Genomic DNA, 115,343 nt, shown 5'->3' with positions numbered 1-115,343 from the left:
ACCACACCGTGGCGTAAACCCTGATGAAGTTGTGGCAACTGGTGCTGCTATTCAGGCGGGTGTTCTTCAGGGTGAAGTGAAAGACGTTCTTCTTCTTGACGTGACACCATTGTCTCTTGGTATTGAGACACTGGGTGGTGTTATGACCAAACTGATTGATCGTAACACAACAATCCCAACGAAAAAGAGCCAGACTTTCTCTACAGCCGAAGATAATCAGAGTGCTGTGACAATTCGTGTGTTCCAGGGTGAGCGCGAAATGGCTGCGGATAATAAAATTCTTGGTCAGTTCAACCTCGAAGGTATTCCTGGTGCGCCACGTGGTGTTCCACAGATCGAAGTTACTTTTGATATTGATGCTAACGGTATTGTTAACGTTGGCGCGAAAGATAAAGCAACTGGTAAAGAACAGTCTGTTCGTATCGAAGCTTCTGGTGGTCTGAGCGACGCTGACATCGATCAGATGGTTCGTGATGCCGAAGAAAATGCCGATTCAGATAAAGCCCGTCGTGAATCTGTCGAAGTTAAAAATCAGGCTGAAGGCTTGATCCATCAGACAGAGAAAACACTTGGTGAAGTTGGCGATAAAGTTTCTGATGAAGAAAAAGCAACTATCGAAGCTGCAGTTGCGGAATTGAAAACTGCGCTTGAAGGTGATGATGTTGAAGATATCAAAGCCAAGATGGAAGCTTTAGGTCAGGCGTCAATGAAGCTGGGTGAAGCACTTTATGCTGACGCTGGTGCTGAAGGCGCTGCGGAAGCGGCTTCTGAAGCAGAAGCTGACGACGGTGTTGTTGATGCAGACTTCGAAGAAGTTGACGACGAGAAGAACAGCAAAAGCGCTTAAGGCGGTTTTGGATTTCAGGGGGCTGGCGGTTGCCAGCCCCTTTTCACCTTCTGATGAGGGAAAACTATACTGATGTCCAAAAAGGATTTCTATGAGGTCTTAGGGGTTTCACGTTCGGCAGATGCCAAAGAGTTGAAATCGGCCTACCGCAAACTGGCAATGAAATATCACCCGGATCGCAATCCGGATGATGCCGAAGCGGAAAAAAAATTCAAAGAAATTAACGAAGCCTATGGCGTTCTCAAAGACGATCAGCAACGCGCGGCTTATGATAATTATGGCCATGCTGCTTTTGAAAATGGCGGGCCAGGCGCTGGCGGCGGCTTTGGTGGCGGTGGTTTCGGCGGCGGCGGTTTTGCTGATATCTTCGAAGAAATGTTTGGCGGCTTTGGCGGCGGTGGGCGATCCGCGGGCGGGTCCCAACGCGGTGGCGACCTTCGCTACAATATGGAAATTTCACTGGAAGATGCGTACACAGGTAAAGAAGCTGAAATTAGGATTCCAAGCGCAGTTTCTTGTGATGTTTGTGATGGCAGCGGTGCTGAGAAGGGATCATCCCCGGTAACCTGTGGTACCTGTAAAGGTGCGGGCCGTGTGCGTATGCAACAGGGTTTCTTTACCGTTGAGCGGACATGTCATACTTGTCAGGGTGTCGGTAAAGTTATCGAGAAACCTTGCGGAAACTGTCACGGTTCTGGCCAAGTGGAAAAAGAAAAAACCCTTCAGGTAAACATTCCTGCGGGTGTCGAGGAAGGCAATCGTATTCGGTTGGCTGGCGAAGGCGAAATGGGGGCTCGTGGCGGAACGCCGGGGGATCTTTACATTTTCCTTTCGATTGAACCACACAGAATTTTCCAGCGTGAGGGCGCAGACATTTATTGTCGCGTTCCCATTTCGATGACACAGGCTGCTTTGGGTGGTTCTGTCGAAGTACCAACTATTGATGGTGGCCGTGCGAAGGTTTCTATTCCGGATGGCACGCAGAGCAGACAGCAGTTCCGTTTACGTAGCAAGGGGATGTCTGTCCTCAGATCAAGCTCTCGTGGCGATATGTACGTTGAGGTAACCGTAGAAACACCGGTTAACCTGACGAAACGTCAGAAAGAGTTGTTGCGTGAATTTGAAGAAGAAAGCGGGGATAATTCGCCTCTTAGCTCTGGCTTCTTTAAGCGCGTCAAAGAGTTCTGGGAAGACCTTACGGAATAAAGACCAGATTTTTAATAAGAAAAAGCCTGTCGGTGATATACCTGACAGGCTTTTTTTATGGCTTTCGTTTATTTAGAAGTTTTAGTTACGGCACCGTGGATTTGTTTTGGAAGCGGTGAGAGTTCTGTCTTGGACAGATCTGACTTAGCTGCTATCTCTGTTTTGAAATAGATTATATAGCCATACATGCTGGTCTTTGACGGGAAGATGAAGATGACTAACAAAATTGGGATTGTTGGCAGTGCAGGCCGAATGGGGCGCATGCTGACAGACGTTATTGGCCGAACGGATAACTGTGAGGTTTTTGGTGGAACCGAACTTCCGGGGAGCCCTAACCTTGGTAAAGACCTAGGTGAGTTGGCGGGAATTGGCACGATTGGCGTAAGTGCAAGCGACGATCCCCTAGCTTTGTTTGAATCTTGCGATGTTGTAATCGATTTTTCTGTGCCAGAAGCAACACTTAATCATGCCAAGTTGGCTGCAAAAACCGGATGTTCGCTGGTTGTCGGGACCACGGGGATGACCCGCGAACAGGTTTCTGAATTAGAAGCGGTTACCGCTACGACGTCAATTGTTTTTGCCCGTAATATGAGTTTGGGCGTCAATCTACTGATGTCTATTGTGGAGCAGGTTGCGGCTTCTTTGGATGAAGATTACGACATTGAAGTTGTGGAAATGCACCACCGCCACAAAGTTGATTCGCCTTCAGGCACGGCACTGGCACTTGGTGAAGCTGCTGCGTCCGGACGGGGTGTTGATTTGGATAAAGTTGCAGACAAGGTACGCGATGGCATTATTGGGGCCAGAAAACGCGGCGATATCGGTTTCGCAACGCTGCGCGGTGGCGATGTCGTGGGTGATCACAGTGTGATCTTTGCCGCAGATGGCGAGCGGATTGAGCTGGGACACAGGGCGAGCAATCGCGAAGTCTTTGCCCGTGGTGCGGTTAAAGCTGCCAACTGGTTGCAGGGCAAGGAAAACGGCTTTTACGACATGCGAGATGTGCTCGGATTAAAATAGATTGTTTCAATCTTGGCGATGTTGAAAAGGGAGCTGTTCGCTCCCTTTTTTATGCCTGGACAAAAGAATCGTCTTAGCTTCGTTTACGCTCTCGGTAGAGAGTGTAGAGACCGCTGGAGACCACTACCAAGGCCCCCACGATGGTCCATTGATCTGGAAATTCATCATAGAAAAGCCAGCCAAAGAGCGTGGCCCAGACCAGAAGTGTGTAGTTAAAGGGCTGGATTGCAGACGGGGTTGCGTATTGAAACGCGAAGATCAGAAAGAAATGTCCGAGGCTGATAAAAATACCCCCGGCAATGAGCGCCAACCAGCCGTATAGATCCGGCGTTACCCAGAAAAACGGAACCATGAAGGTTACACAGATCAGGGGGACAACACCTGTATAAAACTGTGAGGTTTCGCCATCGTCATAACGGCTGCTGATACGTAGCAAAATTTGATAGACGGCAAAGGCTGCTGCTGCCAGAAGGGGCAATAGAAAGAGTTCGTTAAAGCCTTCAAAGCCAGGCCGTAGAATAATCATCACGCCTGCAAAACCAACAAGCACGGCTGACCAGCGGCGAATACCAACCAGTTCCTTTAACCATAGCGCTGACAAGGCTGTGACGACGATGGGGGCCACCGCTACGATTGCATGGACGTCGGCAATGGGTAGCAGTTTGAAACTCAGAGTAAAGAGGAACGCTTCGCCCAATAAAAAGACGGATCTGAATATCTGCAGGGGCAGGTTGTTCGCCTGTGCAACTTTTTTTAATCCCGCTGGGCCAGCTTTATAAAGCGCCATGCTAATCACAAATACAGACAGGATAATGTATCGTACCCAAAGAAGTTGTGGCAGGGGATAGGTTTGCGCAACATGTTTGACCACGGCATCACCTGAAGAAAAGGCAGCCATAGCGATAATGGCCAGGATAATACCTTGCCTTGTGGTGTCCAATATAGACGCCTGATTTTCCTGCGTGCTCACAACGTGTCTTTCTCTCATCTAATACGCTGCATTTATAATACGTTGTATTTTGGGGTGTTTCCGGGCGATTTTACACAGCACTTTTTGACCAATATTGGGTAAGTACTGGGTAAAGCTGTTTGAAATATGAAGTTTTGTAACCTCCATTGACTTTGATCTTTATTCCACGCGTGGGCAAGAGGCAAGATAGTCAGGCGTTTTTTCAGTTACTTAAGCCACATCTTTGGAAATTCATTATAGATTGAAGACAAGCCTTGTGAACAACGCATGGGAGACTTGTGGCTTTGTGCTTGCCCAGAATATGGAACTGGCTATACTCCGCGCAAATTATAACCTGACTGTAACCGACCCCTGAGCTAACTCTGTGGGCCTATAATACGGAAATTTTATGAGCGAAAACGCCAAACTTGATGTTGTCGGCATTGGTAATGCCATCGTTGATATTGTTGCTACTGCTGATGATGCTCTTCTCGAAGAACAAGGTATCATCAAAGGGGCGATGAACCTGATTGATCAGGATCGCGCCAATGCACTTTATGATGTGATGGGGCCTGCGATTGAACGCTCTGGCGGATCCGCTGGGAACACTATGGCCGGTATTGCGTCGCTAGGTGGTAAGGGCGGTTATTTTGGTAAAGTACGTGATGATCAGTTCGGTCAGGTTTTCCGTCATGACATTCGCGCAGAAGGCGTTGAGTTCAATACCGAAGCAGCAACTGATGGCCCTTCTACGGCGCGTTGTTTAATTTTTGTGACGCCGGATGCTGAACGTTCGATGAATACTTATCTTGGTGCCTGTGTTAATCTCACAGTTGCTGATATCGACGAAGAAATGATTAAGTCTGCCAAAGTTACCTATATGGAAGGGTACCTTTGGGATCCGGAAGAAGCGAAGAAAGCTTTTATCCATGCGTCTAAAACAGCCCATGCTGCCGGACGTAAGGTGTCGCTGACACTGTCAGATTCTTTCTGTGTTGGTCGCCACCGCGAATCTTTCCTGAATCTGGTGAATAACTACGTTGATATTCTTTTTGCAAACGAAGAAGAAGCCATGGCGCTTTTCGAAGTTGATAACTTTGATGCTGTTCTGCAAGAGGTCCGAGGCTGTTGTTCTGTCGCGGCAATTACCCGTGGTGATAAGGGTTCTGTCGTTTGTGCGGGTGATGAAGTTCATGTTGTTGATGCCATTCCTGTTGAACAGGTGGTTGACACAACAGGGGCAGGCGACCTATATGCAGCAGGATTTCTTTACGGATACACGAACGGCTACAATCTTTATGACAGTGGCCGGATCGGTTCAATCGCCGCCGCCGAGGTGATTTCCCACTTTGGCGCCCGCCCAGAAACTTCTCTGGCGGAACTGGTAGAGGAAAAACTTAAGTAGGTCATCGCTCTGTCACACGACTGCGCTACAGACCTTAGTGGTTACGTAGAACAGAAAGACAAGAGCACATTGATAACGCCATGGATGACCCGGGTGTATTTGATGACCGAAGATAATGCGGGGCGCAGAAGCCCCTCTTTGATACATGAGAGTATAAGGCAATGACTACAGCGCTTCGCAACGTGGCGATTATCGCCCACGTTGACCACGGCAAAACCACTTTGGTGGATGAGCTACTAAAACAATCCGGTACATTTAGTGACCACCAAAAGGTCAATGAACGTGCAATGGACAGCAACGATCTGGAAAAAGAACGTGGTATCACGATTCTTGCCAAATGTACGTCTGTGGCTTGGAAAGAAACCCGGATCAACATCGTTGATACACCTGGTCACGCCGATTTCGGTGGCGAAGTTGAGCGTATCCTTTCTATGGTTGATGGTGTTGTTTTGCTGGTTGATGCAGCAGAAGGCCCTATGCCGCAGACAAAGTTTGTGACATCCAAAGCTCTTGCCTGTGGTCTGAAGCCAATTGTTGTTATCAACAAAGCTGATAAATCTGATGCGCGCCCTGATTGGGTTGTGGATCAGGTTTTTGATATGCTTGTGAACCTTGATGCAACCGAAGATCAGCTTGATTTCCCGGTTCTTTACGCTTCTGCAAAACAAGGTTGGGCGATTACAAACCTTGAAGATCCGCAAGAGAATATGGAACCACTCTTCAAGTTGATGATTGATATTTTGCCAGCACCAACTGAAGAAGTTGATGCACCGTTTTCCATGCTGGCAACCACACTTGAAGCAGACAACTTCCTGGGCCGTATCCTGACCGGTCGTATCCACTCTGGTATTGCCAAGGTGAATATGCCAGTGAAGGTCATCACTGCCGACGGTAAAACGATCAACAATTGCCGCTTGTCAAAACTATTGGCGTTTGATGGTCTAAAACGTGTTCCTGTTGAGGAAGCGCGTGCGGGTGACATCGTGGCGATTGCGGGTATTCCTGATGCAACTGTTGCTGATACGATCTGCGACACATCTGTAGAAGAAGGCATTGCTGCACAGCCGATTGATCCGCCGACCTTGGCGATGACTTTCACTGTGAATGATTCTCCGCTTGCGGGCCGTGAAGGTGACAAAGTTACCAGCCGTATGATCCGTGATCGTCTAAACCGTGAAGCTGAAGGTAACGTCGCCATCCGCATCAAAGAAAGTGATTCAAAGGATTCTTTCGAAGTTGCTGGTCGTGGTGAGCTTCAGTTGGGTGTTTTGATTGAGAACATGCGTCGCGAAGGCTTTGAGCTTTCTATCTCTCGTCCGCGCGTGCTGATGCACAGAGATGAAACGGATACCTTGGTTGAGCCAATGGAAGAAGTTGTCGTTGATGTGGACGAAGAATACTCCGGCGTTGTTGTTGAGAAAATGGCTGAGCGTAAAGCTGAGCTAACTGACATGCGTCCATCCGGTGCGGGTAAAACCCGCGTGACCTTCCTGGCGCCTTCACGTGGCTTGATCGGTTATCATGGTGAGTTCCTAACCGATACACGTGGTACCGGCATCATGAACCGTCTATTCCACAGCTTTGGTCCATACCGCGGTGCGATTCAGGGTCGTCGTCAGGGCGTCTTGATTTCCAATGGTATCGGTTCTGCTGTTGCTTACGCCCTTTGGAACCTTGAAGAGCGTGGAGAGATCTTTGTGAACCCAGGTGATGCACTTTACGAAGGCATGATCATCGGTGAACACAGTCGCCCCAATGACCTCGAAGTGAATCCGTTGAAAGCTAAACAGTTAACCAACGTGCGTGCTTCTGGTAAAGATGATGCGATCAAGCTGACACCACCGCGTATTCGTTCTCTTGAACAGTCACTTGCGTACATTCAAGACGATGAGTTGGTGGAAGTAACACCAAAATCAATCCGCCTGCGTAAGCAATATCTGATCGGCCACGAGCGTAAACGTCACGCACGTAGCAAAGAAGCGATCGGCTAAACGATCTTCGCTATCTTTGATAGATATAAAAGGGCTGCTTTTTAGCAGCCCTTTTTTGTGGCTTCAAATAAGCGGTAACTGGCTATTTGGATTACATTTTGATTTTGTAAGTCTGTATCTTGTTTTAATTTCTGAGATACGTCCTTGGTTAACATCAAAGATAGCTGCTATCTTATGCTGAAATAGCCCCTCTTTTAGTAACTTAAGAACTATAACGATATCATCTCTATCTAATCTTTTCGTCATCTCTATAAACTTTCATAGAAATGCTATGCCGAATTTGATTGGCGCTTAATTAACTCTATGCTACTCATAAAAAGTGCCAAATAGGTACGTTTCAAGTTTAAATCCTAATGTTTAATCGACATAGCGGGTTTAGATAAAGGCCGGGCTGCAATCCCGGCCTTGCTTGTATGCAAATAAACTCATCATTTACATGGCTAATTGTAACCACAATATTTGGTTGTCGTCACCAGTATTTTGCGTATTGACACACTATTTAGTGTGCAACCAATTCCGGTAAATCTGTGGATAAAATTGTGTAAAAAGTTGTGTATAACTATTTTTTTATTCGTTTTTTACTTTAACTAATTGTAAACTATATGAATTTCATCTGTAAGTGCGTTATATAAAATACTCTTTAAAAATAAGAGTATAGTATGAAAATGGTACTAATTTCAGAACCAATTTTTCTAATGTTTTATAAAAAGAAGAATCCGAAGAATCCGTGAATTCCTAAGAACTTGGAATGATCAGTGATTTAAAAACATATATTTAAATAAGTTTTCTTTTTAGCGCTCGTATCCTGTTTATTATGGAAATTATTTAGCTGAGTTGTCATCCGGCTCTGATCCAATTGGGTAGACAAAGCGCTGGTAGAGGAAGCCGATGCCGATCAGGCAGAGGCCAAGGCCGATAAAGGAGGCTACGCGGTAAAGGCCGCTGAGTGCGGACATATCCCACAGGAAGACTTTGGTCGTTACCAGAAGAACCAGCCCAAGCGAGAGGTGGCGTATCTTGGAGATATCCCGAATGATCCCGACGGCAAGCAGTATTCCGGCAAAGATAAGCCATGCGGCGGAATAGCTGTAGCCCTCGGCATTGAGAATGTCGCCTGATGCCATAGCAAGGGGATGGAACGCCCGGCGGACTTCAAGTGTCAGGTCCAGGAAGACAAGCCAGACAGAGATGCCGCCAATCCATGGCATAAACTTCTTATGTCCCTGATTACGGGCTTCGCGGTAAATAATAACACTGATCAAGCCGGGAATTAGATAGGCGAGCGATAGCTGGTTGAATAGTGGCCAGTTCCCTACGGCTTCGTTGGTAAAGACAGGGTTGAAGATAAGAGACTGGAAGACCAGTATCTGTGCCCCAGCCATGGATAACAGGATCTTAGAGCCCCAGTTGCTGGCAATGCGCGGTACGATGCGATTGCGGTAATAAAGGAATGCGCCTGTTATCAACCAGGACAGGGACTGTAGGCTTTGTTCAAGCAGGCCGTAGTACTGGGCATACAGATTATTGTCGTTTACCAGATATCTGATTTCCAGATTGACGAGTACGACGCCAATGGCGAGTGCCCCTGATTCAAGAATAGTTACGAGCTGGTCGTCTTTTTCTTGTTTAAAATAATAGGCCGCCCCAGCAAAAGCGATTGCTGGAATACCAAAACTATAGAGAAGCCAGAGCGCATCGACTTCTTCCCGTGGAACTACAGGATCGAAATGATTCAGGGCGACGAACCTAAGAATAACGACCACGGCGACGAAAAGAATACACGGGCGTATAAAGGGGATGCGTACTTGAGACGCAACCCATCCGGCGGAGGGCAGGAGTAAGGCGAGGGCAATCGTCAGGCCGCTTTTTTCAAAGGCAATGGCAAAGGCAATACCCAAAGCAGCGAGAACCGAGAGGGCATAGACGCCCAATACAGGTTCCATACCAGCTTCTGATCTTTTTGGCAGGACCTTTTTGGCGGCCATAAAGCCGATGCCAGCAAGAACCAGCGCGAGTAGGCTCCACGCGAGGTCAGCACCGATTGCGGATACTCTGAGATAAACAAACAAGAAGGCCAACAAGGGGATTGTCGCTGACAGCGTCGCCAGATACACGGGTGTTTTGGTTTTACTCAGACCTCTGAAGCCGACAGCTGCGGCAATAATGGCAATAAATCCTGAGAGCAGCAGATAGAAATTAAGCTCTGGCGGGATGATGGAATTAATAAGTGTTCCCGCGTCTTGTCCGGAAACGTAGAGAGTTTCTGGAAGCTCGATCGACCCGGGGAAGGGATAACGGGCGACGATATAAAGCGCGACCAATGATATGGCCGTTAGAAGGGCTTCGCAGTGTCTGAGTTTGAAGGCGCTATACCCAAGCCCGCCAGCGATGATAAAGAAGAAGACAAGCGAGGCGGTAGAGAAGTTATCCATGGACAAGAGAATAATCTGTAATGCCAGTACAGCTGCCATGGCCGAAAGCCCAAGGATCTTTTCTGGCGGCAGTTTGCCGTCAAAATCGAAGGGGTGTTTTAAGCTGGTTTTGATATCTTCGATAGAACTGAGGAAGCTTTCATATCGTGGCGCGATAAAGAGGCCGATCATCAGGATTTGATGCAGAGCGAGCGGATAGATATCGCCTTTTTCCCATGCTGCACCCATCCACAGAAGTTGCCAGAGGACTGAACCGGCGAGAGACATCCAGCCAAGCCACCACCAGTTCTGATAGCGGACAACGGCCAACGCAGAGGCTGTAATAAAGCTTAGATAGCTGAAAAGAGCCCAGGCGGACGAATTACCTGTACTGACGAGCATTGGAATGACAAAGGCACCAGCCATGCCCATAGCGGCAATCAATGGACCCTGAAGCAAGGAAAGTCCCAACCCGGCGATTGCCACGATGGTCAGCAGGACAAAGGCAAAGAGCGGTGAAATCAGATCGTACAGGCCATAGGCGGCGTAGATACTGCCATAGGTGATGGCAAGGCCCGCAGCAGTTAAGGCGGGTGGAACGTGATTGGGTTTGAGTGCAGCGATTGCTTGTTCAATGGGGCGTCTACGTAACCATTCCCCACCAAACATCAGGGATAAACCAAAGAGAACGCCACAGGTAATTCTAAAGCCAGGGGAAAGCAGATTGTTCTCAATCGAATATTTTATCAGGAAAACGCCGCCGATAATTACGGTCAAACTGCCAAGCCAAACCAGCCACTGACGGGTGAAAGCCTCTTCGAAAGATTTCCACGGGCTTTTGTCGTTGGAATAGCTTTCCATGGCTTCGGCAATGGATCTGGCTGCGACAGGTTGCTTTTCTTGCTGCTCAGCTTGCTGGTTGCCCTGTTTTATGTCTGATGGTTCTTGAGCATCGGCCCCGAGTTGAGAAGCTGCGGTTTCTTCTGAGGACGAACGCTGTTCGTTTGTTTGTCCAGGTTTTTGCAAAGACTCGCTTTGGATGTCTTTAGCTGTATCAAGTGCGCTTTCCTGTGGCGTTGCCACTGGTTTTGCTTCTTGTGACGGTGTCACGGGGTTTTCTATGGTTGTGTCTGGTGCTGTGGCTGGCACAGCTTTTTTCTCAAGGTTTTGTAACTTGAGTTTTAGAGCAACGATCTCACTGCGTAGTCCGCCGATTTTATACAGGGCCACAAAGGCCAGTATCGGACCACCAAAAAGAATGAGAATTCCCAGAAGAACCAGTAGTACTTCGTCCACAATACCCCCTAAACCAGCACAGATAACACGTAAAGCTGGTTGATTTACAACAAAACTCACGGGATCATAGCGTTATCCCTAAGGTAGAGACAACAGGAAGCTGTGACTTATCATAAACTTGGGGGAAATAGACGTCTGATTTTTTGATCTGGCAGGTTTTCCAGACTTAAAAGATTGAGATAGGGGTCGCCGGTAATACCAAGAAGTTTGGCAAAAGCAGGTTCAGTTTTTACACCCTGCTGCTTGAGTTCGATCACTCGTTGCGTAAAGCGAGTGCCGAAAAGGGCTAGTAACCGTTTTTCCAAAAGAAAATGGCGGACACCAAATTGTTCGTTTAAGGGTCTGTTTTGAATAAAAAATTCAATGGGCCATTCCATAAAGTTGAAAGATACAAGCTCTGTTTTGTATGAGGGAAAAGAAAGCGTTATTTGAGATAGATCAGTATGGTTGGCTAGCGCTGTTGATAATCTCTGCGCCACTGCATCCGGAGCAGAACTGAAACAGGCAATATCAATATCGCTGTCTGCAGTATCGATACCCAGAGGCGGTGTGCCAATACTCTCGTAATCAACACCCACGAGAAGTTCCGATATACCTAAACTTTTTAGAACCTCTTCATAGCAGGGTCTTTTCGTTGTACTTTCACCCGTCAATCTCAAATCCTCTGAAGGGCATATCTGAACTTCTACTCAGCCAGTTTGTATCGGGGTAGTCACAAGCACCGTCGATAAGATGTAGCGTGTAGGCCTGTCTGGATTTATCCGACGTATTTGTCCCGCTTAGATGTGGAAGCTGTCCGTGGAGAACAATCAATGACCCCTGTTTGACTTCTAGCGGGACGCGGTCTTCTTCGGGCCACGCTGCATCGTTTAGCTTTTCGGTAATGAGCTTTCCATCGGCATTGCGATAATGGCGCTTTTTCAAGGGGGATTTATGATGTCTAGGCAGGCCCCACATGCAGCCGTTCTCGAGGGTGGCATCTTCCATGGCAAACCACATGCCGATACAGGAATGGGGTTCAGTATAGAGAAAGGTTGAATCCTGGTGGCAAATCACCTCGCCGCCGATACGGGGTTGCTTGAAAATATACATAGATTGGCTTAACAAGGGCTGTGCCATGCCTAGATCCTTGGCAACCTGTGCAAGATCAGGGTTGCGGGAAAATGCTGAAAATACGGGATCAAGATCGTGTTGGGCATGTCCGATCTTGTTGATAGAAAGGGCCTTATCTTGTTTCAACTTACCTTCGGCATCAAAGGCACCTTCTTCGAAGAAGCAGCGAATTTTATCCCCTGATTTTTCGAAATAGTCATTGCCCTCGTGGCTTTTATTAGTTGTCGAAAAGACAGCCCGAAATTCATCGGGATCAAATGCATCTACAATGCTCCCCGCCTGTGTCATCAGCTTTTGACAGGCGGCTTTGGATACAAAGTCTTCCAGAACCAACACACCATTATCATCAAAAAATTGCTTCATTTCAGTGTTAAGAATACCGCCAGCAGGGGCGGCAAACTTTTGTATGGATGAAGTGGTGTTGTTTGTCATGTAAGAGACATCCTATTGAAGAGGGTGTTTATGAGTTCGTCATCTCGTTGGATTAATGATTGGATAAAAAGTCTAGAGATAACAAAGCACTTTGAGTAGAGAAAATTGTGGGCAATTTAAAAATAACCCACAGACAATCTTTGATCCGTGACTTATGATCCAAAAGCTGACAGTTAACTATATAAGTAATGAAGGCCTTTGGGCCAATTGATACAGGGAAAGCAGGTATATGACAGACGGTACTAGCAAGAGAAAAAGTAGCTATAACTGGCTAGAATCTCTGATGGTTTATCGTCAGCCACGGGTCATAGGTATGTTGTTTCTTGGCTTTTCTGCTGGCCTGCCTTTGCTGTTAATCTTTTCTACGCTAAATACATGGCTTAGAGACGTGGGTGTTTCCCGTACCGAGATCGGATTTTTTGCTTGGGTCGGTCTGGCTTTTTCAATCAAAGTTCTCTGGGCACCTTTGGTCGATCACATTGATATTCCCTTTTTATGGCGTTTGGGAAAGCGCCGCTCTTGGATGCTCTTGGGGCAATTTGGTATTATTGTTGGTTTGATTGGTATGGCTTTTACCGATCCAACTGCAAACCTTGCACAAATGGCCGCTTTTTCCGTTGTTGTTGCTTTTTCCTCGGCGACACAGGATATCGGGCTTGATGCCTATCGCATCGAAGCAATGGATACAGAGTACCAAGGGGCTATGTCTGCTAATTATGTCATGGGTTACCGCATTGCTATGCTCGTGGCTGGTGCAGGGTCATTATATTTGGCTGATTTTTATTCTTGGATATTAAGTTATCAGGTCATGGCCCTATTGATGGGGGTCGGTATTATTACCGTATTTGTTATCAAGGAACCGGATAGGGAAGAAGCGCCTGAGGGGATCAAGCCTTTTGACAAATCAAATAGCTATATAGATCAAGCGCAAACAATGGTGTTGAATCCCTTTGTGGATTTCTTCAAGCGAAATGGCTGGATTGGCGGATTTATTCTGGCATTTATTGGTGCCTATAAGATCAGTGATATTATCATGGGGAATATGGCAAACCCTCTTTACATCGATCTTGGGTTTTCGAAGTCTGAAATTGCCAGCATATCCAAAGTGTTTGGTCTGATTATGACAATCTTTGGCGGCTATGTCGGTGGTATGTTACTTATGCGGTTCGGGCTTTTACCTGTTCTGCTTCTTGGGGCGATATTGGTTTGTCTAACAAATGTTCTTTTTGCGATCCTTGCACAGGTTGGCTATTCCCTTGATTTCCTTACATTGACAATTACAGCGGATAACTTTTCTAATGGTGTTGCCAGTGCTGTGTTTATTGCCTATTTGTCCAGCCTTGTTAATAAGAGTTATACGGCGACACAATATGCATTATTTAGCTCGTTTATGACTCTTCCTGGTAAATTTATTTCAGGATTTTCCGGGGTAATCATTGATCATACAGATTATACAACCTTTTTCCTTTATGCGGCAGGTATGGGAATTCCGGCTATTTTGATGGTAATCGGATTGATGATATATGATTCCAGACAGAAATCAGATGAAAACTTGGAACAATCAACTTAAGAAACTGTTTAGTAAAATTCCGCATTAAATTGCGGGTGGATGAGATCGCTAGCCTTTAACTTGCTTCCTGAAAAGCATCGGGTAGCAGCATACGATCGATAACTTCAGGGTCTTTGATCCCGCGGATTTGCGTAAAGAGGTCTTGAGCTTCTGGGTATTGCAGTTTCAGAAAGTTTAACCATTGCTTGAGGCGCCCGGGGCCGTGTTTATCTGGTACTTCCAACCACATTTCCCTGTAAAACCCACGTAAAACGGGTAAGAATTCTTGCCAAGGCAGGACTGGAGCATTCTGAGGGGTATCATCCCTATCAGATCGGTTATCATATTGGATCAGGCGGGCAAGATCCGGTTTGGCAATAAGACCACGTCCAATCATGACATCGGTGCAGCCACTGATCTCGCGACAGCGTTTATAGTCATTCACTGTGCAAACATCGCCGTTTGCGACCACGTTGATATCAACGGCTTCCCGGATACGGGCAATCCATTCCCAATGGGCCGGGGGGCGATAGCCTTCTACCTTTGTTCGGGCATGCACACAGACTTCTGAGGCGCCGCCTTCTTCGATGGCATGCGCATTTTCCAGGGCTTGTGACTTATCTTCGTATCCCAACCGCATCTTCGCGGTGACCGGAATGGTATCCGGAACAGCAGTTCGGACCGCTTTCACGACATCATAAACAATGTTGGGTTCTTTGAGCAGGACAGAACCGCCTTTGTTTGAGTTAACGCGTTTGGAGGGACAGCCAAAATTGAGGTCGATTGCCGGGGCACCAAGTTTCACCGCGAGTTGGGCGTTCTCGCCCATAACATCAGGGTTCGAGCCAAGTAGCTGAATTGAAATTGGGGTCCCAGCAGCGGTCTTACCTGTGGTTTTAAGTTCTGGGGCAATTTTGTAGAAGGATTTTGGGGGCAGAACGAGGTCATTGACCCGGATAAACTCTGTCACACCCTGATCGATACCCCCGATAGTGGTAAGTATCTGGCGCATTTGTGCATCGACCAGACCTTCCATGGGGGCAAGGATCAGCTTCATGCACAGATCTTTCTGTATCTATTGGTTCTCAATATCTTTCGCCTGATCTGGATTACCCAAAATATTGGGGCGTGTTGATGCCCATATATTTTGCTGCTGTGTACAGGGCAGCGGGGTAGGAGTCAAAACCCATCCGTTTGCCCAATAACCTACCTTAATCGAAATATCAGGAAGCAGGCTTGCCGTTGTATAGAGCGTTTAGTCGCTTGAGTAGGTGATACAACGTTGTGCTGTCAGCTTCTTCTGTTGGTGGAATGTTCAAATCTTGCTGTGCCTGCAAAAGTGCTTTGGATACATCGGATGTATTTGTTTCGAGGTATTTAAGGTCAACTAACAGACGCTGCACGCTGTTTTGAGGTTGTGAAGTAATATAGGGTGATTTTTGCGGGGCAGCGGGGTGCGGGCTAAGATTCCAGCTTTGATAGGTTTGATCTGCGATGACATTGCTTGGTGCGAGAACAAGTCCTTGATCCGTAATAGAAAAACGATTGAGTGGACCTTCGTTCCGTGAGGGGCACGAGGTCGATCTGGCGGTGTTTTGATTACAGAAGGGAAACAAGGCCTGTATGTGTTCCCATCCCCTACGGTAGCCAGCTTCGATGATTAAGTCGTTGGGGTGTGTCTGGCTTGTAACGCCAGCCCAACCGGTATAATTGCCAAGTGGGTTGTTTAACTCGATCAAAGCCCAGTTATTCAACAAAGATTTCAAACTTTTGTTTGCAGGGGTAAAGCCTTGAGAAATTTGATAGCTCTTAACTACCGATGAAATTGTTGAATCATCTCGCTGATATCCTGCAACAAAAACCATTTCCTTCGGTTGGAACCAACGGTTTTCAATAAGATCGTAGAGACAGGATGCGGGGGCGAGAAGTTTACGCGAACTAACCATTGTGCCATTGCAAAAATGACGCCCCGCAACATTAAGCCGTCCAAGCGTGCTCCAAGGATATTCACGGGCTTCGAGCAAGGCAAAGTTTTTGCCCACCAAAAAGCCGGGGTTATCCTGTTGTATTTTTTCGGATGTATTTGTTGATGATGATGTTGTTGCCTGTGATGGTGTTTGCTTTTGTTGGGCACTGCATCCGGCAAGGATAACAATCATAGTGATCAAGAGAGCGTGGAATCTACCAGATATCATTGCTGTTATCCCTTTAGACATCAGACGTTATTGTTGACTATCGCAGTTTGGATGGGAAAAGGGCACTAATTTTCTGAACCTCCTACGATCAACTGTTCTTTAGAACATCCATCCGATTAAGATATATCGTAACCCTTTCCCCAAAAACACAAGGGGTAAAAAAAGGATAAATCGAACCCTCAGAACCCCTGCTGCAAAAGTGAGGGGATCACCTATTACCGGAACCCAAGCTAGTAGTAGAGAGATAGTACCGTATTTTTGAAACCATTTTGAGGCTTTGTTTAATTGGTGTGTTGTAAAGGGAAACCACTTGCGATTTGACCAATGTAAAAGGTAAAGACCTAGCCACCAGTTCACAACAGCGCCGAGGGTATTTCCTGTTGTTGCAATGAGCACCAAAAGCCATTTTGGATGTTCCCCGGAATGCAAAGCTGTTGCTAGCATTACTTCGGAAGAGAAGGGGAGTATTGTTGCGGCTAAAAAGGCACCTGTAAAAAGACTAAAAAGCGTGAACATATCAAAATGCCTTAAACCTTAGCGTCGGTCGTAAAAAAGGCTGCCAAAAGGCAGCCTTAATCTCATGACCAAATAAAAATGGCCTTAGTCTTTTTTCGGACTTGGTATCGCGATGACGTTGAAACCTGCATCAACGAAGTGTACTTCACCAGTCACACCTGCTGAAAGATCTGATGCAAGGTAAAGACCTGCGTTTCCTACCTCTTCCAAAAGCACATTGCGCTCAAGCGGAGAGTTATCACGTGTAAAGCCATAGGTATACTTGGCATCTGCAATCGCAGAGCCTGCAAGTGTGCGCATTGGACCTGCAGAAATTGCATTAACGCGTGTTCCTGTTGGGCCAAGATCTGTTGCCAGATACCGCACAGACGATTCCAGAGCAGCTTTCGCAACACCCATAACGTTATAGTTAGGGGTGACGCGTTCGGACCCAAGATATGTCAAGGTAATCAGGCTACTGTTCTCGCTCAAGAACGGTGCCGCTTTTTGTGCGACAGCAGTAAAAGAATAGCAGGATATAGACATGGTATTACGGAAATTTTCCCGTGTTGTATCTACATAACGTCCTTTGAGTTCTTCTTTGTCAGAATAGGCAATTGCGTGGACAACAAAGTCCAGGCTTCCCCATTGTTCCTTGAGGGTTGCGAAAACATTTTCCAATGCATCACCGTCCTCAACATCACAAGGAAGAACCAGATCTGATCCCAATGATTCTGCCAGAGGTTCAACTCGCTTTTTAAAGGCGTCACCTTGGTAGGTGAAAGCGAGTTCTGCCCCTTGGTTATGTAACGCTTGAGCAATCCCCCAGGCGATGGAATGGTTGTTCGCGACGCCCATAATTAAGCCGCGCTTTCCATCCATCAATGCCGTTGTCATCGTCACGTTTCTACCTTTCGTCTAATACTGCTATTCGAAGCTTTGTTCTTTGCGAGGTCCTGTTTTTATTATCAGGCTTACTCGTTCAGGCGTTTGAAGATTACCGATGCGTTTGTGCCACCAAAGCCAAAGCTGTTGGACATAACGCAGTCGATTTCCTCGTTGTCTCTTCTTTCAAGGAGAATTGGCATACCTTGAGCTTCGGGATCGAGGTTGTCGATATTTGCAGATGCACACAGGAAATTGTTGTTCATCATAAGCAGTGAGTAAATAATTTCTTGAACGCCGGTCGCCCCCTGAGAGTGGCCGGTTAGGGACTTTGTTGACGAAATCCAAGGCGTTTCCTGTCCCTCGAAGGTTTCCTTGATTGCATTAAGCTCGGTACCATCCCCAACTGGCGTGGAAGTGCCGTGAGCGTTGATGTAGTTAACTTTGGTATTGCCAGCTTCGGCAAGAGCAAGTTTCATACAACGAACAGCACCTTCACCAGAAGGCGCAACCATATCAGCGCCATCAGATGTTGCGCCATAGCCAGCAAGCTCACCATAGATTTTTGCGCCACGTGCTTTGGCATGTTCATATTCTTCAAGAACGACGACACCAGCACCACCGGATATGACAAAGCCATCACGGTCAGAATCGTATGCGCGAGATGCTTTGGTTGGGTCGTCATTATATTTGCTGGAAAGGGCGCCCATAGCATCAAAAAGAACCGTGAGCGTCCAATGAAGTTCTTCTCCTCCACCCGCAAAAACGATGTCTTGTTTGCCCATCTGGATAAGCTCTGCGCCATTCCCCACACAGTGTGCTGATGTAGAGCACGCAGAGGTAATGGAATAGCTGTGGCCTTTGATTTTAAAGGCAGTTCCCATATTTGCGGAGTTTGTTGAACCCATGCATCGTGGCACCATATAGGGACCGACGCGTTTTGGGCTTTTCTGACGCGTGATATCCGCCGCGGCTACCTGATTGGATGTAGAAGAACCACCAGAGCCCATAACGAGACCTGTTCTGATGTTAGATACCAGATCATCTCCAAGACCAGCGTCTTCGATGGCCTCTTTCATCGCAACATAGTTATAGGCAGAACCATCGCCCATGAAGCGACGCAGCTTTCTGTCTACTAAAGAATCAAGATCGATATTGATGGATCCGTGAATATGGCTGCGAAAGCCCAGCTCGGCATAGGTTTCGCAATATTCAATACCTGATCGACCTTCTTTCAAAGAATCGATTACTTCTTCTTTGTTGTTGCCAATGCTGGAAACAATTCCAAGTCCGGTGACGACTACGCGACGCATCTGTCGTATCCCTTCTTTACAAGCCAACCTAAATTGATAACGGCGGCAATAATTAATGTACTGGCTTAAGAGTCAGATTGAAACAAACCAACTTTCATATCTTTGATCTCGAACGCAACATCATCATCAGCCATGATGATGCCGTCAGAGACACCCATAACCAGTCGGCGATTTATGACTCGCTTCATATCAACTTTATAGGTCACTTTTTTGACAGATGGGGTGATCATGCTTTTTAGCTTAACTTCACCAACACCAAGTGCACGACCTCTACCAAGAGCGCCAGTCCATCCTAGGAAAAATCCAGTCATTTGCCATACGGCATCAAGGCCAAGGCAGCCAGGCATAACCGGGTCACCTTCGAAATGACAGCCAAAAAACCAAAGATCAGGCTTAATGTCGAATTCTGCAATTATCTGGCCTTTGCCGTGTTCACCACCATCGTCGTTAATGGTTGTTATGCGGTCAAACATCAGCATTGGAGGTAAAGGTAACTGGGCATTTCCAGGACCAAAGAGTTCACCACGTCCACAAGATAGAATTTCTTCATAGGAGTAGCTGTTCTGGCGTTCGCTCAAAGGTTTATCCACCGTCTTTTATGTTGTTATCCGAACATCAGCTCTAATCGGCCGAATCCGGCGTGACTATAGCACAGGCACACCATGTCCTGGCAATGTTCTTCAAGTTGTAACAGCTCGTTTTATTAAGGAATTTTATATTCCTTGTCACGAGAAGCGATCTATTTCCCTGACATGTGCTGTTTCTATAGGAAAAGATCAATCAAAAACTGAAACAATTTGAAACATTTGATAATTATTGTCTGAATTCTCGCCCTTTTAATCAATAGAGTAAAAAAGTTTTTTTGCCGAGTTTTAGAAAGTAATTCTGGTTATCGACGATGAAAAGGTGGTGAAAAATAGCTATTGGCAAAGGAAAATCAGCGAGTTTTGTGGATTTTTTCCTTTAATAGCGCTGAAACTGCCTTATATTGAAGGTATGGAAAAGATACGCCCTTATACAGAATTGATTGATACCCTCAAAGGTGCAGGCCTGCGGCCTACACGACAACGACTAGCGCTGGCCAAGTTATTGTACTCTCGCGGGGATCGTCATATATCTGCTGAGCAACTTCATGTCGAAGCAATGGACGCCAAGGTGTCCGTCTCTTTAGCGACAGTATATAATACGCTTCATCAGTTTCATGATGCAGGGCTTCTTAGGGAAGTTTTGGTTGAAGCCGGGCGGTCTTACTTTGATACTAACATTAGTGACCATCATCATATCTTCTATGAAGAGACTGGTGAATTGATTGATATCGATAAAGAGACAGTCCAGTTCAAAAATCTGCCCAAGCTTCCGGAAGGTAAAGCTATTTCGAGGGTAGAGGTCGTTGTTCATGTGGTCGATCTTGATGAAAAAGGCAAATCCATTTAACGGATCATGCTTTAAATCACCTGATGTTAGATTCCATTCTCAACAGCTAATCACTCATGTACAAACTATGGTGTGCGGACTGTTTCAGCGCGTGCAGAAAACCTGTTGACCGTCAAGAGACTGATGACGCCGAGAATATAACATTATCTAGAGCGTAACTTCATTGGTTTTTGAGTTAATCAAAAACCTCCCCTTGGTATGAGCCATAAAGAGAGTTCCGTTGCAGCCAACCTGAAATATCATTGATTTCTACTTGGCACCAGTCGTCAATATTACAGGATTCTAGCTCACCAATCACACCTGCTTCTGCCTGTACAACGGGTCGGCTAGTTGTTTCTGGGTCATCGTAAATAGTTCGAACAGCGCCCGTAACCATCATACTTCTTTGACCCTTAAGCATGGATTGGTGTACCCAGCCTATTGTTCCCTGCCAATCACGGATTTGCCGCCAAGTATCAAATTCATCAATGATTTCGACTGGTAGGCGCCGCCGTTGATAAATCCATTGAATTGGATACCGGGAACCAGGACCTGCGCGCATGTTGACTTTACCGGATCGAAAGCTCACAAATCGGGGAAGGGGTAGTCCACTTGGCCCAATTTTTCTCTGCGCCTGATCTCCTGAGGCTGTGCCAAGAGTTTTTGCCCGGATGCTGTGAGTAAGGAACTGGGTACAAAGTACCATTCCCACAATTCCTATGGCGCCGATTATTCTTGGCCTCAGAGAAAGCCGGGAAAGCCGGAGCGTCGATTTTTTGTCCCCCGCAAAAGGCAGACGCATCAAACTTTTTTTCATGCTAAAATTTCAATTATATCTAAATAGCTCGCGAAGTGTTTGAGAGATTACCTTCCTAATTCTGTGCTGGCTAGAATTTATCGAAACAACTGTTTCTCTCTCTTGGCAAAGACCTTGTTCGCAGCATAGACTAGGGAAGATAAAACAAGACCGTTAACCCTCAAATAATAACGGCTTGTCGTAAAGGACCAGCGACGGGGATCCCATAAGCACATGACACAGAAAAAACCCCTAGTAATTGTTACACGGCGGCTTCCGGATGCGATTGAAACCCGGATGATGGAACTGTTTGATTGTCGTTTGAATCTTGACGACAAACCGTTCTCCCAAAAAGAGTTGATTGCGGCTGTTAAAGAGGCCGATGTTCTGGTGCCAACAGTTACAGATCGTGTTGATGCAGGGGTTCTTGCTCAAGCGGGACCGAATCTGCGACTGATCGCTTCTTTTGGAACAGGCGTGGATCATATTGATCTTAAAACCTGTCGTCAGCGGGGTATTACTGTCACAAATACACCGGGTGTTTTGACCGAAGATACCGCCGATATGACAATGGCCCTTATTCTGGCTGTTTCTCGCCGTATCACCGAGGGTGTCAAATTAATCAAATCTGGTGAATGGAATGGATGGAGCCCGACAGGGATGTTGGGGCATCGGATGTGGGGTAAACGTCTGGGCATCATCGGGATGGGGCGTATTGGTCAGGCTGTTGCCCGCCGTGCAAAGGGTTTTGGTCTCTCAATCCATTATCATAACAGACGCAAAGTGCATCCGGATATTGAGAACGAGTTGGAAGCAACCTACTGGGAAAGTTTGGATCAGATGCTTTCCCGCATGGATATTATTTCTGTGAACTGCCCGCATACACCTGCGACTTTTCACCTGTTATCCAGCCGACGTCTTAAGCTTTTGAATGACCGTGCGATCATTGTGAACACCAGTCGCGGAGAGGTCATTGATGAAAATGCTTTGGCTCGTTTGATCAAATCAAGAGACATCGCGGGTGCAGGGTTGGATGTTTTTGAACAAGAACCTGCTGTTAATCCGAAACTACAGGCCAGCGATAATGTCGTTCTGTTACCGCATATGGGGTCGGCAACCATTGAAGGTCGTCAGGATATGGGGGAAAAAGTCATTATCAACATCAAAACTTTTGTTGATGGGCATACACCGCCTGACCGTGTTGTTGAGGCCATGTTCTAAGTAAAAGAGGAGCTTTCGGGGTCCTTTTCTGTATAGGCTGGCAGGCAAAAAGATCTAAACTTTAAAGGCTTGTGATTTTTGCATGACTGAATTGAGTTGAATGTAGTTGCTCGATTCGTTTTCTTGATTTAAGATTCAGTTAACTAATTTTTAGGCTCAGAGTTTGTTCCCGAATTTGTTTGGGAAAGTACATTAGTAATCTTGCTTATTTGCAGGGGACTCCGAGTTCATAGTAGAGTCAAAGTCTGGGTTAATCGTTCGATCTCCAAATCAGACGTACCTGGAACAAAAGGCAGAGTTGAGAAATCAACTCTGCCTTTTACTTTTTAAATCTAACTTTAGAAGTAAATTTATTCAGGGCGTATCGGTTAACGGTGTGATTTATTGGGTGATTTACTGGGTTCTTTTAAGAGCTATCCACTGATCAACAGCGAGGCCGTATTTCGTTAAGACAGGTCCAACCTTGCTGTGCTGATTCAATTCATTTTGCCAGGTAATAAATTTGTCTGGGAATGTGAAATCTACACTGCTTTCAATGAACATTTTCTGCGCAAGTAACAGGCTTGGCGCATATCCGCAATCAGCTAGGCTTATGTCTTCTCCTGCTATGAAGGGGTGAAAACTGCCAAGCTGGATCAAAAGATCTAATTGTTGGGAAAGTGAAGATTTTGTTGTTTCGATAAACTCGATGTCTCTTTGTGTTGGCGCCATATGTTTAAAAAGAGACCTTATCAGCGGCTCAATCTTCAAGTCATGTAACCGAGCCAACATTCGCACTTTAGCGCGGTCTTCTATGGTGTGAGGTAGCAAGGTTTGTTGCGGGTATTCCTCTTCCAGATATTCACAAATACTGTCTGATTCACTTAGAACAAAATCCCCATCAACTAGGGCAGGAACGGTACCTGCAGGAACAATAGATTTGTACTCAGCCGAGCCATAACCAGACGGGGGCAGACGAACCTCGGCTGAAAGGCCTTTTAATGTCAGAACAATTTCAACTTTAGTGCAAAAGTTGCTGACTGGAACAGCGTAAAAAATCATGGCGAATTTACTTCTTAGGACCGACGACAAGAATAACGAACCGCGAACAGCCCGTTATTTCATAGAGATATGGAGACTGGTTTATTCAGCTAATTTCCATTTTACGGCAAGCTTGTTGAAAAAGCCTTGAGTCTTTTTAAGCTGGATCCAATGGTTGAGGTAGTTGATCCATACTTGATCGTCTTGGGAAATTAGCATTGCGAGTGGTGTAGGTGAACGTGCTTTTTTCACAGGTACAATGGCCATTTGCTCATATTTTTGAACGAGAGTAGCCGCCTCAACGTTGGAGGTAATGTGTACCATAGCGCGACCAGATAGAACTTCCTGAAAATCGCGTGCGGGGGCTTCAACAGACTTTAGTTGGGCCAGCGGGAAATACTCTTTGGCTTGTTGCTCTTGCACGGTGCCAAGAGTAGTTGCTACGGACACATCAGTCTTGTTTATGTCATCCCAGGAATTGAATTTATCGAGATGCTTTTTCAGCGTTAGCGGCACGGTTCCGACGTTGTAATAGCTGTCGGTATAGCCAGCAACGGCCATGCGTTTTGGATTTAGAGAGGCAGATGTTGTCATGTCGTACTTATTGGCAACGACACCGTTGATCAGTGTTTTCCAGTCCGTGGGAACAAAGGTCAGTTTGACGCCCATGTCTTTGGCCAACTCGGTGACAACGTCGATATCAAAACCTTCGTAGTTACCTGTTGTCGTGTTTTTGATAGTCATGGGGTTCCAGTCCCCAGTGGTGCCAACTCTTAACTCTCCAGAACTGAGAATTTTGTTCAGGCGTGATTCATCGGCGGCATGCGCAGATGTAAAAAGTCCAACAGTTAAAAGGGTAACTGTGGCGAGTAGTGTCTGAATTTTAAGCATGAGAATTCCGGTTTTACGGCTATTTCAAAGATGGGTTCAGGCGTAAGTGTAGAACAGCTGAATATTTTGCACCAGTTCAAAGACAGGGGTGTAGTATGGGCTTGCTTCAAAGTTTTGTGAACAGAGCCTGTTTGAGTCAGTCGCTTATTTTTGATTAGGAAAGGTGGACAATCCGATCCGCAATGGCATCTGCATCTTCTTTTATATGTGTGACCATCAGTGTTAAAAGGTGGTGATTCTTGTGGAGATCCTTCACCAGTTTTAGCATTCCTTTACGCAAATCCTGATCAAGAGCACTGAAAGGTTCATCTAGCAATAAAATCGGTCTTCGCCTGACCAAACATCTTGCGAGCGCTACGCGTTGCCGTTGGCCGCCTGATAATTCGGCAGGAAGACGTTTCTCCAACCCTTTGAGATCAACATCATTGAGTGCTTTTGTTATTAGGTCTTTGTTTTGATTTGTCAGGCGTAAGCCGGGATGAATACCCAAACCAATATTTTCTTCGGCCGTCAAATGGGCAAAAAGATTGTGTTCTTGAAAGAGGCTTGTGATTGGACGTTCTGACGGTGAAAGATGGGTAAGCTCTTTACCTTCAAATTTAATGGCGCCAGCAGCGGGGTTTTCAAAACCCGCAATTAAGCTCAGAAGAGTTGATTTCCCGGCACCTGAAGGTCCAAGGATTGCGACGAGTTCATTGGGCTCTATCCTCAAATCAAAATCCAAAACCTCTTCACTGCCGTGATGCTGATAGGACAGTTTCTCAATACTCAATCCCTGGAATGATTCGTGACCATTTGTTTTCTGACCCCGTGCTTTTGGGGCAGATGCTTTTTGGTCTGGTGCTTTTTGGTCTGGTGCTTTTTGATCATCAGGCACAGTGCATAGCCTTCCTGCTGGTTCTTAATGTCGAAAGGGAGAAACCCTTTCCAGATATGATGCGTTCTATAAAAATAAAGAGCATCAAGCTTTGCAGACAAAGAAACAGAGCTGTAATTGCGGCATCATCCAATCGGTAACTACCCATTTTCTGAAACATTAAAAGTGGCAAGGTTGTAAAATCCTGGGTCCCAAAAAGGGCTATGACACTTAAATCACCCGTTGATAGTGCAACGGATAATCCCAAGGCGAGTCCCAGTGCTTTTCTGTTCTGTGGCCAGTCAATAATACGAATGCGATTTAACCCGTTGATATCCAGATTATCACATAGATGATCGCTTTTCTGTGCTGAGGTTTCAAAGGCAGGAACAAGAATTCTGAGAATAAACGGTAATGTCATCAAGGCATTAACAATGATCACCAGAAAAGGTGCCAATATTGTTAGGCTGGTAGCTGCTCTGAAGGTAATAAATAATCCGGTTGCCAGGACAAAAGGCGGGAGGAGCAGAATAATACTTCCGGATAAATCAGTCATTGTCGCAAAGGAAGATGCTAAGCTATGCCTGCCCAGACGATAGGGCGATTGCAGGCTTCGCAGCATCAGCGCGATACCTACGGCAAGTATGAGTGCGATACATCCAGCCGTTAGTGATATGAGCAGACTGTTGAACGAAGCTATCCATAATTTTTCATCTGTTATGACTGCTATCAAGCGAGGAGAAAAGGCTTTCCAGATTGTTGCAAGCAAGGGAGGGATAGCCAAAAACACCATCACTAGAAGTGCTAAACTATCCGTTATTTTGGCGCTGGTATGACGGGCATCAAGCCGTTGGATAGACCGCTCTTCTGTCTTTTGAAGGGTGATGTGGCGGGCAAACTTGCTGCCAATGATGAGTAGGATAAAACAGAGACTCAACTGGGCGAGAGACAGAGTGACAGCTTTGGGAATATCAAAATCAAAGCGGATTGCCTGATAGATGGCAACTTCCAGAGTGTTTGTAGAAGGACCACCCCCAAGAGCAAGGACAACGGCAAAAGATGTAAAACAAAGCAGAAAGACCAGACCACAAGATGCAGGAATAATACGCCGGAGAAGAGGCCATTCAATAAGTCGGAAAATATCTTTGCCGGTCATGCCAAGTTGTGCTGTGTTTCGCCAGTATTCCGGCGGCAAAGCTTCAAGACTTTGTAGGAAAATTCGCGAGAGAAGCGGGGCATTAAAGAAAACGTGGGCGATTAGAATTCCAGTGAGACCGTAAAGATAATTTCCGGCTTTGACATCAAATAGGGAAAGAAACTGATTAAGCCATCCATTACGACCATGTATGGCGACAATACCGAATACACCAACAATAGTGGGGATGATGAGTGAGAGCGATGCAAGTTGCACGAAAATTTGTCGTCCGGGCAAGGTTGGGCGTCTGGCAAGAGCGCGGGCAACGGGAATAGCAACAAGCGTTGCCAGTAGTGTACTGAGAGCGGCCTGAAAAAAGGTAAAACCGATCACCCGGTATAGATAGCTGTTCTGGAATATACGGGTGAGGTCTATGTTCTTGATCTCAGAGAAAAGACCGTTAAAGGCAAAACCCAATATCAAAGCGATAAAGCCGAGGCTTAATAAGCCGGGCCACAAATACATCAGCCATTTTTGCACAGATTGTAATGGCCTTTGCATTATGAGTCGCCTTGATATCGGGGCATTAACACGATCAGTTATATTCGATCTACTGGTTGATGGAATTTAGCCAGTTATCAATCCAGATTTGCCGATTGTTTTTCACTTCTTCAGGGGAAAAAAGAAGTGATTTATCTGGGCGTGGTAACTGAGAAAATGTAGCGGGAAGGTCTTTGCCCAAGTCGATAACCGGATACATCCAGTTGCCGGTGGGAATTTCGTTCTGGAAACCTGAAGTGGTAATGAAATTCAGAAACTCCTGTGCCAGTTCTGGTTCTTTTGCTGTCTTCAACTGAGCAGCAACTTCGACCTGAATGTAGTGACCTTCAGAGAAAATAGCGGCTTTATACTGCTTTTTTTCTTCGGCAATAATGTGGTATGCAGGGGATGTTGTATAGCTCAGCACCATATCTGCTTCGCCATCAAGGAAGAGGCCATAGGCTTCACTCCATCCCTTGGTTACAGTCACAATTTTTGGGGAAAGCGTTTCCCACGCGTCTGCTGATTTATCGCCGTATACATTTTGAAGCCACATCATCAGACCAAGACCCGGTGTTGAACTGCGCGGATCCTGAATGATGATTTTCAGATCAGGATTTCCGTTAATGAGACTATCAAGGCTCGCAGGTGGGTCTGCCAGCTTTTCGCTGTCATAAACAAAGGCAAAATAACCGTAATCAAAAGGAATGAACTGTTCGTCTTTCCAATCAATGGGGAGGTTGACGTTGGATAGATCTACGTTGCTTTTTGTAAACAGGCCAGTGGCAGCGGCCTCCGCGGTCAAGTTGGTATCCAGACCCAAGACAACATCTGCGGTACTGTCTTCTCCCTCTAGCTTCAAACGGCTGAGAATGCCGACAGAGGAATCTAACGCTACAAATTTCAGATCGCAGCCACAGTTGGCTTCGAAAGCTTCTTCTACCTTAGGGCCTGCGCCCCAGTCAGCAGCAAAAGAATCATATGTGTAAACGGTCAGAACTTTTTTGTCCTGTTCTTGTGCTTGTGCGTTAAGGCTCAAACCAAGGGTGAGTGTTGTTGCTGCGACGGCAGCCATAGTTGTACGCAGGATCATGCGACGCTCCATAAATGAGTGGGGCGGGCAAGGACCTGAAAAATCTGGAAATAGCCATGTGTTTTTGATTAAAAAAACTCAGCCTAATTCAGGCAGAAACTTTAAAATCACAAACAGCATCCAGTCTTCAATTCCCTCCGCCGGTATTAACCGGTTCAGGTTCCACGGGTCTATTCCACTATTGGAAAATCTCAGCCCGTAAAGGGCACCCCGTTGAGACCGTTTCTGACCTTAGACATTTCCTCAGAAACCAGCAAGACATATCCAGCCAATGGGTTAAATTTTCGGAAAGCAAAAAGAGCCCGAATTACCGGACTCTTTTTTACGCGATCTCTCAATGTTACTTAGGAACCTTAGTGGCCTCGTTGTCTTGAGGTGCAGGCGAAAGTTTCAGTAGCAGATAACCAGCCAAGGCTGACAGTATAGATCCGCTGAGGACGCCAATTCTAACTTGGCTTCCGACTTCTGGATCATCAAAGGCGAGGCCACCGATAAACAAACTCATGGTAAAGCCAATTCCTGTCAGGAGAGATAGAGCATAGATCTGAGTCCAATTGGTTCCTTCTGGCAGGCGACAGATCTTTGATTTGACGGCTACCCAGATAAAGCCAAAGACACCGATCTGTTTACCGATAAACAGGCCACCCGCAATGCCAAGGGTAAGGGGGGCAAGAACCGTTCCCATCGTAACACCAACAAGCGATACTCCTGCGTTGGCGAAGGCGAAAACAGGCAAAATCATGTACGCAACCCACGGGTGGAGGTTGTGTTCCAGGTTTTTAAGTGGGCTGGCACTGTCTTTTGTTTTTCCATTTAAAGGAATGGCAAAACCAAGTGCTACACCGGCTAGCGTGGCATGAACACCAGACTTCAAAACACAGACCCAAAGTACGATCCCAACAAGAATATAAGGGGTTTTTGCGGTGACGCCGGATCTGTTGAGGATGAGGAGGCCGATCAGTGCTACTGCTGCCAGAGCTAGGGAGATCAAGGATAGTTCTGCCGTATAGAAAAGGGCGATAATAATGATCGCACCCAAGTCATCAAAAATGGCAATGGCTGTCAAAAGAACTTTAAGTGCCAAGGGAACTCTGTTGCCTAAAAGGGCCATAATACCAAGGGCAAAAGCAATGTCTGTGGCTGTTGGGATTGCCCAGCCGTTCATATTTGATCCGACACCCCAGTTAACGCCAGAGAAAACCAGTGCTGGAATAAGCATCCCGCCAACAGCCGCGATTGCTGGTAAAACGATTTGATCGGCGGATGATAACTGGCCTTCCAGAATCTCTCTTTTGAGTTCAAGACCAATTAATAAGAAGAAAATTGCCATCATCCCGTCGTTAATCCAGAGCAAGATAGCTTTGGAAATCGCTAAGTCGCCAAGGGCAATGGTGAAGGGAACCTCTAATGCACTAGTATAGATAGATGCTAGCGGAGAATTTGATGCGACCAACGCCAGTAGGGCCGCGATCATAAGGATGATACCCCCAGATGATTCCAGCTGTAGGAAGTCTTTGATCATTGTTTTTGGCATTGCAGGAATCTCCGAATTGCCGAATTTCACATGTACCCGAGAAAAAATGGGGGCTGTTGCCTGATAAGTGTAATCGTTTTATTGTCAATGTGTAATAGATAAAACCTATCAGCAAGCTATTAAGATGATAAAACCTACTATCAAACAATTGGAATATTTTAGCGCGGTTGCCGAAACGTTGCATTTTCGCAAGGCAGCGGAACAATTGAATGTTTCACAGCCAACACTGAGTGACCAAGTAAAAGAGCTGGAATATCGTTTAGGGGTGGTTCTTCTTGATCGGACACGCCACGGGGTCGAATTGACTCCTGTTGGGCGAGAAATATTGAATCGGACGACGTTTTTATTACGTGATCTTAATGATCTTTGTGATCATGCTAAAACTGCGAAATCAATGTTGGGCGGTACATTGCGATTAGGTGTTGCGCCGACTGTGGGGCCTTATTTATTACCGTATGTTTTGCCTGATCTTCACCGGGATTACCCTGACTTGAAGCTCTATATTCGGGAAGACAGGTCATCATCGTTGGAACAAGCCCTTCGCACAGGTCATCATGATCTAATTTTGACAGCGCTTCCGTTAGAAGATGATGGTTTGAGGACAGAGGTGCTTTTTAGTGAGCCACTTATGGTAGGTTTGCCAAAAAACCACCGTTTGGCAATGGCCGACAGCGTTGCCCCGCAAGACCTTAGAGGAGAAGCAGTTCTTTCTCTCGGTGCTGGTCATCGATTGTATGAACAGGTGCAGGAACTTTGCCGGGAATTTGGTGCTGATCTTCAGAATGACTACGAAGGTACCAGTCTCGATACTCTGCGACAGATGGTTGGTATGGAAATGGGGATATCATTTTTCCCCAATCTTTATGCGCGATCCGAAATTACCAAGGATCCAGAAGTGTGCGCCAGGCCGATTGAAACACGTGTTGTCAAAAGACAGGTGGGTTTAGCCTGGCGCAGTAATTCTCCGCGTATTAATGAATTTCTTCAGTTCAAAGAAGATCTTTTGCGATCACTTAATCGGCAAATCTCTCACGAAGTAATGTTAAGCGGGTAGAGCTTTCTTGATCACAGGTATCCAGATATCAACTTGCCCTGTCGCGGTATTTCCATCAAAACGATTATTATAGAGCTCAAAGTCCGGGGTGTTTGCGTACTCATAGTTTGAATTGGGTAGCCAGTTACCCCAAATAGTCTGATACACTTTTGAAAACTGATCCTCGATAGGGGTTTTATCGTCAATCGCGAAGGTAAAAACCGCGTAATCAGCTTCTTGAATAACAAAGCCCTGCATTCCAGACGGGACAGAGTTCAAATCGTCAACTTCGAGTGCAGCCATATAGGTAAAACTCTCAGGTGATCCTTTGAGGCAAAGACCGTATGCGTGGCCATTTTTACTATGATTGATTTCTGAATAACGATAACGGACTTGTTTCCAAAGATCCGGGACGCTTTTGCCCGTGTCAGATCCAAAATCGTCGCTGATACCAATGATATAAAAGGTTTCTTTTTTTATAATATCAGGCTCCAAAAGGGTGCCCCTTGTAATTGATGCCGTGGAATGAAGGAGTGAAAGTTGATATTTGGCTGATATGGAACATCCATTTGATCGATATTGACCCGGTGGTAAGCCAAAGCATTTCTTGAAAGCACGTGTAAAAGCTTCCTGACTATCAAAACCATAATCTAATGCGAGATGGATCAAAGATGTATCCTGATTTGATTCAAGGATTTTTGCAGCCTCTGTTAATCGACGATGACGGAGGTATCCCATCGTTGTCTTCCCCGTGGCAGAGCGAAATAACCTAGCAAAATAATAGGGTGAAAGGCCCGCAACATGGGCTATTTCTCCAAAGGTAATTTGTTGATCAAGATTTTGTTCTATAAAGGAAATAGCTTTTTTAATCGGCATAGTTTCTCCTGCAAACGAGAGAATAGAATCAGACTTCTTGTTAATCTTGATCAGGATTGCCTTTTTATAAATAAACTCGTTTTGTTGTTTCTTGGCTCATCTGTTTGTCTTTCTTGTCCTTTGCAAAAGGGGGGCGTGAAGATAATTGATGCTTTAATACGCATGAGAAGGGTGTAATAAGGACCCAATAACATCTGTCCCTCTTTTAGTCTTTCAGGATGTCGCGATGACTAGCCCGCTTATTGTTCTTGATCAAATGCCTACCGCCTATGATTTCTATGGCACCTATTGGAATCAAAAACCGTTCTTGGTTCGTAAGGCAATTCCGGATGCAACACTGGATCTATTGATCAAGCCGGATGAACTTGCGGGTCTTTCCATGGAAGAAACGGCAAGATCGCGTATGGTCAAAACGGCTGGTGAAGAAAGAAACTGGACTTGTGCATTCGGTCCTTTTGATGAATCAAGCTTTGATACTGCAGGCGACAAAGAGTGGAGCCTCTTGGTCCAAAATGTCGAACAATTCCATCCTGATACCTCTACGCTCCTTTCTTGCTTTGATTTTGCACCCCGTTGGCTGATGGACGATGTCATGGTTAGCTTCTCTGCTGTAGGTGGGTCTGTTGGCCCCCATATCGATAGCTACCATGTATTCCTAGTTCAAGGTGATGGCAAAAGGCGGTGGAAAATAGGGCGAGAAGCCATTGATGATGAGATCTATATCGAGGGTATTGATCTCAAGGTTCTGGCTGGTGGTTTTGAAGGCGACGAAGTTGAAGTGACAAGTGGTGATGTCCTTTATGTTCCTCCTCGTTTTGGGCATGAAGGCACGACGCTTGAAGCTGCTCTTACCTATTCTGTCGGCTTTCTCGGTCCTAAGATATCCGAACTTTTTAGTGGGTATGCGCAATATATTTCCGAATTTGACGATCTTGACCAACGTTATGTCGGTCAAGATCTCTCGGAAATATCGTCCGGTTTTACCCTAAGCGAAAAGGCCGTTGCAGATATCAAGGCTTGTTTTGAACGGCAGATAACATCGACGAACTTTACTCAGTGGCTTGTTGAATTCTTCACTGAATCATCGCATGAAGATTTTGGCGTCTATAATGAGCGCGAAGAAATGCTGTACGATGATGAATTTAAAAATGAATTAGAAGAAGGCGCCAGCCTGATTAAACCGGAATATGTAAAGTTTGCAATTACCGCTTCAGCAACTGGGGGTTTCTGTCTTGGTTTTGATAGCCAGAGCTTCACGTTAGATGAACGTATGTTCCCGCTTGTGCAGCTTTTCATGAAAGAGGAAGTCGTAAATTCAAAGAGCTATCCGGATCTCTTTGCTGAACCAGCTTATCTGGAGTTCCTTTTGGAGTTATATAACCATCAGGCGCTGGAGTTCCTTGATTAAGAACATATCTGGTTGAAGAGTTGTTGTTCAGATATTGGTGTCATCTTCTGTACTTTCTTGTGGTGCCCATTTAAATGCCTGAACGCGGCCAACGTTTTTGAGCTTCAGGCCTCGTTGCCCATCCTCATCTGACAGGCTGGCACAGTTTTTTTGTAAGGCAAAGGGAAGCAGGTTTTCAAAGCGGTTTGTCATGAAAACGGTGCCGGGATCGGCACGGGCTTCGAGCCGGGCAGCCAAATTGACGATTTCGCTTAGCAGGCTGAACCCGGGATAAGCCGAGGGAAGTGAGAGAAGGGTAACGGGGCCATAAGACAGGCCAATGCGCGCACCCTGGGTTTCGATCACACGATCAATAGAATCTTGCCAAATCTTGGCAGTTTCTTTGGCGAGTTTGTGTATTTTAGCTGCAACGCTAAGAACATTGGCGGCATCCACTTCTTCGTGTACGCCCCACACAGCAAGCAAGCCGTCACCCTGTACGCGATCAACCAATGCACCGCTTTCGATCAGGATGTCCCGGGCGCCATCACAAAAGGCACTCAGCATTCTGTGGGCGAGGGAAATGTTGCTGGTTTCACGAACAAAGGCACTGTAGGAACAGAAATCCATCGCCATCACACAGCAGTTTTCAATAGGTTGATCCAACTTTTCATCAAAGTTTTCCCATCCCTTGAGTGAGCCAAAATGGAACTCGTACAGTTCCTTATCAACGGCCATTCTTTTCCCCTAATTGACGTAAGCTGTAATCGCGTTCTTTGCACGATACTTTTGCGCGCCATAATAGAGAGAAAGAGTTCCCAAGAAACAAGGGAAAAACGTGTGGTCACAAAATTCTGATAAGAAAAGAAAGGGCAGAATTTTGCATCCTACCCTTTACCAGAAAAATGTGCTTCAGACTTAGCCGCCATAAAGTGCCGAGCAATTTTTTTTGATTAACTCCATTGCCGCGCGAAACGGGCCAGGACCGTGGCTGATACGGGCGACGCCGAGGTTCGCCAGTTCACGGATAGAGGAACAGCCAGACATCATCATGATGTTGATGGGTAAGGGGCATGTGTCGCAGAGCTCCCGAATTAAGCTGGCATCTGTCAAGGCGGGGACAAAGAAACCGTCTGCGCCGGCATCGGCATAGGCTTGTCCCCGGGTGATCACTTCTTTCAGAAGTTCCTTTTGATCATCAGCCTCACTGGCTTGCAGAAAAATATCTGTTCGCGCGTTAATGAAGATAGGTATATTCAGTGTATTGGATGCTTTTCTGGCTGCTGCAACCCGAGCAACTTGATCTTCAATACTATAGAGTCCTTTGCCATCAATAATCTGATCTTCAAAATTAGCCCCGACGGCACCATTTTGTCCGGCAAGGATTACAGATTGTGCAACCTGTTCTGGTGATGTGCCATAGCCAGCTTCAAGATCCATAGAGACAGGAATATCAACGCTATTGCATATGCGGTTGATGTTTTCCATGGCAAGATCGCGAGGGAGCTTTTCACCATCTGGGAAACCAAAGGCTTCTGCAACAGACCAGCTCCCTGTTGCAATTGCTGGGGCACCTGAACTGGCGGCGATTTTGGCTGTTCCGGGATCCCAGATATTATAAAGCACCAGTGGGTTGCCTTTTTCGTGCAGGTTGCGAAAGGCTACGGCTTTTTCCTGAAGAGATGACATGATGATGGCTCCTGTAAAAAATAGTATTATGAGTATAAAGTTAGTTGTATTCCTGCCCAAGCTATAGCGTTCTGTTCTGATAAAAGCTGGTCGAAATCGGACCTGGTCATTTTTTCTACACTGCAAAGTGTTTTGATGCTGGTTATAGTAGGTTTATGATAATAGAGAGTGATCATTTTGATGAATATAATGCGGCACGTTTAAGACGCGATCCGACCTATGACGGTGTCTTTTTTGTGGGTGTTTTTACCACAGGGATCTATTGTCGCCCGGTTTGTCCGGCGCGGTTACCAATGACCAAAAATGTACAATTTTTTGAGACAGCCCCCGCTGCAGAAGCGGTGGGATTGCGCCCCTGTTTACGGTGTCGTCCTGAAACGGCACCTTTTAGTCCCGCATGGGAGGGATCAAAGTCGACTGTTAATCGTGCGCTGAAGCTCATTAAAGATGGGGCGCTGGATGAAGGATCGGTAGAAGAGCTTTCTGATCGTCTTGGTGTGGGGTCGCGTCAGCTGGCTCGTCTGTTTCAGAAACATTTCGGAGCCAGCCCGTCGCAGGCTGCTCAAACCTATCGTGTGCAACGGGCCAAACGTCTTTTAAACGATAGCAATATGTCGATGACTGAAATCGCTTTTGCCGCAGGTTTTGGCAGTTTGCGGCGGTTTAATGCGGTGTTTTTTGCACTTTATGGACGATCACCAACATCCATGAGAAGAAAATAGATGTTCTTACGATAAACGATCTAGGGTCTCTCGCAGCAAGCTTGCCTCAAGAAGCTGTCTTTAAAAGGGAAGATTTTTGGCTCTTCTATTTTGCTTTTGCTTCTTTTTCAGCAGCCAATCTCAATGCTCTTAGTCGATCTGTTTTGTCCTGAATTTTCTTTTCTCTGGCTTCTTTTTCTTTGATGAGTTTGGTGTCGATATTCTTACCTGGGCTACGATCTCTAAACTCACTGTTATCGCCGCGTCCAATTGCTGCGATCATTTTGTCATCGGCATTGTTTGGTCGTGTTGATCCTGATCCCATTGCACTATCTTTCTGCTAAATGTTTTGTATCAAATCAAGAACACTTTCTGGCTTATTTGTAAACTAAACTTTAGGTGACGGAATTGAGCCAGATAGCTTAAGCGCAGACATGCACGTTACCAAATATTGCCCAAGTTATTGCTCTGAGATGATTTTGTTCTTCCAAGGACTAACGTTTCTTCGGGCGCTTGGCCACACGTAGCAGCTTTTGAAACTTGGGGCATTCAATGTGGGATGGTGCGGAACAGTTGGCGACATGGCGCAGGGCTTTGCTGAGAACCGTGAGGTCATGGATTTGTTTATCCAAATCATCCGCACGTGTCCGTAAGTCTTCTCTGGATAGGTCAGGTTGACCATCCTCGCCAAACATCCCAGCGATTTCATCCAATGAGAAGCCGGCGGATTTCCCCAGAGTGATTAAAGACAATTGCATCAATGTCTGGGGGGCGAATTGTCGCCGTAAACCCTGTCTACCAATGGATTTAATTAGACCAATTTCTTCATAATACCTCAGGGTCGAAGGGCGTAACCCCGTCTGTTCGACCACTTCGGAAATATCTAAAGCACGCATATTTTTCTCTGTTATTGGATCGGCAGATTCAATGTTGAACTTTATCACTTGACCTCAAGTTAACTTGAACTTGTATGGTGCGCTCAACAGACGATTTGTACAAGAGGAAAGAGCCGATGACAGAGTCTCATACAGTAAAAGGAAGCCCGGTTTGGCAAGATGGTAGAGCAATTGCTTTGATGATGGCTGCCACCCTTATGGTTATGGCAAACGCGACCATCAGCCCCGCCTTGGCTGGATTGGAACGTGCATTTATGGGGCAACCCAACGCAGACCTTTTGATTAGGTTGTTGGTCCCGGCACCGTCGCTGACGGTTGTTATCTTTGCACCGCTTGCCGGGTACTTTGTGGATCGTTATGGCAGACGCGTGATGCTATTATCTGGGGTTGTGTTGTTTATAATTACCGGCAGCGCAGGTTTTTATTTACCCGATCTCGAAATGATTTTTTCCAGCCGATTAGCCCTCGGCATTGCTGTGGCCATGATTATGACGTCGCAGACTGCTTTGATCGGGGATTATTTCACAGGCGAGAAACGCAGTGCGCTGACGGGGTTACAGATTTCTGCCCGAAATTTTGGTGGCTTTGTCTTTTTGACACTCGCAGGTTGGTTTGCCGTTAGTTCGCCGCGCCTGCCCTTTGTTATCTATGGCCTGGCAGTTCTTTACCTGCCCTTTATGTGGTTGGTTATCAAAGAGACATCGCTTCGCTCTGCAAAAAAAACGACCGAAAACCTCTCAACAAATAGAGCACCCGGAACAACTGCAAAAATAGAGACCAGTGAAACTGATGGCCATAAATCGTGGAAAGGATTGATCGCGGCCTTAGCAGTACTACAACTAATGACAAACATGATCTTTTTCCTGATGCCAACACAGCTCCCCTTCTTCCTTGATAGTTTGGGCTATGACAGTGCCGTGATGACGGGGGCAGGCCTTGGTGCTTTGTCATTAGCTGGGGGATGCTCAGCGTTATTCTATGGTCGGATTAAACGTGTCATGGGATATGCGGGGGCTTATGCGCTGGGTTATGGTTTCATGGCCCTTGGTTTTACCATTCTGCCCTTTGGCGAGAATGGTATTGCGATCATTGCAGGATCGGTCGCCGTTGGTATCGGTTTTGCGCTTGCCGTTCCGAATTTTGTCGGTATCGCTCTTCAGATCGCCCCTTCAAGCCGTCGAGGTATGGCTGGTGGTGTTCTGACAACGTCTGTTTTCCTCGGTCAATTCTGCTCACCATTCCTGAGCATCCCGTCGATTACTTCCTTTGGTTATAATGCAACCTATCAAGGGACAGCTCTGTTGCTGGGAACAGTCGCGCTTATGGCTGCCGTGAAACGGGGCATGGAGGTTTTGGGTTTTCGAGTGAAGCAGGTTTGATTGCTAAGCGTTTTAGGGGGGGAGATTGAATGAATGCTTAACTAAAATCTAATTGCAGGGAGAGGTATATCAACTTAGGGTGATGTTCGTAATTTATTCAATTAATAAGTGTTGGTCATGGCAAAGGGCGTTTTTGTCCATCGGGCAGATTCAAAATACGACGACTTTCCGGAAGAACAATACCAGTTTCCCAAGCGCTATTTGAAACGTGCAAAGCGCTTTGAAAATGATTGGGTTCTTTATTACGAACCTCGCGGTGGCGGCGGAAGGCTTGGGTATAGTGCCATAGCCAAGGTTGAGGCGATTGAGCCTGATATCTTGAACGAAGGTATGTATATTGCCCGTATTGCGCCAGGAACTTTTCTGTCTTTCGAGGAGTTCGTGTCATTTCGAAAAGACAATGGCTTTATGGAATCAGATCTTAGAAAAGAAGATGGTTCTTTAAATGGTGGTCTGATTCAGTGGGCCATACGCCCTATCTCTGATGTTGATTTTAATCAGATTGTTTTACAAGGCTTTCCCGAAGAAACAGACCTGTTGCCACGGGCTGATGAAGTGGCTCCCAAAAAGGATTTACCTGCATGGGGTGGTTTGTCAGAAGATTCTCCTGGGCCTATTTACGAAAGCGAACGTCTTCGAGTTGAACAAACCATCTCACGTATCCCACGGGATCGTGTCTTTCGAAAGCACGTTCTCGAAGCTTATGACAGACGCTGTGCCATTACGGGATTACAGCTTATCAATGGTGGTGGTAGGGCTGAAGTAGAAGCCGCTCACATTAAGCCCGTAGCCAAACACGGCCCTGATACCGTCAGAAATGGTATAGCATTGTCTGGGACTGTACATTGGATGTTTGATCGTGGCCTGATTTCATTAAGTGATGATCTAGATATTTTGATCTCACGGCAAGTAAACGATCCTACACAAATTGAACGTCTGGTTAATTCCAGTGGGAGAGCATTTGCTCCCGAAAATCCCTCATTACGCCCGCATCCAAAGTTCCTAGGATGGCATAGGGATAATTGCTTTAAAGCTTAAGAGAAAGTTATCCTGAAAATTGGCGCACCCGACAGGATTCGAACCTGTGACCTTCGCCTTCGGAGGGCGACACTCTATCCAGCTGAGCTACGGGTGCTTGAGTATAGGGCCAATAGGGCGGACATTACTGCAAGCTATGGACGAGGTAAAGGGGCAAAATGGCTGTTACCTTTGTTACGGGTGATAAATTTGGTGGGCTTGTGAAATTATCTCTGGGTGCTTTGTTTCTGTTTGTCTTTCGCTTTTTAACCTTGGTCTATCGCAAGACGTATAAGGGGCGCATAAAGTTAGAATGTTGATGGCCTCTGTTAACCGGAGGCCTTGGAATTCCCGATACCTTTCCTATATTGCTTTGATAATGAGCTGAACGCGGTGCGTTAGCGCTTTTTTCTTGTGTTTGACCTGTCCTTTGTGGCTTGTTGGGCGTCAGTTTTTTGAATGTGATAAAGTGGCTGCACCTGAAAGGTGGTATTTTATCGCTGGTTTGATGTTCTGATGTCGCTGGGATGGCGGTAAATTGGAACCAAAAGGGAGTTAGGAATGGCGCGTCAAAAACCAAGCTGGATGGGACCTGCAATTGAATATGGTCCAATTCTGATCTTTATGGGGATCTATTATGGTTTTGATCGTATTGTCGCTGCCTTCCCGCATGAGCTTCTCCAGAATACAACGCAGTTGATTGCCGCGACTGTTGGCCTGATGATCACGACTGTGATCGGGATTGCCTTTTCTCTGTATTATGATGGCAAAATTCCAAAGGTTCCCCTGATTACCGCTGTGGTGGTGATGGTTTTTGGTGGCCTGACCGTCTATCTGAACGACGAAACTTTCATCAAGATGAAGCCAACCATTATTCAGACCATCTTTGCGTTGGTTCTTTTTGGCGGTCTTTTTATTTTCAAGCGTCCCTTGATCAAGCCTTTGATGCAAAAGGCGTGGAACATGACTGATGAAGGCTGGCGTATTCTAACCATCCGTTTCGGTTTCTATTTTCTTGGTATGGCGGTGTTGAACGAGATTGTCTGGCGCACTCAATCCAATGATTTTTGGGTGAACTTCAAGGTTCTGGGATCAATGGGGTTGATGGTGCTCTTTATTTTTAGCCAGTATCCGGTCATCCGCAGATATCATTTGCCTGATGAAGACGAGGCGTAAACGTCTCGCTTTTTAGCCTAATCTGTTTTTGCTTCCTGTCTCAGGTCTTCTTGATCCAGTTTTTGTTGGGCGTTAAGGTCGGCGCCCGACGGCAAAGGCATTGCCCGGTCTTTTACCCAGTTTGCAATATCGGCAAGAACAGTTTCAGCCTGTAAATCCCGCAATAACATGTGCCATCCTTTTGGATAGAGAGCAGCCTTTTGGGGGCCAGCAATACCATTAGGTAATCGTTTCCAAACATCGCGCGTCGGGTGCCAGGGCACGACTTCATCCTTTTCGCCATAGAGCAAAAGCGCAGGAAGGGTCAGGCTGTCGGGTGAACCATAGGCGGCATCCATCAAATCGGTCAGGCCATAAACGCTATCAATCCGGGTGCTTTTGATCACCAAGGGATCTTTGCCAAGGCCGATCAGCATCGGAATGTTATCCGATGCCTGTATTTTCAGGCCGCTGCCCGTAAAGCTTGCCCATGGTGTGGTATGGGCGACAAGCCACAGTGACGCGCGCTGATACCACGGCATGGTTTTTCTAGCCCATACCGCCGGGGCCGAGAGGATAACGCCATCTATGTCCAAGTTGGCTATATCCAGATTGGATGGATTGTCTTGATCTGGGCCGTTTTCCTCTTCCAAAGCAGCCATGGCGACTGCACCGCCCATGCTGATCCCTAGAACATAAAGAGGCGTATCGGGATGACGCTGATGCAAGAGCTTGGCGGCGGTACGCAGATCTGATGTCATGCGCTTATGGCCGCCCCACAAACCGGGATGAGGGGCCGCCCCAAAACCGCGTTGATCATAGGCATAGGTGGCGATACCGGAGTCTTTCCAAAATGTGCCGGGACCATCAAAGGCATTGGAATAGTCATTGAAGCCGTGCAGGCCAAGTATGATCGCAGAGGGCTTTCCTTGGGGCAGCCAGCTTCGCATAGGGAGTTCTAGGCCGTCGTCGGTAATCAGGTGATCGTTGGTCAGTTCTGCTGCCTGTGAAAGCTCACCAGCAGGACCGAGGCGCGGGGTACAGGCGGCAAGGGAGGTTATAAGTAGCAAGCCCAAGAGTATCGGGTGCAAAAGTCTGTTATATGAAACTCTATCCGTACCGAACATTCTCAACTTTATAGCCACTAACTTTTGCTTCCTTTATCGTTGTTTCAGCGTTCGTGTCGGTCAATCAGACTCCTCATTTCACGCCTTGAGTAAAAGCTAACTTTAATGGTCATAAATTGCCAGCCTGATAAAGGGTAATATGCACAGGCGAGGCGCTTACCTCCCTAACGATAAAGGCAAGAAATCAGTTTTGATAATTGAGAAGTCTAAGGGAAAAGGGGAAGGGGGAAGAGAACCTTCCCCCTTTTAAACTTATATTACTTGTGAAATTACATTAGGCAGTGGCGTTGTGTGCCCCACGTGTCAGTTGCAGGAAGATATCTTCCAGATCGCCTTGATCGGTTGTTAGATCCAGAATGGAAAGACCGGCAGTATTGGCGGCTTTGAGGATCTCTGCGAGTTGCCCGTCATCGGATTTGTAGGTAAAGGTGAGCTCACGAGCAGATTTTTGCTCAACGTGGAAAGCTGTAAAGGTGCTGGGTAAGCTATCTAGATCTTCGCCGAGGGTAAGGGTTAGCGTTTTGCTTTCGATACGGGCAAGTAGGGCCTGAGTCGTATCACAGGCAATGACTTGTCCGTGGTTGATGATAGCGATTTCATCGCAAAGTTCTTCGGCTTCTTCCAAATAGTGGGTGGTTAGTAGAATGGTGGTGCCGCGTTTATTAAGTTCGCGCACATAGGCCCAAAGCTGTTGGCGAAGTTCGATATCGACACCTGCTGTTGGCTCATCAAGAACCAGTACAGGTGGGCTGTGTACCATGGCTTTGCCAACCATCAAGCGGCGTTTCATCCCACCGGACAGGCTACGGGTATAGGTTTTTGCCTTGTCGCTCAGGCCCATCACTTCCAGAATTTCTTCACTGCGGCGCTCACTTTTGGGAACGCCATAAAGACCTGCCTGAAGTTCCAGTAGTTCCAAGGGCGTGAAGAAGGGATCAAAGTTCAGTTCTTGTGGCACGACACCAATGGACATACGTGCAGGGCGCATTTCGTCCACAATATCATGCCCCCAGATCTTGGCCGAGCCACTGGTTTTATTGACAAGGCCAGCGAGTATATTAATCAAGGTCGATTTTCCGGCGCCGTTTGGTCCTAAAAGGCCAAAGATACTGCCGCGCGGAATTTTGAGATCAACAGAACTCAGGGCGCGTTTTTCTGCGGCGTTTCCGGCGGCCTGATAGACCTTGGTCAGACCTTCGAGTTCAACGGCGTAAGTGGGCATGCCGGATGTGTCCTTATGTTCTGAACCTGTATCTGCGGAGTCTGGAAATTCAGACTTTGCAGCTGAGTTTGTTGTCTGGGCGTAACTATGATCGTCAGGCATAATATGTACTATCTATCCGCCTTAAAAGGCTGTTTACCTTAAAAGGTCTAGAATGGTTTAAATTGTTGTCCGGCGGGGAAAAGGTAGCCGTTGGAAAAAGAGGCTGGAAACTTTCCTTTATGGACGGTAAAAGAATTTCAGCATCATTACATAGTGACTATTGTCTCAATAATAAAGTCCTCTTGGAAAAGTGGACTGAAGATCGCAAGGAAAACTTGCTATTCGGTTCGAAAAACAAGGGGTGAAGTCAGGAATAGAGTTATGGCCGTTACTGAAACGCAAGAGGTAGAAACCAACGTTGTTGCCTGTGATGGCGGCAGTGGTCCCGAGGGACATCCGCTCGTTTATCTCAACATGAACGGGAAGAATGAAATTACCTGCCCCTATTGCAGCAAGCGTTTTATCCTGAAAGAGGGTGCTGGCGGCGGAAGCGGCCACTAAAGCTTTCTGGTTATGATATGTTCAAAAGCTCCATGCCTTGGGTGTGGGGCTTTTTTGTTCTTTGAAAGTCGGTTTATACTTCTGACAAGTAGCGGGTTAGTAAGGTGTTGAAAGAGATTAAATTACTGATATCCGGCTTTACAGCTTTTATTGAGCAGGTTTGTAAAATCGTTTATGGCTCGGGAAGTTTTATATCTAGAGTTGGCGTCCTTTTTACTGTGTATCTTGGTTGTGTTTTTTTTCCGCATGCTCAGATACAGGCGCAAGACGCCGACAAACTAACCGCACAGGAGTTCATCGTCGGAAATATTCTGCTGACACTTTATCACGAGGCAGGGCACGCCTTTGTGTCTATGTACAATTTACGGTTAACTGAAAACGAAGAAGATGCGGTAGATCATTTTTCAATCATTGCTCTGACCGAAGAACTTAATCAAGGAAATTTGAGAGAAGAACGGGAAACTCAACTTGATAACTATCTTTTCTCTACAGCGCTTTATTGGTTGACCATGAGCGAGGATGAAAATTTTGGCAGCAGTGAGGGGCGAGAGCACTCTCTTGATTCAGAACGTTTTTTGCAACACCTGTGTATGGTTTATGGATCAGATCCGGCTGTCTATGTGGATTTACCTAAAGATTTTGACGTGTCCGATTTAGTTACGTCCGAATGTGTCGGTGAATACAAAGAGAAAACCGACGAGTGGAACAGTATGTTGTCATCTCACTGGCTGGGGGATCGCATTCGCACAGACAGGGTTGTGATTATAGAAGATAAGCCAGACCCGCGGTACAAAGGTTATCGCGAATGGCTACACGTACATGGTATTCTTGACGAATTTGAAAGCTTCGTTGAAGGAAATTTTTATCTGCCCCGTAAAATTACCTTACGTTTGATGTCTTGTGGTCAAGCCAATGCCTTTTGGGACCCGAATAATTTTGAAATTATTCTCTGTGATGAACAGATCGCACAATACAGCCATATCTATGATCGTCTTTCGGAGGAGAATGGGTAGGCCCAGAGGATAAGAATTTGGACCTAGCCTGATTATTATTGTAGCTTCCTTTGTATATAAAACACATGAGAGAAGACATTTACGGTCTAAACTCAAGATGATCTTTGTCAGGAAAAACCTTGCTTCGCTCATTCTTCGGTAGTCGCAGACGTATAGAAAAGCTGATTCCGGATTTAAAGGCCTATGCCACCGCTCTATGTGGTGATCGGGATCAGGCCGATGATCTGGTACAAGAAGCGATTGCGCGTGCCTTACAATCGGGTCCCAGTTTGAAGTCGGCAGATGAGCTGCGGCCTTGGTTGTTTCGTGTACTTCGGAATTTTTTCTTTGATGAACAAAGAAAAAAGACGGTGCGTAGGGAATATTTCACGCAGGAAAAACGTTGGGTAAGTGAGGTCAATGATCAGGTACTTGACCCGGAAGATACTCTCGCTATCAGAAATGCTTACGAAGAACTCTCTGCGGATCATAGAGAAGTTTTGGCTTTGGTAGATATTTTGGGATTACGTTACAAGGAAGTGGCCGAGTTACTGAATATTTCGCAGGGCACGGTTATGAGTAGGATCAGTCGAGGAAGACAAGCGTTGTTGGCTCGGCTGGAAGATAATACGGAAGAAAAAATTGTTAAGTTTCCACACAAGTACCGTTAATCGTGAGTACTGTTAGTTATGTCCAATAAAGATCGTCCTATCGGGGAAAGCCCGGATTGGAAAATATTGAATGCGTTTGTCGATGGTGAACTGTCTCCGTCGCAAGAGGTGTGGGTAAAAACATGTGCTGGATCAGATTCGAAAATTGCCGCTGAAATTGCGCGGTTAACTGCCTTGAAGAATGCTTTGGCTGATAGCGTTTTGAAGGATCTAGATGAATCTCGATCTGGCGAAAAGAAAGAAATTGGGTACAGGAAAATAGCAGGAGGATTTTCGGTCCTTGCTGCTGCGATTGCGTTATTTGTGATGGTATCCCCGGTGGGATACTTTTCGTCCCCTGATTTTGATCGATGGGCGCTGGATTTACACACAGAGCTTTCCGATCAAAGCTTTGTTGTCTCAGAGCTTGAATATAAACCGTTCGTCGCGGCCGCGGTCTCTGGCTCGTTACAAGCACCGGACCTTACTGGTAGCAAGCTTTACCTCGTGGATTTGTCTATCGGTACCTTTGATCGTGATGACGCAATTGTTATGCACTATCGCGGACTACGTGGATGCCGGGTTTCTCTGTTGGTAACGCCGCTTCAGGGGGACCCAAAGAAAGATAGTGGCGAGAATCAGGTCCCGTTTGCAGACTTTTCTCAGACGAAGAATCTGATTTCTGATTTCTGGACAGGAGAACGTTTTCGATTTGCTCTCTTGGCAACAGGTATGGAGCCGAAGCGGTTTGACTCTATTGCAACTTATCTGAAGCTTCAGGGTGAGAGAAACTTACCTTCTTCTGACGAAGCGCAATACGCTATGCAGCAGGTCTATGATCAGTCTAGGCCCTGTGTGTAGCTGTTTCTGAATTAATATCAAACGTACTAATCAGAAGTATGAGTTGTTAAAAAGAGGCCGGCAAATTTTTGCCCGGCCTCTTTTTAGCGTTTTCCCTATTTGAAATGTGGTTTTTCACTTTAGTTTGTCGGGAAATTAGGACGATCAATGTTATAATTTTTGGTGAGGTAATCGAGGATTAAAGTTAAATCGGGTTCGTCAATCTCGCTCATGCCTTGATCTTCCACCATCCATTCCAGTGTTTCTATCCACTGATCCCGAGACAGACCTTGTTGTTGGACAATTCTGGTTGAGTGACAGGCAGAACAGTAAATCAAAACCTCTTCCTGCCCGGGGCCAGCCACAAGCCCTTCAAACTCGTCTTCTTCGGCTTCTTGCCCGAAGCTCGGGCCGCTGAAGGCAAAAAGAGCAGATATTAACAGGCAAGCTGTTGCAGCACTGCGGCGCAGTGACGTTTTGGTCATCGTGTAATTATCCATAGGGTATAAATATCCACAGATTGTATGTTCATGACGATAGCACGCACCACCTTGGCGGTTATTTTTACCGCCAAGGTGCGAAGAAAAAGAAAGCGGCAGGATTAGGAAACCCGAACTGCGATACGGTGCATTGTATTGTTCAGATACCCTTTGGGGTTCCAATCAATGGCATGTGGTTGGCTTTCTCCTTCAGAATCTGTAGCTTTGGCCCAGATTTCGTAATAGCCCTTTTCCGGCAAAGTGACAGCTGCAGACCAACTTTGCCAAGCACCTGTGTTTACTGCTTTATCCAGTTTTGCGTCCAGCCAAGTTGCTCCAAAATCAACCGAGATTTTTAGGGAGCTAACATCCCGATCACCGGACCATGCGTGACCACGAACAGTGATATTCTTATCGGCTGTCTCCAAACCTGATTGTGGAGAGGTGATAAGGGATTTAACTGGCATACGCTCGATAATCCCAAAGTCTTTTTTATCCACTTTTTCGCCAGGAGAAACCGGATGATTAGGAACGCGATAGGCCGTGCCAGTCATTTTTGGGCCATCGTGAACCTGATCGCGTAGCCAAATACGTGTTAGCCATTTCTGCGAACAAGACCCCGGCCAACCCGGAACAACAAGACGTAACGGAGCACCGTTCATGGGATGAATTGGTTCACCGTTTTGTTCGAAAGCAATAAGAATATTTGGGTCCATTGCTTTGGCGATGGGTACGCCGCGAGAAATAGGCAGCTTTTCGGGATCACCGGAAAGGTGGCCATCGGCGCCTTCATGGGCTGTATAGACGACACTGCTTTGAACTCCGGCAGCTTCCAAGACATCTTTTAAGCGTACGCCAGTCCACTGAGAGCACGCGACCGCACCAAGAGTCCATTGGTTGCCTTTTGCCGGAGGATTAAAGTAGGCGCGGCCATTTCCGCCGCATTCAATAACGATCGCTTTGGTGACGACTTCAAATTTGTTTTTCAAATCCGCAATCGTAAGTTTCATGGGTTTGTCCACTAGGCCATCGATGGTCAGAGTCCATGTTTCTGGGTCAACGTCTTCTGGTGGTATGCCATTATTACGAATAAAATGACGATTTACTGGGGTTATTGAGTCATCAAGAAGGTGTGGTGGTGTTTCAGCATTAAGAGGGCGATCATTAAGAAGTGTTAGGCCATCTTTTCCTTCGATAAGGCCGCCCGTTTCAGCGAGTGCAACTGGAACCAAACCGGATGGCATGTTTTTACTAAAAGGAATAGATGCCCCAAGCATGGCTCCCATAGTTGCCAAGCCAGCACCTTTGAGAAAACCGCGACGATTTTGATCCGGAACACGTCCGAAAATTTTGAAATCAGCCGCAGCAGGATCAGATGAATAGAGATCAAAAAGCTTTGGAATTCCAGAGTTTTTTGTTGGTTCTTTTGATAATTTTTCAGTCATGTATTCCCCGTGAACGTAGTGAATTATTTCTTTTTGTTTTCTGCGTAACTATGGGGATAACGTCTCGGCTTTTGGTTTTATTCCATACGTAATGAAAAAATCTGACTGATTTAATCGGGTAAAACTTTTCGGGCCTGTTGTTTAGGTCTTTCGCAAAGGAAAATTTTTATGATTTCAGAGTACATTTCTGTCATTCCTGCTCGACTTAACCGAGCTGCTTGGGCATTCTGTGCAGCATGACTGATAACGTACCTTTCAAGCACCTCTACCTCGTCGATGGTTCCGGATATATTTTCCGAGCTTTCTTTGGCATTCCACCGATGACACGCCCTGACGGAACACCCGTTAATGCTGTTTTCGGATTTACCAATATGTTGCTCAAACTGCGCGACGATATGGAGGCTGACGGTATTGCTGTCATCTTTGATGCGGGACGGTCGAGTTTCCGGATGGATATCTATGAAGAGTATAAATCTCATAGGCCAGAAGCTCCTGAAGATCTAATTCCTCAATTCGCGCTTATCAGAGAAGCAACGGACGCGTTGAACTTGCCACAGGTGGAAATGCCAGGCTTTGAAGCGGATGATTTGATCGCAACCTATGCACGTCAGGCCAAGGAAAAAGGCATTGATGTAACCATCGTGTCATCCGATAAGGACCTGATGCAACTGGTTGAACCCGGTATCTCGATGATGGATCCGATGAAGAATAAAATCATTGGGCCGGATGAAGTTTTTGAAAAATTTGGTGTTCAACCGGACAAAGTTGTCGATGTACAGGCTTTAGCGGGCGATTCCGTTGATAATGTCCCGGGAGTGCCAGGCATCGGAATCAAGACTGCTGCGCAGCTGATCACAGAGTATGGCGATCTGGAAAGCCTGCTAGCGCGCGCGGGCGAAATTAAACAGCCAAAACGCCGGGAAAAGCTGCAAGATAATGCAGAGATGGCGCGTATCAGCAAACAACTGGTGACCCTCAAACAGGATGTGCCTGTCGAAATCCCATTGGAAGGATTTGCGACACGGGAACCAGTGGCAGAAGTGCTTCGGCCTTTCTTAGAGGTGAATGCTTTCAGGTCTCTTTTGGCGAGAATGTCAAAGCGGCTGGGGGAGGCCCCGATGGAGGTGGCGAATGAAGCTGCATCTGAAGGTGGTGATCCCGAATATGAATTGGTGCAAGATGAAGCCGCACTTATACGTTGGATTGCCGATGCCAAGCTAAAGGGAGTCGTTGCGGTTGACACGGAAACGACGTCACTGAATGCGATGAGCGCCAACCTTGTTGGGGTAAGTTTATCTACGGGCGGAAACAAAGCCTGTTATATTCCTTTGGATCATATTGCGGTTTCCGAGAGTGGGGATGGTGGACTTGATTTGTTGGGTGGGTCCGCAGATCGTCCAAAACAAATTCCGAAAGAGCGCGCCATTGAGCTTTTGAAGCCGTTATTGGAAGATCCATCGGTTCTCAAAATTGGGCAGAATATCAAATATGACATGGTAATCCTTGCCCAAAACGGGATCTCTGTCTCACCCGTAGATGATACGATGCTGCTATCTTATGTGCTTGAGGGCGGAATGCACGGGCACGGCATGGACGAGCTTGCTGAGTTACATCTGGATCACACGACAATTAAGTTTAAAGAAGTTGCCGGAACTGGAAAGTCTCAGGTTACTTTCGATAAGGTGCCGTTGGATAAAGCGTTGGATTATGCTGCGGAAGATGCCTTAATTACTTACCGTCTTCATGCCGCTTTGAAGCCGCGTCTTGTCCCTGAAAAAATGACAACTGTTTATGAGACGATTGAGCGACCGCTGGTAAAGGTGCTGTCGGACATGGAGCAACGCGGAATTAAGGCGGATCGCCCTTTCCTACATCGTCTTTCCAATAATTTTGCCCAACGTCTTGTCGACTTGCAGTCCGAGATCCATGAAGTGGCGGGTGAGCCTTTCACCATTGGGTCACCCAAACAACTGGGGGAAATTCTGTTCGATAAGCTTGGATTACCGGGTGGTAAAAAAGGCAAGAGCGGGTCCTATAGTACCGGTGCTGATATTCTAGAGGGTCTTGCTGCCGAAGGTCACACTTTGCCCACTAAGGTTCTGGAGTGGCGTCAGCTTTCCAAGCTGAAAAGCACCTATACAGACGCTTTGCAGGACCAAATCAACAGCAAGACAGGGCGTGTCCACACATCCTATGCGCAGGCTGTAGCATCAACCGGGCGGTTGTCCTCATCTGATCCAAACCTGCAAAACATCCCTGTTCGTACAGAAGAAGGTCGAAAGATCAGAGATGCCTTTATCGCTGAAGATGGCTATAAACTTCTCTCTGTGGACTATTCGCAGGTCGAACTGCGTCTGGTCGCTGAAATTGCTGAAGAAGATGCTTTGCGTCAGGCCTTTATTGAGGGTCAGGATATTCACGCCATTACAGCACATCAGGTTTTTGATACGCCGATTGAGGGTATGGACCCGATGATCCGTCGACAGGCAAAGGCGATTAACTTTGGCATTATTTATGGACAGTCCGCTTTTGGCCTGGCCGCGAGTTTAGGAATTTCTCGAAAAGATGCCAAAGATTATATCGACGCTTATTTCGGGCGGTTCCCGGGGATCAAACGCTATATGGAAGAAACCAAAGAGTTTGCGCACAAACATGGTTTTGTGAAAACGCTTTTTGGGCGTCACATTTATTTGCCGTCGATCAATGAGAAAAATCCGATGCGAAAGAACTTTGGCGAGCGCGCTGCGATTAATGCACCAATTCAGGGGACTGCAGCTGATATCATCAAACGGGCGATGATCAGGATGCCAGCTGCGCTTAATCATGCTGATCTAAGCGCTAAAATGCTGCTTCAGGTGCACGATGAATTGATCTTTGAGGTTCCCGAAGCAGAAGTTGAGGCAACATCAGAAGTCGTTCGTTCTGTTATGGAAAATGCTTGTGATCCCGTGCTGAAGCTCTCAATTCCGCTTACTGCGGATGCGGGTGTCGGACGCAGTTGGGGCGAAGCTCACTAGAAGCCACATGTTGAGCGAGAAATAAGAGAGCCGGGTTTTTGCCCGGCTTTTTTTATCTTCAATTTGATTGTTCAAACAGGATATCGGCGAGGTCTTTATAGTCTTCAGCAATCCATGTTGGTTTGTATTCTGCATGTTCACCATCTTTGCGATTGGCTACACCTGTCAGTATCAGGATTGATTTCATACCTGCCTTGTGCCCGGCAAGAATATCTGTGAATAAATTATCTCCGATAATGGCACATTGATCAGCGGGTTTTCCGATGCGTTTCAAGGCCGCATCCATGATTGGCTTTTCAGGCTTCCCAAAGATTTCAGGCTCTTTGTTTGTGGCGGCTTGAACTGCGGCAACCAATGGTCCTGCTTCGGGCAATATGCCGTCTTCGACTGTGATCAAACGATCTGTATTTGTTGCGATGAAGCGGGCACCCTTATCAATAAAGCGTAAGGCGTTGCTTAATTTTTCATAGTTGACACCGCGGTCATAACTAACAACAACGGCATCTGCTTCATGACCTGCCGTATTCTCTACGATAGCCATGCCGGCTTCTATTAGGGTTGACTTCAGAGGTTCTTCCCCGACGCAATAGACTTTTGTTCCGGGTTCCAGCCCCATGGCAACGGCTTGCGCTGAGGTCAGGACATCATCTTCTGTGCAGGGAATTCCCATAGATACAAGTTGATCTGCAACCGCAGAGGGGTGGCGATTTCCGCGATTGGTCACAAACAGAAATGGAATATTGCGTTCTTTTAACGTGGCAATGAAATCACTTGCGCCTGGAATGGCATTTGTTCCCCGATAAACAGTGCCATCAAGATCAAATAAAAGGGCTGAGATATTATGCATTAACAAAGTCCTGTTGAAATAAGTTGTGCTTAGTAACAGATTTTATGGCCAATAAAAAAGCCCAACCTGTCGGTTGGGCTTTGGTATGGTTATGTGGTCAACTTTGGAGATCGAATCACATATCGGTTTTAGTAAACTTGGGATCAGTTCCCAGATGTTTCAAGAGGGGTACAAATTCATCCCGACGCAAATACATGATGATAAGGCCAGAGAACCAGACGCCGACTGCTTGTGTGAAAAGCTTTCCGCCATCGTTATAAGGGTCGATACCCAATGGAGTGAATACGTGGAAGAAAATGGCACCACTCATCAGAGCCAGTGAAAGCAAACCGCCAAGTGATTGTAATCGTGGGATGAAAAGCAGAATACAGGCAAGCAATTCTGCACCACCTGTTAAATAGCGGCCATGGGGCTCAAACCACGCAAGCCCACTCCAATCTTCGAGAACCTGAAAGAGATGACTACCCTTGGCAAATTTAAAGGGTAGATACCTTAAAAATACATAAGCGATAAAAATCGCAAGCAAATAAGGTAGTATTTTTTTGATCATGGTCATTTATTCTGTTCCCCTAGTCTGTCTGGACAATAGATCTTTGTTCCGTGAAGAGCATATGACTTTTATTTTGATCAAGTACTAGTAACATTTCTGGCAACGATACGTTATTAGGATGCTCTTGCTTGTTTGGTTTGACTAACAAGTGCATTTCTGGCTTCCGATGCATTCGTAACGAGTTGGTCAAATGAACACCTTGCATGGATGTGCCCATTGTGTAGGTCCCATCCTTCAGGATCTATACCACACATTCGCCACTTGCTTGGTTCTAGCTGCAAAGTTTTCTCTGCGATCACACTAATTGCGTCTGAATGATCACTGTTCATATGATCTATAATTGAAGTTTCTGCCTCAATAAGTTCCTGAGATTTCGTGCAATCCAACCTAAAGTCTTTTGCTGATACCCAGATTGCTTTTGCAAACCCGCCAATGAGGTGGGCTTCCTGAATATCGTACCGATAGAGGCTGAAGTCTTTAAAGCCTGCATAGAGTTTCGAGGCCGGATGACGGGTTAAAAATCGTTGCAACATGCGGTCGTTGTTAACTTTTTGCATTGTTCCGATCAGGGTAACGCGCCCACCGGCCAGAGGGTCTCTGTATCCTGCTGTGCCATCAAATAACATGCCGGTTTTTGGATTCTGTGCCATGTTTTGGCTGTGGTCAGCCAGATCGGACAGCATCATGTAAGGTGTCGCATTGTGATCCAGCGCAACAAGGGAGAGCGAGGCATAGGGATGTGAATCTTCTACTGTTGTCGCTTTACCACCGGGGGCATCTGGTGGCTTTGTGTTCGAGGAAAGCTCAGTTGCGATATAGGCTTTGGTTGCCCAACGCATAAGGTTTCGTGCTTTTTCTATTTCGCTTGAATTAGGATTGGGTTTTATTTTTTTCATTTATAGAGGTGCCTGAACCAAATTTTGTGTAGCTGATATGATCACAGCATTGAATTTAAGTGCAAAAAAGTAAATTGCGCAGATTGTCTCTGTTCAAATGGCAATTCTGAGAACAAGAAAATATTTGCTAAAACATAATGTAATATTTTGGAATATTTATGGAAATCAAAAATTGTGGTACTAAATGACAATCTATTATTGATATTAACCAGAACTAAAACTATTTTTAGGGGAAATGCGGGTGTTGATTTTTTAGCGATTTGATTTTTAAAAAACTGATTTCTTGTCAAAGAAGTCCCGGCATATTTGTTAACGATTGCCAGTATTAAGGGATACTGGTTTGGAAAAGCTACAATAAGCGGTGCACCTCTGGGGTGTACCGCTTATTTTTTTTAAGGAGTTAATTTTGATACAACAAGGGATTGTCCGTTGGTTTAACAGCCAAAAAGGATATGATTTCATCACACCGCAATTGGGGGGGGGGAGAAGATGTATTTGTACATTTTGCCGCGGTGCAAAAATCTGGATTGGCAGGCCTGGTTGAGGGGCCGCAAGTAGAATACGAATTGGTAGAGAGCAGAAAAGGACGTATGGCAGCTGATAATATCAGGTTGTTACAGCCTGTGGGCTAGCGCCTGAATAGGACTGGTCGGGTAATATCGAAAAGCAAGGCATGGCTCAGTGTCTTGCTTTCAAGTGTAAACGCTGAAATAACTGAACGAATTTTTATTCTCCGGGAACGCCTTGTGACGTTGAATATTGGAAATGTAGTTCTTGATCAGGAAATACTCTTGGGTGAATGGCATGTGCCGCCATGGCTGCTTCGGAGAAACCACAAAGGATAAGCTTTAGTTTGTTCTCGTAAGTTGCGATATCGCCGATAGCGTAGATACCTGATTGTTTGGTTTCACAAGTCGCTGGATTGACTAGAATATGGCTGCGTTCCAATTCGAACCCCCAGTCTGCAATAGGGCCAAGGTTTGTTGCCAGCCCATAAAAGGGTAATAGAATATCGGCTTCTAGTGCACGTTCATTGCCCTGTAGATCCTTGACGATGACAGATGAGAGTTTACCGTCAGCTCCTTCTAGCCCGTGAAGCTGGTAGGGAACAATCATCTCTACTTTTTCGGTTTCTGCCAGTGCACGCATTCTGGCAACAGACTCCGGAGCAGCCCGGAACTTGTCGCGTCTGTGGACAACGTAAACTTTTTTGGCCACTTGTGGCAGGGACATGGCCCAGTCCACAGCACTATCGCCCCCGCCAGCAATAACGACCGTTTTGTCCCTGAAATCTTCGCGGCGTTTTACCAGATAAAACACAGACTTGCCTTCAAAGTCTTCAAGACCATCAAGAGGAGGACGGTTGGGGCCAAAAGCACCTGCACCAGCTGCGATAATCACAGCCTTACAGTCAATAACTGTGTCTTTGGAGGTTGTAACACGCCATGTTTCATCGTCCTGTCGTGCCAAGCCACAAACCTGCTGATCTAAATGATACACTGGATCAAATGGTGCGGCCTGTTGTTCTAGGTGCTCGATAAGTTCCGCTGCTGCGACGGTCGGAAAACCGGGAATGTCATAGATTGGTTTCTCAGGGTAGAGAGCTGTGCATTGTCCGCCTGTTGCTTCCAAAGCGTCTATTACGTGAGTCTTCATACCAAGCATACCGCATTGGAACACAGAAAAAAGACCGGTTGGTCCTGCACCGATAATAACAACGTCAGTTTTCTGGATGTTTTGACTCACACAGATAATCCTCATGATCGCCATAAGAGGCATTTAGAATAACTCTATAAAGGGCGCATTGTATTTAAGCTTTAGGGTGATTCAATAGTAGAAAAACGGCAAAGCAATGTTTTTTCTTTAAAAAGGGAACTTAAAGTGATCACTGTTTTTACAGGGATCGTGATTATTTTGCCCAAAGTTTAAAAATTATCTTCCCATAAGTGCCCATTCAGGAACAAAATGCTGCCATAGTCACGGGCCACATTGCTTAATGTGACAGGATACTTACTATTTGATTCGCTTAAGCGAAATAAGGGTGCTGCCCCGGATAAAGGCCCGGCCCCTGAACTTGAAATGAGGAATGGCATGGAAGGCAACATTGTACTGGTAGATGACGACAGAAATATTTTAACGTCGGTATCTATTGCTCTTGAATCCGAAGGTTTTAAAGTTCGTACCTATACAGATGGTGCGGAAGCTTTACGTGGGATGACTTCCAGTCCTGCTGATCTGGCCGTTCTTGATATTAAAATGCCACGAATGGATGGTATGGAGCTTTTGCGTCGTATTCGTGAAGGCAACTCTATCCCTGTAATTTTTCTGACGTCGAAAGATGATGAAATTGACGAAGTCTTGGGGCTTCGTATGGGGGCGGATGATTATATCACCAAACCTTTCTCTCAGCGCTTGCTGGTTGAGAGAATCAGGGCTTTATTACGCCGGGAAAAAGCAAAGCAGGATGTGAGCGAAGGTAAAGAGGGTGAAAAACCGATCCAGCGCGGAGAAATGATGTTGGATGCATCGCGCCATCTCTGTACCTGGAAAGGAAAGCACGTCAACCTGACTGTGACGGAATTTTTAATTCTGAAGGCATTGGCGCAACGCCCGGGACATGTAAAAAATCGTGACCAGTTAATGGATGCGGCTTATGGTGACGCAGTCTATGTTGATGATCGAACAATTGATAGTCATATCAAAAGATTACGGAAAAAGTTTAAAGAGTGTGATGACGATTTCGGCCAAATTGAAACGTTGTATGGTGTTGGCTATCGCTATCGTGAATAAGCGGAACGTTCCGCACAACGTTCTATTCAACGTCCTACTGGGGGATAGCTGTAAAAAAGAGCTTGGGGCTCTTGTGATACGGAGAACCTTTTAATGGATAAAATGGAACGCGTAGGTTTGTTTGTCGGAATGGGACTGATTGTTCTTGGGTTGGTGACGCTGTTTGGTGGAACTAATGAACATTCGGAACTGAAGTCAAAGACGGGTAATTCCGAGCTTTTGAGTGAAAATAACGGATCGGCAACCTCTGGCCCGGTTTTGCCTGATTACGATATTATCCTTGTAAACTCTGCGGGTGTTTCTGATGACTCACCTGCGCAGTCTTTGAGCCGGCAGCAAGAAAAGGTAATTCGATTGGCCCTGAAAACCGGTGGAACAGGTGCCCCTTGTGATTTGCAAGGGAAGCGCCCGGACCGTGTCTTATGGGGGCAACGGGGAAACCAGAAGCATCTGGATAGCCTATCAGTTTTTTCTGATGAGAAACTGATTTATCTCGGCAGTTATCTGGAAGCTTGGAAAATACAAGCCACCGGGGGTACGGTGACTTGCTATAGCTTGAATGATCAAGCCGCCAGAATCCTGACTGAGCTGTAATAGTTTGAGTGTGTACTTGATGTTATTTGGGGGAAACTGTGGCTGACGAAAGCCATAAGCAAAAAGCTGAAATAGCGCAAACCGTTAAAAAGCACCGCAAGGGCCGCAAGCGGGGATGGCGTTCGTCGTTAACCCATAAGATTCTTCTGATTAACAGCTTTGTTTTGATGATTCCGGTTGTTGGATTGATGCATCTGGAACAATACAGGTTGAGCCTTATTGCATCTGAACTAGACGCTTTATCGATACAGGGGCGAGCCTTTTCCCTCAGTCTGGGATCGACCGCCGTTGTTGCTAGTCAGGTCGGGAGTGAAAAACTTGTTCCTGAACTGACACGCAGTTTGATGCGAGCAATGCTGAATGACATTGGTGTTCGCGCCCGAATCTTTGCGACCAGTGGTGAAATGCTGGCTGATAGTCTTTATCTTGCTGGGGTTGGTGGCCCTGTTGAGGTCGGCGAACTACCGCCGCCCGGAGGCATGGGGATGATGGATCGCATCATCCTGTTTTACGAAGAAATTGTTAACTGGCTCCCGGGGCATGATGACTGGCCACTCTATCGGGAAGCGCAACATCAAAGTGCAGAAGACTATACTGAAGTCCTTATTGCCTTGAACGGCGAACCCGCAGGAATGGTACGGACGGATACAACGGGCCGTCTTGTTCTATCTATGGCTGTTCCTGTGCAAAGATATCGTCAGGTCCTCGGTGCCCTGATGCTTTCAAAGGATGCGCAGGTCGTGACACAAGCGGTTCAGGATCGTCGTCGGGATATACTCGCGGTTTGTGGTCTGGCATTGGGTGTAACGGTACTTTTATCTCTATATCTCGCGGGAATTATCGGGCGTCCGCTACGTCGGTTGGCAAATGCTGCTGATTTTGTGCGTTATGGGAAGGGACGTGAATATGAAATTCCTGACTTTACCCATAGGGGTGATGAGATTGGTGATTTGTCTGGCGCTCTACGGGCGATGACCGAAGCTCTGTGGGCCAGAATGGACGCGATCGAAGGCTTTGCGGCAGATGTTTCTCATGAGATCAAAAACCCGCTGACGTCTCTTCGTTCTGCTGTTGAAACGGTTTCTCGTATAAGTGATCCTGAACAGCAAAAGAAATTATTGGCGATCATTATGGACGATGTCCAGCGATTGGACCGTCTTATCAGTGATATATCTGATGCTTCCCGTTTGGATGCAGAGCTTTCTCGCGCCAAGATGGAAGAAGTTGACGTGGGTAAGCTTTTGGAAGCTTTGGTCGAGATCCAGCGTGTTGATGAAAATTGCCCTGTTTTTGAAACTGACATCAAAAACGATCAGAAGCTTTGTGTTCAAGGGTTGGAAGGCCGATTGGGGCAGGTTTTACGTAATCTGATGACAAACGCAAAAACCTTCAGCCCGCAAGATGGTAAAATACGGTTGGCTGCAAGGTCGGAACAGGGAAGAGTTCTGATCACTATTGATGATGATGGCCCCGGTATTATTCCAGGTAAATTTGAAGCTATTTTTGATCGCTTTTATACAGAACGTCCCGAGGGTGAGAAATTTGGTACACATTCTGGTCTAGGCTTAAGTATTTCCAAGCAAATTATAGAAGCTCACAATGGGACGATCGCTGCAGAAAATCGACTGGGTGAAAGCGGGAACATCCTTGGCGCTCGCTTTACGATCTCTTTACCCGAAGAGCAAAAGTAGATGTCTGATAGCCAACTTGTACACGGTACGACTATTGCCTTTCAGAATGACGGATGGTTGACAGCTGTTGTACTTCGGGGCGAACCGGGCGCTGGAAAATCTGATCTAGCCTTAAGGATGATTGATGCCGGGCGTGCCGAGCTTGTATCAGATGATCAGACTCTTCTTTCAAAATTGGGAAATAATATTCTTGCTTCTCCTCCCCCTTCCATCGCAGGAAAACTGGAGGTCAGGGGCTTGGGAATTGTGTCTTTCTCTTACTGTTCTGATGTGCCGTTAGGGTTAGTTGTTGATCTCGTTTCTCGTGAAGAGGTCGAACGATTGCCCGACGTGAGCAAAGAAAAAATCTTGGGTGTTGAAGTCCCTTGTATCCGGCTACACAGCTTTGATCATTCAACTGTCGCAAAGCTGTTACTTGCCATATCCCGATCAGAAAGCGATATAGTAAGGTAAAATATTGTTCTTTCTGTCATTTATTGGGTACTAGGGCGAGCATCTATGTCAGTTTCTCAAGAGAGTAAAATCGAAAAACCTCTCAGGGTCGTTTTGGTGACCGGGCTTTCTGGGGCGGGTCGTTCCACCGCAATGAAGGTTCTTGAAGATCACGGATTTGAGGCAATTGACAACCTACCGCTGAATTTACTGGACCGCGTCATTGGTGATCAGCCGCGCCGCCGACCTCTGGCTGTTGGTATAGATATCCGATCTCGAAATTTTTCCGCGCCCCCTCTGCTAGAGCACATTCGTGAATTGAAAAAACGGCCCGAGTTGGATGTTTCTCTGGTTTTTCTGAACTGCTCAGTTGATGTTCTTGAACGACGCTTTAAAGAAACGCGCCGTCGTCATCCCCTTTCCGAAGATCGTCCTTTAAAAGATGGTATTCTTGCCGAACGGTTGCTGGTTTCGCCGCTTCAGGCGCGGGCTGATTTTGCGATTGATAGCTCGGACACTACATCGGCAGATTTCAGGCAAAACTTAACAAGTTTACTGGGGCTGGAAGAAAGCGGGGTGATGACTGTACAGGTCATGTCTTTCTCCTATCGTTTCGGGGTACCGAGAGAGGCGGATCTTATGTTTGATGTGCGCTTCTTGAGAAACCCTCATTATGACCCGCATCTGCGCCCGTTATCGGGAAAAGATAAAGCTGTATCAGACTATGTCCGTGAAGATCCTGATTTTTCCAGTTTTGCATCCCGCTTGAAGGATTTAGTAATCCCGCTTCTCGCACGCTATCAGCAAGAGGGTAAAAACTATTTGACCATAGCAATAGGCTGTACTGGGGGGCGTCACAGATCTGTTGCTTTAACTGAATGGTTAGGTAAAGAACTAGATGATGTATGGCCGCAAATCATTATTGCGCATCGAGATATGGACAAAGAGCCTGACCGGTATAAATAACCCCTATTCGTAATCTCGAACATCAAAGTAACCAATGGGCGAGAAAATAGTTAGAAATGCTGCCGAACGGTCAATCGCTAAGATGTTCTTACCGTTGTTAAATCCCTAAATACTCTCTTTCGAGATAATAATTGCCTTTAGTATGTGGCTTCGCCTTGTGTGTGGTCATGCTTTACTGTTAATTTTCCCGTCTATAAAGGGAAAGCGCCTGCGGAAAGGGAAGGCATGATAGGGATGGTTCTGGTCACACATGGTGACTTGGCTCTCGAATTCGTGGCAGCATTGGAACATGTTGTTGGGCCACAGACACAGATAGAAACTGTGTGTATAGGTCCTGAAGACGACATGGAGCAAAGACGTCAGGAAATTATCTCTTCTGTTGAAAAGGTAGAGGATAGTAGTGGTGTTGTGATTCTAACTGACATGTTTGGTGGTACCCCCTCTAACCTTGCCATATCTATTATGGATAAGGCCAATGTTGAGGTCGTTGCTGGTGTTAACTTGCCTCTTTTGATCAAGCTGGCTGGTCTGCGTGAAACAAAACCTATGAAGGAAGCAGTTTTAGAAGCCCAAGAAGCAGGTCGTAAATACATACACGTCGCTTCAGAGCTTCTTTAAGCGCGCTTAAAACCGATCGTTTTGGGTTTTAAGGGGGGGGGGGATCAGAATTTGCTTACCAAAACATTGATGATTTTGAACAAGCGGGGTCTACATGCCAGAGCTTCGGCAAAGTTTGTGAAAGTTGCCGAGATTTTTGATGCAGAAGTGACCGTTTGTAAGGATGGGACAAGCGTATCTGGCTGTTCCATTATGGGGTTGATGATGTTGGCGGCCGCCCCGGGATGTGAAATCGAATTATCTGCCAAGGGACCATCTGCCGAAGAAGCTATGAAAGCACTGGAAGAATTGGTCGCGAATAAGTTTGACGAAGACTGATTTACTCAAATTTTAAGGGTTAATTCTCTTGATAAAATTTTTGGGTAAATATGCACCAGGGAGCGAAAGTCTTCATCGCTTTGCTTAAATTATAAGATGGGAATACGCTGTGACCAACACGTCCGGTGAACGTATATTCGAAGGTCTTGCTGTCTCTCCGGGGGTGGTAATTGGTTCTGCCTACATCAGTGAATCCAGCGATATTCAAATTTTGGAGTATCGGGTTCCGACGGCAAAGATTGCAGGTGAACGTAAACGTTTGTCGGACGCTGTTGAAAAGGCGCAAAATCAGGTTCTCAAGCTACATGGACAATCAAAAGATTTTCATGGCGCTGCAAGCGAAGAGCTTGGTTACCTCCTAGATGCTCATATGCAGATGCTCAAAAGCTCTAGTTTGATTGGGGGAATTGAGGCGCGCATTCAAACGGGTCAAAAAAATGCTGAAGCGGCCGTAATGGCCGAGGTTGGGCAGATTGCGCGTAAGTTTTCTGCCATGGAAGATCCATACTTGCGAACAAAGTCACAGGAAGTTCGCGAGGTTGGGCATCGCATTGTTCGTAATCTGACCAAGACGAAAACGGACTCCTATACTGGGTTGGCCCCAAATTCTGTTATTCTATCTGAAGAGATTACCCCTGCAGACACAGCAATGATGGATCCCAGCCACATTGGTGGTTTTGCGACGGTTCTTGGTGGACCAGAGGGACACACCGCGATCATGGCGCGCTCGCTTGGTTTGCCTGCGGTTCTTGGTGTTCCCGGCCTTTTAAAAGGTGTGGAAAACGGTGAGCCTATAATCATTGATGGTACAAACGGACGGGTCATTATTAACCCAAGCCCTGCACGTATCAAAGATTATAAGCTTCGCCTCAAAGATATTGAACGTGAAGTCAAGGTTCTGGCCGGCTTACGTGATGTCGCAGCTGTAACGGTTGACGAACAACGAGTTGGTTTGCAGGCGAATGTTGAACTGCCGCGTGAAACAGGGCAAGCCGTGGCGAATGGGGCCGAAGGTGTTGGCCTTTTGAGAACTGAGTTTCTGTTTATGAACAGAGAAGAGTTACCTAGTGAGGAAGAGCAGTACGAAGCACTGGCCGAGATTATAGACGGCATGGCTGGGCGCCCTGTGACGATCCGAACGCTTGATGCCGGGGGGGAGAAGCTGGTTTCTGCTTTGGGAACACATCCTACAGAATCCCAAAACCCGGCACTTGGGTTACGTGCAATTCGTCTGTCGTTGAAACACCATGATCTATTAAAGGCGCAACTGAGGGCGATTTTAAGAGCCAGCGCTCATGGGCCTTTGCGGATACTGCTGCCGATGGTGACAACACCCAGCGAGGTTCGTGAAGTTCGTAAAGTCTTGAAAGAAGTCGCAAAGGGCTTAAAGAAACAAGATATTCGTATTGCTGATCCACTACCACCGCTTGGAATTATGATCGAGGTCCCGGGGGCAGCATTGGCAGCGGACGGGCTAGCCAAGGTTGCTGATTTTTTTGCTATCGGTACCAACGATTTGACGATGTATACCTTGGCAATTGACCGTGCAGAGGAGCAGGTCGCTTATCTTTATAACCCCTTGCACCCTGCGGTGTTACGTTTGATTTCTTTTGCGGTTGATGCTGCGCGACGGGCCCACATTCCGGTTTCTGTCTGTGGCGAGGTTGCGGGTGATGTTGATTATTTACCTCTTTTGCTTGGGTTGGGAGTTCGAGATCTTTCTATGAGTTCTAACGCTTTGCCACGGGTTAAAAACAGAATCCTGAAACTGAATATGGAAGATGTCACCCGGCGTGCCGAGGCCATTATGACCCAGCACGATCCTGGGCGTATTTCGATTATGCTCCAAGACTATAATGAGCGTTACAACTCTTAACCGTTTTGCATCTGTCTCGTCATGGCTATTCTGATGGTGGTGTTAAAGGAATGCGAAGAAAAACGCCAAATTCTTCAGTGAAGTTACAACTTACTCTGGCGTGGACAGCGCCTTGTTTATCATAGAACCGGGACTTTTGTGAAAGCGGAGTGATGGCTTCGTGCCAGATGCCCGGATGAATACACAGACCAAATGATCCGTCACAATAGAATGCAACCCAATCTTCGGGTTTCATATCATCCCCAGTTTTTGCCAGAGCAGCAATAAAAGGTTTGTTATCCAAAGGATAAAAAAGCTGTGCGCCATCGGGGTGATAATTGGCGTGCCAGATCAAGAGCTGAGAGCGGTCTGGTGTGCTGTTTGTACGCGATGCTTGTCCCGGTTGCTCTGACCAGCCCAGAATATAGCGATCATTTACCGCCATGTTTTGCCCCAAGAGAACATCACCTTCCCACCAAAATTCAAAAATACCGTCAAGGTGTCCGGCTTCGTCACCGGTGCCGGAGTCAATTTTGCGCCAACCTTGCGCCGGCCATTGGACGATTTCAACGGGATGAGACATATAATCTGTTACAACAGTTCCAAATCCCTGGAGCGATTCAGGGGTTGCTTTGACCAAGGGGATGTCAAAAAGAGGAAGTTCACCGGGGACAGTGGGGTTCATGTAGTCAAAGGATTTTTTTTCAGTATTGCCCTTTGAAGTGGTGTTTTGAGAGGACTGCTTAGACATTAAAGTTTCCCAGCATATGTTTAGGTTTAGTCATCAGTTTGTTAATTGAGGCTTATCAAGACAAATTAAATTCAGTACATAATAAATTAAATAAAATTTAATTCAGAGGATGGATCGGTACCATCATGAGACATAGCCAGCTTAGAGCTTTTGATGCTGTTGCAAGAGAAGGCAGTTTTTCAAGGGCGGCCAATCTTTTGAACTTGAGCCCACCAGCAGTTACGATACAGGTGAAGAGCCTAGAGGAATCTTACGGTCTGACACTTTTTATTCGCAGTGGTGGAAAGGCAATCTTAACCTCGGATGGTCAGGTGCTGTACGATAAAATACGTCGGTTTTTTATCGAAGAAGAAGAAATTCAAAATTACCTATCAGCGTCTTCTGCGCTGGAGAAAGGCCATTTGAAAATTGCTGCAGATGGCCCTCATGCGGCGTTGAGTATTATTGCAGCATTTCGTGAAAAATACCCGGGTATTAAATTGACAGTCACACTTGGTAATGCAGAAACTGTAAGACTGGATATCTTAGCGCAAAGAGCAGATGTGGGGATAACGGCGAATTGCTCTGAAAGTGATCGACTGGTAATTGATGAGCTTTCTGTGCAGTCAATGATTGCTTTGATCCATAAGGATCATCCTTTTGCTGTTCGAAAGGTGCTTTCTTTGTCTGACTTGACGGGGGCGCCATTGATTTTACGTGAACGTGGATCAAATACACGCCGGGTCTTTGAAACGGCCGTGAAGGAATTATCTCTGCGCTATGAGAATGAATTGGAACTTGGTAGTCGAGAAGCGGTTCGAGAAGCGGTTGCTGTTGGTTTGGGCATCGGATTTTTATTCGAACATGAAGTGCTTGGGGATGATCGAACGGTTGCTGTGCCCCTCAAAGAACTTGCAAATAGTAATCGTGACATGGTGATTTGCCTTAAAAGTCAGCTTAAGCGGCGTGTTGTGGAGGCTTTTGTTTCACTCGCGAGAACTTTTGTTGGGGTAAAAAGTCATTCGCGCAACATTTCCAGATAAAATATTGATATCAAATGAAGTTGAGCGCAGTCATATTTTGCAAACTCTAAAGGGTGCTGAGTTTTTCGAAAATGGGTTGCAATACTTATTCAAGGCTGTTAATTTCCCTTCAAAATAAACACATAAAGATTTCTTTATGTTACTGCAATAAACGAAAGCCAAGTACATGACAGATTTTACTGATTATAAAGTTGCGGATATGTCCCTAGCTGATTGGGGCCGTAAAGAAATCACAATTGCTGAAACTGAAATGCCAGGTCTAATGGCGCTCCGTGAAGAATTTGGCAAAAGCAAACCACTAGCGGGTTCTCGAATCGCTGGTTGTTTGCATATGACAATTCAGACAGCTGTTTTGATCGAAACACTCACAGCCCTTGGTGCAGAGGTTCGTTGGTCTTCTTGTAACATTTTCTCTACCCAGGATCAGGCTGCGGCGGCTATTGCTGCAACGGGTGTTCCTGTTTTTGCCTGGAAAGGTGAGACCGAGGAAGAGTTCAACTGGTGTATCGAGCAGACAATTGAAGGTCCTGACGGCTGGAAGCCAAACCTCATCCTTGATGATGGCGGCGACCTGACTGTTATGGTTCACGATCATTTCCCAGAACTTCTGGACGATATTCGTGGTCTTTCTGAAGAAACGACAACAGGTGTTCACCGTCTGTATGAAATGGCCAAAAAAGGCACATTGAAAGTACCTGCAATCAACGTGAACGATTCAGTTACTAAATCCAAGTTCGATAACCTTTATGGCTGTCGCGAATCCCTCGTTGACGGCATCAAACGTGCAACAGACGTAATGGTTGCTGGTAAAGTTGCTGTTGTTGGTGGTTTCGGTGATGTTGGTAAAGGGTCCGCAGCTTCTCTTCGTACACAGGGTGCACGTGTTCTCGTAACCGAGATTGATCCAATTTGTGCGCTTCAGGCCGCAATGGAAGGTTACGAAGTGACAACAATGGAAGATGCAGCTCCTATCGGTGATATCTTTGTCACGACAACGGGTAACAAAGACATCATTACAATCGACCACATGCGTGAAATGAAAGATCGTGCAATCGTTTGTAACATTGGTCACTTTGATTCTGAAATCCAGATCGCTGCTCTTCGTAACTATCCTTGGCACAATGTGAAGGATCAGGTTGACGAAGTTGAATTCCCTGATGGTAAACGTCTGATTATTCTTGCCGAAGGTCGTCTTGTTAACCTTGGTTGTGCAACAGGCCACCCAAGCTTTGTGATGTCAGCATCTTTCACAAACCAGGTTCTTGCGCAGATCGAGCTATGGGAAAATTCAGCGAACTACGAGAACAAAGTTTATGTTCTTCCTAAAGCGCTGGATGAAAAAGTTGCAATACTTCACCTTGCGAAACTAGGTGTTAAGCTGACCAAACTGACACAAGAACAAGCTGATTATATTGACGTACCAGTAGAAGGTCCTTTCAAACAGGATCACTACCGTTACTAATTGCGTTATTAAGGTTAGATTGGCGAGCTTTTTCGCCATGACAGCTAGGAAACGTTGTCTTCAGGGGATGCAGATTAATTTCTGTGTCCCCTGATTGCGTTCAACACCTTGTTTTGACAGGGTAAACTTATTACACTTGATAAGGGTTTTCTGGCCGCTTCAAAAAATCCAACACAAAATATGGATTTTCTGCACTTATTGAGGGGAACGCAGTGTCGTCATTTTCGGCTTACCTGCCGGGTTTCTTTCTTACTCTAATTATCCTGCTTGGGTCGGGGTTAATTGTTTTTGCATATCGTCATCGCTGGCAGTTGCTTAAACAAAAACTTCACGATCTACAGATAAAATCGTCACTGGATCGTGCTGCTGTTCTGGCGGCGCCACTTGGGTGCGTCACCTATTCCCACCATGACAAAAAGACACGGGCCAGTGTTGGCGTTGTGCGTGAATTTGGTCTTGATAAAGGAGAGATTGATTTCAATGCAATCTCAATTGCTTTCCAGCGGGGAACAGGCGAAGCCAACACACTGACAGAGGCCTTTGATAACCTAAAAAATCAAGGCAAATCCTTTACTCTGACTCTGCGGTCGAAGGGTCGAACCTATCGTATAAATGGGCAGCGTATTGAGTCAGTGATAAGCAGCCCGCCGATTACAGACGTCGTCTGGTTTTCAGATATTAGTGATCTTGAAAGGCAGGCAAAAACAGCGGCGGAAGAATCACGCCATGTTTCTTCTTTGTTGGAAAATTTACCGATCCCCGTCTGGATGCGCGATGATAAGCTTGCGATTACCTATTGTAACACAGCCTACGCAAATGCTGTTGAAGCAGAACAAAAAGATATTGTTCAGAAAAATATAGAACTGGTTGATCGGTCAAAGGTTTCCCAAACTCACAGCCTTGCCCGTCAGGCGTTCGATAATGGTGAAATAGCTTGTGATAAGCATCATGCAATTATAGCGGGCGAAAGGCGACTTTTAGAATTTAGTGAAAGAAAGCTGGATGATAAAACGTTGTTGGGGTTTGCCGTTGATCAAACGGGTCTGGAGGAAGCTGAAAACAAGCTGGGGCGGCATATCAGTGCTCATGCTCAGGTTCTTGAAAATCTGGGCATAGCCATTTCAATATTTGGCCCTGATGAACGTCTGACCTTCTTTAATTCAGCCTATGCAACGTTGTTTAAATTGAATGAAGATTTCTTGAAATCGGAACCTCATTTAAGTGAAATTTTAGATACGATGCGTGAAAATCGCAGGTTGCCAGAATATGCGAATTTTCCTGAATTTAAACAACAGAGGCTCCGCGATTATCGCACGATGATCGAACCCGTTGAAGAGTTGTTGCACCTTACCGATGGAACAACGCTACGGTCTGTTGCAACCGCGCACCCTTTTGGTGGAGTGCTTGAAACGGTCGAAGACGTTACAGACCGTCTTGCTTTGGAACGGTCGTATAATACGCTTACGGCGGTACAACGTGAGACGTTAAACAAGTTATACGAAGCTGTTGTGGTGTATGGTGCTGACGGTCGTCTGAAGTTGTACAATCCAAATTTTGCCCAGCTCTGGAAGCTTCCCGAAGATTTCCTAAATAGCGAACCACATGTCAGGGACGTGGTTCAACAAAGTAGAAATCTGTTTGAAGTGCGGGATGAAGATTGGGACCGTCAGCTGGAAATGATGGTTGCGCGGGTCTGTGAACCCGAAGTAAGATCTGGACGTAAATTCCGCGCAGATGGTGTTGTTCTTGACTGGGCGCAAGTTATGCTGCCAGACGGGGCGACTCTGTTGACATTTCTTGATGTAACAGACTCCTTTACTGTAGAGCGCGCCCTTCTTGAGAAGAATGAAGCTTTGGAGACGGCGGATAAACTGAAAACAGAGTTTATCGCGAATGTTTCTTATGAACTGAGAACGCCGCTAAATGCGATTGTCGGCTTTGCTGAAATTCTGGAAAATCAATTCTTTGGTGAACTTAACAGCCGACAGAGAGAATATAGTCAGGCTATTGTTGAATCATCGCAACGACTTATGGCGTTAATCAATGATATTTTGGATTTGGCAACTATTGAAGCAGGTTATCTGCATCTCGACCTTGCTGAGGTTAAGGTCGAGCACATGCTGCAACACCTTCATACCATCGGGCACGAAAGAGCGCGTTATCGGAATATAGATGTGAATATAGTCTGTGATGACAATATTGGCTTTGTATTGGTAGATGAACGCCGCTTGACGCAAGCGCTATATAATCTGTTGTTGAATGCACTTAAATTTTCACCTGAAGGGGAAAGAGTTGATATCACCGCAAGCCGTGATCATGAACTGCGTATTTCAGTAAAAGACAATGGTGTTGGCATAAGCCAGGAAGATCAAGAAAGGGTCTTCCATAAATTTGAACGCGGTGAAGGACATGCAAAACAGGCGGGTGCAGGCCTTGGTCTGTCTCTTGTTAAAAGCCTTGTGGAGCTTCACGGTGGTTGGGTTGAAATTGAATCCGAAATAAATGAGGGAACCAGAGTAACCTGCCATATCCCATTGCTTGAAGATCCGGAAAAGCCGGGTGGAATTCGCAAAGTTGTTTCCGATACAATTAACGCAAATACCGAAAAACGGGAAGATGTTAAAGCAAGTGATAGCGATGAACCTCGGGAAGAGGAACAGATATTGTGACGGCAGAGAACCTGATTGGGGAAATCGCCTTTGCTGATGAAAATGAAACACGGCAATTTGCACACCGTCTGGCACCATTTCTAGAAGAGGGTGATGTTTTGGCACTTGAAGGGGACCTGGGTGCCGGTAAGACAGCATTTTCCCGCGCCTTGATTAATGCTTTTCCTGCAATGGATGGGATGGAGCAAATAGAGGAAGTTCCCAGTCCAACTTTTACCTTAGTTCAGATATATGAGCGGGCTGAGCGGCAGATTTGGCATTTTGATCTTTATCGGCTGGAAGACCCGGAAGAAGCCTATGAACTTGGTATAGAGGATGCTTTTGCCGAAGGCATTTCACTTATCGAATGGCCCGATAGACTAGGGTTTTTGATGCCGCGCGGATATTTACAGATAAAGCTCTCTTACGGGCAGGGGGAAACTGCAAGGTCATTGAAGCTTTTGGGTGATCTCAAATGGCGAGAACGATTAGCTCCTTTATTTTCTTAAGCTTGGCATCCTTTTAGATCTAGGATTTTCTTTAAGTGTGACTTGATCGACGATTGATCTGGTTGATAGGCAGGACATAGTAATCCCGATGATAATAAAAAATGCGATGATATTGGCGGCTGGTTTTGGCAAGCGGATGAGGCCGATAACAGAGACGATACCCAAACCCTTGGTGCCTGTTCTTGGGGTGCCAATGCTGGAAAGTATCATCGCGAAGTTGAGAATAGCAGGCATCGAGAAAATAGTCGTGAATGGCTTTTATTTGAAAGAGCAAATTCAAAGTTTTGTCGATGCCTATGGTGACCCGATGATTACTTTTTCTGAAGAGTATGAGATTCTTGAGACGGGGGGGGGTGTTACGCAGGCGCTTCCACTTTTGGGGAATGATCCCTTTGTTGTCGTGAACGGCGATGTTTGTTGGCTTGATGGTACTGATGCAGCAATCAAACGTCTTATGAATTTTTGGAATCCTGATGTGATGGATGCGTTGCTTCTGGTTCATCCAAAATCCAAGGCCTATGGATACGAAGGCGCGGGTGATTTCTTTTTGAAGAATGAAAAAAGATTATGTCGTCGAGGTGAAGCAATAACTGCGCCTTATGTATATGCAGGCATTCAAATTTTGCATCCAAAGCTTTTCGTTGATGCGCCTCAAGGGTCGTTTTCTCTCAACGAAATTTTTGACAGAGCTTTGGTATCTAATCGGTTATGCGGCTTAGAACATGACGGGGAATGGTTTCATGTTGGCACCCCCGAAGGTCTTCGTGAAGTAGAGGGGCTTTTACAAAACATGTTGTCAGCGGCATCCAGATAATGACTTTTGAACTTCCCTTTGAGGTAGAGCCCCCTGAGACGAGAGAAGCTGTGAAAGATGTATATTCTATCGCTTCGAATGCATCGTTTGTTGACGCATTAGCCAAGGGAATTTTAAAACGCTGGGGTGGTAACCCTTTGAAATTTTCCAAGGTAATGATTCTTTTACCGACAAGACGCGCTTGTCGAAGTTTGCAACAGGCTTTTTTACGGGCGTCTGATGGCAAAGCCATGATGCTACCAAGAATGTTGCCGTTGGGCGATTTAGACCCCGATGAGCTGTTGATGTCAGCCGCTGACGTGGCTATTGGTCAGGATCTTGATCTTCCACCTGTCCTGTCATCCTTAAGGCGTCAGTTGTTATTGAGTCAGCTGGTACTGAAATGGTCGGCGTCACAGGTCAAGGCAAATGGCGGGGATATTATCCCGGAAGATCAGGCGGTTCGTCTTGCCGGAGAACTCGGCCGTTTTCTGGATCAGGTACAAACTGAAGGCCTGAGCTTTACAGAATTATCCGATCTTGTACCGGAAGACTATGCTGTACATTGGCAGATCACATTAGAATTTTTGGAAATTCTAACAAAGATATGGCCGACAGTTGAAGAAGCAACTGGCGGTATTGGCCCTGCAGAAAGACGGCGGCGTCTTTTGGAAGGTCAGGCAGAATTTTGGCGACAACGCCCCCCCGATCACCCCCTCATTGTTGCTGGCTCAACAGGGTCCATTCCGGCGGCCGCTGATTTAATTGGCGTTATTTCCAAATGCCCGCAAGGTGTGGTGATTTTGCCGGGTGTTGACTTAACGGCAGACGATGATACCTGGCGTGAGTTTCTGAAAGATAGCTCGCACCCCCAAAATGGATTGGCGCGCCTCCTAAAACGTTTGGACATCCCAAGGTCTGATTTGCAGCCCTGGCCTTATGGTGCCGTTGTCGCTGATTCAGGTGAAATTGATTTGGGAAGGTCTGAGCTTAAAAGCAGAGCACCTGAAACGCGGGTTGATTTTGTGCATATGGCAATGCGTCCGGCACAGGCAACAACGCAATGGCAAAGATATATAAAACAGTCGGATATTTCGATATTCCAGAAATCTCTTGAAAAGGTGTCCCGACTGGATTGTCCCGGGCCGGGTGAAGAGGCTTTGGCCATTTCCCTTATTTTAAGATCGGTTCTGGAAACACCCGAAAAAACAGCTGCTTTGATTACACCGGACAGAGATCTCGCTCGCCGGGTTGCGGCAGAGATGGAACGCTGGTCGATTACAATCGACGATTCCGCAGGGTCTCCTTTACCCGAAGCTGCCCCGGCAGTTTTTTTGCGGCTAACAGCCGAAATGATGGTGTCTGGGCTGTCGCCGATTTCTTTCCTATCGGCAATGAAACATCCGCTTTGTGCCGCTGGAATGCAGATTGGTGTTTTTAAACGTATTATTCGCCAGTTAGAGATCACGGTGCTGCGTGGGGTTCGACCTGCATCGGGACTTGAAGGGCTAATGGCAGCCCTTGGAGACGATGTTGAAGACAGTCATGAAATTCAAGGTCTGCTACAACGTCTTATCACGGCGGGGCAGGTTTTTGATGATAATATTCGGGGGGGCACACAATCTTTTCGCGCCTTACTTGATTCTCATATTGAGTTTGCCGAATTTCTGGCTTCTACAGATGAGCAAAGCGGGGCAGAGAGGCTTTGGGCCGGGGATGATGGTAGCGCAACAGCAGAGTTTGTTGCTGATTTACGAGAAGCCGCAGGTGATGCCCCTGATGTATCTCCACGCCGATATCCTGAATTAATTGCAGCTCTTATGGTGGGGCGCGCTGTGCGTGCGCCTTTTGGGGCGCATCCAAGGTTGAGTATTCTTGGGACAATTGAAGCTCGTTTGCAGCATGCTGATGTGGTTATTCTTGGCGGTTTGAACGAGGGTAGTTGGCCGGCAGAGGCAAAACCCGGTCCATGGATGAGCCGTCCGATGAGACGGGATTTTGGGCTGCCGCAACCTGAGCAGCAGGTCGGATTATCTGCGCAGGATTTTGTTCAGGCTTTTTGTGCACCAGAAGTATTCTTAACCCGATCAGAAAAGGTAGAGGGAGCACCAACGGTTCCCTCGCGCTGGTTGCTTCGTATTGAAGCTTTGTTGGAAGGAAAAGGCCTGCGGGGATTTTTACAGAAGGATGCCAGGAAGTGGCTAGGTTGGGCTGAGGCAATGGATTTGCCGGAAACGCGCATTCAGATAAAAGCACCGGCACCGACACCGCCAGTTTCTGCGCGCCCCCGAAACCTGTCAGTGACCCGCATTGAAACGTGGATGCGGGATCCTTACGCACTCTACGCGCAAAAGATACTAAAACTTCGCAAGCTTGATCCGCTGGATGCAGATCCATCCGGGGCAGACAAGGGCAGTTTGATCCATGAAGCACTTGAAAAATTTCTCAAGCAATATCCGGATGCCTTACCTGATGATGCTGAGCAGCAGCTTCTGGTTATTGGGGAAGACGTTTTTGCTGCGGTTAAAGACCGCCCGGGTATCTGGTCTTTCTGGTGGCCGCGGTTTCAACGCATTGCCAAGTGGTTTGTGGAACAGGAAAACCTGCGCCGTAAATTGGTTTCTAAATCCCATGTTGAGGTCACAGGTAAGCTTGTTCTGAATGGACCTGCCGGGGACTTTATCTTGACGGCCAAGGCAGATCGTATCGATGAATTGGCAACAGGTGGTTTGGCGATACTCGATTATAAAACAGGCACTGTTCCGAGTGCCAAGAATGTTCTACAGGGAATTTCTCCGCAGCTGCCGTTAGAGGCGGCTATTGCGATCGAAGGCGGATTTGGCATCCTGCCGGATGACGTTAAAGAATTGCTTTATTGGCGGTTAACGGGTGGTGATCCGGCGGGTGAGAATAAAAATGCGCTGGGTCAGCGCAGTGCAAAAGAAGGTGTTGGACAGATCGCAAAAATTGCCATCGAAGGTTTGCAAGATCTGATTGCTGAATTTGATTATCAGGAAACGCCGTACGCAGCGCGGCCCAGACCGAACCAAGCTCTTGTCTATAATGATTTTGAGCATCTGGCGCGTATTAAGGAGTGGTCTACAGGTGGGGGGGGTGATCTATGACGCTAAGCATTGATGATATCCTCCGGCAAGCAACCAATGAGCAAAGACAGGCGGCAGATCCAACCACATCTGTTTGGGTGGGTGCCTCTGCGGGGGCAGGTAAGACAAAGGTTCTGACCGATCGTATCCTCAATCTATTGTTGAGTGGATCAGAGCCGGGAAAAATTCTGGCGCTGACCTTTACCAAAGCGGCAGCCGCTGAGATGGCAAACCGTCTGTCTGACAAGCTGGCAGGCTGGTCCACTATTCCTGAAGATGATCTTGTCAAAGAGCTTGAAAAGCTGTTTGGTCGAAGTGCGACGCAGGATGAATTGCAGACAGCACGGCGACTGTTTGCGCGCGTTCTGGATACGCCCGGCGGTATGAAGATTCAGACAATTCATGCTTTTTGCCAATCATTGTTGGGACGATTTCCTCTGGAAGCAGGAGTTGCACCGAATTTTCAAATTCTTGATGATCGTTCTGCAGAAGAACTTTTGTTCAGGTCCCGTGAAGATGTTCTCTCTGGCCGTGGAGGACTGAGTGAGCAGGCTGTTACTGATGCATTGGAATGCATCACGGCCTATACTCAGGAACAATCATTTGGATCGCTTGTACAGGAAATTATCCGAGAGCGTGGGCGAATTTCAGACCTTCTGGATCTGTACGGCGATCAGCTAGGTCTTAAGAAGACGATCTACAAAACTCTTGGTGTTGATCCAGACAGTAATGCAACAGATCTCTTAAGCTCAGCGTGTGACGATGGGGCTTTCAACACGATACAGCTTTCACATGCGGCGGATGCTCTTTTGCAAGGCGCAAAATCTGATCAAGAACGTGGGCATCTCCTTAAAAAATGGATTGAGAGTCCATCAGACGCAAGGCAAGAAAAATACAGCGATTACCGGACGATCTTTTTCACACAAGCTGGAAGCATCAAAAGTCGATTAGCAACAAAAGGGGCCTTATCCGTTCTGCCACAACTGCCGGATATCTTGATGGATGAAGCCGAACGTCTGATTCGGTTGAACGAGAAGCTCAATGCAATTGGTGTTGCGAAAGCGACATCGTCGCTGCTTGACTTGGGCATTGCTATTTTATCACGGTACGAGCGCTATAAGGAAACCCGTGCCTTTCTGGATTACGATGATCTTATTCTGAAAACACGGGACCTTTTAAAAGGGGAACGGGCTGTTGCCTGGGTGCTCTTTAAGCTCGATGGTGGCATAGATCATGTCTTGATTGATGAGGCACAGGATACCAATCCGGAACAGTGGGAAGTTGTCGCTGCACTTTGTAATGAGTTTTTTGATGGCGAGGGGGCAAGAGAAGACATCAGAACTATCTTTGCTGTGGGGGATGTGAAACAATCCATCTATTCTTTTCAACGAGCTGATCCAGCCAAGTTCGAGCAAATGCGCGAACATTTCGAGAAACGCGTCAAGATCGCCCGTCAAAAGTGGCAACGTATTAGTCTGGATGTATCTTTTCGTTCGACACCGTCGGTACTTTCAACTGTTGATCAGGTTTTTTCTTATCCCTCGGCAGCAGATGGCGTTTCTTTTCATGAAGATCTTCTAAAACATCAACCAGTTCGGTTGGGGCAAGCTGGGCGTGTCGAGCTTTGGCCGTTGATGGTAAGTGAGGGGGGGGCTGAAGATACGCCTTGGACTCTACCGTTAGCACAAGAAGCTGAAATGGAATCCCGGGCACGATTGGCAACTGTGTTGGCGCGACGTATCCATTACTGGACCCTTGCCGAAGCTGGAATTGATGATCCGGTCTGTCAGTTACCATCACAGGGCAGGCGTATCGACCCCGGTGATATTCTTATCTTGGTTCGCCGTCGTAATGCTTTTGTTGAAGAACTGGTGCGCGAACTCAAAACTTTGGCTGTGCCTGTTTCTGGGGTGGACCGGATGGTGCTGACCGATCAAATGGCGGTGATGGATCTTGTCGCGTTGGGGCGCTTTTTGTTATTACCCGAAGATGATTTGACGCTGGCTACAGTTTTGAAGGGACCGTTGCTTGGGTTGGATGACGATCAGCTTTTTGATTTGGCGTATAATCGCAAAGGAAGCTTGTGGTCCCGATTGCGGGATAGAGCGAAATCGGATGATATCTTTGCCCGTGCTTCTGGGTTTTTGAATGGCTTGCTGGCCCGTGCCGACTATACGCCGCCTTTTGAACTATTCTCTCATATTCTTGGTTCTTTGGGCGGACGGAAAATGCTCTTGTCCAGACTGGGGCCTGATGCGCGTGATCCTATCGAAGAATTCCTTTCTCTTGCACTTGCCTATGAACGGGAAGAAACGCCCTCGCTAGAGGGCTTCTTGCATTGGCTGGAAGTTGGTGATCAGGAAATCAAACGTGACCTTGAACAGGGGGGGGGTGCGGTACGTATCATGACCGTGCACGGGTCAAAAGGTCTTCAGGCGCCTGTGGTTATTTTACCGGATACAACACAGATACCACAGGCTGATCGGGGTGTTGTGTGGTTGAAAGAGCAGGGTAATCTTCCTGTATGGTCACCACGAACGGCGATGAATACAGAAATCATTTCTTCTGCGCGAGATCAGCTTCGCAAGGATGGCTTGCGGGAATACCGGCGACTTTTATACGTGGCTTTAACCCGTGCCGAGGATCGTTTGATTATTTGTGGCTGGACGGGCGCGCGTGAACCGTCTGAGGATAGCTGGTATGCCTTGGCGCAAGCGGCTCTGAATGAACATGGCGAAGAGGTCGAGTTTTCTTTTCCCGAAGATCCAGCTGGCATGTGGGACGCAATGGGCCGTGTTCAGGAGAATACGCAGGAAGTTCAGATTCAAGCGGGTAAAGAAGAAGCGGTTGTTGATCATTTTGATGGAAGCTTACCGTTATGGGCGTTTGTCGATCCGGATCAGGAACCAGTTCCACCAAGACCTCTCGCCCCATCCAGAGCAAAAGATGATGAACCGCCTGTAAGATCGCCTCTGGGACAAGACGATGGCTCACGGTTCAAGCGAGGGCGGATCATCCATCGTCTTTTACAAACACTGCCGGATTTACCTAAAGAAAAATGGGAATTGTCGGGGCGGCGATATCTGGAATCGCCATTACATGAATTAGATTCTGATCAGGTCACTACGTTATTGACGGAAACATTGTCTGTCCTCAATCATCCGGATTATCAGGACATTTTTGGCGAAGGAAGCCGGGCAGAAGTCCCTGTTGTGGGGTTGGTTCATCGCGATGGGGATGTTGAAGTTATTTCCGGGCAGGTGGACCGATTAATCATAACGGACAATAAAGTAAAAATTATCGACTATAAAACCAATCGCCCACCGCCTAAAAAAATCGAAAATGTTCACCGCTCTTATCTGCGTCAAATGGCGGCGTATCGTACAGTTTTGAGGCAAATTTACCCGGATTATCAAATAGAAGCACACCTTCTTTGGACCGACGAAGCCCGGTTGATGCACTTGCCGGATAACATTCTTGTTGAATATGAACCTTGACGCAGGGGGACCTGCATCCCTACATTCATGCTGACGATGTGATGGGAAAGACGTATTACGTTCTTTTCATCGCACACAAACAAATGGCAAGAGGTATACTATGTCAACGATCGCAATCAGCGATGATTCTTTTGAAGCCGACGTTCTTAAAGCGGATGTCCCTGTTCTCGTGGATTTCTGGGCTGAATGGTGTGGTCCTTGTAAAATGATCGCGCCTGCTCTGGATGAAATCGCGGCAGAAATGGGCGGCTCTCTTACTATTGCCAAGCTAAATATTGACGAAAATTCAATGACTCCACAGCAATATGGTGTTCGCGGTATTCCAACATTACTTCTTTTCAAAGATGGTGAAATCGTTGCGCAAAAAGTGGGGGCAATTGCCAAAGGTCAATTAAAAGAGTGGATTACATCTTCTCTTGCATAAGACGAAACCGCGTATTTGACGTTTTGTCTCAAGATAAAAGCCCTGCATTTTGCGGGGCTTTTGTGTGGGGAATTACTGAAATACAAACAGGCACACAAGTGGTGCGTTATCTTGATTATCTCGTTCCAGTAAGGCGCAAGCGGGATGAAAATTAGTGGTGCACTTTATCGGTGTGGAGAATACCCCCAGCACCCCAGTTTTCTTTATGGACATCGTCGATAACGACATACACCGCTTCGGTATTGCAGCCTGTGATTCGGGCCGTTTCTTCGGTCAGCGTTTTGACCAGAGCACGTTTTTGCTCAAGCGAACGACCTTGGAACATTTCCACACGTATGATTGGCATGGTTTCGTCCTCTTTCTAGATAGAATCAGAATAGAGGGTTTTAACCAAAAAAGCTAGGCTTAGTCTTGGGCTAAGGGTCGCGTTAACTCGGCTTCTGACTAATGGCTTTCCGCGAGGATATGTCCCGCTAGATAGAGAGAGCCACAGATCAGAATGCGTCCGGGTTCTTCTTGGGCAAGAATCTCTTCAACGGCCTGTTGTGCAGAGGCGCAGGGCTTGGCATCAAAACCGGCTTCAACAGCATGGGCGGCAGCATCTTCAGCACTCAGAGAAGCGGCTTCAAAAGGGATTTCCATTGCACGTAGGCTGGACCCAAGCGGAGCTAGGGGGCGCAGATAATCTGTGGCAGCTTTAGTGTTGAGCATGCCGTAAATTATATGAACTGGTTTGTCTTGCCATGTCTTGAGAATTTTTGCCAAAGCAAGTCCGGCAGATTCGTTGTGACCACCATCGAGCCAAAGCTCAGAGTCACTAGGAAGAAGATCGGGCAATAGCCCCTTGGTCAACTTCTGCATACGACCAGGCCAATATGCTTGGGTCAGGCCCTGTTGGATTTTATCTTTTTTGAGATCAAATGAGCTTGTCAGAATATCGGTGGCCGCAACGGCCAAAGCGGCATTCTCAACTTGATGTTCTCCCAGAAGGTTGGGGTTTGGATAGTGTGCCTCCCCATGACGTCCTTTAAAGACGAAACCTTTTGCATCAGGGATCAGAACCCAATCTTCACCTTCGATATAGAGCTCAGCACTTATTTCTTTGGCGCGAGCTTTTATGACGTCGAGGGCGGCTTTTGGTTGTTTGCCAACCACACAGGGAATCCCGGATTTGAGAATGCCAGCTTTTTCAGCGGCGATCTCTTCGATGGTTTCCCCCAGGAACTGGGTGTGATCTACGGAAATAGGAGTGATGGCTGTGAGAGTGGGTTGCGCGATCATGTTAGTGGCATCGAGACGACCACCCAGCCCTGTTTCAAGCAAGAGAGCATCCGCTTTGTGACGACTGTAAGCAAGGAATGCTGCAACGGTTGTGACTTCAAAAAAAGTTATGGAATCCGGGCCGTTTACCTTTTCACATTCTTCAAGTAGCGAGACCAACTCATCTTCGGAAATCAATTCCCCTGCCAGCCTGATCCGTTCGTGGAACTTTACCAGATGGGGAGAAGTGTAGAGATGAACACCCTTGTCGTGTGCTTCCAGAATTGCCCTGAGATAGGCAAGGAATGACCCTTTGCCATTGGTGCCGGCGACATGAATGACCGGAGGTAACTTTTCCTCTGGGTGATCAAGTAAACCCAATAAACGCTCTACACGGCTGAGAGACAGGTCGATAATTTTGGGATGCAAGAGGCTAAGACGCTCTAAGACGATATCACTCCGGCGCATGGTCATATCTCTACCTGATAGAAGTTTGTGGCTTGGTGTTTCTTACCAAAGGGACGGACCCGGCTTATTCAGCCGGGTCGTTCTGTTCTTTGATTTCTTCCTTTGGCTCTTCAGTGCCTTTGAGCGGCAAAATTTCTGCCGAAGGACCTTTTTGAGTCAAAAGATTGAAGACCCGAATAAGTGTCTCGCGTAGATCGTGGCGATGAACCACCATATCGACCATGCCATGTTCTAAAAGATACTCGGCAGTCTGGAAACCTTCCGGTAGTTTTTCACGGATGGTTTCTTCGATCACACGTTTTCCGGCAAAACCGATATTGGCCTGAGGCTCGGCAATGGCGATATCCCCAAGCATGGCAAACGAGGCAGAAACACCACCCGTGGTCGGGTCTGTTAACAGAACCACATAAGGAAGTCCGGCATCCTTGACCATATCAACCGCGATGATTGAACGCGGCATCTGCATCAGCGAGAGAATGCCTTCTTGCATTCGAGCGCCACCAGATGCGGGGATCACTAGCAAAGGTGCTTCTTGAAGAACCGCTAGTTTCGCGGCTGTCAGAAGTCCTTCACCAACAGCTGTTCCCATAGAACCGCCCATGTACGAAAAGTTAAAGACGGCGACAACTGTTTGCATACCGCCCATTGTTCCGCGGGCAACAAGAATGGCCTCTTTGTCTTCATTCTTGGCATTGGCATCTTTGATACGGTCCGTGTATCTTTTCAGATCTTTGAATTTTAGCGGGTCAGTAAGAGTCTTTGGTAACTCTACGAGAGTGTAGTCGCCATCATCAAAAAGAGTCTCAAGGCGTTTTCTCGCAGAGATCCGCATGTGATGCCCGCTATAGGGACAGACCCAGAGGTTCTTTTCCAATTCCTTTTTGAAAATCATCTGGCCTGTGGCAGGTGATTTTACCCATAGATCATCTGGCGTGTCTTTCTGTACCAGCGCACGGATCTTTGGGCGGACGTAGTTGGAAATCCAGTTCATGCTTTCTGCCTTACTTGTTTCAATTTAAGTACGGGATCCACGTACACCATCTGCCAGCGTACGTACGTATTCCAATACGGCTTGGCTGAGGCCAAGTTTCGCCTGGTTATCATCATCCAAGTTTTCTCTTAATTTATCGATAATTGAAGATCCGACCACCGCGGCATCCGCAACTGTTGCCACCTTAGCGGCTTGTTCGGGGGTCCGAATACCAAAGCCAACGGCAACAGGTAAATCTGTTTCGGCTTTCAGGCGCGCTACTGCGTCATGGATTGCACTGTCAGACGCGGCGGCAGTACCTGTAATGCCAAGGATGGATACGTAATATACAAAACCACTCGTATTGTTAAGTACTTTCGGTAATCTGCCACCAACTGTGGTTGGGGTTGTCAGTCGGATGAAGTGTAAGCCCTGTTCCAATGTAGGAATGCAGAATTCATCATCATGTTCCGGAGGCAGATCAACAATGATGAAGCCGTCAACACCAGCTTCTTTTGCATCGACCAAGAATTTATCTACGCCATAGATGTAGATCGGGTTGTAATATCCCATCAGGATAATTGGCGTATCCTGGTTGTCTTGTCTAAAGGCACGCACGAGGTCGAGTGTTTTGCTCAGTGTCATGCCATTGCGCAATGCACGTAAGCTAGAGGCCTGAATTGCAGGGCCATCAGCCATTGGGTCGGAAAATGGCATGCCGAGTTCGATGACATCTGCACCAGCTTTGGGTAATCCTTTGACAAGCTCTAGGCTGGTTTCAAAATCGGGATCACCTGCGGTTACAAAAGTAACAAGGCCACCTCTGCCTTCTTCTTTCAGGTCAGCGAAACGCTTTTCAAGTCTTGTTTGGCTCATGATATCTTCCCCCTAAATCTCTACGCCGAGTGCTTCGGCAACAGTAAAGATATCTTTATCGCCGCGACCACAAAGGTTCATGAGGATGATTTTATCTTTGCCCATGTCCGGAGCAATCTTGGTCACATGCGCCAATGCGTGTGCTGGTTCAAGTGCGGGGATGATCCCCTCGACCTTTGACAGCATCTGAAAGGCTTCCAATGCTTCGGTATCTGAGGCGGATGCGTAATTTACACGACCAATGTCATGTAGCCATGAATGCTCTGGCCCAATGCCCGGATAGTCTAGGCCAGCAGAGATAGAGTGCGCATCTTGGATCTGCCCATCATCATCCTGCAACAGGAACGTCCGGTTTCCATGAAGAACACCGGGTTTGCCGCCTGTTAGTGATGCGGCGTGTTTATCGGTTTTTACACCGAAACCAGCGGCTTCTACACCTGTAATCGCGACATTTTTGTCATCCAGGAAAGGATGGAACAGGCCAATTGCGTTCGAGCCACCACCTATACAGGCGACGAGTTGGTCAGGTAAACGACCTTCGGCTTCTAGCATTTGTTCTTTTGCTTCGCGGCCAATAATGGATTGGAAATCACGAACCATGACCGGATAGGGATGTGGGCCAGCGGCGGTGCCGATGATATAAAATGTTTCTTCGACATTGGTTACCCAATCGCGGAGCGCATCGTTCATGGCATCTTTCAGAGTACCCGTACCGCTTTCAACGCCGATAACCTCGGCCCCTAACAATTTCATGCGAAAGACGTTTGGTGCCTGTCGTGCGATATCAGTCGCGCCCATGTAAACAACGCAGGGCAGATTAAAAAGGGCACAGAACGTTGCTGTGGCAACACCATGCTGTCCGGCGCCAGTTTCCGCGATAATACGTTTTTTACCCATACGTCTGGCCAGAAGAATCTGTCCGAGTACGTTGTTTGCTTTGTGCGATCCTGTGTGGTTCAGCTCATCGCGTTTGAAGTAAATTTTTGCGCCACCGAGTTCGCGTGTCAGGCGTTCTGCAAAATAAAGCGGGCTTGGGCGGCCAACGTAATGTTTGGCGTAATAGTCATAATCTTTTTGAAACGAAGGATCAGCCTTGGCTGCATCGTAGGCTTTTTCGACTTCGAGAATAAGAGGCATCAATGTTTCAGCGACATAGCGACCGCCAAAAATACCAAAATGTCCACGCTCGTCAGGGCCGTTCATATAAGAATTAGGTGTTGTCATATCTACTCTGCAACCTTATCGGATCTCTATGATCTATCTTGGGCGGACTTTGCCTGAAAAGCCACCATCCTGCAAGGGATCCGATACTTAGATCTTTAATATCTTGAAAAGAAAAGGTGCTCCATAACTGGACCATAATCCGGCAAGGGTACCAACGACGAAGGTGACAATCAAAATAAGCTCTATTTCTTTGCCGGGTGCAACGTCGAGCAATAGCGCCAAGGGAGGTAGCCCAAGCAAAGGTCGCAAGGCAAGCTTGAGCTTGTTTTCAGGTTTTGGTGGGTATTTCCCATCCAAAAATGCAAGACCCAGAAGCCAGCCGAACAAAAGGCCAGGCACAATAATGATGTTGTCGGCTTTGACAGGGCGCAGAGGATGTCCTGCGTTTTCGACCCAAATTGCAGGAACAATTTGCTGTCCGGCATTGGACGCTGACCATAGACCGACACCCATTAAAACGGCGCAAAAAGCGAAAGAACCCGATACGCGGATGATCAAGGTGCTTTTTTGCCACCATTGAGAGACAGGTTTTTCCAACAAAAAAATAGCAATGAGGAGGAAAACACCAATGATCCAGCCTGTAAGCACCTGTTCCGTGCTGTGAACATTACCGGTGATCCTTGTCCAACCTGTGAGTATCACGATAACAGCCGCCAGGAAATAAGCCCAACGTCGCCTCGAAGATTTAGCGAGGATACCGTAAAACAGTGGTGGCGTTTGTGCGTGCCCAGAAGGCATCCCGTAAGATGTGCTTTTCTCTATCGCAACAAGATCAGGATTCAACCAATAGGGACGTGGTTGCGCAAAAGTCATTTTAAGGGTCTGTTGCACAGAGCTTGATAGGCAGAGGGCAAACCACAAGCGCGTCCCTAATCTAGGGCAGATAATCCAATAGATGCAGACTGTCGCAGCAATAAGAAACTGTATCTCACCAAAGTGAGTCAGAAATACAAGAACAGAATCAGGCATCATGTCTTCTGGTATCACGTATTGTGGGCTTTGGATGTAAAGGCGTGAATTTTATCAATTGATTTCAGACCGGGCTTGTCTTCAACACCGGAAGAGACATCAACAGCGGGTGCGCCGGAAATACGAATAGCATCCTGCACATTGTCACAATTCAAGCCGCCCGCTAGCATCCATGGGCGTTTCCAGATTTTCCCGGCAAGTAAGCGCCAGTCAAAGGAAATTGCATTACCGCCGGGGAGTGCATTTTTTAGATCTTTTGGTGGTTTGGCATCAAATAGTAGGCGATCAGAGACCTCTTCAAAAACAGGTACTGTTTCAAAATCCTTTTGTTCTGAAACCTTGATGACTTTCATTACTTCAAGGCCAAAGTTACGTTTGATCTCGGCAACGCGTTCTGGCGTTTCTCCACCATGGAGTTGCAAGATATCCAAAGACGCTTGTTTTGTTATCTGGTGAATATCATCGTCACTGGGGTTAACCAGTAGGCCAACTTTTTGTGTGCCGGGCTTTACCTGTTTTGTAAGAGCAGCAGCCTGTTCGACAGAAACATGACGCGGGCTTCTTGGGAAAAAAACAAAACCAAGATATTCGGCACCAGCTTCCTGTGCTGCGTTCAGAGCTTCGTTACTGTTTATTCCACAAATTTTAACTTCTGTTCCCACTGTACGGCCTGTCTCATTCAGTTTTGTTCCTGCCCAAATATTTATAACATCCGGGCAGGAAAGCAAAAGCTTTAGGAGAAACGATCAACAAGTTTGTTATCGTCGATCCATCCTGCATTTTTTTTGAAGCAATAGTAATGCAGGTTAATAAATGGAATGTATGAGATCATGCTTATGATCAATATGATAAAATAAGCTGGGATAACAAGAAGTAGAGTGGATATCGACATTAGGCCTGCTAATGATTGTGAAAGGTCAGAAGCTCCTCCGATAAGAAGGGATGAAGCTCCACCAAAAATAGTGAAAAATACCCCGATTACAAAAATCAGAGCAATCTGCATTATCACAAAAAGAATCGATAGGATAATAAACGACACAAGTAGTGAAAGCCATTGTCCTTTGGTATCTGTCCAGCTTTTAAAAAAGCTATAGGGTTGGTCCAGTGCAGCCGCTGGAAAGACATAGGATAGTCTTAGGGCAACGACGAAAATTAGAAAAATTGCTATAATTAATGCTATGGCTGATAGCATTTCTGATGCAGAAAACGCGAATGTAATTAAACCTACGGCAATAGCGATTGCAATATTCATTACAATGTAGAGTAGAAAGCTTTTGCCAAAAATAACAAAATGCCTTTTTTTAAGGTTAAACACGAATGTTTCAGAAATAGATGCATTTCCTGTATTTAGAAAACGGATCCATGCGGTAAAATATTGTATGGGAATTAATGTTACGAGAACTGCGATTCCAATTGTTACTATTGAATACATTACAGGTAAATCCGGTGACGGGTTAGCCTGAATATCTAATATTAATTGAACTACAAAGAAAAAAAGCACGACAGCGATTATCAGAATTGAAATCACTGGCATAATCGCTAGTTTGAATGCTGTCGCCAGATTTGAAAACAGTAATGAAAAGGCCGTGCTGATTCCCTCTCCAATGGCGATAGAGTTATCTGTTTGATCTACTTCTGTCTGAGTTGTCACTTTATATCCCCCTTAAATTACTCTTTAGCTAGATGTCTAGTAGAAGAAGGGGGATAATATTCAACGTATAAGGAGTGTGGCAATGGCAAAGTGTATTTATTTGAGGTAAATACACTCGAAGTAAAATGCCAATTTATTTTGCTTGTGGCTCCCTTAGCCATCTATCGTTTCTTCGGGTTGTTCAGGCACCCAGCCTGTACAGCCTTTGAAGACGATAGAAAGCATTGAGATCACAGCGGCAGTTGGCAGATAAGTCACAAAAAGAATGATGAGTTGTAAAAAGAAAAAAGCAGGCCCGTTACTTTGGACAAAACTCAAGATATTAAAATTAGCGGCTTCTTCCGGGGTTGTTGGCATACCAGTAAAGAAGCTTCCGAAAGCGAACATAGCAATTAAAAGCATGAGTATGCCAAAGGGGATCGTCAGTATCAGGAATGCTGCAACAATGCGCCAACCTTGATTGTTCGTGTGCTTCCAGCTGTCGTTAAGGGTGTATTTTTCGCCGACAGCAGTGGCGGGTAGAATGAATGACAATCTTGCAACCACATAAATCATAGCGATCATTAGTCCCAAAAATAATAATGGGACAAGGGATGGAATTGCAGCGCCAATGGTCAATACGGGCAAGCTGCCAATCATACTCATGCCATAAAAGATGGCGAGCAGGATTATTATTTTCAGAAGAAATTGCCAATGAACTCTGTTCCAGCTTGTGATTGAAGTGGATTCAGGCGCTTGTAAGTTCATTAGTGTACGACGATGCCAGGCAACAGCAAATAGTGTGTGTGGAACATAGGCGAGTATACTTAGTATCCAACTTGATAGGGCATTCCCCAAAGATGGAATAGACAGGGCTGAAATAAGTGCGGATAGCAAGAACGGAAACAAAGCCATTTGTACCAGCGCGGGTAAATTCCCCATAACCGTTTTGATGGCAAGGCCGCTAACGGTTTTAACCGGAATGTCATGAACGGCTTGTTCTGGAGGAATCTGGGATACCATGCTGTCTTTCCCGGCTTTGTTTCCGGCCTTCTAATTCAGTTTAGTTCTTCAACGATTCTGCGGGCGGCTGCAACGGGGTCTTCTGCGTCAGTGATCGGACGACCAATGACGAGGTAATCCGCACCAGCTTCAATGGCGTCGCTCGGTGTCATGATCCGTTTTTGATCGCCTGCACTTGCCCATGTAGGACGTATGCCGGGAACGACAAGCTTAAAATCAGGGCCACAGACTTCTCGCAGCAATTTAATCTCTTGTGATGAGCAGACGACGCCGTCAAGACCACTTTTTTTTGCGAGCAGGGCAAGGCGTTTGACCTGTTCCGCTGCCGGGCCTTGTTGGCCGACATCTGACAAATCGGTATCATCCATACTTGTGAGAACCGTAACCGCCAATACGATCGGGCGCGGAATGCCAAGATCTTCGGATGTTTCGCGTGCTGCTTCTGCTGCAGCTTGCATCATCGCTTTGCCACCTGAGGCGTGAACATTCACCATAAAGGGCCGCATGTGCAGGGAAGACCGGATCGCACCGGCAACAGTATTGGGAATGTCGTGAAATTTCAGGTCGACAAAAAGAGGTTCGCCACCAACGGCTCCTCTGACGGCATTTGGCCCTTGAGCGGTGAATAACTCTTTGCCGATTTTGATGCCGCCGACTTCACCAGAGAGTGCTTTTGCCAGCTCTGTTGCTTTATTGATATCAGGGGTGTCAATGGCAACAAAGATACGTTCTTTCGGGGTCATGTTCCGATCTCCAGTAAAGGTTGTTAATCGGAACCCATACCTAACAGAGGTAATAGCATTGGTCACCTCTTATTTCTTGTAAGAGAGTTATAAATAGAAGAAGAAGCTAATTCGATATGGTTTTGCGTAATTAGCGCTTATAAAACTAAGGCCAAAACCTTTGGTTCAGAGCGTTGATAGTAATATATATTCAAAATAATTATGTTTTATTTCAGTGCTTTGCCAAAGCGTCACAGGTTACGTTGTGGGCAAGGCGGTTGTTGATAATTTGTCTTTGAACGTTTTATTCTTCACTCAACCGACGTTCCTACGAACGCCGCGGTTCCGCCCAAGAAGGCCATGAACGTAAAGCCTGTCATTTGTAGGGATTGCCCCTTATACCTCGCACGGATCGCAGCGATACTGGCCTGTATGGCATAATACAGGGCAAAGGCCCGTGATGCATAGCTGATGATTTCAAAAACATTAGCTGTCCACGTTAAAAACACTCCGACCCCGACCAGTAGAGCATAAGCTAGCTTTTCAGGTACAAGGCCGTTGGTAGCTTCGGCAAATAGTCCACCAGACCCGCTCGTATCCGCAATCGCCGCACTGAACTGTGCGCTTAGAGCAGCAAAAACCAAAAGCAGCGGCAAGATTGGCGCGACAACCTGCATCAACTCAATAATTGCCGTTTCATCCAAAGATAAGAAGGGGAATTCAAACGCGTAGGTCAAAAGAACAATATAAATACAGTAGATTACGGTAGATATCCACTGTGCTAACTTCATAGAACGTATACGTAAGTGCGCATCATAAGTTGCGCCGAGGTAGCGCGATGTCTCAAACCCCTGAACTGTCACAATCAATCCGGCCATTAATGTAAATGCCGCCCATCCCGAGACTTGTGGTGTGCTGAACTGCAAGGCGTGCTGACCGGTAACCTCTCCGAAATGGACAGCAAGGCCGAATATGAGCCCTGCAATAATGGCTAGTTTCAGGCCGACAGACACTTGTTCCATCCGTTCAAGTGCCGAGTAGCCACGGGTCATACCGGTGAACAAGATTAAAGCGAACACTGCAGTGGTCAGAAGGTTAGCGTGAAATTGGTCGTTGAGCTCAGTCAGGCTTACGCCAAAAGCGCCAAACAAGTTGAGGTAATAAGCAACAGATATGATGAAAGCGAAAGCCAGAACACTGGAAGCTATAGTTTCAAGCCTCACCAATAATTTGGTAGGGGGCGTTTGCGTTGCAATGTCCGCAATGTTAAATCTGATAACACTTCCGAATAGGTAAGCAACTGCGCACAAGCCGACCATAACAAGCGGAGCATATCCGCCGTAGCTGACGTCGAGGATAGGACCGAGAATCAGAAAGCCGCTCCCGATGATAGATGCTAGCGGTGTAATCGTCGCGCGCCAAACCTGTAAATTAGCTAAGCGAGGCCAGATGAGGAGAGCACCAGTTACAATGACAATAGAGAGAATAAGAGCGTTAAGCATCGGAAAGAAAAATCATATTTGTTCTGGTAAAGCAATACAGTATTAATGACTTCACGCTCAGAGCAGAATTTTGCCTATTTTTTGCAACAGCTAAGGTACTTAATATTAATGTGTGAGGCTCTACGCTAATTGAATCGGCTGCTGTATTGAGGATATCTTGAAACTTCGGGTCGACAAAAAGAGGTTCCCACCAACGGCACCTCTGATGGCATTTGGCCCTTGAGCGGAGAATAACTCTTTGCCGAATTTGTTACCGCCGACTTCACCAGAGAGTGCTTTTGCCATCTCTGTTGCTTTATTGATATCCGGGGTGTCAATGGCAACAAAGATACGTTCTTTCGGGGTCATGTTCCGATCTCCAGTAAAGGTTGTTAATCGGAACCCATACCTAACAGAGGTGATCCTGTCGGTCACCCCTGTATTTATCGTAATGAGTACTGATAGATCTTGGCTGATGCCATATTCAAAGGCCGTTAATACGCTTATCTACAAGCTGTGCTGCGGCTAGATCTTCCAGTGCGTGACCAACAGATTTGAAGTAAGTGATTTCTTCTGCAGAACGCCGACCGTTATGTTTGCCTTGGGTAAGGTCAAAGAGGTCTGCTTTGATATCTTCTCTGCTCAGAATACCGCTTTGTAGGGGGATCACAATGTCGCCGCCTTCTTTTGTTGCGCCAGCAAAGGTATCGACAAATATGCTACTTCGTTTGATGACCTCATCATCTGCTTCACGCATATCCGGACGATAGGCGCCGACCAAATCAATATGTTGGCCTGGTTTTAGCCAGCTGCCTGAAATCAGGGGTGTTTTACTTAGGGTTGCACTTGAAATGATGTCAGCCGAAGATACGGCTTTTTCCAAGTTCTCTTCAGCATGAGCCGTGAACCCTAGACTGTTGATTTCTTTTGCGAGGTCTTCGGCCTTTTTCAGATCACGTCCCCAGATTGTGACATCTTTTATGGGCCGTACAGCCGCATGTGCCTGAATAAGATTTGGGGCAAGTACTCCAGTCCCAACCATGGTGAGTTTTGTGCTGTCTGGTCGGGCTAGATAGGACGTTGCCAATGCAGAAGCTGCGGCCGTGCGACGCGCGGTGAGGGTTTTGGCTTCTATGAGCGCTTTGGGAGTGCCAGTATCACCATCAAACAGGATGTAAATGCCTTGAATAGCAGGTAAGTTCTTCTCACCATTTTCAGGGCTTACAGTAACAAGTTTCACGCCGACAGATTTTCCGGATTCCCAAGCAGGCATGAGCAGAAGGGTGGATTCTCTTTTGCCATTGGGCTGTTCCATATCATGATGGTGACGCATGGGAACCGTTATGTTGCTTTGGAAAGCGTCTCTTAGGGCTTCGACAAGAGAAGGGTAGTCTAGGCTTTGTGTAACTTGTTCAGCTGTGATGTTCTGCACGGAATGACCTCGGATTAAAGCGATAGTTCGAATATTTTATACAATGTGAATGCGGAGAGAACCAGCCTTAACGCGTAGAGAGTTTGGAAAATATTATATGTCGTTCTTTTGACGAATACTTTGGCTTTCGTGATACTGAAAAGAGTTGTTCATTCTTTTCAGTATCACGGTCTTTGGTGTCTCTGTCGTTAAGGCAGGCAATCTGACGTAGGCCAGACGTCAGCGTAACTGGAAGACAAAGGTGCCATGATAGATGCATGAACCATGTCAAAGGGCACAGAGATGCTATTATGTTCAATATTTGCCGCGGCGCAGGCATCACATGCCACGGTTACTTTAAATCCCAGGTCAACAGCAGCGCGGACAGTTGCATCTATGCACATTTGGCTCATAGCTCCGCATATTGTTAGGTGCTCAATTTTCCGGTTCCTTATATAATCTTCTAAACCTGTATTTAAGAAGCTGTTTGGTTTCGTTTTTTCAATAATGGCTTCGCCTGTGATGGGGCGTACGCTTTCATGAAGTTCAGCGCCAAGCGTCCTAGGGCGAAAAAAAGGGGCCGTATCTGATGTCATGACATGTTTGACATGGATGATGGGGGTGTTGCTATCGCGTGCTGCCATAAGTAATTTGTTTGCGTTTACGATTGCTTTGTCCATAGCTGGCAGGGGCATTTTACTTCCGCTGAAGCTGGGGAAATAGTCGTTTTGGATGTCAATAAGGAGCAGAGCCGATTTATTCATTTTAATCTCATTTCAGTAAAGGGCTTTATATGCCCTTATCTTTACAGGGGGTAGGCGTGTCTTTACGATTGGCGGATATGACAAATAATGTGCGAATCATGCCAAATATTGTAATTATTGCGTACAAAGGTGTTCAACAATCTGCCCTGTTTGGTTTGGGCGAGATGTTCGAACTGGCTAATCAGTTGATGGGTGATGATGTCGAGCTAAAGATTACTCACCAGGTACAAACATCCTCCTCTTTAGATAACACTCAATGTATTGATGTTGTCATACTTCCACCGAATCTGACGGGTGCGAGAGGATCTGATGATCAAGATTTGCACAGCTGGATCCAAAGACAACACTCTTTTGGCGCAATCATTTGTTCTGCATGTGCGGGAAGTTATTGGTTGGGATATGCGGGGATTTTAGATGATCGACCTGCGACAACGCATTGGGCTCTTGAGGCTGACTTTAAGTCTATTTTCCCAAGGGTGTTGCTTCGTCCTGAACACATTCTGGTTGATGATAATGATATTGTAACTGCTGGAGGCGTTATGGCTTGGGTGGACCTCGGGATTCACTTGATCGGGCGCTGGTGTGGTCCAACGGTAGTCTCGCATATCTGTCGCCAGATGTTAATTGATCCGACAGGTCGAGAGCAGCGAAACTATCGTTCTTTTTGCCCGAATATGGCACACAAGGATCAGGCTGTTCGTGCTTTGCAGCTCTGGATGGAAAGTAATATAAGCGAAGATCTCTCGGTAACGGCGTTGGCTGGTCGGGCCGGACTTTCTATTCGCTCACTACAGCGCAGGTTTTCGAACAGTGCCGGATACTCTGTTAATCAATATGTTCAAGAGCTTCGAATAGAAAAGGCTAAGGGGTTACTTGAGCTAACGAAACTAACGATAAGTGAAGTTTGTTGGTATGTGGGTTATCAAGATGTGTCGGCCTTCAACCGCCTGTTCAAATCTATTTCAGGGCTAAGTGCTGGGCGTTATCGGCAGCGTTTCAAGATCAATCATACTCAACAAGGGCAAAGCTAACAGATGTTCTGTGAATCGTTGAATTGCTTCTATTGATAAGGGGGTGAAGAGGGTGTGTTCGGTTTCACTCTAAGTAAACTGTTATACAGGAAGTGAGTTAGCCTGTTCTTTTTCTTGTAACTTTTTAAGTTCTGCGCGCTCAAAAGAGAGATCTCGTTGCAAGTCTAACACTTTCCATTCAGCTGCTTTTGCACGTCTTCGGGTCGCGGCGCTGGATAGCCATGCGATAACGGCACCCGCAAGAATACCGAGACCAACGGAGATAAGAATGATGAGATAAAGCGGGTAATCAAACTGGAGCCCGAAAGGCCATATTTCCAATGTAACATCCTGACGGTTGTTAACTGCCAAGAGGAGAATAGCCAGTGTTATAGGGGCTGTGAGTACCCAACTAAATCGTTTCACTTATTTCGAACCATGTTTGGGGTATTTGTTAGCTATCTACGCCATTGTTTAGGCGTTCGCGTAGCTGTTTACCCGTTTTGAAAAATGGAATGTGCTTGGAATCTACTTCGACGGATTCGCCTGTGCGTGGATTGCGGCCAACACGGGCATCGCGATGCTTGACGGAAAAAGCTCCGAAACCGCGAAGTTCGACCCGATTGCCGTCTGCGAGTGCGGTAGAAATTTCGTCAAAGATGGTTGTGACAATTCTTTCTACGTCCCGGTGATAGAGGTGTGGGTTTTGCTCTGCGATATGCTGAATGAGCTCTGACTTGGTCATGCCTTACGTCTCCCTGTAGCTGTTACCGAAGTAGATCGAATACCCGTCTCTTACACCTCGGATTATCCGGCGTCTAATTCTGACTCTAAGCTTTTATTGCCGTAATTTTAGTCCTGTTCTGGTAAAGGGTGCCAGAGCCTGAAAAATCCGTCAAGTCTAAGTCATTAAGAATAAAGCATTTCCCCTATATAAAAGTGATTTTAATGCAAAAAAGGCCCGGTGAGTGAACACCGGGCCTTTTTTCGAGCTGAAAATTTCAGCTTATTTTTTGTCTTCCGCAGCTTTGGAAAGAGCTTCACCGAGAATATCGCCGAGGCTAGCGCCAGAGTCTGTTGAACCGTAATCAGCCATTGCCTGTTTCTCTTCAGCAGCTTCGTGCTGTTTGATGGACAGAGCAATTTTGCGTGATTTAGAATCGATGTTTGTGATACGTGCGTCGATTTTTTCGCCAACTGCGAAACGATCTGTGCGCTGTTCACTACGCTCACGAGAAAGTTCAGTTTTGCGGATTGTGCCAGTAGCACCATCAGCGATTTGAACTTCAAGAGCACCATCTGTAACGGCTGTAATAGTACAGGTAACAACAACACCTTTTTTCAGACCTTCTACTGAACCTGCGAAAGGATCAGAGCTGAGCTGTTTGATGCCAAGGCTGATACGTTCTTTGTCAACGTCAACGTCGAGAACTTTAACCTTAACCATGTCACCTTTGTTGTATTCTTTTACAGCTTCGTCACCGGAAAGTTCCCAGTTCAGATCTGAAAGGTGAACCATGCCGTCGATTTCGCCTGGAAGACCAACAAACAGACCGAATTCGGTGATGTTTTTGATTTCGCCTTCAAGCTCGGATTCAGCAGGGTGGTTTGCCTGGAATGACTCCCATGGGTTGGAAGAACATTGTTTCAGACCAAGGCTGATACGACGTTTTGATTCGTCAACATCAAGTACCATAACAGCAACTTCCTGGCTCGTAGAAACGATTTTTCCAGGGTGGATGTTTTTCTTGGTCCAAGACATTTCAGAAACGTGAACAAGACCTTCGATACCAGCTTCTAGTTCAACAAAGGCACCGTAGTCAGTGATGTTGGTCACGCGACCTTCAAGTTTCGCACCCATTGGGTATTTAGCAGCAACGCCATCCCAAGGATCTGTCTCAAGCTGTTTCATGCCAAGGCTGATACGCTGAGTTTCAGCGTTGAAACGGATAACCTGAACATCAACCTGTTGGCCGATAGTCAGTTTTTCACTTGGGTGGTTGATACGTTTCCATGAAATGTCAGTAACGTGCAACAGACCGTCAACGCCACCAAGATCAACGAAGGCACCGTAATCAGTGATGTTTTTAACAACACCCTGAAGAACCTGACCTTCATTAAGGTTCTGGATAAGCTCTGAACGTTGTTCTGCACGTGTTTCTTCCAGAACAGCGCGACGGGAAACAACGATGTTACCACGTGCGCGATCCATTTTTAGGATCTGGAATGGCTGTGCATTGCCCATCAATGGGGAAACGTCACGAACTGGGCGGATGTCAACCTGGCTGCCTGGCAAGAATGCCACGGCGCCGGAAAGGTCAACTGTGAAGCCACCTTTAACACGACCAAAGATAACGCCGTTAACGCGCTCATTGTCGCCAAAGGATTTTTCAAGCTGTGTCCAGGCTTCTTCACGCTTCGCTTTATCACGGGAGATCATAACGTCCCCGTTTTTGCTTTCCATGCGCTCGAGGTAAACTTCTACCTCATCCCCGACTTTAACTTCGGGAGCCTGACCAGCGTCAGCAAATTCTTTAAGTGCAACTCGGCCCTCAGATTTGAGGCCTACATCAACAAGGGCAACGTCGCCTTCGATGGCAACGATCATGCCTTTAAGTACATTACCTTCCAGACGATCGGATTGACCGAGGGATTCGTCTAGTAGGTCGGCAAAGCTTTCAACAGCTGCTTCAGCCATGGGTTAATATTCCTTTCAAAAGGTTCGCACTATACAGGCCGGCCGGTTTTTCCGGCGGTCTACCCAGGACCATCCCGGGCTAGTAAAATTATACTGAGAGAAACACGAGGTACCTGATAAAGATACCTTTGCTCTAAAGTGAAAGGCGCTCGTTTACGAGTGACTTTGCTGCTTCAAAAGCCTTATTGGCATCCATATCGCTGGTATCCAAAGTGACCGCATCTTCTGCTGCCCGTAAGGGAGCTGTGTCACGATTACGGTCCCGTTCATCACGTTCACGTAAATCTTCCAGTACGCGGGCGTATATAGACGCATCGCCGCGATCAAGCAACTCTTTATGTCTGCGCTTGGCACGGACTTCCGGCGTTGCAGAGATAAAGAGTTTGATTTCTGCGTCCGGGCAAACGACAGTTCCGATATCTCGTCCGTCCAGAACAACGCCTAAGTGATTGTTTGGCGGTGTTTTTGCAAAATTACGTTGAAACTCCAACAGAGATTTCCGTACTTCCTGATTGGCCGCAACGATTGAAGCTGCTTGGCCAACTTTTTCATCACGAAGATCATGTCGATTGATATCGTCCGCGGTAAAGCCATCCGCAACCTTTGCAGCAACGACGGAGTCGTTAGGGTCGCTTCCGCGTTCAAGAATGAGGGATGCTACCGCTCTGTAGAGAGAGCCAGTATCCAGATAAGCAAAATTCATTGCGGCGGCGAGACGACGCGCCAGTGTTCCCTTGCCAGATGCAACAGGACCATCAATAGCGATAACAGGCAAAGTCTTTTCCTTTTAATCCAACCGTGAGTTGGGTTTTTGTCTTGCGGTTTATTAAAACTAACCGATTTTTGCGCCTAGACCGTTCATGAGTTTGGCAAAGTCTGGGAAGCTGGTATCAATTGCATCAGCATCAAGAACTTTTACAGATTCTTTTGCCGCCATCCCCATAACGAGAAAGCTCATGGCAATACGATGATCAAAGTGTGTTGTTATGGTGCCGCCACCTTGAACGCCTGCGGGTGATCCTTCGACAATCAGATAGTCGTCGCCTTCTTCGCAGACAATACCACAGGCCTTAAGGCCATTGGCAACGGCAGATAGGCGATCACTTTCTTTGACCCGGAGTTCACCAAGCCCTTCCATGATGGTTTTCCCTTCGGCAAAAGAAGCGGCAATCGCGAGAATCGGATATTCATCAATCATAGACGGCGCACGTTCTGCGGGTACGGTGATGCCTTTGAGTTTACTGGCGCGAACAATGAGATCTGCGACAGGTTCACCTGCCTCAGTGCGTTCGTTTTCCAGCGTAATGTCAGCACCCATTTCTTTCAAGGTGATGTAAATTCCATTGCGATGCGGATTCATGCCGATACCGGGTAGGTGCAGCTCAGACCCTTCGTTGATCAGGGCGGCAACGGTTGGAAATGCTGCTGAAGACGGGTCCGAAGGGACGTGTACATCGGCTGCTTTAAGTTCTGGTTGCCCTACAATAGTCGTTTCTCTGCCTTCGTCCGTTTGGGTCACGCGTACTTCCGCGCCAAAGTGACGGAGCATAAGTTCCGTATGGTCCCGGGTGTGTTCTGTTTCGATGACGGTTGTTTCGCCGGGAGTATTTAGTCCGGCCAACAAGATACAAGATTTTACCTGAGCTGATGCCATAGGCAATTTGTAACGGATTGGCATCGGTGTTTCAGCACCCTTTACCATCAGGGGAAGTCGTTGTCCGGAACGGCAACTAACCTGTGTGCCCATTTCAGCAAGGGGATTGGCAACCCGCCCCATTGGACGTTTTCTGAGCGACGCATCCCCGGTCATGAAAGTTGTGATTGGATGGCTACCAAGAATACCCATCAGCAATCGTGCAGATGTACCTGAATTTCCCATGTCCAACACATCTTCGGGTTCGCAAAGGCCACCGATTCCACGTCCTTCAATATGCCATACGCCTTGATCGTCGCGCTCTACATTGGCACCTAAAGCACGCATGGCTTTGGCGGTCGCCAGCACATCTTCGCCTTCAAGCATGCCAAAAACGTTGGTTTTTCCAATGGCAAGTGCCCCAAACATTAAAGATCTGTGCGAAATAGATTTGTCGCCGGGAACTTTAACGGTGCCTTTGAGGGAAGAGCCTGGGGTTGAAGACAGAGAGTTTTCGCTGGTCATGAGTGTATTCCGTATTTCGCATTCCAGATTCGCCATTGTTTGGCATTTGGCGAATCTGCTGTGTGATAAAAATTTGTTCCAATTATCCCGTCACAAATCTTTTTCGCGTGTTCAGATCCTAAAGGATTGTTTCGGGTCTCTTTTATAGAGGAAAGTAGCTTTTTACCAGAGCTTGATACGTATAAAGATGATGCTTTGGTGTAATAAAGGTTCGAAGAGTGAATTTTTTTTCACAGTATTTAAATTGTCATTCACCCTTTGTTGACAGTCTGTGGTGATCATGGCATTTGCAGTTTTTTCGAAAACCATTGTGTGGTTGTTACAAAATTTTAGTTGGAGGATCTGGCTGTGAGTAAGCCGGAATGGGGTAGCAAACGTAGCTGTCTAAGCTGTAAGGCAAAATTTTACGATTTTCTGAAATCGCCAATCGTGTGTCCCAAATGTGGGACTGAATTGGATTTGAGCGCCAAATCAAGCCAGCCGAAGCAAACCGCTAAGGCAGAGGCTGAAGACGCGAATGAAGCGCAGGATGTTGATCTGGATACATCTGATAATGTTGTGGACTTCCCGGATGAGGAAGAATTGCTTCACATTGATGACGGTGATGATCTTGACCCGGATGATGATGAAGATCTTCAGGGTGTAAGCGCCGGCGCTGGCGGTATCAGCGACGACTAAGTCGATAAGATTCTGACAGGAACAGAGCTTTTCTTTTCGCTAGGAAAATTTTTTCTTGCCAAGGAGGAAAAGACGGCATATTTTCCGCCGCATCAGCTGTTTTGCGGCGGATAAATTGGGGCCATAGCTCAGCTGGGAGAGCGCTTCGCTGGCAGCGAAGAGGTCAGGAGTTCGATCCTCCTTGGCTCCACCATCAAAACCCATTGCCTAAAGCAATGGGTTTTGTTTTTTCTGATCAATTTTTTAATTAATTTCTTTGCCTAGATAACATCTAACAGTTTTTCGGCTGGTTGGTCGCTGTCCATACGCCATTTTCCGCCCCGCGCTGGGGTAATCCCATCCAGATTAATAATCGTTGAGAGCATGCGGTCGATAAATACTTCGGTCCGTCTGGTCAAAGATTGCCGCGAAGGGTAGAGCAGATAAATAGGTTTGGATGGAACAGTGTATGCTGGCAATACTCGCTCTAACTTACCTTCTGCCAGCTGCTCTTTTATCAGCAGGTAAGGAAGCTTTGTGTAACCGATTCCTCTAGTCAGGGCGTTGAGGATGACATCGGGATTATCAAAGGTATAGTTTGATTGTACTTCTGCGAGATATTCTTGTTTGTCTTTTTTGACGATTTGCTTGGTTACTTTTTTTTCATCACGGTACTGAATCATGGGTATTTCGGCGAGATCTTGAGGGGTTTGAGGGCGTCCGTAACGATCCAGAAAGTCAGGTGTTGCGACGAGCATTAGTTGTAAGTCTCCGATCTTGCGGGCTAGAGCATCGGATTTTCCGAGCGATCCTACACGGACCGCCAGATCAATTCGATCCTTCACTAAATCCGCAAGTTGATCACTGAGTTTCAGGGATATATTGAGTTCGGGATACTGACTTTGAAGTTCAAAAACGATCGGGGCGACAAGGCTTTGTCCGATTGCCAAAGGTGCTGTAATCCGAAGCGGTCCGGTGAGGCTTTCGTCCAGATTTTTCAGCTCTTCATGGAGCTTGTTTACTTGGCTGAGGATATTATCCGCACTGTTGTAAACGACCAGCCCGGCTTCAGTAGGTTTTACGCCCCGTGATGTTCTGAACAGCAGTTCTTTCTGAAGAATACTTTCCAGTAAAGTAATCTGTTGGCTAACTGCTGGTTGGCTAATGTTGAGTACCTTGGCTGCCCCTGATAATGAGCCCTTGTCGATAGAGGTTATAAAGGTTTGAAAGAGCTGCAGTCGATCCATGGTTATCCTTCAGTATAAGCAGTGCTTATATAAGGTATAGGCATAAAGCCTCTCCCGATCCAGAAAATTATACTGATATTAAGCGGTATTGATTTGGATAACAGTGATATCGGGAAATTTGGATATGACACTTTCAAGACGCGATCTACTCAGAAGCTCACTCTTAACCGGGGGGGCGGGACTTGTTGCTTCAATGGCATCACTGTCTGTGCCGATGCCGGGTTTTGCCGCGGCCCCGAAAGCAGGTGTGCAAACGACAGGAGCGTATCGTTTTTCTGTTGGTAAATTTGAAATAACGGCTCTGCTTGATGGTTATATTGACGCTGGAGCGGATCTGATCCCCAATTACGATCCCGAGGTGGCAAAACAGCTATACAAAGATCAGTTCCGGACTCCGCCAGTTGATAAAATTCGGGTTCCAATTAATTCTTTTGTGGTGAATACGGGGGAGAAAATCATCCTGATTGATTCAGGTACCGCAGACAATATGGGGCCAACGCTTGGACAGTTTACAGATAATCTGAAAGCTGCGGGTATCGCACCTGAATCGGTCGATGCTATTCTCTTAACCCATATGCATGTGGATCATATCTCTGGCATTACGTCAAAAGAAGGAAAAGCGCACTTTCCTAATGCTGAATTGATTGTGCATAAAAAAGATTGGGATTTTTGGCATGACGACAGCTACATGTCTCAAGCATCTGACTTCCTGAAAACCAATTCTGCAAATGCAAAAGCAATGTCTGCACCTTATTCGAAACGCCTGACGCTTATTGATAAAGATGGCGAAGTTTTACCGGGCATTGAGGCTGTGGCGTTGCCCGGACATACGCCCGGACATACCGGGTTTGTTTTACGTTCAGAGAATCAGGAGGTGTTGATTTGGGGGGATGTTGTTCACTTCACCGCGTTGCAATTCCAGCATCCTGAATGGAGCATCGCGTTTGATATTGATATGCAACAAGCTGAACAAACCCGCCGTAGAATGCTTGATTGGGTGAGCGCTGACAGAGTAGCCGTTCTTGGGAGCCACCTTGAGTTTCCAGGCCTTGGGCATGTTGCTCGAGAGAGAGATAACTATCGTTATCATCAGTCGAGTTGGCAGTATCAACTATAATTAAAAAATGTCGGGCTGTATACTGGCGTGTATGCAGCTCGAATTCCTATTAAACGTTCAGTTGTGTTAGGCTGCAATACTTTGTGATTACAGATCTTATCCTAGAGATGCTAGTTGCTTTGCTTCAACCAATTTCGAGATTGTTTTTAAAATATCTTTCAGGTAGGGACGCAGGACCGCAGCTTTTTTCTTGTCATAATCAAAGGGCAGGTTTTCTTCTCTTAGGTGTGTTCGTTGGGCGAGTTCCATTTGGATCGCGTGGATATTGTTATGAGGCTGCCCATAGTGGCGGGTTGTCCAGCCGCCTTTGAAGCGTGCGTTAAGAACCGTACTGTATTCAGAGGCATTTTTGCAGATGTTCCCGACGCTATCTTCAATTAGCTTGTTACAAGTCTCTCCGTTGTTTGTGCCGATGTTGAAATCAGGTAACAGTCCGTCAAAGAGAAACGGAATGGTGGACCTGATAGAGTGGCAATCATAGAGAATGGCTGTGCCATGAATGTTGCGAACGCGTTCAAGCTCTGCTTGTAGGGCCGCATGATAGGGGGCGTGGAAGTCTAGACGGCGTTTTTCAATTTCAGCTTCATCCGGCGCGCAACCGTCTTGGTAAATGGGTTGGTTGTCAAAATCGGTCAAAGGACATAGGCCTGTTGTGTTCTGTCCGGGATATAGGCTGACACCGGAAGGATCGCGGTTGGCATCAATGGCATAGCGATGAAAGTTTGCTTTGACGATTGTTACATCTGGCAGAAGATCGGCGTAAAGCTGGTCAATATGCCAATCCGTATCGGCAAGATTTTTTCCGTTAGCATTTAACCTAGTTAAAATTTCTTCAGGAAGCCAGGTCCCCGTATGGGGCATGCCCAGCACAACCGGACTATTCCCGCTTGTGACGCTTACCGGAGGCATCGATCTCTCGAAAGTAGAGGTGAAAGGCATGAAACTCTCTTTTCGTCGCTTGATAAGGTCTATCTTTATTTGTATTATGTCTGCACATAATATTTTGTCAAGCGATGGCGAGGAGCAGGGAAGTGAGACATCTGTGGGCAGAACAAGCACTTACGCAAAGCGGATGGCAGCGGGATGTGCATGTTGTAATTGGTGATGACGGACGGATTTCTTCGGTTGAAACCGGTGTCGCTGAATCTTCTGTTCGTATGCAGGCGGATAAACTTGGTGCACTTTTACCATCGCCAACTAATCTTCACAGCCATGCTTTTCAGCGCGCGATGGCTGGGATGACGGAAACCAAGGGTCCAGATCCTAAAGACAGTTTCTGGACTTGGCGAAAGCTTATGTATCGCTTTTTGGGTCACTTAAGCCCTGATGATATCGAGGCGATTACAGCCTATATGCAGATGGAAATGCTGGAAGCGGGCTATGCAGCGGTCTGTGAATTTCATTACTTACATCATCAGCCTGGTGGCGTGGCGTATGACAATATTGGGGAGCTTTCCCATCGAATCATTGCGGCATCAAAAGAAACGGGAATGGGGTTGACGCTTTTGCCTGTTCTCTACGAACACGGTGGATGTGATGGTCGCACATTGGGGGCGGGACAAATCAGGTTTGGGAACACGCCGGATAGATTCCAAAAACTCTTTGAAGCCGCAGCGATAGAACTCAAAACATTACCGGATGACACAAGATTAGGTGTTGCGCCTCATTCTCTTCGGGCTGTTAGCCAGCAAGGGATGCACTTTGCAACAGGACTTGCGCCGGCAGCACCCTTGCATATGCATATTGCTGAACAAACAGCCGAGATCGAAGAGATCCAATCTGCATGGGGTAAACGCCCCGTAGAGTGGTTGCTGGAAAATCATGCTGTGGACGAACGTTGGTGCTTGATACACTGCACCCATATGGAACCACACGAAACCGAAGGTCTGGCACGGACAAATGCTATTGCTGGTTTATGTCCGATAACCGAATCAAGTCTGGGGGACGGTATTTTTGACGGCGTTCGCTATGTTAATGCTGGTGGCCGTTTTGGTGTTGGCTCTGATTCAAACATTCGCATTTCTCTATCGGAAGAGTTACGGACGCTGGAATATTCGCAACGCCTTCGCGATCGGGGGCGGGCGGTTTTTGCGACCAAAGAAAAATCTACAGGCCGTGTTTTGATGGATGCAGTTGTTGCGGGTGGATCGCAAGCTGGGCAACGCGAATCTGGTGCCATCGCAGTTGGGCAACGTGCGGATCTTTTCGCTCTGGATATGAATGCTGTTGATTTGTTGGGCAAAGAGGGTGATGCCATTTTGGATAGCTATATATTTGCAGGCGATGACCAAATGATCACTGATGTCTGGTCAGCAGGCCGTCATCTGGTAAAAGAGGGATACCATATAAAACGGGATCAAATTGTTACCCGCTACAAAAAAACAATGATGTCATTAAAGGACCGGATTTGACCGTAACAGAGATCAATAGCTGGCAAAGTGTAAAAGCCGAGGTTATGCGCCGGATAATTGAACGGATCTGGCTGCCGGGCGACATGATCCCCAATGAAATTGACTTAGCTGAAGAATTTGGGTGTGCACGTGCGACGGTTAACCGGGCGATGCGTGCCTTGGCCGATGAGGGATTGTTGGAACGTCGTCGCAAGGCGGGGACACGTGTGGCATTGAATCCAATTCGGAAAGCAACATTGGAAATCCCAATCACAAGGTTGGAAGTCGAACAAAGGGGATGGGCGTGGCGTCACACTGTTCTTGAACGGTCAGAGACACCGCCTTCGGTTGCTGTGGCAAGTCGTCTTGGATTGTCTGACAAGGTTGAGATGTTGCATGTTCGCAGCCTGCATTATGCTGATAATCAACCCTTCCTTTACGAAGATCGTTGGGTGAACTTATCCGAAGTTTCGGCTATTCGTGATGTGAACTTGCAAGAGATTGATGCAAACGAATGGCTGGTCCAAAATACGCCTTTAACAAAGGGTGATATTTCCTTTTCTGCCGCGAATGCGACCAGCCAAGAAGCTGAGCTGTTGCAAGCTGTCGAAGGGGAAGCCATTTTTGTGATTGATCGTACAACATGGAACGGCAATATTCCGGTAACAATCGTCCGCTTGGCCTATGCGCCCGGCTATCGCATGCATACAGAGATTTAAGAGTTTTATACCCGAGTAATTTCCTGTGACATTCTGTCACTTTGTTGTTTGTTAATCGCATTCCTATTTTAGCTGCATCTTATACCCGACTAAAATACTATGAGAATGTGCATGACTGATACAACCGCTCAAAGTTTGACTTCCTCAATACCTGACAAGCTGACATCTGATGAACCCAAGTTTTTCCAGCTCGTTTATGCTGTGCCGCTTATTGGTTCTTTTTTCAAAGAGCTCTTGGATCCTAATTCGGATGCGACGTTGTATTTCCTGCTTAATGTCGTGCTCGTGTGGATTTTTTGCGGGGCATTCTGGGGGATTCAAGGTGTGTTTGCCGTGGCTTTATGCCTTGTTCCAATAATGTTTATCGTGATTTTCCGGATTACACTTGGAAAAGTACCCGTTTCTGAAGCTGAAGATAGAAAAATTAATTAGGGGTAATGAGCTCTTCGCTCAGGAGTTCTTCTATAAAAAAACTTAATAACTGAGGGCGACCGGATACGTTTGCTTTGTTATAGATGGCATTGCACTGGGCTTTGACAGTTCCTTCCCGTGTTTGGCGCAGATTTGCGATATCTGTGAATGACATCCCCTTGATAAGAAACAAGGCAACATCTTGTTCGGCAGGCGTTAATTTCCATTCCCCGAAGTATTGATCGAGCATGGATATAAAAGCACCAGAAGCAATTTTTATTTGCTGTTCTATTCGCCGTTGCCGTTGGAGCATGTGGCGTATTTGTATCGCTGTATAGGCAATACTGACTGACAGGGCGATTACAACCAGAAATTCAATAATGTCGTGGTCAAATTCAGCAAAAATGTCATGAGCAAATAAGAGATCACCGATAACATCAGACAGGAAGAAAAGGGTGCAGATAATTTGAATGATTAACAAACCCCATAATGTTCCTGCTCTTTCATGAAAGGGCTGTGATGTTTTATGGGGATCGTTATTCATAAATTTACTCATGTTTGTATCGTGGTGCCATTTGGCTCTTTAGTACTTGGGAGAGATTTTTTACCCGTAAGCATTGCTTTGATAATATTGATTTTAGATCGTTTTGTCTCCCAAGCAACGCCCAACAGATGAAAGGCTACAGAGATCATGGCGTAATTTGCTAAGAACTCGTGAATTTCTTCGAGCCACTTCATGCCCCAGAACATATCTGTTTCAGCTAAAATACCAGTTAAACAGATTAGGCTGAGTGATCCCAACAGATTAAATACCATAAGTGCGCCAAGCGGGTTGTGACCAAGATGAATATCTTTTTCCTGAAACAGGATACGACGCAGGTGTTCTTTTACACTTTCCTTGCTTGGGGTAAAATTTGTAAAGCGTGCGTGGTAACTGCCAATAAATCCCCAGATAAAACGGAGAGCTAGTAGTCCAAGAAGAATATACCCCAGGTAACGGTGGGGCGTGCCGCCATCTTCAGTAACTAAGAAGTTGGCTAGAAAGAGGATTGCGATACTGGCATGAAAAAGGCGGATAAATAAATCCCAGACTTTAACATTTTGCATAAGGCCTCCGGTAATATTCAATTCTAACAGGATAAAAAATGATGGAGGGGCTTAATCACCCCTCCGAAGTAAGAGATAGAGCTAGAAAAATTTAATCGTCTTCTTTTACTTTAACGATGTTGCCAGTGTTGGGATCGACGTAAATTTCATAGCGAATGCCGTCTTTCAAAGCATAGGCTTCGAGATATTCATCTTCGACCTCGATTTCCCGTACTTCATATCCCTGAGTTTGCAATAGGTCCGTTATTTCAGTCTTGGACTTTCCGACATAGGTGCCGTCGAGGCTATGGGCAAAAGCGACACCAGCGAGAGTGAAAATTCCGATAGAAGAAAAGAGAATGGTTTGTTTCAGCTGCTTCATGTTTAGTTCCTAGGTTTGTGTTCGTGATGAACAAGAACCTGAGGGGGAACACCTGAAAAATCTATTGAACTTTGGCTTATCTTGCTGGATTTATATCAAAAGTTTATGCCCAGTTTATAAGGGTTTATTCGTAACAGGTAGTGGATGATAAATTTCTGTGTAACTTTGTTAACTCAGAAGAAATAGAAAAGTACGATAAAATAGCAGAGCCCCTTGCCTGTGTTGTATAACAGGCAAGGGGCTCATTGAGTTTGAATACTCTTCTGGTGTTGTTCCTGCTTATAGTACCTGATCAAACGCCTTGAGTAGCTTTTGGATGTCATCAGGGCTTGTGTAGTGAACGAAAGAAACGCGAACGGCGCCTGCTTCAGGATCAAGATTCATTCCCTCGAAAAGTCGATAGGAATAGAAATGTCCACCTGCGGCCATAATGCCGTGTTGGGATAAATCTTCGGCAACGGATCGTCCATTACGATTGGTTATGATGGAAATGGTTGGTGCTCTTTCTTCGGGGTTATCTGGGCCCAAAAGGCGTAAACCATTTCGCCCTCGGATATATTCGAGCAAAGGTGCCATCAAGTCTTGCTCATGGGCCTGAAAAAGATCATGGACATTTTTGCCCCGGGTAAGGGGATCTGCTTCATGATCAAAGTGGTGGGCATGTACAGCATCAAAATACTCTGAAACGCCGTTGGAAGCTGCAACTTGAGCATGATCTGGACCAGCAGGTACATATCGTTTGTGGGCTAGATTTTTGTTAAAGAAATGCCCCTGATGAGCCAGAATATCCCTTGTTTCTTGGCGGATAACCATCAACCCCTGATGTGGGCCAAAGGTTTTGTAGAGCGAAAAGAGATACACATCTGCGCCGAGGGCAGAAACATCGGGGAAACCGTGCCCGGCATAGGAAACACCATCAACGACAACTTTTGCCCCAACGACGTGGGCACGCGCTGTTATTTCAGCAACAGGGTTCACATGGGCAATGATATTTGAGCAATGAGGAAAAGTGACAAGACGTGTTTTGTCGTTCAATAAATTATCCAAATCAGCAAGATTCAGATACCCGGTTTCTGGATCAACCCGCCATTCGCGAACGATAATTCCACTGTCTGCTAATCTTCGCCAAACGCCAGAGTTTGCCTCATGGTCCTGATTGGTGACAATGATTTCATCGCCTTCTTGCATGGTGGCCCGAAAAGCCTGCGCCAGTACATAGGTGTTCTGGCTGGTCGATGGCCCTAGGTCAATCTCAGCTTCTGTAACATTCAGATAGGCGGCGAGTTTAATAAGGGCCTGATCCATTTCATGTCCAGCAGCCTCTGATGCGGGAAAGGGGTGGTAGGGCTGTAATTTGGTTTTGCAATAGTATGAGTTCAGGCGCTCAATCACCTGACGACAGGCATAAGATCCCCCCGCATTTTCAAAAAAAGACCAGTTATCAAGAGAGGGTTCTTTAAAGGCAGGAAAATTGGAACGAATAAAATCTAGATCTAATGTTGTCATGAGCAGTATTTGTCTCTTTATGTTTGAGGATTAAGAGGCAGGGTCCTTTTAATCTGTCTAAGTCAGTGGGATTTGAGCCAAGGAAGAGTGTGTTTGCTATTAAGGGTAGAAACACGGAAAATTAGTTATTCTTTTGAGTATGTAACTCTGTTTCTGGGCTTGGGGTCAAGCACCACTTTGAAGAGCAACGAAATTTTAAGAGTTTATTCTTTATCTTTGACACTTAAAGCTGGCAAGCAAGCCTTCTAATGCATTTGGGGTCATCAGTATGGGGAAACATAAGGTAACTCAGGCAGGGCCGCCTGTGGATTATACCAGTCCGCTTTACCTACCAAAACAAGCCGTTGCTTTTTTTGATGATGATCACAATTTGATCGGTAGCGATAATGACTTTCAAAAACTTTTGGGTGTGCCTAAAGATAGTGTCAAAGGGGGCACTTCGTTAAACGATATTCTTCTTCGTTGTATTTGCAGTGATGTGCGCGTTAATGCAAAGGGGGCCGAAGCGGAAATTCTCGACGAATGGCTTTATTTTATGGGAATTGGGCAGGCCATTGTTTTTCAAAAACCCAGCTTGGAATTAACACAAATCCGCATGAACAAATTGAGTAGCGGCGGTGCCTCTGTTCTGGTCAGTGATGCTTCGTCCTGTCTGGTTGGTGATGTGATTGCCATTGCTGGTCAGTTAAAGACGGTTGTCGAGAATATCACGCAAGGCATATCCCTTTTTGATCGAAATTGTAAGCTGGTGCTGTGTAACAAACGGTTTCTAGAGCTTATGGATTTCCCCGAAGAGCTTGGAAAACCCGGAACATCTATGGCCGATCTTTTCCGTTATAATGCTGAAAGGGGAGAGTATGGGCCAGGCAATATCGATCAACAGGTTCACGAACGTATGGAACTGGCGTACAAATTCGAGCCTCATCATTTAGAACGAACACGGACGGATGGAACTGTTGTAGAGGTTTGTGGAAATCCGCTTCAAGATGGGTTTGTGACAACGTATAATGATATTACCGTTCAAAAAAGAGTTGCAGAAGCTCTGGAAGAGGCCAACCTCGGCCTTGAGCATCGGGTGAAACAGCGCACAGCAGAGCTGCAGACTGAATTACAAACGCGTATTAAAACAGAAGAGCGGTTGCGGAGTGCTGTTAGCAAAGAGCAACTGGCAAGCCGAAGTAAGAATGAATTTTTGGCGAATATGAGCCATGAGCTTCGAACGCCGCTGAACTGTATTATTGGCTTCTCAGAACTGCTTAAAAATGAATCCTTCGGCCCCCTTGGACAGGAAAGATATAAAGATTATTGTTTTGATATCAATAACGCAGGGGTTCACCTGCTTGAGGTTTTAAACGATCTTCTGGACGTTTCGAAACTTGAGTCTGGAGATATGGATCTTGTGGAGACAGAGGTGGATCTGTCTACAGTAATAGAATCATCGGTGGCGATGCTGTCGAATAAAGCGGATAGCCATAATATTTCATTGATTACAGAATTGCCGAGCGACTTACCCTATCTCTATGCGGATGCACGTCGGATTAAACAGGTGTTGATTAACCTGCTTTCTAATGCGGTCAAATTTTCCCGTGAAGAAGGGGATGTGGTTATCACTGTATCTGGGAATAAACGAGACGGTATTAGCTTATCAATTGCCGACAAGGGGATAGGTATTAGTAAAGAAGATTTACCCAAGGTCATGGACCCCTTTCATCAAGTCAGCGAGGCCTTGACACGGAATCACGAAGGTAGCGGGTTAGGGCTTCACATTGTGAAATCACTTATTGAATTGCATGGTGGACGCGTTGTTATCAATAGTGAGCTTGGGGTGGGGACAAATGTTTGTGTTCATTTCCCCCGAGAACGCAGTGTTGATCGGGCCCCGGTCAACAAAACCAAAGGAAGTAAAAGTACAGAGATCAGTCTGGGAAACCGACCTCTGCACTGATGCAAGGCGATTATCTTACGCTTTAACTTGTAAATTTAACTGTGGATTGACGCTCTCTATTGACAGAGAGCTGTGTAACATCCGGCCGTGAATAGTGCCCTGCGGGATCAAAGTTCTGCCGCTCTCTTCGGACTGTTTTATGGTCAATGGTGGCGACGGACAGACGTTCTTCACCAATAATCGGTTCGATCACCCATTTGCCATCAGGGCCCATCAGGCAGCTACCGCCATTGGCAAGCAAGCCAGTGCTTTCTCCGGCTCTGATAAGATCAGCATGTGGGATATCATCTGTAATGTCTTCCACACGCATCAAACCACAGACAAACATTGTATACGAGCGGGATTCCTTGGCGATAAAACCAGGTAAATCATGGGTATTGTGATCTCCGCCGGGCCAGCAGGCAAAGTGAAGATCTTCCCCTTGTGCATAGAGCGACGCGCGGGCCAATGGCATCCAGTTTTCCCAGCAGTTCAGGCCACCCACTGTGAACTCCCCTAGCGGGTGTGTTCGCAGACCGTGACCATCGCCGGGCGCCCAGGCCAGCCGTTCCTCGTAGGTTGGCATTAGTTTGCGATGAACGGAACCGACTTGACCCTGCTTGTCGATATAAACAAGGGTGCAATAGAGGCTGTGCCCTGCCCGATCAAGGGGGCGTTCCATGATGCCGACATAGACAGCAATCTCACGTGTTTTTGCGGTTTCACAAACAGATGCAAGATCACCGCGTTCAATGCAGACACCCTCGTCCAGATACTTGGCGTGGATTTCCTTTTGAATGTCGTTGTTAAAACGGGCGCCATCGGTACGATCGAGCCAAAAGGGGTAGCCGGGTGCCAAAGCTTCGCCGAAACCAACGAGATCACAGCCTTGATCTGCAGCTTGATTTATGTAGTCGATGATTTTTTCGAGGGTAGCTTCGCGATTGAGCCAGATAGGCGTGATCTGGGCAAGCCCAACGGTCAAAAGATCTTTATTGGCAGACATAAGATAACTCCGGATAATACGAATTTATCCAGAGTTAAACATGCGAATTTTCACGGATCAAAGCTTGATCAGTAGTCGAGCCCTCTTTACCGCAAGAATGTGAAAAATCCCTCAATACGAGGGCTTTTTCTGAATTTATTGCTTTGCTTCATGCTTCTCAAGGTTTGCTTCAAACTCAGTTAGTCGAAGACGTATCGAACGTAGCTCGGTAATAACCGTCCAATTATCTATGAAAACCGAGAATCCATTATGCACTTTACCGAAAGCATTGGAGACTTGAATCATTATTCCGAGAGGTATGAGGCCACTGAAAAGACTAGGTCCAATCATCATGTATGGAACGATGATCATGACTTGGCCATAAAGACTCGCCCATAAATCAAAGTAGCTGTAGTGCATATAAAGTCTATGATAGTTAAAGCGAATGCCAAGGAAAAGCTCCACAATAGTTTCTGTTTGAGCATAATCTGTTTTATTGTCTTCTGCTAAAACAAGTTCTTTTCTGAAAGCGGCTTCAACTCTTTGATTATTATATTCAAGGCCTGGAAGCTTATAGCCAATAAACCACGAAGCAACTAATCCTCCGATTGATACAATTAATGCCACCCAGACAAGTGATCCCTCAACATCTTTTAAGTACGGGATATCAACTTTCTCACTGAGCGACCAAAGTAATGGAATAAATGCAATCAAAGTTAAAAAGGCGTGCATTGTTCGAATGCCCAGTAACTCTAATATTTTTGCAAATCTAAAGCAATCCTCTTGAATTCGCTGAGAAGCACCTTCTATTTCTTCCGAAACTGATTGCCAACGAGGGAGGTATCCAAAAGTCATGGCTTCTCTCCAACGAAGAATGAAAATCCGAGCAAACCAATTTAAAAAAGCCCCAAGCAATATCATTGGAAACACAATTACCGCAAAAGAAGGGACGCCTTCAAATCCCTCGCCAACATATTTCAATGATATTAGTTTGTCGTAGAAAAGGGCTAAGCCTTCTTCAGGGTTTTTAGTGTAATTATCTGATGCTTGTAATAAATTATAGAAATCTCCGTACCATTCATTGAAAAGTACGGATAGCTCTACTTGTGCGTAAATCATTAATAGAATTAAGGCACTGCCACCATAAGCCCAGAGAGCCCATTCTTTTGATTTAAAAAAGCTATGAAACATGTGGTTCTTTCTCTGCGGACTTAGGAAAATTAAGTGCGGCTATCATGGCGACGGCTTGTGGTGGGATCAAGGCTGTATTTAGCTGTTTCCTGCGATAAGACGTGAAATCACAATAACTTGAAAGGCAGGTAACATTATTGCTGGTTATTGTTATGTGCTTTGTCACAACTCAAACTATGAATTGAGCGCATAAAAAAGCAGCAGCGAGAAGCTTGTTCTCACTGCTGTTTCCATTATTCTCTGCTTAATCGTTCTGTAGTAAGTGCACCAAACTGGATGTATCCCAGCGGTTACCACCACGACCTTGGACTTGAGCGTAGAATTGATCGACAAGATGAGTCACGGGTAAACGCGCGCCGTTTCGTTTTGATTCTTCGAAACAAATGCCAAGGTCTTTACGCATCCAATCGACGGCAAAGCCAAATTTGAACTCGCCTTGGCACATGGTAGATCCTCGGTTCTCCATCTGCCAGGAACCCGCAGCTCCCTTAGAGATTACGTCGATGACTTTTCCCATATCCAGATTGGCTTTTTGACCGAAGTTCATGGCTTCACTGAGACCCTGCACGAGGCCTGCAATAGCAATTTGGTTGACCATCTTCGTCAATTGTCCTGAGCCAACAGGTCCCATAAGGGTGACTGCACGTGAGAAACAATCGGCAACGGGTTTGATACGGTCAAAGGCAGCTTGTTCGCCACCACACATAACTGTTAGAACACCGTTTTCAGCGCCAGCCTGACCACCAGATACAGGAGCGTCGATAAAGTGGATGGATTTTTCGCGTGCGATAGCATCAAGTTCGCGAGCAACATCTGCTGATGCCGTTGTGTGATCGACCAGAATTGTATCTGCGCTCATACCGGCAAAGATACCGTCATCGCCAAGAACAACAGAGCGCAGGTCATCATCGTTCCCAACACAACAGAAAACAATTTCAGCACCTTCAGATGCAACTCGCGGCGTTGTCGCGCTTTTGCCCCCGTGTTCTTGTACCCATGCCTCGGCTTTTGTATTTGTTCTATTGTAAACGTTAACTTCATGTCCCTTTGCGGCTAGATGTCCAGCCATGGGATACCCCATAACACCTAAACCGATAAACGCGACTTTTGCCATAAATCCTGCTCCTAAATTTTTTACTTCCCGTAAGTGTCTATCTGGGGGGTAGATTTTTGTTGGGGTGTCTCTATGAATTGAGGTGAGCTTAGAAACTTGACAGGGATTGGGCAAGGGGCATGAGTTATTGTCCTCTTACAGATAGAGACAATTTTCGAGGTCGGATATAAGGTGGGCTTTTATCCTTTCCCCTGTTTGAGTGAGCTGTCTGGGCCAACTACATTTCGAGTTTTTTCGTTGGGACGTTTTGGCTGATTACCTTCATCAGCTGATCGAAATCTACTGGTTTGGCCACATAGTCATTCATTCCGGCGGCGATATATGTGTCTCGATCACCTTTCATGGCATTTGCGGTTACAGCGATGATAGGAATTTCTGACTTGGCTCCGTTCAATTTACGGATAGCCTTTGTCGCTTCAATACCGTCCATTTCGGGCATTTGTATATCCATAAGGATTATGTCGGGATCTTTGTGTTTTAGGTATTCAAGTGCTTCCAGGCCGTTAAAAGCAATGTCTGTATGATGATTACGTTTGGCTAAGAACTTGGACAGCAACATTTGGTTTATTTTATTATCCTCTACGATGAGCACGTGTAACTGTTTATCTGAGGATAATGATGTTGTTTCTGTTGTTTTTTTATCATTTATTTCTGCAACAGGTTTGTTTGATTTAGGCTCAACCGGAGGAATGAGATTTTTTTTCTGATCTGAACTCGGTATTTCCATGGGAACAGTAAACCAGAAGGTACTGCCGTTTCCGAGGGAGCTTTCAAGACCGATTTCACCGTTCATTTGTTGGCTTAAGTGCTTTGCAATTGACAGGCCGAGACCTGCACCGCCATGTTTTCTGGATGAAGAACCGTCAGCTTGGGTAAAACGTTCGAATATACGTTTTTGATCGGGGTCACTGATGCCGATGCCTGTATCTTCTACGGAAAATTTGATCCACTGAACGTTTCCAGAACGCGGTTTAAGAGGGGCTACCGAGATCTTGATATGCCCTGCATCCGTGAACTTGATTGCGTTACCAACAAGATTGAAAAGAACTTGCCTTAATCTGGTCGGGTCATTGCGCACCCAGTCAGGAAGGCTGGGATCTATTTCTGAAAGTAATGTTAAGTTTTTGGATAAAGCATTTGGTTTTTGAGTTGAAGTTACTGATTCAATAACCTCTGTTAGACTCAAATCACTGATTTCCAGTTTGCTTACCCCAGCATCCAGTTTAGAAATATCGAGAATATCGTTGATAAGTAATAATAGATGGTCGGCTGAGCTTTTGATGGAATTTGTGTAATCCTGCTGTTCTTCATCGAGCCGACTTTCCAGCATTAAATTGGTCATCCCCACAATGCCATTCATAGGGGTACGAATCTCATGACTCATCGTGGCAAGGAATTCTGATTTACTGCGGCTTGCCTGTTCGGCCTCTACTTTTGCTGCGCGTAAGCTTTCTTCTGTTCTTTGCCTTTCAATGACTTCTTCTTCCAATCGGTCATTGGTTTCTTGCAGCCAATGTGTTCTATCGCGGACTTTATCTTCCAAATCGCTTTGATGCTGGCGGATTTCTGATTCCATAGCATCGAAACTTTCCAATGCTAGCAATAGCTCGTTAGATTGGGTTTCAGGAATAGCTTCTGTTGATAGTGTCTCGCTTCTCTTCATCGCGTTTATTTTTTTTCGTAGAGTGCCCAGAGGGTTAATAACGATACGATGCAGAGAAAAAACCATGAAAATTAAGGCAATGGCAAAAAAAGCGGCAAAAAGTTGTAATACCGTTGAAATCGCGAATTGTCCTTTGCTTAGTATCTCCATTTGATGTGGATGAACCAAACGCATTAATTTCACGTCATTCATGGCAATGATATCGACATAGGAGTAGAGCATGCCGTTTTCTTGATCGTCGAACAGGCCGATTGCCCCGGGTTGTAGAGAGTTTGATATAACGTCGACGGGTAGGTTCTGGTCCTCTGAAATACTTTGATCCAGACTGAAAACCGTATTGAATTCTGCGTTGAGATCCTTAGCAATTTTTTCCATACGGTTTTGATCTAAAAATCGCCCGGTGATGGCAATTCCACGGGCAGGACCATCCTGATTACTTTTGAGGATGGGATGCGCTGCAATCATCATTGGCCCGCGCGTTGTCTGGGCAAAACCCGCCATACCACTATTCGCAACAACGGCTAGGGGCGACATGACAGATCTCGTTTTGGCATCAACAAAGGTAATATCCAGATCTGTAAAGCTGTCAGCCTCTTTGTCAAACCAGCGGCCCCAAACGATATCGTTGTTCATATCGTAAAAAGCCATCATGTGTATATCTGTTAATAGAAAGGTGTCATCCGGGGCACTGCCTGTGATAAAATCAGGATCTTTTGTGATCATATATTCATAGGTATCGTCCCAAACCCCCCAATCACTGGAATAGATCTTCAAATCTTTTAGTTCAGCGTTTAGTGTATTTTGTATTTGTTGTGATCGATGAATGGTATTCTCACGATCAAGATAGGCAAATTCCGGTTCAACAACAGTTTTCAGTATAGCGGCACTGGTCGCGATCAAAACGAGAAATAGTACGGCCAGAAGAGAACCAATTTTACTCTGAATCGACATAATTTTTTCAAACCTTTACACGTGTTGAATTTCATAACGCACGCTGTAGTTCTGGAAATCTTGCGGATCAGGTAGCAAAACTTCTATTTTAATCAGTACAATTATATAATTTTTTGTTTTAATAAATTGTTTCTATTTTGGCGAGTGCCTGAAAAGGGAGTAATACACAGTTATGTCTGTTTTTTATTTCAGCAACAGGTTGGAAAATATGGAATGATTCCCAATTACTTGGAAGGGATATGGGTGAATTTTCCTTCAATTGGGATTTTAATGTCATATGAATTTCCTGTAACTCAGCTAAATTACGCCCAATAGAAAGATCTTTTATAAGTTGTGCCGAGGCCTTGCAAAGAGCACAGGATTGCGCTTTGTAGCCAACTTCGGAAATAAGATTGTCGGCTATTCGCAGGTCGATCGTGATACGATCACCACAAAGGGGGTTGTTATGGACTATGGTGTGGTCGGGACTTTCCAGCCGACAATCACCCATGGCTGCAAGACGCAAAAGCTCTTTGTTATAGAGGTCGTCATCAGACATTAATTCGCTCATTTTGTGAAACTCGTCTCGCGTAGGTTGGATAATGCTTCGGGCGTATCTATATCTGAAAGTACAGATGTATTATCCATAATCACTTCTTGTAGGTCTTCTGGATAATTACCTAAAAGGTGCCTTGCCCCGCTATCACCTTTTAAATTAAGCATCTCTGGGATAAAGCTTTTGTTCCATAATACGGGGTTGCCACGTTTTCCTTCGAATGTTGGCACACAGACCGCGGCTCCATTTTCAGGGTCATAAGCTTTGATCAATTGATTCAGTTGTGTGCCATTGATCGACGGCATGTCCCCTAAACAGATCAGGACTGCATCACTATCCGCTGGTACTGCCATTAATCCTTTTATCAAAGACGTACTCAGCCCATCGGTGAAGTCAGGATTGTGAACGTATTCAACATCATTTTGGCTCAAGGTTTTCTGCACCAGCTTGGCTTCGTGCCCTGTTACAACAATTGTATGATCGACCTGGCTCTCGCCAATATTATCTGCAACCCATTTTACAAGGGGTTTGCCGTGCCATTTCTGGAGGAGTTTATTTTCCGGTCCCATCCTTCGAGACTGCCCTGCCGCCAAGAGAATAGCGGTTACCTTGGGGGCGTTATGAGAGATTTCGGAAGGTATTTTTTCTCTTGGTTGTGGGCGTGTCGGAATTTCAGAGAGCAACCCGCCGCATCCCATTTGCATGATTGTATTCCGATTGACGTTCAATCCAGCAAGAATACGCTGCAAGATCCAGTCAAATCCATTTAGCTTAGGTGATCTGGCACAACCGGGTAAGCCTATGATCTTACACCCCGAATGATTGCCCAGCAAAAGTAAATTTCCCGGATCTACAGGCATCCCAAAATGTTCGATATCACCACCCGAAAGCTCTAGCCCTTTGGGCAGTGCATCTTGTCTATCAACAATTGCTGAAGCGCCAAATATCAGGATGAGGTCGTGATTACTCTTGCGTAGGGTGTTAATGGCTGTGGCAATTGCGGTGGGGGTATGATCAACAATAGTTGTCTCTGAAAGTTCATTGACACAGGACTTGAGGCGCTGGTTCACAACCATCTGTGTTTTTGCCAGAACAGATTTTTTTGTTTGCGGTAATCGGGTCAGGATAAGACCTGTTTTAAATTTTTTAAAGGGATGGACGGTAAGTTGAGCTAATCCTTTGGTTTGTTCCAGAGCTTGCGATGGGGCAGCTAACGGAATGATTTTTGCTGTGGCCACGAGCTGATCCGGATGGACAACACTATAGGATGAAAGCGTCGCAAGTGTGATGGCCTCGTCGATTGAATTAATCTTATCAATATCTTGTGGAGTGGTTTCAAAAACACCGTGTTCTGTACTGTAAATGTTACAGCGCCCTGTAAAGGCCAGGCTTGTTTTGACGCCTCTGCCAGAAACAAACTGCCCAAGCTGAGCGGCGGCAAGGTCTTCGTGAATGTCGTGTTCTTCTAGCCGGATTGTGGTGATGGTTGCGATGTCTGACATCAGCAGATCATTGATGTCAGATGATGTCAGATGGTGCCCTTTGCCCAAACGACCTTTGTGACTGTTGATCGAATGCGCCAGATAGGTGCCTTCCGCATCCCCGGTTTTGATTTCAGCGTAAATCACGACCTATCCCCATGGCGGAGGGCTTTTGTAATAGAGGCTAAAATGGATACGGCAATCTCAGCGGGATTTTTTGCTCCGATATCCAGCCCAATCGGGCCTTCGATCCGTTCAAGGTTATTTAAATTTTTCAGACGATCAAGCCGTTTGGCGTGGGTTCTCTTGCTACCTAGGGCACCGATATAAAAGGCGTTAGACTGTAGTGATGCTACCAACGCGGGGTCGTCCAGTTTGGGGTCATGAGTAAGCAAAACAACGGCAGTTCTGTGATCAGGTTTGAGATCTTCCATGGCCTCGTCTGGCCATTCGTTGGTGATGTTGCAATTCGGAAAGCGGGTCTTGTTACCAAATGCACTGCGCGGATCAATAAGAATAATTTCGTAACCAGCGGATTGCGCCATGGGTACCAAAAATTGTGATATATGAACGGCACCGACGATGATCAAACGCAGAGGTGGATTGAAAATTTGAATGAAGGTCTCGCCGTTTTCAGTTGCGTGAACATAAGATTTGTCGTCACGTACAGCTGATTTCAGGATATCCAACAAGGGATGATCTACATCTGGTCTTTGGGGATATACTAGTTCCTGTTCACCGCTTTTCAGGTCTGTGAGTAAAACGGTGGTTTCCTTTGCCGATTTAGCGCGGTTTAGTTGATCGAGTGTTGTGCGCTTCATGCTGCTTCCAATCGTTCAACATATACCTGAATGGTCCCGCCACAGGCCAAGCCAACGTCCCAAGCCTGTTCATCGTCGACACCAAATTCCAAAATACCGGCTTTGCCGTGGTCCATAATTTCTAAGGCTTCTTGAATCACAGCACCTTCGATACAGCCACCACTGACAGAACCAAGCATGGTCATGTTCTGGTCTATGATCATTATGCTGCCAGCCTGACGCGGTGATGATCCCCATGTTTTGATAACGGTTGCCAGAGCAACCTGGCGACCTTCGTCTAGCCAACGAGCTGCGGTTTTCAATAGGTCTTCAGCAGATGTTTCTCTTACTTGTGGTTCAATCATTCTTGGTGGTCCGTTACTGTGCGGGGCGTCTGGTATTTTGCAGGCTTTCGATCAAACCTTCCAGACTATTTATATTGTGAGCACTTCTAAATTCATCAACATGGGGCAGCATTAATTTAATTCCGCGGGCCTTTGCCTGAAATGCGTCGTATCTGAGCAATGGGTTTAGCCATATGAGCTTTCGACAGGATTTGTGTAAGCGATCCATTTCCAATGCAAGATCGTAGGCGTCATCCCTCTCTAGACCGTCGGTGATCAAAAGAACATTTGCGCGTTGACCCAAAACACGACGTGACCAGTGCTGATTGAAATCGTGTATAGCGCTGCTGATCCG

General features: G+C 46.3%; 108 protein-coding genes, 2 tRNA genes and 1 riboswitch (2 of these 111 cut by a window edge). Of the genes, 44 read left to right on the top strand and 66 right to left on the bottom strand.

Annotation, left to right across the window (positions count from 1 at the left end; all coding sequences use genetic code 11):
• From dnaK to dapB, 3 genes are all read left to right on the top strand, one after another.
• On the top strand, positions 1-847 hold the final stretch of the coding sequence (gene dnaK, locus ACN0QW_RS10380; RefSeq protein WP_417431219.1) for a molecular chaperone DnaK. It extends 1,061 nt beyond the left edge of the window; only the last 847 of its 1,908 coding nucleotides appear in the window; the start codon falls outside the window, past its left edge; the stop codon is at positions 845-847.
• Positions 848-919: 72 nt separating this feature from the next.
• On the top strand, positions 920-2,053 hold the full coding sequence (gene dnaJ, locus ACN0QW_RS10375) for a molecular chaperone DnaJ (RefSeq protein WP_299374840.1): 1,134 nt from the start codon (positions 920-922) through the stop codon (positions 2,051-2,053).
• Between the two features lie 213 nt (positions 2,054-2,266).
• Positions 2,267-3,073 carry a 4-hydroxy-tetrahydrodipicolinate reductase gene (gene dapB / locus ACN0QW_RS10370; RefSeq protein WP_417431216.1) on the top strand — a complete coding sequence of 269 codons (807 nt, stop codon included), beginning with the start codon at positions 2,267-2,269 and terminating at the stop codon, positions 3,071-3,073.
• A gap of 73 nt (positions 3,074-3,146) precedes the next feature.
• On the opposite strand, the gene ACN0QW_RS10365 is transcribed toward dapB, so the two are convergent.
• Positions 3,147-4,061, bottom strand: coding sequence for a DMT family transporter (locus ACN0QW_RS10365; protein ID WP_417431214.1), 915 nt, complete (start codon positions 4,059-4,061; stop codon positions 3,147-3,149).
• A 370-nt stretch (positions 4,062-4,431) separates the two neighbouring features.
• Here ACN0QW_RS10365 and ACN0QW_RS10360 point away from each other — a divergent pair, with 370 nt between their 5' ends.
• Positions 4,432-5,427, top strand: coding sequence for an adenosine kinase (locus ACN0QW_RS10360; RefSeq protein WP_417431212.1), 996 nt, complete (start codon positions 4,432-4,434; stop codon positions 5,425-5,427).
• A gap of 161 nt (positions 5,428-5,588) precedes the next feature.
• Entirely contained in the window at positions 5,589-7,418 is a 1,830-nt protein-coding gene (gene typA, locus ACN0QW_RS10355; RefSeq protein ID WP_417431210.1) for a translational GTPase TypA, read from the top strand.
• Between the two features lie 821 nt (positions 7,419-8,239).
• On the opposite strand, the gene ACN0QW_RS10350 is transcribed toward typA, so the two are convergent.
• The 3 genes from ACN0QW_RS10350 to ACN0QW_RS10340 are packed head-to-tail and all read right to left on the bottom strand — an operon-like array spanning position 8,240 to position 12,670.
• Complete coding sequence (locus ACN0QW_RS10350; protein ID WP_417431208.1) at positions 8,240-11,185, bottom strand: DUF2339 domain-containing protein; 2,946 nt, start codon at positions 11,183-11,185, stop codon at positions 8,240-8,242.
• Between the two features lie 50 nt (positions 11,186-11,235).
• Positions 11,236-11,778, bottom strand: coding sequence for a DUF4269 domain-containing protein (locus tag ACN0QW_RS10345; RefSeq protein ID WP_417431206.1), 543 nt, complete (start codon positions 11,776-11,778; stop codon positions 11,236-11,238).
• A complete protein-coding gene (locus tag ACN0QW_RS10340; RefSeq protein WP_417431204.1) occupies positions 11,768-12,670 on the bottom strand; it encodes a phytanoyl-CoA dioxygenase family protein in 903 nt (300 codons plus the stop codon). The genes ACN0QW_RS10345 and ACN0QW_RS10340 overlap by 11 nt, the downstream gene beginning before the upstream one ends.
• 229 nt (positions 12,671-12,899) lie before the next feature.
• On the opposite strand from ACN0QW_RS10340, the gene ACN0QW_RS10335 reads away from it, so the two are divergent.
• Positions 12,900-14,240, top strand: a complete 1,341-nt coding sequence (locus ACN0QW_RS10335; RefSeq protein WP_417431202.1) for an AmpG family muropeptide MFS transporter — start codon at positions 12,900-12,902, stop codon at positions 14,238-14,240.
• A 55-nt stretch (positions 14,241-14,295) separates the two neighbouring features.
• Here ACN0QW_RS10335 and ACN0QW_RS10330 read toward each other — a convergent pair whose 3' ends face one another.
• The 6 genes from ACN0QW_RS10330 to fabA form a co-directional block, all read right to left on the bottom strand.
• Positions 14,296-15,276 (bottom strand): tRNA dihydrouridine synthase, encoded by a 981-nt coding sequence (locus ACN0QW_RS10330; RefSeq protein ID WP_417431200.1) that lies wholly within the window; start codon positions 15,274-15,276, stop codon positions 14,296-14,298.
• A 166-nt stretch (positions 15,277-15,442) separates the two neighbouring features.
• A complete protein-coding gene (locus tag ACN0QW_RS10325) occupies positions 15,443-16,414 on the bottom strand; it encodes a trypsin-like serine peptidase (protein WP_417431198.1) in 972 nt (323 codons plus the stop codon).
• Positions 16,415-16,513: 99 nt separating this feature from the next.
• Complete coding sequence (locus tag ACN0QW_RS10320) at positions 16,514-16,930, bottom strand: YqaA family protein (RefSeq protein ID WP_417431196.1); 417 nt, start codon at positions 16,928-16,930, stop codon at positions 16,514-16,516.
• Between the two features lie 84 nt (positions 16,931-17,014).
• The gene (locus tag ACN0QW_RS10315) at positions 17,015-17,791 is read right to left on the bottom strand and encodes an enoyl-ACP reductase FabI (RefSeq protein ID WP_299379087.1); all 777 of its coding nucleotides are present in this window, start codon (positions 17,789-17,791) and stop codon (positions 17,015-17,017) included.
• A gap of 92 nt (positions 17,792-17,883) precedes the next feature.
• The gene (fabB, locus tag ACN0QW_RS10310) at positions 17,884-19,107 is read right to left on the bottom strand and encodes a beta-ketoacyl-ACP synthase I (RefSeq protein WP_417431194.1); all 1,224 of its coding nucleotides are present in this window, start codon (positions 19,105-19,107) and stop codon (positions 17,884-17,886) included.
• 65 nt (positions 19,108-19,172) lie between these two features.
• The gene (gene fabA / locus ACN0QW_RS10305; RefSeq protein ID WP_299379071.1) at positions 19,173-19,685 is read right to left on the bottom strand and encodes a bifunctional 3-hydroxydecanoyl-ACP dehydratase/trans-2-decenoyl-ACP isomerase; all 513 of its coding nucleotides are present in this window, start codon (positions 19,683-19,685) and stop codon (positions 19,173-19,175) included.
• A gap of 418 nt (positions 19,686-20,103) precedes the next feature.
• On the opposite strand from fabA, the gene irrA reads away from it, so the two are divergent.
• Positions 20,104-20,541 (top strand): iron response transcriptional regulator IrrA, encoded by a 438-nt coding sequence (gene irrA / locus ACN0QW_RS10300; RefSeq protein ID WP_299379069.1) that lies wholly within the window; start codon positions 20,104-20,106, stop codon positions 20,539-20,541.
• A 175-nt stretch (positions 20,542-20,716) separates the two neighbouring features.
• Here irrA and ACN0QW_RS10295 read toward each other — a convergent pair whose 3' ends face one another.
• The gene (locus ACN0QW_RS10295; protein ID WP_417431191.1) at positions 20,717-21,337 is read right to left on the bottom strand and encodes an SH3 domain-containing protein; all 621 of its coding nucleotides are present in this window, start codon (positions 21,335-21,337) and stop codon (positions 20,717-20,719) included.
• Positions 21,338-21,550: 213 nt separating this feature from the next.
• On the opposite strand from ACN0QW_RS10295, the gene ACN0QW_RS10290 reads away from it, so the two are divergent.
• Complete coding sequence (locus tag ACN0QW_RS10290; protein WP_299379065.1) at positions 21,551-22,537, top strand: 2-hydroxyacid dehydrogenase; 987 nt, start codon at positions 21,551-21,553, stop codon at positions 22,535-22,537.
• A 393-nt stretch (positions 22,538-22,930) separates the two neighbouring features.
• Here ACN0QW_RS10290 and ACN0QW_RS10285 read toward each other — a convergent pair whose 3' ends face one another.
• The 6 genes from ACN0QW_RS10285 to nhaA form a co-directional block, all read right to left on the bottom strand.
• Positions 22,931-23,578, bottom strand: coding sequence for a glutathione S-transferase family protein (locus tag ACN0QW_RS10285; protein WP_299379063.1), 648 nt, complete (start codon positions 23,576-23,578; stop codon positions 22,931-22,933).
• Positions 23,579-23,659: 81 nt separating this feature from the next.
• Positions 23,660-24,448: a transporter substrate-binding domain-containing protein gene (locus tag ACN0QW_RS10280; RefSeq protein WP_417431188.1), complete on the bottom strand. Its 789-nt coding sequence runs from the start codon at positions 24,446-24,448 to the stop codon at positions 23,660-23,662.
• Positions 24,449-24,602: 154 nt separating this feature from the next.
• Positions 24,603-25,325: a thiamine ABC transporter ATP-binding protein gene (thiQ, locus tag ACN0QW_RS10275; RefSeq protein WP_417431186.1), complete on the bottom strand. Its 723-nt coding sequence runs from the start codon at positions 25,323-25,325 to the stop codon at positions 24,603-24,605.
• Entirely contained in the window at positions 25,318-27,000 is a 1,683-nt protein-coding gene (thiP, locus tag ACN0QW_RS10270; protein ID WP_417431184.1) for a thiamine/thiamine pyrophosphate ABC transporter permease, read from the bottom strand. Before thiP ends, thiQ begins: the two co-directional genes overlap by 8 nt.
• A gap of 49 nt (positions 27,001-27,049) precedes the next feature.
• Positions 27,050-28,072 (bottom strand): thiamine ABC transporter substrate binding subunit, encoded by a 1,023-nt coding sequence (gene thiB, locus ACN0QW_RS10265; protein ID WP_417431182.1) that lies wholly within the window; start codon positions 28,070-28,072, stop codon positions 27,050-27,052.
• Between the two features lie 114 nt (positions 28,073-28,186).
• A riboswitch (TPP riboswitch) is annotated at positions 28,187-28,295 on the bottom strand.
• A 117-nt stretch (positions 28,296-28,412) separates the two neighbouring features.
• Positions 28,413-29,606, bottom strand: coding sequence for a Na+/H+ antiporter NhaA (gene nhaA / locus ACN0QW_RS10260; RefSeq protein ID WP_417431180.1), 1,194 nt, complete (start codon positions 29,604-29,606; stop codon positions 28,413-28,415).
• 124 nt (positions 29,607-29,730) lie between these two features.
• Between nhaA and ACN0QW_RS10255 the strand changes: the two genes are divergently transcribed.
• Positions 29,731-30,660: a hydrogen peroxide-inducible genes activator gene (locus ACN0QW_RS10255; RefSeq protein ID WP_417431178.1), complete on the top strand. Its 930-nt coding sequence runs from the start codon at positions 29,731-29,733 to the stop codon at positions 30,658-30,660.
• Here ACN0QW_RS10255 and ACN0QW_RS10250 read toward each other — a convergent pair.
• A complete protein-coding gene (locus ACN0QW_RS10250) occupies positions 30,649-31,515 on the bottom strand; it encodes an AraC family transcriptional regulator (RefSeq protein WP_417431176.1) in 867 nt (288 codons plus the stop codon). The genes ACN0QW_RS10255 and ACN0QW_RS10250 overlap by 12 nt on opposite strands.
• A 226-nt stretch (positions 31,516-31,741) precedes the next feature.
• Between ACN0QW_RS10250 and ACN0QW_RS10245 the strand changes: the two genes are divergently transcribed.
• A complete protein-coding gene (locus ACN0QW_RS10245; protein ID WP_417431174.1) occupies positions 31,742-32,923 on the top strand; it encodes a cupin domain-containing protein in 1,182 nt (393 codons plus the stop codon).
• Positions 32,924-32,950: 27 nt separating this feature from the next.
• Here ACN0QW_RS10245 and ACN0QW_RS10240 read toward each other — a convergent pair whose 3' ends face one another.
• Together ACN0QW_RS10240 and ACN0QW_RS10235 are read right to left on the bottom strand one after the other, a co-directional pair.
• The gene (locus ACN0QW_RS10240; protein ID WP_417431172.1) at positions 32,951-33,640 is read right to left on the bottom strand and encodes an adenylate/guanylate cyclase domain-containing protein; all 690 of its coding nucleotides are present in this window, start codon (positions 33,638-33,640) and stop codon (positions 32,951-32,953) included.
• A gap of 180 nt (positions 33,641-33,820) precedes the next feature.
• Complete coding sequence (locus ACN0QW_RS10235; RefSeq protein ID WP_417431170.1) at positions 33,821-34,591, bottom strand: isocitrate lyase/PEP mutase family protein; 771 nt, start codon at positions 34,589-34,591, stop codon at positions 33,821-33,823.
• A gap of 155 nt (positions 34,592-34,746) precedes the next feature.
• Here ACN0QW_RS10235 and ACN0QW_RS10230 point away from each other — a divergent pair, with 155 nt between their 5' ends.
• Positions 34,747-35,313 carry a bifunctional transcriptional activator/DNA repair enzyme AdaA gene (locus ACN0QW_RS10230; RefSeq protein WP_417431168.1) on the top strand — a complete coding sequence of 189 codons (567 nt, stop codon included), beginning with the start codon at positions 34,747-34,749 and terminating at the stop codon, positions 35,311-35,313.
• An 85-nt stretch (positions 35,314-35,398) separates the two neighbouring features.
• Here ACN0QW_RS10230 and ACN0QW_RS10225 read toward each other — a convergent pair whose 3' ends face one another.
• Together ACN0QW_RS10225 and ACN0QW_RS10220 are read right to left on the bottom strand one after the other, a co-directional pair.
• Entirely contained in the window at positions 35,399-35,617 is a 219-nt protein-coding gene (locus ACN0QW_RS10225; RefSeq protein WP_417431166.1) for a hypothetical protein, read from the bottom strand.
• 169 nt (positions 35,618-35,786) lie between these two features.
• Positions 35,787-36,188: a helix-turn-helix domain-containing protein gene (locus ACN0QW_RS10220; protein WP_299376330.1), complete on the bottom strand. Its 402-nt coding sequence runs from the start codon at positions 36,186-36,188 to the stop codon at positions 35,787-35,789.
• Positions 36,189-36,304: 116 nt separating this feature from the next.
• Between ACN0QW_RS10220 and ACN0QW_RS10215 the strand changes: the two genes are divergently transcribed.
• Together ACN0QW_RS10215 and ACN0QW_RS10210 are read left to right on the top strand one after the other, a co-directional pair.
• A complete protein-coding gene (locus ACN0QW_RS10215; protein ID WP_417431164.1) occupies positions 36,305-37,567 on the top strand; it encodes an MFS transporter in 1,263 nt (420 codons plus the stop codon).
• Between the two features lie 117 nt (positions 37,568-37,684).
• Positions 37,685-38,605, top strand: a complete 921-nt coding sequence (locus ACN0QW_RS10210; RefSeq protein WP_417431162.1) for an HNH endonuclease — start codon at positions 37,685-37,687, stop codon at positions 38,603-38,605.
• A gap of 20 nt (positions 38,606-38,625) precedes the next feature.
• Here the strand turns inward: ACN0QW_RS10210 and ACN0QW_RS10205 are convergent.
• Positions 38,626-38,702 (bottom strand) — tRNA-Arg (locus ACN0QW_RS10205).
• Between the two features lie 443 nt (positions 38,703-39,145).
• Here ACN0QW_RS10205 and ACN0QW_RS10200 point away from each other — a divergent pair.
• The gene (locus tag ACN0QW_RS10200; RefSeq protein ID WP_417431160.1) at positions 39,146-39,760 is read left to right on the top strand and encodes a septation protein A; all 615 of its coding nucleotides are present in this window, start codon (positions 39,146-39,148) and stop codon (positions 39,758-39,760) included.
• A 17-nt stretch (positions 39,761-39,777) separates the two neighbouring features.
• Here ACN0QW_RS10200 and ACN0QW_RS10195 read toward each other — a convergent pair whose 3' ends face one another.
• Both ACN0QW_RS10195 and ACN0QW_RS10190 read right to left on the bottom strand, forming a co-directional pair.
• Entirely contained in the window at positions 39,778-40,884 is a 1,107-nt protein-coding gene (locus ACN0QW_RS10195; protein ID WP_417431158.1) for a lysophospholipase, read from the bottom strand.
• 256 nt (positions 40,885-41,140) lie between these two features.
• Complete coding sequence (locus ACN0QW_RS10190; protein WP_417431385.1) at positions 41,141-42,088, bottom strand: ABC transporter ATP-binding protein; 948 nt, start codon at positions 42,086-42,088, stop codon at positions 41,141-41,143.
• Between the two features lie 363 nt (positions 42,089-42,451).
• On the opposite strand from ACN0QW_RS10190, the gene ACN0QW_RS10185 reads away from it, so the two are divergent.
• The 4 genes from ACN0QW_RS10185 to ACN0QW_RS10170 all read left to right on the top strand — a co-directional run bounded on the left by ACN0QW_RS10185 (position 42,452) and on the right by ACN0QW_RS10170 (position 45,134).
• The gene (locus ACN0QW_RS10185) at positions 42,452-42,631 is read left to right on the top strand and encodes a zinc-finger domain-containing protein (RefSeq protein WP_046505944.1); all 180 of its coding nucleotides are present in this window, start codon (positions 42,452-42,454) and stop codon (positions 42,629-42,631) included.
• A 104-nt stretch (positions 42,632-42,735) separates the two neighbouring features.
• A complete protein-coding gene (locus ACN0QW_RS10180) occupies positions 42,736-43,644 on the top strand; it encodes a DUF4344 domain-containing metallopeptidase (protein ID WP_417431156.1) in 909 nt (302 codons plus the stop codon).
• Positions 43,645-43,763: 119 nt separating this feature from the next.
• A complete protein-coding gene (locus ACN0QW_RS10175) occupies positions 43,764-44,294 on the top strand; it encodes an RNA polymerase sigma factor (RefSeq protein ID WP_417431154.1) in 531 nt (176 codons plus the stop codon).
• An 18-nt stretch (positions 44,295-44,312) separates the two neighbouring features.
• On the top strand, positions 44,313-45,134 hold the full coding sequence (locus tag ACN0QW_RS10170) for a hypothetical protein (RefSeq protein WP_417431152.1): 822 nt from the start codon (positions 44,313-44,315) through the stop codon (positions 45,132-45,134).
• 119 nt (positions 45,135-45,253) lie between these two features.
• Here the strand turns inward: ACN0QW_RS10170 and ACN0QW_RS10165 are convergent, their stop codons facing one another.
• Positions 45,254-45,598 (bottom strand): hypothetical protein, encoded by a 345-nt coding sequence (locus tag ACN0QW_RS10165; protein ID WP_417431150.1) that lies wholly within the window; start codon positions 45,596-45,598, stop codon positions 45,254-45,256.
• 116 nt (positions 45,599-45,714) lie between these two features.
• Positions 45,715-47,037: a molybdopterin-dependent oxidoreductase gene (locus ACN0QW_RS10160; protein ID WP_417431148.1), complete on the bottom strand. Its 1,323-nt coding sequence runs from the start codon at positions 47,035-47,037 to the stop codon at positions 45,715-45,717.
• Between the two features lie 236 nt (positions 47,038-47,273).
• Between ACN0QW_RS10160 and polA the strand changes: the two genes are divergently transcribed.
• Positions 47,274-50,054, top strand: a complete 2,781-nt coding sequence (polA, locus tag ACN0QW_RS10155) for a DNA polymerase I (RefSeq protein WP_417431146.1) — start codon at positions 47,274-47,276, stop codon at positions 50,052-50,054.
• Positions 50,055-50,112: 58 nt separating this feature from the next.
• Here polA and ACN0QW_RS10150 read toward each other — a convergent pair whose 3' ends face one another.
• The 3 genes from ACN0QW_RS10150 to ACN0QW_RS10140 form a co-directional block, all read right to left on the bottom strand.
• Positions 50,113-50,901 (bottom strand): HAD-IIA family hydrolase, encoded by a 789-nt coding sequence (locus ACN0QW_RS10150; protein WP_417431144.1) that lies wholly within the window; start codon positions 50,899-50,901, stop codon positions 50,113-50,115.
• Positions 50,902-51,016: 115 nt separating this feature from the next.
• Positions 51,017-51,457, bottom strand: a complete 441-nt coding sequence (locus ACN0QW_RS10145; RefSeq protein ID WP_417431142.1) for a hypothetical protein — start codon at positions 51,455-51,457, stop codon at positions 51,017-51,019.
• A gap of 107 nt (positions 51,458-51,564) precedes the next feature.
• Positions 51,565-52,347 carry a HugZ family protein gene (locus tag ACN0QW_RS10140; RefSeq protein ID WP_417431140.1) on the bottom strand — a complete coding sequence of 261 codons (783 nt, stop codon included), beginning with the start codon at positions 52,345-52,347 and terminating at the stop codon, positions 51,565-51,567.
• A gap of 452 nt (positions 52,348-52,799) precedes the next feature.
• Between ACN0QW_RS10140 and ACN0QW_RS10135 the strand changes: the two genes are divergently transcribed.
• Entirely contained in the window at positions 52,800-52,979 is a 180-nt protein-coding gene (locus tag ACN0QW_RS10135) for a cold-shock protein (protein ID WP_417431138.1), read from the top strand.
• A gap of 94 nt (positions 52,980-53,073) precedes the next feature.
• Here ACN0QW_RS10135 and ACN0QW_RS10130 read toward each other — a convergent pair whose 3' ends face one another.
• Positions 53,074-54,093 carry an NAD(P)/FAD-dependent oxidoreductase gene (locus ACN0QW_RS10130; protein ID WP_417431136.1) on the bottom strand — a complete coding sequence of 340 codons (1,020 nt, stop codon included), beginning with the start codon at positions 54,091-54,093 and terminating at the stop codon, positions 53,074-53,076.
• Positions 54,094-54,438: 345 nt separating this feature from the next.
• On the opposite strand from ACN0QW_RS10130, the gene ACN0QW_RS10125 reads away from it, so the two are divergent.
• From ACN0QW_RS10125 to ptsP, 8 genes are all read left to right on the top strand, one after another.
• Positions 54,439-55,137 carry a response regulator transcription factor gene (locus tag ACN0QW_RS10125; RefSeq protein ID WP_299376147.1) on the top strand — a complete coding sequence of 233 codons (699 nt, stop codon included), beginning with the start codon at positions 54,439-54,441 and terminating at the stop codon, positions 55,135-55,137.
• 93 nt (positions 55,138-55,230) lie between these two features.
• Positions 55,231-55,731: a hypothetical protein gene (locus ACN0QW_RS10120; RefSeq protein ID WP_417431133.1), complete on the top strand. Its 501-nt coding sequence runs from the start codon at positions 55,231-55,233 to the stop codon at positions 55,729-55,731.
• A gap of 38 nt (positions 55,732-55,769) precedes the next feature.
• On the top strand, positions 55,770-57,422 hold the full coding sequence (locus ACN0QW_RS10115) for a stimulus-sensing domain-containing protein (protein ID WP_417431131.1): 1,653 nt from the start codon (positions 55,770-55,772) through the stop codon (positions 57,420-57,422).
• On the top strand, positions 57,423-57,875 hold the full coding sequence (locus ACN0QW_RS10110) for an HPr kinase/phosphorylase (protein ID WP_417431129.1): 453 nt from the start codon (positions 57,423-57,425) through the stop codon (positions 57,873-57,875).
• Positions 57,876-57,920: 45 nt separating this feature from the next.
• A complete protein-coding gene (gene rapZ, locus ACN0QW_RS10105) occupies positions 57,921-58,820 on the top strand; it encodes an RNase adapter RapZ (RefSeq protein WP_417431127.1) in 900 nt (299 codons plus the stop codon).
• A 225-nt stretch (positions 58,821-59,045) separates the two neighbouring features.
• Positions 59,046-59,438: a PTS sugar transporter subunit IIA gene (locus tag ACN0QW_RS10100; RefSeq protein ID WP_299376128.1), complete on the top strand. Its 393-nt coding sequence runs from the start codon at positions 59,046-59,048 to the stop codon at positions 59,436-59,438.
• A 69-nt stretch (positions 59,439-59,507) separates the two neighbouring features.
• Complete coding sequence (locus ACN0QW_RS10095; protein ID WP_417431383.1) at positions 59,508-59,756, top strand: HPr family phosphocarrier protein; 249 nt, start codon at positions 59,508-59,510, stop codon at positions 59,754-59,756.
• Positions 59,757-59,865: 109 nt separating this feature from the next.
• Positions 59,866-61,632: a phosphoenolpyruvate--protein phosphotransferase gene (ptsP, locus tag ACN0QW_RS10090; RefSeq protein WP_417431125.1), complete on the top strand. Its 1,767-nt coding sequence runs from the start codon at positions 59,866-59,868 to the stop codon at positions 61,630-61,632.
• Between the two features lie 25 nt (positions 61,633-61,657).
• Here the strand turns inward: ptsP and ACN0QW_RS10085 are convergent, their stop codons facing one another.
• Entirely contained in the window at positions 61,658-62,362 is a 705-nt protein-coding gene (locus ACN0QW_RS10085) for an ureidoglycolate lyase (protein ID WP_417431123.1), read from the bottom strand.
• 125 nt (positions 62,363-62,487) lie between these two features.
• On the opposite strand from ACN0QW_RS10085, the gene ACN0QW_RS10080 reads away from it, so the two are divergent.
• The 8 genes from ACN0QW_RS10080 (at position 62,488) to trxA (ending at position 75,821) form a co-directional block, all read left to right on the top strand.
• Entirely contained in the window at positions 62,488-63,384 is an 897-nt protein-coding gene (locus ACN0QW_RS10080; RefSeq protein ID WP_417431121.1) for a LysR substrate-binding domain-containing protein, read from the top strand.
• A gap of 166 nt (positions 63,385-63,550) precedes the next feature.
• Positions 63,551-64,846 carry an adenosylhomocysteinase gene (gene ahcY, locus ACN0QW_RS10075; RefSeq protein WP_417431119.1) on the top strand — a complete coding sequence of 432 codons (1,296 nt, stop codon included), beginning with the start codon at positions 63,551-63,553 and terminating at the stop codon, positions 64,844-64,846.
• A 212-nt stretch (positions 64,847-65,058) separates the two neighbouring features.
• A complete protein-coding gene (locus ACN0QW_RS10070) occupies positions 65,059-67,515 on the top strand; it encodes an ATP-binding protein (protein WP_417431117.1) in 2,457 nt (818 codons plus the stop codon).
• On the top strand, positions 67,512-68,003 hold the full coding sequence (tsaE, locus tag ACN0QW_RS10065; protein ID WP_417431115.1) for a tRNA (adenosine(37)-N6)-threonylcarbamoyltransferase complex ATPase subunit type 1 TsaE: 492 nt from the start codon (positions 67,512-67,514) through the stop codon (positions 68,001-68,003). Before ACN0QW_RS10070 ends, tsaE begins: the two co-directional genes overlap by 4 nt.
• Positions 68,004-68,091: 88 nt before the next feature.
• The gene (locus ACN0QW_RS10060; protein WP_417431113.1) at positions 68,092-68,817 is read left to right on the top strand and encodes a nucleotidyltransferase family protein; all 726 of its coding nucleotides are present in this window, start codon (positions 68,092-68,094) and stop codon (positions 68,815-68,817) included.
• Entirely contained in the window at positions 68,817-71,921 is a 3,105-nt protein-coding gene (addB, locus tag ACN0QW_RS10055) for a double-strand break repair protein AddB (RefSeq protein ID WP_417431111.1), read from the top strand. The genes ACN0QW_RS10060 and addB overlap by 1 nt, the downstream gene beginning before the upstream one ends.
• Positions 71,918-75,397 carry a double-strand break repair helicase AddA gene (gene addA, locus ACN0QW_RS10050; protein ID WP_417431109.1) on the top strand — a complete coding sequence of 1,160 codons (3,480 nt, stop codon included), beginning with the start codon at positions 71,918-71,920 and terminating at the stop codon, positions 75,395-75,397. The genes addB and addA overlap by 4 nt, the downstream gene beginning before the upstream one ends.
• Before the next feature lie 100 nt (positions 75,398-75,497).
• Positions 75,498-75,821: a thioredoxin TrxA gene (gene trxA, locus ACN0QW_RS10045; protein ID WP_299376103.1), complete on the top strand. Its 324-nt coding sequence runs from the start codon at positions 75,498-75,500 to the stop codon at positions 75,819-75,821.
• 151 nt (positions 75,822-75,972) lie between these two features.
• Here trxA and ACN0QW_RS10040 read toward each other — a convergent pair whose 3' ends face one another.
• The 14 genes from ACN0QW_RS10040 to ACN0QW_RS09975 form a co-directional block, all read right to left on the bottom strand.
• Positions 75,973-76,167, bottom strand: coding sequence for a 2-hydroxymuconate tautomerase (locus tag ACN0QW_RS10040; protein WP_299376100.1), 195 nt, complete (start codon positions 76,165-76,167; stop codon positions 75,973-75,975).
• Between the two features lie 98 nt (positions 76,168-76,265).
• Positions 76,266-77,555: a bifunctional folylpolyglutamate synthase/dihydrofolate synthase gene (locus ACN0QW_RS10035; RefSeq protein WP_417431106.1), complete on the bottom strand. Its 1,290-nt coding sequence runs from the start codon at positions 77,553-77,555 to the stop codon at positions 76,266-76,268.
• Positions 77,556-77,613: 58 nt separating this feature from the next.
• Complete coding sequence (gene accD / locus ACN0QW_RS10030) at positions 77,614-78,540, bottom strand: acetyl-CoA carboxylase, carboxyltransferase subunit beta (protein ID WP_299376094.1); 927 nt, start codon at positions 78,538-78,540, stop codon at positions 77,614-77,616.
• A 24-nt stretch (positions 78,541-78,564) separates the two neighbouring features.
• Positions 78,565-79,395 (bottom strand): tryptophan synthase subunit alpha, encoded by an 831-nt coding sequence (gene trpA, locus ACN0QW_RS10025; RefSeq protein ID WP_417431104.1) that lies wholly within the window; start codon positions 79,393-79,395, stop codon positions 78,565-78,567.
• Between the two features lie 12 nt (positions 79,396-79,407).
• The gene (gene trpB / locus ACN0QW_RS10020; protein ID WP_417431102.1) at positions 79,408-80,619 is read right to left on the bottom strand and encodes a tryptophan synthase subunit beta; all 1,212 of its coding nucleotides are present in this window, start codon (positions 80,617-80,619) and stop codon (positions 79,408-79,410) included.
• An 87-nt stretch (positions 80,620-80,706) separates the two neighbouring features.
• A complete protein-coding gene (locus tag ACN0QW_RS10015; RefSeq protein WP_417431100.1) occupies positions 80,707-81,591 on the bottom strand; it encodes a phosphatase PAP2 family protein in 885 nt (294 codons plus the stop codon).
• A gap of 11 nt (positions 81,592-81,602) precedes the next feature.
• Entirely contained in the window at positions 81,603-82,250 is a 648-nt protein-coding gene (locus tag ACN0QW_RS10010) for a phosphoribosylanthranilate isomerase (protein WP_417431098.1), read from the bottom strand.
• A 71-nt stretch (positions 82,251-82,321) separates the two neighbouring features.
• Entirely contained in the window at positions 82,322-83,239 is a 918-nt protein-coding gene (locus ACN0QW_RS10005; RefSeq protein WP_417431096.1) for a hypothetical protein, read from the bottom strand.
• A 153-nt stretch (positions 83,240-83,392) separates the two neighbouring features.
• Positions 83,393-84,241 (bottom strand): hypothetical protein, encoded by an 849-nt coding sequence (locus tag ACN0QW_RS10000; protein WP_417431094.1) that lies wholly within the window; start codon positions 84,239-84,241, stop codon positions 83,393-83,395.
• A 35-nt stretch (positions 84,242-84,276) separates the two neighbouring features.
• Positions 84,277-84,984, bottom strand: a complete 708-nt coding sequence (pyrF, locus tag ACN0QW_RS09995; RefSeq protein ID WP_417431092.1) for an orotidine-5'-phosphate decarboxylase — start codon at positions 84,982-84,984, stop codon at positions 84,277-84,279.
• Positions 84,985-85,274: 290 nt separating this feature from the next.
• The gene (locus tag ACN0QW_RS09990) at positions 85,275-86,465 is read right to left on the bottom strand and encodes a hypothetical protein (RefSeq protein WP_417431090.1); all 1,191 of its coding nucleotides are present in this window, start codon (positions 86,463-86,465) and stop codon (positions 85,275-85,277) included.
• Between the two features lie 120 nt (positions 86,466-86,585).
• A complete protein-coding gene (locus ACN0QW_RS09985) occupies positions 86,586-86,813 on the bottom strand; it encodes a hypothetical protein (protein ID WP_417431088.1) in 228 nt (75 codons plus the stop codon).
• Between the two features lie 115 nt (positions 86,814-86,928).
• Positions 86,929-87,876 (bottom strand): ornithine cyclodeaminase family protein, encoded by a 948-nt coding sequence (locus ACN0QW_RS09980; protein WP_417431086.1) that lies wholly within the window; start codon positions 87,874-87,876, stop codon positions 86,929-86,931.
• Between the two features lie 188 nt (positions 87,877-88,064).
• Positions 88,065-88,619 carry a cysteine hydrolase family protein gene (locus ACN0QW_RS09975; protein WP_417431084.1) on the bottom strand — a complete coding sequence of 185 codons (555 nt, stop codon included), beginning with the start codon at positions 88,617-88,619 and terminating at the stop codon, positions 88,065-88,067.
• Between the two features lie 56 nt (positions 88,620-88,675).
• On the opposite strand from ACN0QW_RS09975, the gene ACN0QW_RS09970 reads away from it, so the two are divergent.
• Entirely contained in the window at positions 88,676-89,650 is a 975-nt protein-coding gene (locus ACN0QW_RS09970; protein WP_417431082.1) for a GlxA family transcriptional regulator, read from the top strand.
• Positions 89,651-89,731: 81 nt separating this feature from the next.
• Here the strand turns inward: ACN0QW_RS09970 and ACN0QW_RS09965 are convergent, their stop codons facing one another.
• From ACN0QW_RS09965 to aroA, 5 genes are all read right to left on the bottom strand, one after another.
• Positions 89,732-90,055 (bottom strand): lipopolysaccharide assembly protein LapA domain-containing protein, encoded by a 324-nt coding sequence (locus ACN0QW_RS09965; protein WP_417431080.1) that lies wholly within the window; start codon positions 90,053-90,055, stop codon positions 89,732-89,734.
• Positions 90,056-90,083: 28 nt separating this feature from the next.
• Positions 90,084-90,374 (bottom strand): integration host factor subunit beta, encoded by a 291-nt coding sequence (gene ihfB, locus ACN0QW_RS09960; protein ID WP_299377011.1) that lies wholly within the window; start codon positions 90,372-90,374, stop codon positions 90,084-90,086.
• A 261-nt stretch (positions 90,375-90,635) separates the two neighbouring features.
• A complete protein-coding gene (rpsA, locus tag ACN0QW_RS09955; RefSeq protein ID WP_299377008.1) occupies positions 90,636-92,327 on the bottom strand; it encodes a 30S ribosomal protein S1 in 1,692 nt (563 codons plus the stop codon).
• 133 nt (positions 92,328-92,460) lie between these two features.
• Positions 92,461-93,102, bottom strand: coding sequence for a (d)CMP kinase (cmk, locus tag ACN0QW_RS09950; protein WP_417431077.1), 642 nt, complete (start codon positions 93,100-93,102; stop codon positions 92,461-92,463).
• 57 nt (positions 93,103-93,159) lie between these two features.
• Positions 93,160-94,485 (bottom strand): 3-phosphoshikimate 1-carboxyvinyltransferase, encoded by a 1,326-nt coding sequence (gene aroA, locus ACN0QW_RS09945; protein ID WP_417431075.1) that lies wholly within the window; start codon positions 94,483-94,485, stop codon positions 93,160-93,162.
• Positions 94,486-94,833: 348 nt separating this feature from the next.
• Here aroA and ACN0QW_RS09940 point away from each other — a divergent pair, with 348 nt between their 5' ends.
• Together ACN0QW_RS09940 and ACN0QW_RS09935 are read left to right on the top strand one after the other, a co-directional pair.
• The gene (locus ACN0QW_RS09940; RefSeq protein ID WP_299378628.1) at positions 94,834-95,163 is read left to right on the top strand and encodes an FYDLN acid domain-containing protein; all 330 of its coding nucleotides are present in this window, start codon (positions 94,834-94,836) and stop codon (positions 95,161-95,163) included.
• 117 nt (positions 95,164-95,280) lie between these two features.
• A tRNA-Ala gene (locus tag ACN0QW_RS09935) sits at positions 95,281-95,356 on the top strand.
• Positions 95,357-95,423: 67 nt separating this feature from the next.
• On the opposite strand, the gene ACN0QW_RS09930 is transcribed toward ACN0QW_RS09935, so the two are convergent.
• Positions 95,424-96,389 carry a LysR substrate-binding domain-containing protein gene (locus ACN0QW_RS09930; protein WP_417431073.1) on the bottom strand — a complete coding sequence of 322 codons (966 nt, stop codon included), beginning with the start codon at positions 96,387-96,389 and terminating at the stop codon, positions 95,424-95,426.
• A gap of 124 nt (positions 96,390-96,513) precedes the next feature.
• Here ACN0QW_RS09930 and ACN0QW_RS09925 point away from each other — a divergent pair, with 124 nt between their 5' ends.
• Positions 96,514-97,506 (top strand): MBL fold metallo-hydrolase, encoded by a 993-nt coding sequence (locus tag ACN0QW_RS09925; protein ID WP_417431071.1) that lies wholly within the window; start codon positions 96,514-96,516, stop codon positions 97,504-97,506.
• A 96-nt stretch (positions 97,507-97,602) separates the two neighbouring features.
• Here ACN0QW_RS09925 and hutG read toward each other — a convergent pair whose 3' ends face one another.
• On the bottom strand, positions 97,603-98,445 hold the full coding sequence (gene hutG / locus ACN0QW_RS09920; RefSeq protein WP_417431069.1) for an N-formylglutamate deformylase: 843 nt from the start codon (positions 98,443-98,445) through the stop codon (positions 97,603-97,605).
• 92 nt (positions 98,446-98,537) lie between these two features.
• On the opposite strand from hutG, the gene ACN0QW_RS09915 reads away from it, so the two are divergent.
• The 3 genes from ACN0QW_RS09915 to ACN0QW_RS09905 all read left to right on the top strand — a co-directional run bounded on the left by ACN0QW_RS09915 (position 98,538) and on the right by ACN0QW_RS09905 (position 101,047).
• Positions 98,538-99,917, top strand: coding sequence for a formimidoylglutamate deiminase (locus ACN0QW_RS09915; protein ID WP_417431067.1), 1,380 nt, complete (start codon positions 98,538-98,540; stop codon positions 99,915-99,917).
• Complete coding sequence (locus ACN0QW_RS09910) at positions 99,914-100,615, top strand: GntR family transcriptional regulator (RefSeq protein ID WP_417431065.1); 702 nt, start codon at positions 99,914-99,916, stop codon at positions 100,613-100,615. The genes ACN0QW_RS09915 and ACN0QW_RS09910 overlap by 4 nt, the downstream gene beginning before the upstream one ends.
• Before the next feature lie 111 nt (positions 100,616-100,726).
• The gene (locus ACN0QW_RS09905; RefSeq protein ID WP_417431063.1) at positions 100,727-101,047 is read left to right on the top strand and encodes a hypothetical protein; all 321 of its coding nucleotides are present in this window, start codon (positions 100,727-100,729) and stop codon (positions 101,045-101,047) included.
• Here the strand turns inward: ACN0QW_RS09905 and ACN0QW_RS09900 are convergent.
• The 4 genes from ACN0QW_RS09900 to ACN0QW_RS09885 form a co-directional block, all read right to left on the bottom strand.
• Positions 101,040-101,570: a helix-turn-helix transcriptional regulator gene (locus ACN0QW_RS09900; protein ID WP_299371770.1), complete on the bottom strand. Its 531-nt coding sequence runs from the start codon at positions 101,568-101,570 to the stop codon at positions 101,040-101,042. The two genes, ACN0QW_RS09905 and ACN0QW_RS09900, sit on opposite strands and share 8 nt — an antisense overlap.
• An 8-nt stretch (positions 101,571-101,578) precedes the next feature.
• Entirely contained in the window at positions 101,579-102,133 is a 555-nt protein-coding gene (locus ACN0QW_RS09895; protein WP_417431061.1) for a cytochrome b/b6 domain-containing protein, read from the bottom strand.
• A 91-nt stretch (positions 102,134-102,224) separates the two neighbouring features.
• Entirely contained in the window at positions 102,225-102,494 is a 270-nt protein-coding gene (locus ACN0QW_RS09890; RefSeq protein WP_299371764.1) for a PepSY domain-containing protein, read from the bottom strand.
• A 279-nt stretch (positions 102,495-102,773) separates the two neighbouring features.
• Entirely contained in the window at positions 102,774-104,000 is a 1,227-nt protein-coding gene (locus tag ACN0QW_RS09885) for an aminotransferase class V-fold PLP-dependent enzyme (protein WP_417431059.1), read from the bottom strand.
• A 268-nt stretch (positions 104,001-104,268) separates the two neighbouring features.
• Here ACN0QW_RS09885 and ACN0QW_RS09880 point away from each other — a divergent pair, with 268 nt between their 5' ends.
• Entirely contained in the window at positions 104,269-105,945 is a 1,677-nt protein-coding gene (locus ACN0QW_RS09880; RefSeq protein ID WP_417431057.1) for a PAS-domain containing protein, read from the top strand.
• A gap of 22 nt (positions 105,946-105,967) precedes the next feature.
• On the opposite strand, the gene ACN0QW_RS09875 is transcribed toward ACN0QW_RS09880, so the two are convergent.
• The 9 genes from ACN0QW_RS09875 to ACN0QW_RS09835 all read right to left on the bottom strand — a co-directional run.
• On the bottom strand, positions 105,968-106,930 hold the full coding sequence (locus ACN0QW_RS09875) for a carbon-nitrogen hydrolase family protein (RefSeq protein ID WP_417431055.1): 963 nt from the start codon (positions 106,928-106,930) through the stop codon (positions 105,968-105,970).
• A 135-nt stretch (positions 106,931-107,065) separates the two neighbouring features.
• A complete protein-coding gene (locus ACN0QW_RS09870) occupies positions 107,066-108,100 on the bottom strand; it encodes a putative transporter (protein WP_417431053.1) in 1,035 nt (344 codons plus the stop codon).
• 244 nt (positions 108,101-108,344) lie between these two features.
• The gene (locus tag ACN0QW_RS09865) at positions 108,345-109,214 is read right to left on the bottom strand and encodes an NAD(P)-dependent oxidoreductase (protein ID WP_417431051.1); all 870 of its coding nucleotides are present in this window, start codon (positions 109,212-109,214) and stop codon (positions 108,345-108,347) included.
• 217 nt (positions 109,215-109,431) lie between these two features.
• The gene (locus tag ACN0QW_RS09860; protein WP_417431049.1) at positions 109,432-111,828 is read right to left on the bottom strand and encodes an ATP-binding protein; all 2,397 of its coding nucleotides are present in this window, start codon (positions 111,826-111,828) and stop codon (positions 109,432-109,434) included.
• A 118-nt stretch (positions 111,829-111,946) separates the two neighbouring features.
• Entirely contained in the window at positions 111,947-112,366 is a 420-nt protein-coding gene (locus ACN0QW_RS09855) for an iron-sulfur cluster assembly scaffold protein (RefSeq protein WP_417431047.1), read from the bottom strand.
• An 8-nt stretch (positions 112,367-112,374) separates the two neighbouring features.
• Positions 112,375-113,991: an NTP transferase domain-containing protein gene (locus ACN0QW_RS09850; protein ID WP_417431045.1), complete on the bottom strand. Its 1,617-nt coding sequence runs from the start codon at positions 113,989-113,991 to the stop codon at positions 112,375-112,377.
• The gene (locus ACN0QW_RS09845) at positions 113,988-114,665 is read right to left on the bottom strand and encodes an XdhC family protein (RefSeq protein WP_417431043.1); all 678 of its coding nucleotides are present in this window, start codon (positions 114,663-114,665) and stop codon (positions 113,988-113,990) included. The genes ACN0QW_RS09850 and ACN0QW_RS09845 overlap by 4 nt, the downstream gene beginning before the upstream one ends.
• A complete protein-coding gene (locus tag ACN0QW_RS09840) occupies positions 114,662-115,009 on the bottom strand; it encodes an XdhC family protein (RefSeq protein WP_417431041.1) in 348 nt (115 codons plus the stop codon). Before ACN0QW_RS09840 ends, ACN0QW_RS09845 begins: the two co-directional genes overlap by 4 nt.
• Before the next feature lie 13 nt (positions 115,010-115,022).
• A protein-coding gene (locus ACN0QW_RS09835) for a vWA domain-containing protein (RefSeq protein WP_417431039.1) crosses the window boundary here: on the bottom strand, positions 115,023-115,343 show its end. The gene runs 900 nt beyond the window's last position; the window shows 321 of its 1,221 coding nt (coding positions 901-1,221); the start codon falls outside the window, past its right edge — the gene reads right to left on this strand; its stop codon occupies positions 115,023-115,025.

Origin of the sequence: Kiloniella sp. (genome assembly GCF_048259265.1) — a bacterium.
GTDB lineage: Bacteria > Pseudomonadota > Alphaproteobacteria > Kiloniellales > Kiloniellaceae > Kiloniella.
The sequence above is the reverse complement of the archived record's forward strand: the minus strand, read 5'-3'. Positions and strand labels throughout refer to the sequence as shown.

What these genes read in the sequence shown, in the direction of transcription:
- dnaJ (WP_299374840.1), top strand. Translation starts at nt 920, where the DNA reads ATGTCCAAAAAGGATTTCTATGAGGTCTTAGGGGTTTCACGTTCGGCA.
- dapB (WP_417431216.1), top strand. Translation starts at nt 2,267, where the DNA reads ATGACTAACAAAATTGGGATTGTTGGCAGTGCAGGCCGAATGGGGCGC.
- ACN0QW_RS10365 (WP_417431214.1), bottom strand. Translation starts at nt 4,061, where the DNA reads ATGAGAGAAAGACACGTTGTGAGCACGCAGGAAAATCAGGCGTCTATA.
- ACN0QW_RS10360 (WP_417431212.1), top strand. Translation starts at nt 4,432, where the DNA reads ATGAGCGAAAACGCCAAACTTGATGTTGTCGGCATTGGTAATGCCATC.
- typA (WP_417431210.1), top strand. Translation starts at nt 5,589, where the DNA reads ATGACTACAGCGCTTCGCAACGTGGCGATTATCGCCCACGTTGACCAC.
- ACN0QW_RS10340 (WP_417431204.1), bottom strand. Translation starts at nt 12,670, where the DNA reads ATGACAAACAACACCACTTCATCCATACAAAAGTTTGCCGCCCCTGCT.
- ACN0QW_RS10335 (WP_417431202.1), top strand. Translation starts at nt 12,900, where the DNA reads ATGACAGACGGTACTAGCAAGAGAAAAAGTAGCTATAACTGGCTAGAA.
- ACN0QW_RS10330 (WP_417431200.1), bottom strand. Translation starts at nt 15,276, where the DNA reads ATGAAGCTGATCCTTGCCCCCATGGAAGGTCTGGTCGATGCACAAATG.
- ACN0QW_RS10325 (WP_417431198.1), bottom strand. Translation starts at nt 16,414, where the DNA reads ATGATATCTGGTAGATTCCACGCTCTCTTGATCACTATGATTGTTATC.
- ACN0QW_RS10320 (WP_417431196.1), bottom strand. Translation starts at nt 16,930, where the DNA reads ATGTTCACGCTTTTTAGTCTTTTTACAGGTGCCTTTTTAGCCGCAACA.
- ACN0QW_RS10315 (WP_299379087.1), bottom strand. Translation starts at nt 17,791, where the DNA reads ATGGATGGAAAGCGCGGCTTAATTATGGGCGTCGCGAACAACCATTCC.
- fabB (WP_417431194.1), bottom strand. Translation starts at nt 19,107, where the DNA reads ATGCGTCGCGTAGTCGTCACCGGACTTGGAATTGTTTCCAGCATTGGC.
- irrA (WP_299379069.1), top strand. Translation starts at nt 20,104, where the DNA reads ATGGAAAAGATACGCCCTTATACAGAATTGATTGATACCCTCAAAGGT.
- ACN0QW_RS10295 (WP_417431191.1), bottom strand. Translation starts at nt 21,337, where the DNA reads ATGAAAAAAAGTTTGATGCGTCTGCCTTTTGCGGGGGACAAAAAATCG.
- ACN0QW_RS10290 (WP_299379065.1), top strand. Translation starts at nt 21,551, where the DNA reads ATGACACAGAAAAAACCCCTAGTAATTGTTACACGGCGGCTTCCGGAT.
- ACN0QW_RS10285 (WP_299379063.1), bottom strand. Translation starts at nt 23,578, where the DNA reads ATGATTTTTTACGCTGTTCCAGTCAGCAACTTTTGCACTAAAGTTGAA.
- ACN0QW_RS10280 (WP_417431188.1), bottom strand. Translation starts at nt 24,448, where the DNA reads ATGCTTAAAATTCAGACACTACTCGCCACAGTTACCCTTTTAACTGTT.
- thiP (WP_417431184.1), bottom strand. Translation starts at nt 27,000, where the DNA reads ATGCAAAGGCCATTACAATCTGTGCAAAAATGGCTGATGTATTTGTGG.
- thiB (WP_417431182.1), bottom strand. Translation starts at nt 28,072, where the DNA reads ATGATCCTGCGTACAACTATGGCTGCCGTCGCAGCAACAACACTCACC.
- nhaA (WP_417431180.1), bottom strand. Translation starts at nt 29,606, where the DNA reads ATGCCAAAAACAATGATCAAAGACTTCCTACAGCTGGAATCATCTGGG.
- ACN0QW_RS10255 (WP_417431178.1), top strand. Translation starts at nt 29,731, where the DNA reads ATGATAAAACCTACTATCAAACAATTGGAATATTTTAGCGCGGTTGCC.
- ACN0QW_RS10250 (WP_417431176.1), bottom strand. Translation starts at nt 31,515, where the DNA reads ATGCCGATTAAAAAAGCTATTTCCTTTATAGAACAAAATCTTGATCAA.
- ACN0QW_RS10245 (WP_417431174.1), top strand. Translation starts at nt 31,742, where the DNA reads ATGACTAGCCCGCTTATTGTTCTTGATCAAATGCCTACCGCCTATGAT.
- ACN0QW_RS10240 (WP_417431172.1), bottom strand. Translation starts at nt 33,640, where the DNA reads ATGGCCGTTGATAAGGAACTGTACGAGTTCCATTTTGGCTCACTCAAG.
- ACN0QW_RS10235 (WP_417431170.1), bottom strand. Translation starts at nt 34,591, where the DNA reads ATGTCATCTCTTCAGGAAAAAGCCGTAGCCTTTCGCAACCTGCACGAA.
- ACN0QW_RS10230 (WP_417431168.1), top strand. Translation starts at nt 34,747, where the DNA reads ATGATAATAGAGAGTGATCATTTTGATGAATATAATGCGGCACGTTTA.
- ACN0QW_RS10225 (WP_417431166.1), bottom strand. Translation starts at nt 35,617, where the DNA reads ATGGGATCAGGATCAACACGACCAAACAATGCCGATGACAAAATGATC.
- ACN0QW_RS10220 (WP_299376330.1), bottom strand. Translation starts at nt 36,188, where the DNA reads ATGCGTGCTTTAGATATTTCCGAAGTGGTCGAACAGACGGGGTTACGC.
- ACN0QW_RS10215 (WP_417431164.1), top strand. Translation starts at nt 36,305, where the DNA reads ATGACAGAGTCTCATACAGTAAAAGGAAGCCCGGTTTGGCAAGATGGT.
- ACN0QW_RS10210 (WP_417431162.1), top strand. Translation starts at nt 37,685, where the DNA reads ATGGCAAAGGGCGTTTTTGTCCATCGGGCAGATTCAAAATACGACGAC.
- ACN0QW_RS10200 (WP_417431160.1), top strand. Translation starts at nt 39,146, where the DNA reads ATGGCGCGTCAAAAACCAAGCTGGATGGGACCTGCAATTGAATATGGT.
- ACN0QW_RS10190 (WP_417431385.1), bottom strand. Translation starts at nt 42,088, where the DNA reads ATGCCCACTTACGCCGTTGAACTCGAAGGTCTGACCAAGGTCTATCAG.
- ACN0QW_RS10185 (WP_046505944.1), top strand. Translation starts at nt 42,452, where the DNA reads ATGGCCGTTACTGAAACGCAAGAGGTAGAAACCAACGTTGTTGCCTGT.
- ACN0QW_RS10170 (WP_417431152.1), top strand. Translation starts at nt 44,313, where the DNA reads ATGTCCAATAAAGATCGTCCTATCGGGGAAAGCCCGGATTGGAAAATA.
- ACN0QW_RS10165 (WP_417431150.1), bottom strand. Translation starts at nt 45,598, where the DNA reads ATGACCAAAACGTCACTGCGCCGCAGTGCTGCAACAGCTTGCCTGTTA.
- ACN0QW_RS10160 (WP_417431148.1), bottom strand. Translation starts at nt 47,037, where the DNA reads ATGACTGAAAAATTATCAAAAGAACCAACAAAAAACTCTGGAATTCCA.
- polA (WP_417431146.1), top strand. Translation starts at nt 47,274, where the DNA reads ATGACTGATAACGTACCTTTCAAGCACCTCTACCTCGTCGATGGTTCC.
- ACN0QW_RS10150 (WP_417431144.1), bottom strand. Translation starts at nt 50,901, where the DNA reads ATGCATAATATCTCAGCCCTTTTATTTGATCTTGATGGCACTGTTTAT.
- ACN0QW_RS10145 (WP_417431142.1), bottom strand. Translation starts at nt 51,457, where the DNA reads ATGACCATGATCAAAAAAATACTACCTTATTTGCTTGCGATTTTTATC.
- ACN0QW_RS10140 (WP_417431140.1), bottom strand. Translation starts at nt 52,347, where the DNA reads ATGAAAAAAATAAAACCCAATCCTAATTCAAGCGAAATAGAAAAAGCA.
- ACN0QW_RS10135 (WP_417431138.1), top strand. Translation starts at nt 52,800, where the DNA reads ATGATTTCATCACACCGCAATTGGGGGGGGGGAGAAGATGTATTTGTA.
- ACN0QW_RS10125 (WP_299376147.1), top strand. Translation starts at nt 54,439, where the DNA reads ATGGAAGGCAACATTGTACTGGTAGATGACGACAGAAATATTTTAACG.
- ACN0QW_RS10120 (WP_417431133.1), top strand. Translation starts at nt 55,231, where the DNA reads ATGGATAAAATGGAACGCGTAGGTTTGTTTGTCGGAATGGGACTGATT.
- ACN0QW_RS10110 (WP_417431129.1), top strand. Translation starts at nt 57,423, where the DNA reads ATGTCTGATAGCCAACTTGTACACGGTACGACTATTGCCTTTCAGAAT.
- rapZ (WP_417431127.1), top strand. Translation starts at nt 57,921, where the DNA reads ATGTCAGTTTCTCAAGAGAGTAAAATCGAAAAACCTCTCAGGGTCGTT.
- ACN0QW_RS10100 (WP_299376128.1), top strand. Translation starts at nt 59,046, where the DNA reads ATGATAGGGATGGTTCTGGTCACACATGGTGACTTGGCTCTCGAATTC.
- ACN0QW_RS10095 (WP_417431383.1), top strand. Translation starts at nt 59,508, where the DNA reads ATGATTTTGAACAAGCGGGGTCTACATGCCAGAGCTTCGGCAAAGTTT.
- ACN0QW_RS10085 (WP_417431123.1), bottom strand. Translation starts at nt 62,362, where the DNA reads ATGTCTAAGCAGTCCTCTCAAAACACCACTTCAAAGGGCAATACTGAA.
- ACN0QW_RS10080 (WP_417431121.1), top strand. Translation starts at nt 62,488, where the DNA reads ATGAGACATAGCCAGCTTAGAGCTTTTGATGCTGTTGCAAGAGAAGGC.
- ahcY (WP_417431119.1), top strand. Translation starts at nt 63,551, where the DNA reads ATGACAGATTTTACTGATTATAAAGTTGCGGATATGTCCCTAGCTGAT.
- ACN0QW_RS10060 (WP_417431113.1), top strand. Translation starts at nt 68,092, where the DNA reads ATGATAATAAAAAATGCGATGATATTGGCGGCTGGTTTTGGCAAGCGG.
- addB (WP_417431111.1), top strand. Translation starts at nt 68,817, where the DNA reads ATGACTTTTGAACTTCCCTTTGAGGTAGAGCCCCCTGAGACGAGAGAA.
- addA (WP_417431109.1), top strand. Translation starts at nt 71,918, where the DNA reads ATGACGCTAAGCATTGATGATATCCTCCGGCAAGCAACCAATGAGCAA.
- trxA (WP_299376103.1), top strand. Translation starts at nt 75,498, where the DNA reads ATGTCAACGATCGCAATCAGCGATGATTCTTTTGAAGCCGACGTTCTT.
- ACN0QW_RS10040 (WP_299376100.1), bottom strand. Translation starts at nt 76,167, where the DNA reads ATGCCAATCATACGTGTGGAAATGTTCCAAGGTCGTTCGCTTGAGCAA.
- ACN0QW_RS10035 (WP_417431106.1), bottom strand. Translation starts at nt 77,555, where the DNA reads ATGACCATGCGCCGGAGTGATATCGTCTTAGAGCGTCTTAGCCTCTTG.
- accD (WP_299376094.1), bottom strand. Translation starts at nt 78,540, where the DNA reads ATGAACTGGATTTCCAACTACGTCCGCCCAAAGATCCGTGCGCTGGTA.
- trpA (WP_417431104.1), bottom strand. Translation starts at nt 79,395, where the DNA reads ATGAGCCAAACAAGACTTGAAAAGCGTTTCGCTGACCTGAAAGAAGAA.
- trpB (WP_417431102.1), bottom strand. Translation starts at nt 80,619, where the DNA reads ATGACAACACCTAATTCTTATATGAACGGCCCTGACGAGCGTGGACAT.
- ACN0QW_RS10015 (WP_417431100.1), bottom strand. Translation starts at nt 81,591, where the DNA reads ATGATGCCTGATTCTGTTCTTGTATTTCTGACTCACTTTGGTGAGATA.
- ACN0QW_RS10000 (WP_417431094.1), bottom strand. Translation starts at nt 84,241, where the DNA reads ATGGTATCCCAGATTCCTCCAGAACAAGCCGTTCATGACATTCCGGTT.
- pyrF (WP_417431092.1), bottom strand. Translation starts at nt 84,984, where the DNA reads ATGACCCCGAAAGAACGTATCTTTGTTGCCATTGACACCCCTGATATC.
- ACN0QW_RS09990 (WP_417431090.1), bottom strand. Translation starts at nt 86,465, where the DNA reads ATGCTTAACGCTCTTATTCTCTCTATTGTCATTGTAACTGGTGCTCTC.
- ACN0QW_RS09985 (WP_417431088.1), bottom strand. Translation starts at nt 86,813, where the DNA reads ATGACCCCGAAAGAACGTATCTTTGTTGCCATTGACACCCCGGATATC.
- ACN0QW_RS09975 (WP_417431084.1), bottom strand. Translation starts at nt 88,619, where the DNA reads ATGAATAAATCGGCTCTGCTCCTTATTGACATCCAAAACGACTATTTC.
- ihfB (WP_299377011.1), bottom strand. Translation starts at nt 90,374, where the DNA reads ATGACCAAGTCAGAGCTCATTCAGCATATCGCAGAGCAAAACCCACAC.
- rpsA (WP_299377008.1), bottom strand. Translation starts at nt 92,327, where the DNA reads ATGGCTGAAGCAGCTGTTGAAAGCTTTGCCGACCTACTAGACGAATCC.
- aroA (WP_417431075.1), bottom strand. Translation starts at nt 94,485, where the DNA reads ATGACCAGCGAAAACTCTCTGTCTTCAACCCCAGGCTCTTCCCTCAAA.
- ACN0QW_RS09930 (WP_417431073.1), bottom strand. Translation starts at nt 96,389, where the DNA reads ATGGATCGACTGCAGCTCTTTCAAACCTTTATAACCTCTATCGACAAG.
- ACN0QW_RS09925 (WP_417431071.1), top strand. Translation starts at nt 96,514, where the DNA reads ATGACACTTTCAAGACGCGATCTACTCAGAAGCTCACTCTTAACCGGG.
- hutG (WP_417431069.1), bottom strand. Translation starts at nt 98,445, where the DNA reads ATGCCTTTCACCTCTACTTTCGAGAGATCGATGCCTCCGGTAAGCGTC.
- ACN0QW_RS09905 (WP_417431063.1), top strand. Translation starts at nt 100,727, where the DNA reads ATGACTGATACAACCGCTCAAAGTTTGACTTCCTCAATACCTGACAAG.
- ACN0QW_RS09900 (WP_299371770.1), bottom strand. Translation starts at nt 101,570, where the DNA reads ATGAATAACGATCCCCATAAAACATCACAGCCCTTTCATGAAAGAGCA.
- ACN0QW_RS09895 (WP_417431061.1), bottom strand. Translation starts at nt 102,133, where the DNA reads ATGCAAAATGTTAAAGTCTGGGATTTATTTATCCGCCTTTTTCATGCC.
- ACN0QW_RS09890 (WP_299371764.1), bottom strand. Translation starts at nt 102,494, where the DNA reads ATGAAGCAGCTGAAACAAACCATTCTCTTTTCTTCTATCGGAATTTTC.
- ACN0QW_RS09885 (WP_417431059.1), bottom strand. Translation starts at nt 104,000, where the DNA reads ATGACAACATTAGATCTAGATTTTATTCGTTCCAATTTTCCTGCCTTT.
- ACN0QW_RS09880 (WP_417431057.1), top strand. Translation starts at nt 104,269, where the DNA reads ATGGGGAAACATAAGGTAACTCAGGCAGGGCCGCCTGTGGATTATACC.
- ACN0QW_RS09875 (WP_417431055.1), bottom strand. Translation starts at nt 106,930, where the DNA reads ATGTCTGCCAATAAAGATCTTTTGACCGTTGGGCTTGCCCAGATCACG.
- ACN0QW_RS09870 (WP_417431053.1), bottom strand. Translation starts at nt 108,100, where the DNA reads ATGTTTCATAGCTTTTTTAAATCAAAAGAATGGGCTCTCTGGGCTTAT.
- ACN0QW_RS09865 (WP_417431051.1), bottom strand. Translation starts at nt 109,214, where the DNA reads ATGGCAAAAGTCGCGTTTATCGGTTTAGGTGTTATGGGGTATCCCATG.
- ACN0QW_RS09860 (WP_417431049.1), bottom strand. Translation starts at nt 111,828, where the DNA reads ATGTCGATTCAGAGTAAAATTGGTTCTCTTCTGGCCGTACTATTTCTC.
- ACN0QW_RS09855 (WP_417431047.1), bottom strand. Translation starts at nt 112,366, where the DNA reads ATGTCTGATGACGACCTCTATAACAAAGAGCTTTTGCGTCTTGCAGCC.
- ACN0QW_RS09845 (WP_417431043.1), bottom strand. Translation starts at nt 114,665, where the DNA reads ATGAAGCGCACAACACTCGATCAACTAAACCGCGCTAAATCGGCAAAG.
- ACN0QW_RS09840 (WP_417431041.1), bottom strand. Translation starts at nt 115,009, where the DNA reads ATGATTGAACCACAAGTAAGAGAAACATCTGCTGAAGACCTATTGAAA.